The following is a 115343-nucleotide window of genomic DNA, read 5'->3' as shown; positions in this document are numbered from 1 at the left end:
GAGCTAAGAGGTGATTTTGGTAAATTTTCTTATGATGCAAGAACTGTATCGTCTAAGGACCCAGTTGGCTTTAAAGGTAAGATATACATTCTTACAGATGGATATGTATATTCATCGGCAGAGAGTTTTGCTGCATTTGCAAAAGCGACAAAATGGGCGACACTTGTCGGAACAACTACAGGCGGTGATGGCATAGGAACAGATCCGGTTTTATGTGCACTTCCAAACAGCGGTCTTGTTTTCAGGTTTAGTGCAGATATGGGTATAAATCCTGATGGAACTATAAATGAAGAGAAACATACTTCACCTGATGTATATGTAGAACAATCTTATAATGATTATTTTAAATTAAGCATTGATGATTATAAGAAAAATGACTTAAATGATATGCTTAAGTATGATACAGTTGTAAAAAAGGTTCTTGAAATTGCAAAGTAAATTAAGATAAAAAAATACAAAGAAAGATAAAATATTTACATTGACGCATTTTTATTTTCGTCCTATAATATAGTTAAAATTGAATTAAGTCTTAAGGTCCGAAAGGATAATAGGGAAAGCGGTGTGAAACCGCTGCAGCCCCCGCTACTGTAAGCGATGATGAGATCCAAAGTACCACTGGTATACCGGGAAGGTTGGGTTAAAGATGAATCGCAAGCCAGGAGACCTGCCTTAAGATTAGTTTACACCTTCGGAGGGGAGGAATGGTACATATGAATTATGTGGTTATTGGGCTTACCTCGAGGGTAAGCCTTAATTTTATGTTTTAAAGACTTATACTTCGCATTACTGCGTCAGTCATCGGCTCAAAAGCCCTCACATATTTCACTATATGCTTAGGCTTTTTCGAATTGACTTTCTTGTCCTATATCTAAATCTTTAAAATGTTAAAGTAGTTCGTTATATGCTTACCATTATATTGTAAATATGAGCAAAGATAAATTTCAAAGATTTTTAAGCTAAAGGAGAGGATTTTAATGAAGAAGTTTAAAAATATTTTAATATTCACAATCATATCATTACTTGTAATATCACTTGCTGCATGTTCACAGAAAACAGCATCGAAGTTTGCATCAAATACCGAAGCTAATAAAACAGAAGTGAAGACTACATTTCCATTAAAAGTGACAGATTTTATGGGAAGAGAAGTTACAATAGATAAAGCACCTAAAAGGATTGTATCGCTATCGCCGTCAACAACAGAGCTAATTTACGCACTTGGCGCAGGTAAGAAAGTCGTAGGTGTTACAGATTATGATGATTATCCGGAAGAAGTTAAAAGCGTAGCAAAAGTTGGTGGATTTAAAGGACCAAATATGGAAGCTATTGCGGCACAGAAGCCTGACATCATTTTTGCATCAACACTTTCAGGCAAAGACCAGATGGATGCACTTCAGAAGACAGGTATACCAGTACTAGTTCTTGAAGCAAAGGATATCAATCAGATTTACGATTCAATAAAGATAATTGGACAGATTACTGGAAATGAGAAAAAAGGCGATGAAGTCATTCAAACCATGAAAGACAAAATAAAGGAAATATCCGATAAAGTAAAAGATTTACCAAAAGTAAATACATTCTTTGTTGTTGATACAAATGGAAATTTTACGGCTGGCAAAGGTACTTTTATTGATGAACTTATTAACTTAGCAGGTGGAAAAAATGTCGCAGATGATGTAAATGGATGGGCACAGTACAGTATGGAACAATTGCTGCAAAAGAATCCGGATACTATAATAACATCACCACATGCCAGCAACTCAAATAACATAAAGGATATGCAAGGTTACAAGGATACAAAAGCTGCTAAAGATGGAAAGATATTTATAATATCGAATGATGACATTATAAACAGAGCATCAAATAGAATAGTCTTAGGACTTGAAGAAATAGCCAAAGATTTACATCCGGAGGCTTTTAAATAAAGTGAAGATAAAGTACAGTGTATATTTCATAATAACACTTATAATCTTGCTTGCATCACTGATGCTTTCAGCATCAGTAGGTGCAGCAAAGATACCTTTAAAAGAGTTAATTAATATACTTTTAGGTAGTGGAAACCCTACTAACAGAATGATATTGATGCAATTAAGACTTCCGAGAGTTGTTGAAACAGCCATTGTTGGTATGGGTTTATCTGTCACAGGGACATTTTTTCAGGGCTTATTGAGAAATCCTATGGCAGATCCTTATGTCCTTGGGATATCATCTGGTGCAGCACTCGGTGCGACAATAGCAATAATACTTGGCATAGGTTTATTTGGACTTCAATTTGCAGCATTTTTGACAGCGCTTATAACTATTTATGCTGTATATATGCTATCAAAAAAAGGCACAAAGGTATCCATGGCAACAATGCTGCTGGCAGGTATTGCCATAAGTGCATTTATGTCATCACTAATATCTTTGATGATGCTTCTACACCATGACCAGATGTCACAGATAGTCTTCTGGACTATGGGTGGCTTTAGCCTTATAACATGGAGTGAAGTGTTTTACACCACACCTGTAATTATAGTGGGCAGTACCATTTTATATATATATTCAAGGGATTTAAATGCAATTATAACTGGTGAAGAAATAGCTGAGCACCTTGGTATAGATACAGAAAAAGTGAAAAAAGTCATCTTAATAGTAGGGTCAATAATTACGGCTTCATCTGTATCGGCAGGTGGCATTATTGGATTTGTAGGTCTTATAATACCACATATATCCCGGCTTATTGTTGGTTCAGATAATAGAGTATTAGTTCCATATAGTGCGATTACCGGCGCAGCCTTTTTAGTTCTTGCTGATACATTGTCGAGGATAGTATTGGCACCGGCAGAGATACCGGTTGGCATAATAACAGCGGCATTTGGTGGACCATTTTTCCTTTACCTTCTTATAAAGAATAAAAAGAGTGAGGTAGTTTAATTATGTCGATTATAAAAGCAGAAGATGTTAGCTTTAAATATGGTGAAAATGAAGTATTGCATGGAGTAAATTTTAATATCGATAATTGCAAAATGATAGGGATTATTGGACCTAACGGATGTGGAAAGACGACACTTTTAAAAAATATTTCAGGATATTTTAAACCATATAAAGGTAACATCTATATATCTGGAAAGGATATTAATAAAATGACAGCGAAGGAGAGGGCAAGATACATCGGTTATGTTCCACAGGAGCTGTCATACGATTTTGACTTTAGCTGTAAAGACATAGTGATGATGGGCAGAATGCCTTATTTAAGAAGGTTTCAAAGAGAAGGAAGAAATGACCTTAGAATTGTAAGGGAATGTATGGAATTGACAGATACATGGGATTTTAGGGACAAGTCTATAAATGAGCTTAGCGGCGGTCAAAGGCAAAGGGTATATATTGCAAGGGCATTGGCACAAAAGCCAAGGATATTGCTTCTTGACGAGCCTGTATCGCATTTGGATATAAAATATCAGGTAGATATACTATCATTATTAAAAGACTTATCATATGAAGGTATTTTAATATTAACAATTTTACATGATATAAATCTTGCATCGCAGTTTTGCGATGAAATATTGATGATGTCAAATGGCGATATAGTATCTGAAGGCGCACCAAATAAAGTATTGACAGTTGAAAATATTGAAAAAACCTTCTCGGTAAATGTAGAAATAATGGAAAATCCTATTACAACAACGCCGTATATTATCCCAACTAAGAAGAGAGAGGAGAATCTAAAAGTTGTATAAGGCATTTATGCTAGCTGGTACTAATTCCGGTGTCGGTAAAACAACAATCAGCCTTGGTATAATGGGTTACCTTTCAAAAAAGTTTAATGTAATGCCATTTAAAGTTGGTCCTGACTATATAGATACATCATATCATAGATTTGCGACAGGAAATTACTCCTGCAATCTCGATCTTTATATGCTTGGTGTAAAAAATTTAAAAGAATTGTTTGCAAAGTATACAAAAATGGGTGATGTTTCTATTATCGAAGGCGTGATGGGGTTGTATGACGGCATTGATACAACTAAAAAGGGTAGTAGCGGTGATGTTGCAAGGCTTCTAAATGTACCTGTAATACTTGTTGTCGATGCATCTGAAATGGCTGCAAGCGTTTCAGCTATGGTAATGGGATATATTAATTACGATAAAGATGTCAACATAAAAGGGGTAATACTCAATAAAGCTGGTGGCGAGGACCATTATAGACTTTTAAAAGAATGTATTAAAAGAGACCTGGGCATAGAGGTTTTTGGATATTTGCCATCTGATGTTGAATTAAGTCTACCCGAAAGACACCTTGGATTAGTTCCAACATGTGAAATGAAAGGCCTTAATGAAAAATTTGATAGACTTTATACGTACATTGAGAAATATATAGATGTAGAAGGAATTCTTGACTCTTGTAATATAGAATTAGATGATGAAGTGGATAATGGTAACTTATATGTTAACGCAAAAGATAAAGTAAGGATAGCTTTTGCACATGATGAAGCATTTAATTTTTATTACCAGGATAGCTTGGAGATATTAAAAAAGATGGGAGCAGAATTAGTTCCTTTTAGCTTGTTATATGATAGCAATCTTCCGGTTGGTATATCCGGTATATACATTGGCGGAGGCTTTCCCGAGATGTTTACAGAAAAACTTAGTTTAAATAAGAAAATGATTTCTTCCATAAAAAATGCGATTGAGAAGGGGATGCCGGTATATGCTGAATGTGGAGGCTTGATGTATCTTACAAAGAGCATCAAAGACCTCGAGGGGAATACATACGATATGGTTGGAATATATGATGCATATACGGTTATGACAAAAAGATTAAATCACTTTGGATATGTTGAAGCAGAAGTATTAAGTGATAATGTGCTTTTTAAAAAAGATGATATGATAAGAGGTCATGAATTTCACTATTCCAAATTGGAAGGCTATGTAAGGAATTTTTCGTACATTGTGCATAAACCAAAAAGAAATGAGAGCTGGCCATGTGGATATGTTTATAAGAATTGCCTTGCTACATATGTTCATATCAATTTATATACATATCCTGATGCTGCCAAAAGATTTATAATTAACTGCAATAATTTCATAACAGGGGATGTATGCAAATGCCGTTAAAAATAATGTTACAAGGAACTGGATCATCTGTAGGAAAGAGCCTTCTGGTTACTGCATTATGCCGAATTTTTAAACAAGATGGATATACTGTTGCGCCATTTAAATCACAGAATATGGCTCTTAATTCCTTCATAACAGAAGAAGGGCTTGAAATGGGAAGGGCACAGGTTGCACAGGCTGAAGCAGCAGGTTTAAAACCGACTGTCCTGATGAATCCTGTTTTATTAAAGCCAAGCTCTGATAAAAACTGTCAAGTAATATTAAGGGGTAAGGTCTATGAAAATATGTCTGCACAGGAATACCAGAAGTTTAAACCAGAGCTTCTAAGTATGATAAAAGAAGATTTTTATAAACTGAGTGAAGGGCGTGACATAATTGTAATCGAAGGTGCTGGAAGCCCAGCGGAAATAAATCTTCGCGATAGAGACATTGTAAATATGGGTATGGCAGAGCTTGTAAATGCACCTGTTCTTTTAGTAGGCGATATAGACAAAGGCGGTGTATTTGCATCTATAGCAGGTACTTTGCTCCTTTTAAATGATGACGAAAAAAAGCGTATAGAAGGCGTAATTATAAACAAATTTAGAGGGGATATCGAAGTATTAAACCCTGGTATCACGATGCTTGAAGACATAATACACAAAAAAGTGTTGGGAGTTGTTCCACACATGGATGTTATAATTAATGAAGAAGATGGCGCAACAGATAGATTCTATAGATGTGGTAAAAATGGGTCAATCGATATTGCGGTAATAAATCTCCCGCATACATCAAATTTCACTGATTTTGAGCCCCTCGAAAAAATACCTGATGTAAGATTAAGGTATATCAATAAGGGTGAAAAAATAGGAAAATGCGATGTTTTGATAATACCAGGTTCCAAAAATACAATTGGAGATTTAAAAACTCTAAAGAGCAATGGATTTGTAGAAGAAATATTCAAATTAAGGAGACAGGGTTCTTTTATAGTCGGTATATGCGGTGGATACCAGATGTTGGGAAGGACAATACTTGATCCACATATGATAGAAGGTCCTATAAGCGAGACAGATGGAATTGGTCTTTTAGATATGCAAACAGTTATAGAGGATAAAAAGACTACAACACAGGTTAAAGCTAATATATCTAATGAACTGCCCGAAATACTAAGACCTTTAAAAGGATTGCCCATAAGTGGTTATGAGATACATATGGGTAAGACAGTTGTGAAAGATAAGCCTTTATGCCATATGACAGATAGAAATGGTAAAAAGGTTGATATTGATGATGGCTGTGTAAGTGAAGATGGAAAAGTATTTGGAACATATATTCACGGAATCTTTGAAAACAGTGATTTCACTAAGGCATTTATAAATATGATAAGGAAGTACAAAGGGTTATCACAAATTGATTATGTAGAAGATTATAGACAATTTAAAGAAAGAGAATATGACAGACTTGCAGACATTGTAAGAAGAAGCATTGATTTAAAAAGAATCTATGAAATAATGGAAGGTTACAGAGACTGATGGATGTTGTATTTGCGTATATTATTGATTTGATTATTGGTGATCCAGAGTGGTATCCACATCCGGTTAGATTGATCGGAAAAACGATAGAATACCTTGATACTAAATTAAGAAATATTGCAAAGAGTGATAAAGCTGAAAAGACGGCGGGATTTTTCCTTTGCGGGATTACGGTATTAACTACATTTTTGACTGCATATTTATTGTTATATCTTTCAAACTTAATTAGTACATATTTAAAATATATAATTAATGTTATCCTGATTTATACATGCCTTGCAACAAAAGACCTAGCAAAATCGGCGAATAAGGTTTATGAACATTTATTGGATGGCAATTTAATGGAAGCAAGAAAAAAGCTTTCATATATTGTGAGCCGTGATACAGAAAAATTAAATGCGAAAGAGATATCAAGAGGGGTTATAGAGACAGTTGCTGAAAATATCTCAGATGGGATAATTGCACCACTTTTCTATGCGTTTATAGGTGGAGCACCACTCGCATTGGCATATAAAGCTGCAAGTACCCTTGACTCCATGGTTGGGTATAAAAATGAGAAATATATAAATATAGGCTTTGCATCTGCTAAGCTCGACGATATTTTGAATTTTATACCAGCTAGGATAACCGGTTTATTGGTAGTCATGGCATCATTTTTTGCTGGTTATGACTATAAAAATGGCTTAAAGATTCTAAAAAGGGACAGACTGAAACATGAAAGCCCCAATAGTGCCCATGGTGAAGCTGCAATGGCAGGTGTTTTAAATATTAAACTTGGTGGGCTTAATTACTATTTTGGCAAACCAGAGATAAAACTACAACTCGGGGATGGTGAAAATGAAATAGAGATAGAGCACATAAAAGACAGCATAAAATTAATGTATGTAACATCATTTTTGGGACTTATAATGTTTTTCATAATAAAGATATTAATAATTAATTGGAGGTATATATTATGAATGGAAAATCAACATCATTAAAAAATGTCAAGACATTAACACTTGTCGCAATGCTTATAGCCATGAGTGCGGTAGGAGCTCTTATAAAAATATATAATACTGTCGCATTTGATTCACTTCCAGGATATTTCGCATCACTTTATTTCGGCGGCTATATAGGCGCTATAGTTATATCCATAGGACATCTTTTTACAGCATTGACATCGGGATTTCCACTAGGCCTTCCAAACCACCTTATAATAGCTGTATCAATGGCAGTTTACGCGTATTTCTATTCGCTGACATATAAAAAGTTCAATATCTATGTAGCTGTAATAGTTGGAACCATATTAAATGGACCTGTAGCAACACTTATTTTTGTACCGGAATTTGGTTGGGGATATTTTACTCAGATGGTATTTCCACTAACTATTGCATCTTTTGCTAATGTACTTTTAGCAGCATTATTGTATAAAGTTATTGCACCAATATTAAAGAAATGATGAGGTACTGCCATGATTGAAAGATACAGGGACATAGTAATTATATATGAAGAAAAAGATGTATATGTTGTATCATGTGACAGCCTTGGAGCTATTGGAAATAAGCCGGAGGACAGACTAAAAGATGATGAAGAATCTGTCGGAAGATCCGTAATAAAAGTGGCCCTTTCTGAAGCATTATGTGTTGGGGCAAAGCCGATTATTATATCTGATACACTTTCAGTAGAAATGAATCCGACAGGTGAAAAAATAATAAAAGGCATCAAAAGTGAACTTGAGGAAAATGGGCTCGGTGATGTTATGCTGACAGGTAGCACTGAAGAAAATTTTGAAACGTCTATGACAGGTGTTGGTATAACCGTAATTGCAAAAATACCAATAGAAAAACTTAAAATTAAAAAAGTTAAATCAGGTATGAAAGTTGGGCTTTTAGGTTATCCACGTGTAGGAATTGAAGTCTTGACTATGAAAGATTTACTTGAATTGAAGGATTATATAATGATATCAAAATGTGATGAAATTGTTGAAGCAATACCTGTTGGTTCAAAGGGAATAAAATATGAGCTTGAGGTTTTAAAAAAAATATCTGGGTTAAATATAATTGAGGAATACCCGGAAGACCTCGACGTTTTAAAATCTGGTGGCCCATCAACATGCTGTATTGTTGTATATAACGATGAAGATGCTAGAAAGATTCAAAAGCTTACAGATAAGCCATTCACTCATATAGGAAAACTTGCGTAAACAACTCTTATTATAATAGAGAAGGGAATGGAAAATTCCATGGAACAGTATGAACATGGCGGTAATATATATATGTATAATAAAAAAATAATTGACTTTAGTTCCAATATAAATCCGCTCGGTATGCCAGAATGTGCAAAGGACGCCATTGACATTACATCTTTGTCAAAATATCCTGATATAAATTATGTAGGGCTAAAAAGGGCAATATCTGAATACACTGGATGTGATACTAATAATATTATAGTCGGAAATGGTGCCGCAGAGCTTATACATCTTTTTGTAAGAGCATTTTCAATTAAAAGACCTGTTATACCGTCACCAGCTTTTTCAGAATATGAAAGGGCAGTCGTGCTATCAGGTGGAGAGCCTATATTATATAAAATTGAGGAGAAGAACGGATTTAGAATTGATATTGAAAGATTAATTGATATGCTTAATGATTCTGACGCTGTCATATTGGGAAACCCTAATAATCCTACTGGACAAGCCCTTAATACAAACAAAATAAAAGAACTGATATTTAAGGCATATAAATTGAATATTCCCGTAATGATAGATGAAGCGTTTATAGAGTTCATTAAAGATTTTCATCAATATGAATCACTCCCTTTTATTGATGATTTTGACAATCTCTTTATTGTAAGAGCGGCAACAAAATTTTTTGGAATGCCGGGTATCAGGCTTGGCTATGGCTTAGGTAGTAAAAAAATAATTGATAATCTTGATAAACATAAGGAACCTTGGACAGTAAATGCTTTTGCTGATATAATAGGAAGGGCAATATTCAATGATAAAGAATTTATTGAAAGGTCAAGGCAATATGTCAATGAAGAAATTAAATATATGTTAAATGAACTTAAGAAAAATAGAAATCTACATGTCTATGACACAATGGTTAATTTTATACTAGTTAAGCTAAAAAAGGGTACTGTACACGAATTAAAAGAAAAACTTTTAAATAGAGGGATATTAATAAGAGATGCTTCCAATTTTAGATATCTTGATGAAAAATATTTTAGAGTTGCTGTTAAAAAACATGAAGACAACTTAAAACTTATAAAAGCACTGGAGGAAACAATATGCCTATAATAATGGTGACAGGTGGGGCAAGGTCCGGTAAAAGCGAGCTTGCAGAAGATATTGCCTTAAAAAAAGGGGTACATAGCGTTTTATATATAGCTACGTCAATACCATTTGATGATGAAATGAAAGACAGAGTAAAAAGACACAGAGAAAGAAGACCCTCCGAATGGGAGACCGTCGAAGCATATAAAGGAATTCATGATATTATTGCAAAATCAGATAAAAAAGTTATACTCCTTGATTGTCTGACTATTATGATATCTAATCATTTACTTGAAGTTGATATGGCGTGGGATAATATGAGCATTGATGACATCGATGATATAGAGAGAAAAGTTGGGATAGAAGTCGATAAAATGATAGATTCTGCAAAATCATATAATGGTGACGTAATAATTGTGACAAATGAAATCGGTATGGGATTAGTTCCAGAGTATAAACTTGGCAGAATTTTCAGGGATATAGCGGGAAGGATGAACAAAAAAGTAGCGAGTGCTGCAGATATAGTATATTTTATGGTATCTGGGATACCACTTAAAATAAAAGGATAGTTTTTTTCTGTCATTCTGAACGAAGTAAAAAATCTTAGACCCTATAGGAATATCATTAAGTATCTTTTTATAACAGAAAGGAATCTTAAATATGAGAGAACTAAAAAGGCTAATATTGAATATTCAATTTATGACGAGAATTCCAATACCAATAATCATCGATGTAAAAGAAGGAGACTTTTCAAAAGGAACAATATATTTTCCACCTATAGGGATTTTAATCGGATTAATACTTTCTGCATTTTATTATTTAGCAAGAAATATATTTCCCCGGGAAATAGTTATGACTTTTATTGTAGCATTATCGTATACCTTGATAGGTGCATTACATATTGATGGGTTTGCGGATACATTTGACGGATTATTCAGCAATAAAACAAAGGAAAGAATGCTTGAAATAATGAGGGACTCGAGGCTTGGCACAAATGGAGTCCTTGCTACAATATTTCTCGTATTATTAAAGATTTTATTCTTATCAAAAATCGATGCAAATATTATAATACCGACTCTTATTGTCATGCCTATGTTAGGACGGTTTGGTATATTGATTGCGGCATTCACATCAAAATCTGCGAGGGGCGGTGAAGGCCTCGGAGGTTTTATTATCGGAAAGGTGAAACTAAGAGAATTTATAATCGGACTTATCTTTGTACTTATTGCAGGATATTTTTTAATGCAGTATCTGTTATTTTTAAAGATTCTTATAATATCAATGGTTGTGTCTTATTTGACAACAAAATACATATGCCTTCGCATAGGTGGTATGACAGGCGATACATTGGGTGCAGTAAATGAATTTACCGAACTTATTGTTCTTATATCAATTTTTCTTTTAAAATAAAAAAGAGTCTAATTTTTCTATAGACTCTTTTTTATACTGAATTCTTTTTACATCCAATGTAAAAATGTTAAATGACATGGAGGTCGCATCAGGCTTAATATTAGCATCAAAATTGATAACGCCTGCAAAAGAAAGGGAGATAATTCAAAAACTTTCAAATGAACTGATTTTTGCAACAATAGATTTAAGTAATAATTGCTTAATTAGAAATATATGGTTAAACAGTGCAGACCATATAAATGGTATAGCTGAATTGGGTATATTCATAGGAAACAAAGATTATTGGAATAAAGGTTACGGGAGTGAGGCTATAAAACTTTTATTGGACTTTGCATTTAATATTCTCAATTTGTATAATGTTTATTTAAAAACATATTATATTATATTAAAGATATAATTGAAAAAGACAAAAGGAGCTTTAATATATTAATTAGAATTAACATAAACTTAACATATACTTAATATCCACATAACATTTCTTTTGTATTATTAAAAATGACAAGTAGATATAAATTTTTGGTTGGAGATAAAGAGAAACCGTTAATGGGATTAACAATTTCATAGAAAAATTGTTGGTCTTATTAAGGTTTCTTTTTTGTTGCCAAAAACGATAAAAGTGCGATATGCGCCTTCTTAATATGTTTGATTATGATATTTATAAAGCCATAATAAATATTTATAATGGAAGAATCCAAAAGGAATACACAAGATATATAGGAGGCAGGATTTTGAAGAAGGATGAGTTTATAAAAAAACTGATATGCCATAAATTGATTGCCGCTGTCAAAGAAGAAAAGCATATTGAAAAAGCAATTAATAAAAACTTAAGCGGTGTATTTTTACTTACTGGAAATATCGGTGTTATAAAGAGATATGTAGATTTGTATAAATCTTATGATATGTTTGTCTTTGTTCATATAGAAAAAATAGGTGGCATAAGCTTTGACAAAGAAGGACTGGAATTTGTTGCAAATTATGTTAAACCAGACGGCATTATTACTACTAAAAATAATCTCATAAAGCTTGCAAAAAAACTTGACATGCTGACAATTCAGAGGTGTTTTATGATAGATACAGACGCATTTAAAAAAACAATAGAAATTTCTAAAGAAACACAGCCAGATTTTATAGAACTTATGCCGGCATTAATGCCTGATGTAATTAGTGAATTCACTAAAAATGCAAAAGAGCCTGTAATAAGCGGTGGACTAATTAAAACAAGTGAACACATGATAAATGCTTTAATAAGTGGTGCAATTGCAGTATCAACAGGTAATCCAAAATTGTGGGACATAAATATATCAAAAATGTTAGAGGAGGTGTCACAATGGAGAGGTCAGAGACAATTACAAAATATGGTAAAACTTTAGATGATAGCAAAATAAAAGGTAATATTATAAGATTTAAAAATAGTATTGAGCCATATCTATATCTTCTTCCGTCTACTATAATTTTCGCAGCATTTGTATTTTATCCATTTTTAAAGACTATTTATATCAGCTTATTTTTGACAGATCCACAGGGTTATTTGAGCCAATTTGTGGGGGTAAAAAATTACATAGATATGTTTAAATCAACTGATTACCTAAACAGTATCTATGTGACGTTGAAATTTGTGGTTATGACAGTGCCATTTGCAATGATTATCGCGTTTATACTATCTATCTTTGCCAATGCAAAACTAAGAGGTATTGGAGTATTTAGGACATTATATGCATTGCCAATTGCAATATCATCAGCATCAGCTGCAGTTATATGGATGCTTTTATTTAATCCTAGCATAGGATTTATTAATTACATACTTAGTTTTTTCGGCATTCATGGAATCGGATGGCTTACAGATGCAAATTACGGCATGATCACTGTATCAATAGTAAATGTATGGCTAAATATAGGCATCAACTTCATATTTATGCTTGGAGGACTGCAAGGTATATCAAGAGAACTTTATGAAAGTGCCGAGATAGATGGGGCAAATATTTTTGTACAGCAGATTAAAATAACCATACCGATGCTTTCACCTACACTATTTTTCCTTCTTGTTATTAATATAATAAATACTTTCCAGGAATTTGGCGTGATCAATATTATGACACAAGGCGGCCCTGTTAATTCTACAAATGTCATGGTTTATTCAATATATAGAGATGCATTCTTTAATTTCAGATTTGGCAGTGCAGCGGCAGAATCGATAATCCTTTTTATACTGCTTTTAATATTTACATTGTTGCAATTTATATCTGGTGAAAAGAAGGTGTTTTACAAATGACAGATTATATGAAGTGGTTAATAAGGAGAATTTCACTTTATTTAGTTAATATTATTTTAGCCATTATCGTGATTTTTCCTATTATATATGCTTTGTCAATAAGTTTGATGCCTGCCAGTGAGGCATTTCAATATCCTCCAAAATTAATACCACATTCACTGTATTTGGGAAACTACATTGAAGCACTTAATTCTGTTCCGATACTACGATTTATACTAAATAGCTTTATAGTTTCGGCAATTGTCACCATAGGACAGATATTGACATCGAGCCTTGCAGCATATGCATTTGCATTTTACGAATTTAAAGGAAAGAATATAATTTTTGCGATATTTCTATCAACTATGATGATTCCCGGAGAGGCCATAATAATAGCAAATTACCTTACTATACGGCAATTAAACTGGTTAAATACATATGCAGGGCTTATTATACCATATCTAAGCTCAGCCTTGGGAATATTTTTATTAAGGCAGTTTTATTTAACTATACCAAAGGATTATTATGAAGCAGCACAGCTTGATGGCTGCAAAAGATTTGAATTTTTGATAAAAGTGGTAATGCCCCTTTCAAGGCCGGCAATCGGATCTTTAGCTGTATATTCTTTTTTGATGACATGGAATCAATACATGTGGCCAATCTTAATAACTAATACAGACAACATGAGGACAGTACAGATAGGCATAAGCATGCTACAATGGTCTGATTCACAATCATTTGGACTTATTATGGCAGGCGTAATCATGATCTTACTTCCATCAATAATAACATTTATATTTGGACAAAAGCAGCTTATAGAGGGCTTAAATGCCGGAGCATTGAAAGGTTAAAATATTAAGAGAAAGGATGTAAAAAATGAAAAGACTTAAGAGAATTTTATCTATTGCATTAATTGGAAGTGTATTATTATCAGCGACAGCATGTACAAATGGTACAAAACAGGCAACAACATCTAATGAAAAGCCAAACGAAAACAAAGTTATAGAGCTTACATTCTGGCATGCTATGGGTGGTAAAGGCGGAGAAGCAATAAATAAGATGGTGGAGGACTTTAATCAATCACATCCAAATATCAAAGTTACGGCACAGTATCAAGGAACATATGATGATGCATTAAACAAATTGAAGACATCTGAGCAGTCAAAAGCAGGTCCAGATATTATGCAGGTATATGATATAGGCACGAAATTTATGATTGACAGTAAATGGGCAACACCTGTGCAGAAATTTATTGACGAGGACAAATTTGATACATCTAAACTTGAGCCAAACCTTTTAAAATACTATACAGTTGATAATAAATTATATTCAATGCCATTTAATTCATCAACGCCAATATTGTATTACAATAAAAATGCATTTAAAGAAGCCGGACTAGACCCTAATAAACCTCCTAAGAATTTCAAGGAAATAGAAGAATATGGAAAGAAACTTTTGAAAAAAGATGCATCAGGCAAAGTTATACAATATGGATATTCAATGGCAATATACGGTTGGTTCTTTGAACAATTTATGGCAAAACAGGGTGCATTGTATGCGAACAATGGCAATGGCAGAGATAAAGCAGCAACAGCTGTAGCATTTAATAATGATGCTGGCTTAAATATTATCAACTGGTGGAAAAAGCTTGTTGATGAAGGTGTCGCAGGTAATTTCGGAAGGAAAACAGATGATACAAAGAATGCATTTATTGCAGGCCGTACAGCAATGATAATAGAGTCAACAGCATCATTAAAATCAATATTAGACGGTGCTGGTAGCAAATTTGAAGTTGGTACAGCATATTTACCTGCACTAAATGATAATAAAGATGGTGGAGTAGTAATAGGTGGTGCCTCATTGTGGATACTAAATAATAAATCAGATGAATACCAAAAAGCTGCATGGGAATTCGTTAAATTTATGGTATCTCCGAAAGAACAGGTATTTTGGAATGAAAATACAGGATATTTCCCTGTGACAAAGGAAGCTTATGATTTGCCTGAAATGAAGACACACCTTGAAAAATATCCACAATTTAAAACAGCTATTGACCAGCTTCATTCAACACCAATAAACACAGCAACACAAGGTGCATTAATAGGCGTATACCCTGAAGCAAGGCAGACAATAGAGAAGAATATAGAAAAGGTCTTAAATAACCAGGCAACACCAAAACAAGCCCTTGATGATGCAGAAAAGAGCATCAATAGCGCACTTGATAATTACAACAAGACTGTAGCAAAATAAAAAAGTAAAATAAAAAGCATACCTGAAATATGGTATGCTTTATTGACTTTTTGCCTTTGTTTTGTGGCTGTCTAAATATTCCGTAAAGTGTGCTATACTTATTTTAGGTGAATTATTACTAACATATAATTTTATAATAGAATCCAAAATATTCCTAAAAGCTTCTCTAGAGTTAAGGTGCATCAACAAAACCTTATTTTGAATCAAAAGGCTACGAATATTATAACATATTTAAGGTATCTAAGGGCAGATTTTTAAATACCTTCTTTTTTTATTAGTGCAGCTGCAATTATTGTTATAACATATTATATCATTATTAAATAAAATAAAAATCTTTTATTGACCTATTTATAAATTAACTTTATAATGGAATAGAAAGACAGTTCGCAAAATCCTGTCTATAAACAAAACTACGGAGGAGATATAAAATGAATAAAAGCACTAAAAAAATTGTTTTTGGAGCACTAATTGCTGCAATATATGCTGTTGTAACTATAGCTCTTGCTCCAATCAGTTATGGTCAAATTCAAGTCAGAGTAGCGGAAGCACTCACAATTCTACCGTTTTTCTCTGCATATTCCATTCTGGGATTATTTGTAGGCTGTATAATAGCTAATCTTGTCGGAGGCAATGGGATTCTTGACATTGTTTTTGGATCCTTAGCAACTTTAATAGCTGCAATAATAACCTATTATATAGGAAGGTCAAAATTAAAGTTTAAGCGTTATTTAGCACCGCTACCGCCTGTAATAATAAATGCTATTGTTATAGGTATTGAATTGAATATTGTTTTAAAATTGCCGCTAATAGCCTCTATGCTTTGGGTAGGATTAGGTGAACTAATCGCATGTTATGTATTGGGTTTACCGATCCTTTTATTTATTGATAAAAATGAAAAATTGAAAGAGTATTTAAGTTAATATAAACTCAAAAATAATTTAATTTGAAATATGGATTTTATCCTGATACAATAGTATCAGGATTATTTTTTAAAGGGAAGATTAAATGTTTGGATATATAAAACCGTACAAACCAGAGTTGAAGATTAAAGATTATGATATTTTTAGAGCGTATTATTGCGGATTATGCAAAGAGATAGGTAAAAGATATGGTGAGATAAGCCGTTTTACATTAAATTATGAGCTTACATATCTTGCTATTTTTTTATCAGGCTTGTCAAATGAAAAGATTAATATGGCTGTGGAAGGGTGCATTGCAAATCCTTTTAAAAAGAAGCCTATAATAAAAAATAATCCATTTATCCAATATGCTGCAGATATGAATTCAATACTTGTTTATTATAAATTTGTAGACATGAAAAAAGATAATAAAAATATTTTAAGCGGGGCAATGGAAGCTTTATTTCGAAGGCAATATATAAAGTCTTATAGAAGATATCCCTACAAGGCCCAAATTATAAAGAAATATCTTGATGACCTTTGCAAGCTTGAAAATGAAAAATGTGATAAAGTAGATATTGCAGCAGAACCATTTGCAAATATTTTAAAAGAAGTTTTTGCTTATGATTATTTGGACGTAGATAAAGATAGTGCTAAAAATATCAAAGAAATTGCATATCATCTTGGAAGATTTATATATATAATCGATGCTTATAACGATATGGAGGAGGATATAAAAAGATCAAATTATAATCCATTTGTTTTGCAATTTAACTATAACGGGATGGATTATAATATTAAGAAAGAAATTGATGATTGGACTAATTTTAATCTTACTTTTACATTGTCAAATATTGCTAATATATATGAAAGAATAAAATTCAAGAAGAATATCGGAATAATAGAAAATATATTTAAAATAGGTTTATTTATAGAATTTAGAAGAATAGTGGAAGGAGAAAAATCATGCAAAACCCATATGAAGTATTAGGATTAAAAGAAGGAGCTTCAATTGAGGAAGTAAAAAAAGCGTATAGAGAACTTGTTAAAAAATATCATCCAGACCAATATGGTGATAACCCTCTAAGAGACCTTGCAGAAGAAAAATTAAGAGAGATAAATGATGCATATAAAGCGATTATGGAAGGAAATACAAGTACCAACAGTAATAACGGATATGGAAGAAGTTATAATAATAGTGAAAGTGCATATAGTGATGATGAAAGCATGTATTACGAGGTAATTAATGCCTTGAATCGAAATGATATTTATACTGCTGAAAACATATTGAATAATATAAGGAATAGAAGTGCTCGGTGGTATTATCTTTATGGTCATATAAACTATCGTAGAGGCAGATTTGGAGAGGCTTATAATAACTTTAGAACAGCTGTAAATATGGAACCAAATAATGTTGAGTATCGTGAAGCGTTAAATAATATGGAAATGCAAAGAGGTGCTTACCAAGGGGATGTCTATAGAAGGACAGACCGTGATGATTGTTGTCAGGCACTATTTACTTTATGGGCCTGTGATACATGCTGTGAATGTATGGGCGGAGATATATGCAGATGTTTTTAAGGAGATGAATTTATGGCGAAGACAAGATCCATTGCTCTTGGTGGTATATTAGCCGCAATAAATTTGATTATACTCTACATTGCATCTGTTTTACCGACGAGCAGATTCTTTTTGCTTGCTCTTTCATCTTTTGTAGTTGCCACTATTGTAATTGAAAGCAATATGGGAACTGGATTTATATTTTATATTGTTACATCTGTTCTTACAGTATTGTTATTACCAAATAAATTTATAGCTGCATTTTATATATTGTTATTTGGATGTTATGGACTAATAAAATCATTTATAGAACAAAAAAGTAAAACCAAATATATAGAAATCATTTTAAAACTCTTGTTTTTCAATATTGACTTATTTACTACATATAATATTTTTAGCAATTTTTTTATGATGAGATTATACGTTACTAAGTATCCTATTATAGTATTTTTATTAACATTGCAATTTTTATTTCTATTTTATGATTATGTTTTTACAATATTTATATCGTATTACTACAAACATGTAAAAAGAAAGGTAAAATAAAATGGCGGTAAACGCCATTTTATGCTTGAATGCCGAAAATTAGCTGAACTAATTTGCCGAATAAATATGAAAGTGCAGCAGCACCAAGACCAGTTACAACCATTTCAATTATTTTACTTTTTATAGAAAGGCTTTCAGATGCAATTGAGACAACAGTACCTACAATTGATAAAGCAATAGCCGCAAAAATTACAGAAAATACAAGCGCAACAAGGGATGAAGATGCTACAAAAAAGTATGGTATAACAGGGAATACAAGTCCTACAAGGTATGCTATACCTGTATATAATGCTGATTTTATTTCATTTTCTTTAACATCTTCTACAAGAAGATTTGTCATTGCATCTTTATTATCACCTAATTTTTCTACGACTTCCTTACTAATATCATTGGGTATGCCAGAATCATTTAATTTACTTAATAATTCTTCCTTTGCTCTGTCCTTTGAAACATTAAATAAAAGTTCCATTTTGTTTTTAATACCTTCATTAACTTGTCTTTGGGATCTTACAGATGTATATGCGCCTATTGCCATTGATAGTGCACCGGCAATGCCGACAACAAGGCCAGATGTTCCAACAGCCAATGAGCTCTTTGGATATACCGCAGTAAGACCTGTTACTGTACCAAGTATTTCAACAAGGCCATCGTTCATGCCAAGTATAAAATCACGTATATTACCAAAGTCGGAATTCCCTTTTTGCTTACCAAAGTTTTTTTCATGTTCTAATTCGTCTTCTATTATTTGTGATAGATAATTCCGCTCCTTTTCAGTCAAAATTGGATCATTATAATAATTATAATATTCATCGGTGCTATTTGATTCCTTCATTTCCAAAATTGTTATAAATAATCGGTTTCCAAGTAACATTCTCAATATTTTATAAATCCATAGTCTATGATTATGTAATATTGCACTTACATTTATACCTCTTTCATTTAAAAACATATACCAAAACTTTGCATGTTTTGCTTCAATCTTTGTCAACTCATTAAAAGTTTCTTTAATTTCCGGATTAGTTTCAACTTTTGCCAAATATGAATAAAGTTGCTTTGATTCAAATTCATCTTTATAAAATTTCTTTGCTTTTGATAAAGCATCCATTATTTTCACTCCCTTCATATATATTAATTTTATAATATATATTGAAAATTTACAATGAAAAGCCCCTACTTTTATAGGGACTATATGTGCACTTTTCCATATTTTATTTCTTCGCTTTTTCAAGCGCATTTTTTACAGCTATCTTCCAGTTTTTTGTAGATTCTGTTGCACCTGCTATGGTATCAACGTTATATGTCTGTTTATCTATCATCCTTTTTGCCATATCCACTCTAAATTTTTTTAGATTAGGGAAGACCTTGCCTGACTTAGGATCTTTTTGTCCAGTCCATTTGTTGTAATCTATTTCTTTACCACTTGTATCAAGCCTTCTTAGTGTAATATTAGTTATTTTACCACCTTTAATAACTACTGTAGCATCTTCACTTCCTTTTGACCATTTTGGTCCAGCACCAGTATATGTACCATCTTTATAAGCTATTGTAGGTGTTTTTGGAGCTGTAGGTTTTTGTGTGGATGTTTTTGACTTTGTCTTACATGAAACAAGGCTTAAAGCAAAAACCGATATTAAAAAAATAGCTATTAATCTTTTTGTTGCTTTCATTCTATTCCTCCTAAAAATTAATTTCTTCATATATTTTTCTACAAGTCAGCAACATTATGCAATTTTTTCTTGAATGGTTATATATAAGTTTTACAAATTATTAATTACTCTAACAAAATTGTGACACAACTTGTGGATATAATAATAATATCAATTTCAAAGGAGGTAATGATTGATGTCAAAAGGCAAAAAAATATTGGCAATCGCTGTAATGGGTGTGATGTTATTATCTACAATGGCTTTTGCAGATGAAACTGTTGCACCACAGCAAACAAATGGTAATAACTCCACAGCACAAACTGCTCCTACAAAAGTTGATCCAATTACAAGACTTGAAAATCTCAAAGCAAAAATAACTGAAAAGTACAATGAAGGCAAAATTAGCAAAGACAAGATGGACAGTTTAATAGCAAAAATCAACAGTGTAGAACAGAAAATCAAAGACTTTAACAATTTGACACTCGATCAGAAGAAACAAAAATTAATTAGCGATTTTACAACTGATATAAACAAAAGAGTTCAGGAAGGTAAGCTTACACAAGATAAGGCAAATGAATTGATTAAGAATTACACTGACAAGGTCAACAAATGGGATGGCAATGGATATCCACCAGAAATTAATAGAATGTATAAAGGGTTTTTAAAAAATTTTGGTAAATATGAAAATTCATATGCGAAATTTAAAAATGCCCTTGACCAAGCGGTAAAGGACAATAAAATTACATCACAACAGGAGCAGGATATATTAAATTATTTAAAGGGAAGTAAAAATAAATCAGGGAAGACTTCCAGTGGAACATCAACAAATACTACTAATACTACAGCAAATACATTATGAATATAAAAGGGTAGTAAATCTGCCCTTTTAATTTAAGTATATATATCAAGATCTTTAATTTTTTAAATTTTTAAATCTTAAAATAAAATATTTATTAAGTACATATAAGCGGGTATAATGATTAAGCTTAAAAGGTTCGTTATTGCTATCATGATAGCAGGATACTTTTGGTCGTTATTATATGCATGGGATACAATTGCAATTTGTGTCATAACGGGAAGTGCACTTTGTATTACGAATACTTTTTTCATTAAAATATTTAGATTAAAGAAGTGAAGCATTAAAATTGCTATCAAGGGCGTTATAATTGACCTTCCAAGAAATAAAAACCACATAGTCTTATCCAACTTAAAATCCCTTAAATCTGTTAAATATATCGATATACCAATAAAAAGCATCGATAAAGGTGTCGTCATATCACCAATGTATCTAGCAGTGTCCATAATAAAATGAGGCATTTTAAGCCCAAATACTATAAATAAAACACCCATTAAATAACCCAATAAAGGCGGGGAAATAATCTTTTTAATGGCATCGATAATAGAAAAACCATCTTTAATATCTTCAACATCTCTTCTAATGTTATATAAACCTATAGTCCAAAAAAGTGTCGTGTTTGCAACATAATATAGTAGGACATAGGGAACAGCTTTATCACCAAAAAGAGCCTGATTAACAGGTAGCCCAACAAAAATTGTATTTGAAAAAGCAAATATAGCCGAGAATAAACCTATTTTTTTTCGGTCTAATCTTAGAATTATTATTAGAAAATGAGCGATTACGTATGATATAAAAATACTTAGAAAAGCTGTAATTAAGCCAAGCCCCATATGAACAAGCTGATTTTTATTTATATTGTTCATGACATTGTAAAACATAAGGGCGGGAAGCGAAATATTTACTACAATTTTTGAGAATAATTCAGATGTTTTTACGTCAAACCATTTTTTCATTGTGAGTACATATCCTACAATAATAATTATTATAATTGGCAATATGCTTTCGATTCCTTTTAAGAAAACCAACGTTATTCCCCCTGATAAACAGATTATAGTAAAAATCAAAACAAAATGCCCTTTAATTCATTAAGGGCATTTTTTAAGGCAATTTATATTATTTTCTCGAGATTATTTTTAATTTCGTTTAGAAATTCCTTAGTATTTACAGCTTTTTTATTCGGTAGATTTGATATCATAGCAAGGTCTTTCGTCATTATTCCATTTTCTATTGGTTTAAGTGAAGCTACCTCAAGTTTTTCAGCAAACTTTATAAGTGACTTATTTTCATCTAATTCACCGCGCTTTCTAAGTGCTCCGGTCCATGCAAAGATAGTAGCGATTGGATTTGTAGATGTTTCTTCACCTTTTAGATATTTGTAATAATGACGAGTTACTGTGCCATGAGCTGCTTCATATTCATAGTTACCATCAGGAGATACTAAGACAGATGTCATCATGGCGAGGCTTCCAAATGCAGTCGCTACCATATCTGACATTACATCACCATCGTAATTTTTACATGCCCATATCATACCGCCTTCTGACCTTATGACTCTTGCTACAGCATCATCTATCAATGTATAGAAATATTCAATGCCTGCTTCATTAAATTTATCCTTATATTCATTTTCGTATATATGATTAAAAATGTCCTTAAAAGTATGGTCATATGTTTTAGATATGGTGTCTTTTGTTGCAAACCATAAATCGTGTTTTTGATTTAGGGCATAATTAAAACATGCTCTTGCGAAGCTTTCTATTGAGGCGTCAAGATTATGCATTCCCATCAATACACCGGGGCCTTTAAAATCATGTACAGTCTGCCTTACTACTTCGCCATTTTCATATGTTATAACAAGTTCTGCTTTTGCTGATTTCTCGACACGATATTCGACATCTTTGTATATATCACCATATGCATGACGCGCGATGGTAATAGGTTTTACCCAATTTCCAACAAGAGGACGTATTCCTTTTACTATAATTGGTGTTCTGAAAACAGTACCGTCAAGTATTGCTCTTATGGTACCGTTTGGACTTTTCCACATCTTTTTAAGCTTATATTCTTCCATCCTTTGAGCATTAGGTGTTATTGTTGCGCACTTAACACCGACTTTATATTTTTTTATGGCATTTGCTGCATCAATTGTAACTTGATCATCTGTTATATCTCTATTTTTTAAACCTAGATCATAATATTCTGCTTTAAGCTCCACAAAAGGCTCGATAAGCATTTCTTTAATCATCTTCCAGATAATTCTGGTCATTTCGTCACCATTTAATTCAACGATGGGATTTGTCATCTTTATTTTTTCCTTCATATCATTCGCTCCTCAATGTATAGTTCATAACATTAATTATATAAAACTTTACATTGTTAAACAAGACCATTTTAAAATATAGAGGGATCTTTTTATTAACATATAAAATTTTTGTAATTAGGCATGTAAATATAATTTTTATCAGATATATAAGATATATCAAATGCACCAATTATTTTATTTTGGTCACCAAATATAGGATTTGCAATACAATATAGATTATGGAAAAGTGCACAATAATGTTCTTCTTTTTTAATAAAAACTTTACATTTTTCCATAAGTGCAAGTGCCACGGCATTTGTTCCGGAATACTTTTCATTCAAACTATAACCTGGTTTTAAATTAATAGAATCACAAAAGTCAATAAAGCTGTCCGGTGATATTACATCAAGTATATTTGCTTTATTGTCACACAATATGTATATGTACTCTCTTAAATTATTTTTCATATTTATTTTTGCTACAGCTTCTTTAAAAATATCAATTAATGCTTTAGCTTTATATGATATATTATAATCAAAATCACCTTTTAAAAGATAATTTAAGTCTTTTCTTACAGATGAAAAGTCACATCTTTTATAAGAATCATAATAAATATGTTTGTGTGTTTCAAACTTAATGAGATCCCCCATTATGAAACCTCCGAGATAAAACTCATTTTAATTATATATTCTACAAAAAGTACAAAAATCCTTTATTTTGTTTTTAATAACGCTATGCTTTTAATTATTAGACAAAGTAAAATAAATTCAAATACAAAAAATAATGAGCGAAGATTATTCTTCGCTCATTTAATATATATTTTATATTAGTTTTCTTTTGCAAGTTTAGCATATGTTTCATATTTTTCTTTTGCGAGTTCTTCAGCTTTGCTAAATAGTTTTTCCGCTCTTTCAGGGAATGCCTTTGCAAGTGATGAGTAACGAACCTCACCCATGATAAATTCTCTGTATGGAGCAGTAGGTGCTTTTGAATCAAGTATAAACGGATTTTTGCCTTCGGCCTTAAGAAGCGGATTATATCTGTACAGATGCCAGTATCCTGCTTCAACTGCTTTTTTCTCTTCAATTTGGCTGCAACCCATACCAATTCTGATACCGTGGTTAATACATGGTGCATAAGCAATTATAAGTGATGGACCTGGATAGCTTTCAGCTTCTTTCAATGCTTTTAGAAGCTGAGCTTGATTTGCACCCATAGCAACCTGTGCTACATATACATAACCATAACTCATAGCAATTCTTCCGAGGTCTTTCTTGCCAACTGCTTTACCAGCTGCAGCAAACTGTGCAACAGCACCGACAGGTGTTGATTTTGATGACTGTCCACCAGTATTCGAATATACTTCAGTATCAAATACGAGTACATTTACGTCTTCACCTGATGCAAGAACATGGTCGAGACCACCAAAGCCTATATCATATGCCCAACCATCGCCACCGAATATCCACTGAGACTTTTTCACGATGAATTCTTTTCTGTCGAGTATCTCATTTAGAACTTCTTTAACTTTAGCATCGGCTGTATTATAGCCTTCAATGAGTGGAACTATTGTTTTATATGCTTTCTTTGTTATTTCAGCATTATTCATATTGTCAAGCCATGATTTTAAAGCGTCTTTAAGTTCAGGTGTTATATCAAGTTCAAGAGCTTCCTTTACCAAATCAGCAAGCTTTTCTCTTTGTTGTTTTACTGCAAGAACCATACCAAAGCCATATTCTGCATTATCTTCAAAAAGTGAGTTAGCCCATGCAGGACCATGACCGTCTTTGTTTACAGTATATGGTGTTGATGGTGCACTACCGCCCCAAATTGATGAACAACCTGTTGCGTTAGCAATCATCATTCTATCACCGAATAATTGTGTTACAAGTTTTGCATATGGTGTCTCACCACAACCAGCACATGCACCTGAGAATTCGAGTAGTGGCTGCTCGAACTGGCTTCCTTTAACAGTATCTGTTGACATTGGGTTTTCCTTATGTGAAAGTGTCATAGCATATTCCCAATTTTTTGCTTGGTCTAGCTGTGTCTCAAGTGGTTTCATAACAAGTGCCTTTTCTTTAGCAGGACATGTATTTGCGCAAACACCACAACCTGTACAATCAAGCACGCTTACTTGTATCCTGAAGTTTAATCCATCAAAACCTCTTCCAATAGCTTTCTTTGATGTAAATCCATCGGGTGCATTCTTGACTTCATCTTCATTTAGTAAGAATGGTCTTATTGCTGCGTGTGGACATACATATGCACACTGATTACACTGTATGCAGTTGTCAATCTGCCATTCAGGAACATCGACAGCGATACCGCGTTTTTCATATGCGGCGGTACCCATTGGGAATGTACCATCTTCCATACCAGTAAATGCACTAACGGGTAATTTGTCACCTTCCTGCCTATTCATAACATCTGCAATATTCTTTATGAAATCAGGTGCTTTTCTAATCTCTTTTACTTCATCTTGTGCGTCTGCCCATGATGCAGGTACATCTACTTTTACAAGTGATTCTATACCGCGGTCAACGGCAGCATAGTTCATATTTACTATCTTTTCACCTTTATGGCCATATGATTTAACTATAGCTTCCTTTAAGTGTTTTACTGCATCTTCTATAGGAATGATGTTTGCAAGTTTAAAGAATGCTGACTGCATTATCATATTGATTCTAGCACCCAGTCCCAATTCCTTAGCTATATCAACAGCATCAATAATATAGAATTTAATATTGTTCTTTGCAAGGTATCTCTTCATAGATGCAGGCAATTTCTCATCAAGCTCTTCCGGCTTCCAAGTGCAGTTTAATAAGAATGTGCCACCCTTTTTAAGACCGGCAAGAACATCATAATTGTAAACATATGCTTGTTTATGGCATGCAACAAAATCAGCATTGTTTATAAGGTATGTTGACCTTATAGGCTTTTTGCCAAAGCGCAAGTGCGATATTGTTACACCGCCTGATTTCTTTGAGTCATATGCAAAATAAGCCTGTGCATACATATCTGTGTTATCACCGATAATTTGTATAGCACTCTTATTTGCACCAACTGTACCATCTGAACCGAATCCCCAGAATTTGCAGCTAATTGTACCTTCTGCTGTTGTTTCTATTTCTTCACCAACAGGAAGTGATGTATTTGATACATCATCAACAATACCTATTGTGAAATTATTTTTTGGCTTATCTGCTTTTAAGTTTTCATATACTGCTAAAATTTGTGCAGGTGTTGTATCTTTTGAGCCTAGGCCATAACGTCCACCTACTATAATGGGCTTAAATTCACTATCATAGAATGCAGCTCTAACATCTTCGTAAAGTGGTTCACCAAAAGCACCTGCTTCTTTTGTTCTATCTAATACAGCAATTCTCTTTACTGTATTTGGTATAGCGCTTAAGAAATGTTTGAATGAGAAAGGCCTATATAGATGTACTTTAACAACACCGACTTTCTCACCCTTCTTTGATAGATAATCAATTGTTTCTTCGATTGCTTCTGTTACAGAACCCATTGCAATTATAATTCTATCAGCATCTGGTGCTCCATAATAATTGAATAATTTATATTCTCTTCCTGTAATTTTGCTTATTTCCTTCATGTACTCTTCAACAATACCAGGTATAGCATTGTAGAACTTATTTGCAGCTTCTCTTTCCTGGAAGTATATGTCAGGATTTTGTGCTGTACCCCTTGTTACTGGATGATCAGGATTTAAAGCTCTTTTCTTAAATGCCTTTAATGCATCTGTGTCAACAAGCTTTTTAAGGTCTTCATAATCAATTACTTCGATTTTTTGGTATTCATGTGATGTTCTGAATCCGTCGAAGAAATGCAAAAATGGTACTCTACCTTTTATAGCTGATAAGTGTGCTACACCAGCAAGATCCATAACTTCTTGTACACTGCCAGATGCAAGCATAGCAAAACCTGTTTGACGGCACGCCATAACATCTTGATGGTCACCAAATATAGATAGTGCATGTGATGCAAGAGCACGAGCACTAACATGAAATACGCCTGGTAAAAGTTCACCGGCAATTTTGTACATGTTAGGGATCATCAATAGAAGTCCCTGTGAAGCTGTGAATGTTGTTGTCAATGCACCAGCAGAGAGTGAACCGTGGACTGCACCTGCGGCACCTGCTTCAGACTGCATTTCAATAACTCTTACTTCTTGTCCGAATATGTTCTTCCTTCCATGTGCACTCCATTCATCGACATGTTCTGCCATTGGTGATGATGGAGTTATAGGATAGATGGCAGCCACTTCTGTAAATGCGTACGCAACATGTGCAGCAGCTGTATTGCCATCCATGGTCTTCATAACCTTAGACATTATATTTCCCCTCTCTTATATTTTTTTATATAATTCTATAGGCATATTGACAGCATTTATTATAATACAGTATAAAAAATTATGTACCGTTATATAACAGATGTTTACAATTTATATAACAGCTTTCGAAAATGCTTAATAATATGCCAATAGACTTTATATAACAGTTCTAGAATAATTATATCACAGATATTAAAAATATAAAAATATTTTTATTAAATTTTTTAATGAGATAGATATTTGCCTTACAAATAATGATATAATATAGTAATAGAAACTAATATATTAGGGTGTGTGATATGATAAGGTCACTAATTTATAAAGATGATATAATTAAAAAAGAAAATACATATAATGATATAGTAAATTCACTCAATAATGATACACTTATTTGGGTTGACATTGAAAAACCATCTGATGATGAAATATCTATTTTATCTGATGTTTTTCATTTTCATCCACTTGCAATTGAAGACACAATTATAAAACAACAGCGCTCAAAAGTTGATAATTATAAAAATTATTATTTTATTATTTTTAATGCATTTAAAGGAAGGGATATAAATAAGAGATTTATATACTCTGAAATTTACATTTTTCTTGCATATAATTATATTGTAACTATTCATTGGGAAAATCTCGATATTATTGATAATGTTTTTAAAAGGACTGAAGAAAGTACTGTGATCTTTAAAAGAGGAATAGATTTTATATTACATGATCTATTTGACGCTGTTGTTGATGATTATTTACCACTTACAGATAAGCTTGGAGAAAGAATTGACATAATTGAAGAGGTAATACTTAAAGATCCAAAAAAGGAAATACAAAGTGAAATTTTAAACCTTAAAAGAAATATGCTTAAGTTGAGGAGAATTTTATCACCCCAAAGGGAAGTTATAAATATTTTATTGAGGCACGATTTTGATATAATTAAAGAAGATAACAGACTATATTTTATGGATGTGTATGATCATCTTTTGAGAATTTTTGATTTGATTGATACATACCAAGATTTGCTAGCTGGTACACTCGACCTTTATATGTCGCAGATTTCAAATAGGATGAATGAAGTGATGAAAGTCCTAACTATAATTACGACCGTAATGATGCCACTTACACTTATAACCGGAATATACGGCATGAATTTCAAATATATGCCAGAGCTTAATTGGAATTATGGATACTATGCAGCACTTTTCGTTATGGGATTAATTGTTTTAATTGAAATAATAATATTCAAAGTGAAAAAGTGGATGTGATGAATTAAAGCATAAATAAAAAATTCATATTGTAAATAACACCGAAATAGGATTGACTTTATTACTTGAAAATGATAAAATAAATCATATGAATTTTTTCTATATTGAAAGTTAGTCATAGGGGGATTTTATGAAGTATTTATCAAATTTTGTTATTTATAAGCCAGTATTTATCTAAGCAGAATGGATAAATATTGGCTTTTATAAAATATTTGTTTTCTATTTTATTAATATATCGTATTTCAAAAAATTATGCGCTTTGCGTTGTGAAAGGAATGAAAATGATGGAAACTGGTATTTTAGATTATTTCATATTACCAGAGGATGTTGAAGAAATTATCAAAGGCGATAAAAATCCTATTATACCAGAAAGTAGACAGCAACTATTAAATTTAGCAATAGGATATGGGAAGAATGACACATTCGAAGTTGCATATGATGTCCCAGGATATGGCAGAATTGTAGAGGCAACTGTTACAAAATGCAAAAACGGTTATGCTGTAAATTACCCTGAGCCATATATGAGGAGACGTGAACCGAACTGTATGGTTATAGCGGATGATAAAGAGACAGATAAGATAAGGTATAAAGATAGGTTCGGCGTAGATTTTGAACCATTAAGGCACAAAACATTCCAATGGCTAAGAGAACAGGATTTGATTATTATGCCATTTATGGCCGGTGATGAGAACTTAGGATATCCGGCATTAGTAGTTGCCCCGAAGAATGCGGCATTTTTTGTCTTAGCACTTGCTGATATACAGGGATTTATACCTAAAGAAAAGCTTAAAGGTGAGTTTAAACCCATTGCAATAATATTTGTTGCGCCGCCTTTTAGACATACACATTTCGATGGGAAACAAGTAGTTGTTCATAATAGGCGCGATGATTTACAGGAGCTCTTTTCATATAATTTGTATCCAGGTCCAAGTGCAAAAAAGGGCGTATACAGTGTCCTTCTTGATATAGGTGAAAGAGAAGGATGGATTACTGCTCATGCTTCGACAGTCAGAGTAATCACACCATATGATAATATAATGACTATAATGCATGAAGGTGCAAGTGGCGGTGGAAAAAGTGAAATGACAGAACAACTTCCGAGAGAGCTTGATGGTAGGATTCTTTTTGGTACAAACATAATCACAAATGAAAAATACCATATGGAATTAAAGGAGAACAGTGAACTACAGCCTGTGACAGATGATATGGCATTATGCCATCCATCATATCAAAATGATAGCAAGAAATTAGTTGTAAAAGATGCTGAAAAAGGTTGGTTTATAAGGCTTGACCACATTACTGAATATGGTTCAAACCCAGACCTTGAAAGATTATGCATACATCCTAAAGAACCATTGGTTTTTCTAAATATCGTTGGCGTGCCAAATTCCACATGTCTCATATGGGATCACATAGAGGATAGTCCTGGCAAGCCTTGTACAAATCCAAGGGTAATAATGCCACGAGGTTTTATAAAAAATACAGTAAATGATGCCGTTGAAATAGATATTAGAAGTTTTGGTGTGAGGACACCACCGTGTACAAGGGAAAACCCTTCTTATGGAATAATGGGTATTCTCCATGTCTTACCACCTTCAATAGCGTGGCTTTGGAGACTTGTAGCACCAAGGGGGTACGCAAATCCAAGTATTATTGATACAGAAGGAATAAGCAGTGAGGGTGTTGGATCTTATTGGCCATTTGCAACAGGGAAAATGGTAAAACATGCTAATTTGATACTGGATCAAATTGTAGAAACACCTGCGACAAAATATGTATTAATACCGAACCAGCATATTGGTGCATATAAGGTCGGTTTTATGCCACAATGGATAGCTAGAGAGTATCTATCAAGGCGCGGTGGAGCTAAATTTAGACCTGACCAGTTAAGCCATTCCCGCTGCTCATTGCTCGGGTATTCTTTGGAATCATTAAAAATAGATGGAGAATTTATGCCAAAACACTTCTTACAGGTTAATTTACAGCCCGAAGTCGGTGATGAAGCCTTTGATAAAGGAGCAAAAATACTTACAGATTTCTTCAAAAAAGAGCTAAAAAAATATTTAACAACGGATTTATCACAGCTTGGAAGGCAGATTATAGAGTGCTGTCTTGATGACGGGAAACTGGAGGATTATATAGAGATATTATAAGGATAGGGTTATATTATACGGATCTTAATGGTCCGTATTTTTTTTATTAATTAAAAAACTAATACAAAGCAATAATGATATAAAACAAATATTAATATTTGTGAAATAATATTAACATAAATTATGTATCTATATTATATTATAGAAGAAATATATTTTGGAAGGAGATATCAATGTCTGTTAATGCTGATCTAATATCCGATGATAAAAATAATAAAAATATTTCATCAATAGATATAGGCATTTTAAATAGTAGTTTGATAAGTGATGTAAATTTAGTAACATCCGGAAAAAGTATGTCAAAATTAGCTACTTTAAATGATGAAAATAAAAGTTTTTCAAAATTAGTAAAGAGGTGATATTGTGTCATGCTCTCACTATCCCCAGTACAGGATGCATATATTTCTGAATATTATCCAACAACAAATTTTGGAGGGAGTGATGCCCTTTTTGTAGGGCTTTATCAAGGGATAAATGATAGATATAGAAGTCTTATTCAATTTGATGTATCATCAATACCTGCGAGTAGCTCAATAAATTCTGCAAAATTGAGAATGTATATTTATAGAAATGATGTGCCAGCTATAATGAAGTCCGTTAAAGTATATCGCAATTTAAGCAGTTTCTCTGAAAGTACAGTGGCTTATAATAACCGGCCGCCGGTATCAACAACACCAGATGCCGTTTTAAATATTACTAATGAAATAAATACCTATCTCGAATGGGATATAACAAACTTAGTTAAAGGATGGATAGATAATACCATTGTAAATTATGGTGTGACGGTAATATGCCTGGAAACGACACTTTCACTTATCGGCTTTAGAAGTAAAGAGTGTGCAAATCCAGCTAATCGTCCGCAACTTGTTATAGATTATATGATGGAGAAAACCATAGTATATCCACCTGAATATGTAATGACGACGGATAATTATACTGGATCTACTCCACTAATATTAGGTCCGAGAACAGCAACTTTTGGAATAAGAAATATAGGTGGAGCCAATAATGCATATGTAATTGTACAACTTAGTGCAGACGGTATTGACTGGATAGATAATATACTTCCGTTTATTTCTGTTCCTGTTTTTGGCCCCGGGGATCATTTAATAATGAATACAGACGGTCATATGCCATATGCAAGGGTAGCATTTAAATCATATACACCAGGGCAAAGTGCAAATCTTGTAATATATGCAGCAACGACAGAACCTTAAGAGAGCCTTTATGGCTCTTTAATTTTTTGTTGAAAAAGTGCATTATTTATTATATCTTATTTATATGATATGTTTTACCATAAATACTTGAACATTTTCAATCTGTGCAATAATGTGAAGTATATCACGCTTTATACTAATTATTTTAAGAATGAGGGATACTAGTGAAAAAGATTATTGAATGTGTACCAAATATCAGCGAAGGAAGAGACTCTAAAAAAATAGCGGAACTTGTTGCAGAAGTAGTAGCAGTAAAAGAGGTTAAATTGTTAGATTATTCATCAGATAAGGATCATAATAGATCTGTTATAACATTTTGCGGTGATATTGAAGGGCTTAAAGAGGCCGCATTTAATCTTGCTAAAAAAGCTTCTGAAATAATAGATATGAGGCTACATAGAGGTGAGCATCCAAGGATAGGCGCTTTAGATGTTATGCCATTTATTCCTGTAAAAAATGTGACAATGGATGAATGTGTTGAGCTAGCTAAAGAGGTAGGAAAACGCATCGGTGAAGAGCTTAAAATACCTGTTTATCTTTATGAGGAAGCTCAGACAAAGCCAGAGAGAAAGCGGCTCGAGGATATAAGAAGAGGAGAATATGAACATTTTTTTGAGAAGATAAAAAAACCCGAGTGGATACCTGATTTCGGTCCGCAAGAAATGAACGAAAAAAGTGGTGCAACTGTTGTCGGTGCAAGACATTATTTAATTGCATATAATGTCAATCTTTCTACAGATAATATAGAAATCGCAAATAAAATTGCTAAAGCAGTAAGATTTTCTAATGGTGGATACAGGTATGTAAAAGCAATGGGAGTAAATTTAAAAGAAAGAAATATTGTTCAGGTTTCAATGAATCTAACAAACTTTACAAAAACTCCAGTATATAGAGTCTTTGAAACAATAAAAAGTGAGGCGGCAAGGTATGGTGTAAATGTAATTAGTAGTGAATTGATAGGCTTAATACCTGCAAAAGCACTTTATGATACTGCAGAGTATTATTTAAGGATGGAAAATTTCTCCTATGATAAAGTTATAGAAAATAGAATCTACGAATAATGTACAAGGGTCATGTACGTTGATCAACTTTCAATTAAAAAAGAATAATTGGCATAAATAGACAAATTAGGTTATAATAAATTTGAGTATTAAAAAAGGAGATGGTTTTATGCTTATAAATGATTCTCTTAATGATTATCTAAGGAAAGTAGCATCAGCCACACCAGCACCAGGTGGTGGAAGTGCCGCGGCGGTCGCAGCTGGACTTGGTATAGCACTTTCATCGATGGTTTATAATCTTACAATAGGAAGAGATTTCTATAATGAATATGACAGCGATATAAAAGACGAAATTGAAAATGGCTTAAAGATATGTGAAAGACTCCTTGATGAATACATAAAATTGATTGATGATGACAAAAATGCATATGAAGCCGTGATTAAGGCTATTAAGATGCCAAGGGACACTGATGAAAATAAAGCAATTAGAAATGAAACTTTACAAAAAGCCTACATAAATGCTATGAATGTACCTTTAAAACTGGCACAATTATGCGGTGAAGGATTTACACCGACACTACTTATCGCACAATATGGAAATCAAAATGCTGTATCAGATGCCGCTGTTGGTGCACTGCTCCTTTTTGCAGGACTTCATAGTGCCATGATTAATGTTAAAGTCAATGCTCAATATATAAAAGATGAAAATATAACAAAAAGTGCAGTAAAAATGTGTGAGGACCTTATAAAGAGGTATGAACCGGTCAAAGAGGAAATATTAAATATTTCCATGAAAGGGTAATAAATTATCAAATGAAAATACAAATACAATAAAAAATTGAGAATAAAAGAGAAATACATAGAAAACAGGACATATATTCATAATATGAGACATAGGAGGTGTTGTATTTCATATAATGATAGAATTATAATCTTGTTAGATGTCAGACAACAATAAATTTATTTAAGTGGGTTAAAAAATGGAAAACGATAACAAATAATAGGAGGTTATACAATGAAAAAGTTACGTGTAGTGCTTTCATTGATTCTTGTAACTGTACTTGCTTTATCATTGCTATCAGGTTGCACAGCAAAGACAAAACAAGAATCAACACAGTCAAAGAGTACAAGTGAAACAGCTAAAAACAAAGACTTTAAAGTAGGACTTGTTACAGATGTCGGCGGCATAAATGACCACAGTTTCAACCAGTTGGCATATCAAGGACTTGAAAAAGCCAAAAAAGATCTTGGCATTACGACAAATTTCATACAGTCAAAACAGCAGACAGATTATGTGACAAATCTAACACAGTTTGCACAGCAGAAATACAACCTAATAATAGCAGTTGGTTTCCTTATGAAAGACGCAGTTGAACAGGTTTCACAACAATTCCCCGATGTAAAGTTTATGATAATAGACTCTGATATAACAGATAGGCCAAATGTTGCATCAGCATCATTTAAGACAGAGCAATGTGGATACTTAGTTGGTGTTATGGCAGGACTTATGGAAAAAGAAAAGAATCCTAAAATAAATGATCAAAATGTAGTAGGTGTTGTTGGAGGAATGCAAATACCACCGGTTGACAGCTATATAGCAGGTTTCCAGCAAGGTGTTAAAGCAGTAAATCCAGATACTAAAGTGCTTGTAAGTTATACTGGCAAATTTGATGATCCTGCAACAGGTAAACAAATGGCATTAACACAGATAAGCCAAGGTGCTGACGTAGTATTCCCTGTTGCTGGACAAACAGGTGACGGTGTTATAAAGGCGGCACAAGAAAAGAATATATTTGCAATAGGTGTCGATGCAGACCAGAATTATTTAGCACCTGAAACTGTTATGACATCAGCACTTAAGAAAGTTGATGTTGCGACATTTGATATTATAAAGAGTGCACTTGATAACAAGTTCAAAAGCGGTATGGTGTATTTCGACTTATCAAATGATGGTGTTGGATTTGCAAAGCCAATAAAAGATGTACCACAAACAGTAATTGATAAAGTCAATGATTATGCAAAACAGATTAAGGACGGAAGCATAAAAGTTTCAGATAAAGTACAAAAATAAAGGCAAACTTCGGGGCTGACAGTGTTCAGCCCCTTTTTAGGAGGTATTTTAATGAGTGCTTTACTTGAAGTCAATAATATTACGAAGATTTTTCCAAAAGTCAGAGCGAATGATGGAGTAAATTTGACAGTAGAAAAAGGGGAAATACACGCAATACTTGGCGAAAACGGTGCTGGTAAATCTACTTTAATGAACGTTATATATGGACTTTATAAACCTGATTCAGGCATATTAAAATTTAATGGTGAGGTGTTAAATTTAAATGGACCTCATGAGGCAATAGAAAAAGGAATTGGCATGGTACATCAGCATTTTATGCTAATACCCGTTCTTACTGTTGCTGAGAATATAGTATTAGGTGCAGAACCTGGGGGAATTTCTTACAACAAAAAGAAGGCAAATGAACTTATTAAAAATATCTCAAAAAAATATCATCTTGATATAGATCCAGACATAAAGGTAAAAGATCTTACTGTTGGGTTGCAGCAAAGGGTAGAAATTATAAAAGCATTTTACAGAAATGCAAAACTGTTAATTTTGGACGAGCCTACTGCTATGCTGACACCACAAGAGATAGAAGAACTTTTTGAGATAATGAAAAATCTCAAAAAACAAGGAATATCTATAATATTTATAAGTCATAAGCTTGAAGAAGTTATGGAGATATCCGATAAAGTAACAGTCATGAGACGAGGAAAGACCGTTGGAACTTTGAATACAAAGGATACATCTCAACAGGAATTAGCAAACCTTATGGTTGGCAGGGAAGTTGTATTAAGAGTAGAAAAGACAGAATACAAACCAGGTGATGTAGTCCTTACTGTAAAAGACTTAAATGTTACTGGTGAGCAGAATGTAAACAAAGTTAAAGATGTAAGTTTTGACGTGAAAAGTGGAGAAATATTTGGACTTGCAGGTATAGATGGCAATGGACAGACTGAGCTTATTGAAGCGTTAATGGGATTAAGGCCAATAAAATCCGGAATAATAAAATACAATGGTAAAAATATAGAGAAAATGCCTACACGTGAAAGGTACAAGCTCGGAATATCGTATATACCGCAGGACAGACAGCAAGAAGGGCTTATAATGAATTTCTCCGTTGCTGAAAATTTAGTCATGAAAGAGTATAAAAATAATGAATACTCTAAAAATGGTATTATCCAATATAAAAAAGTATTTAAAAATGCGGATGAAAAGATAAAAGAATTTGATATAAGACCGACAGATTACACGATTTTAGCTGGTAATCTATCAGGTGGTAACCAGCAAAAAGTAATACTTGCAAGAGAAGTTGGAACAAATCCAAAGCTTTTAATTGCGGTACAGCCAACAAGGGGTATGGATGTCGGCGCTATAGAGTATATTCATAAGAGACTTCTTAAATTGAGAGATGAAGGTTCTGGAATATTACTCGTTTCATTAGAATTAGAAGAGATAATGTCACTATCAGATAGAATTGGTGTAATCCATAATGGTAAATTAATGGACATTCTTGACGGAAAGACAGCTACAAGAGAGAGAATTGGCTTACTCATGGCAGGTTCACAATTTGGAGCAAAAGAAGCGGAGGTGTGATGATGAAAAATATATTAAAAAGTATTTATATGCCTGCTTTTGCTGTATTAATCGCAATCATAATAGGTTCTATAATAATGTTGGCAACGGGTTTTAATCCTATTACGGCGTATGCATCATTATTTATTGGCGCATTTGGAAATATAGACAATATTGCAAATACACTTGCAAATGCTGTTCCACTTATTATAACGGGCCTTGGTGTTGCAATTGCTTTTAATGCAGGGCTCTTTAACATTGGTGCAGAAGGACAGTATTGGATTGGTGCGATAGTTGGAACATGGGTTGGATATAATTTTAATGGTCTGCCATGGTACATCCATATACCATTTGCACTTATTGCAGCAATGATTGCAGGTGGGCTCTGGGGTGGAATTGTTCCTGGTTTTGCTAAGGCATATACTGGTGCACACGAAGTAATAACGACAATGATGATGAGCTATGTAGCGATATATTTTAGCCATTATCTATTAGAGTTCGGGCCTATGATGCAAAAAGGCTCTGTGCCGCAATCACCGCTTATTAAAAAATCTGCGGTTTTACCAACGCTAATTGGTGGTACACAGCTCTCATATGGGATTTTTATAGCCATAATAGCAGCACTTTTTGTATACTGGCTTATGTATAAAACAGTATGGGGCTATGAGATGAGGGCTGTTGGTTTTAATCAGCGAGCATCTAAATATGCAGGTATGAATGTTCCATTTAATATTATACTCTCTTTGAGCTTAAGCGGAATATTTGCAGGACTTGCAGGTGCCGTTCAAGTTATGGGTGTACAGCACAGACTTTATGATAGCTTTACATCAGGATATGGTTATACCGCAATTGTTGTTTCTCTGCTTGCAAAAAATAACCCTATCGGTGTAATTTTTGCAGCACTATTATTTGCAGCACTTGGAACGGGTTCACAGTATATGCAATTGAATGCACAGGTTCCCGGACAGCTTACAGACGTTATAACAGGTTTAATAATATTCTTTGTCGCAGCTGATAAGATAATAGAAATCCTAAAGGGTAAATTTAAAAAGGTTAAAAAGGAGGAGATGGCATCATGAAGGAGATCCTATTAAATCCTCAATTATGGTCGGCTACATTAGCTATGGCAACACCACTCGCACTGCCTGCCCTTGGAGGTACTTTTTCAGAAAGATCCGGTGTTGTTAATATAGCAATGGAAGGTATAATGCTTATTGCAGCATTTTTTGCAGTATTATTTGCGCATCTAACAGGTAGTGCGTGGCTTGGCTTATTTGGTGCAGTTGTCGTCGGTATAATTATCGCCCTTATTTTTGCATGGGCAGCAGTATCATTGACAGCAGACCAAGTTATTCTTGGCATGGCGATAAATATTTTTGCATCAGGTATTACGGCATACTTGTTAAACACTATATTTGGTTTTAGCGGAACACCTACAGATACACCGATGCTACCAAATATAAATATTCCTGGACTAAAAAGTATTCCCTTTGTTGGACAGGTTTTAAGCGGCCATAGTATAATTGTATATCTTATGATAATACTTATATTTGTGGCGAATTATTTCTTATTCCATACAAATTTGGGTTTAAGAATAAGGGCTGTTGGAGAGAATCCTGAAGCAGCAGAAACTGCCGGTATCAATGTCATAAAACTAAGATATCTTGGCGTAGCTTTAAGTGGACTTTTTTCAGCGATAGGTGGTGCGTACCTCTCAATAGGTGTATTAAATAGTTTTAGCACTGATATGTCAAGTGGTAGAGGTTACATTGCACTTGCTGCAATGATATTTGGCAAATGGACGCCGTTTGGTTCATTTGGAGCAGCATTGCTTTTCGGATTTGCAACGGCATTAAGCATGCAGCTTCAAAATACTGCGATATCAAAAAACATTATCATGATGCTTCCATATATTCTCACAGTATTGGCATTAGTTGGAGTAGGCGGTAAGAGTGTAGCACCTGCAGCAGATGGTGTACCATACACACCAAAGAAGTAAGGAAGCTTATGTTAATGTCAGATAAAAAGCCACTATATGAACTTGCTCTTAACAAGATGGAAGAGCTGATTAAAACTGGTGTGTGGAAGGAAGGAATAAAACTTCCTTCCGAAGCCAGTCTTTCAAAGGAATTTGGTATAAGCAGGGCTACACTTAGAGAAGCGATGAGAATAATGGAAGATGAAGGACTGATAGCAAAGCAGCAAGGCGTTGGAACTTTTGTTCGCAAGAGGCCAGTTATTAGAAGCGGGCTTGAAGAGCTTTTCAGCGTTACAGCACTGATAAAAAGGCAAGGAATGAAGCCAGGAACAAAAGATTTTACATTTTATAGGCTGCCAGCCATAGAGAGTGAAGCGAGAAATCTAAAGCTTGCGACTGGGGAAGAAATATATAAAGTGGAAAGAGTAAGGACAGCGGATGACATACCTGTAGTATATTGTATAGATAGATTACCAGTTGAAATACTTAGAGATAATTTTAGTGGTTTTGAACAATCGATGTTTGCATATCTAGAAAAGGAGCATAATATCAAGATAACTTATGCTATATCGAATATTAAAGTTGTCAGGCATGATGCTATTATTGAGAAAAAACTAAATGTAGGGGAAAATAGCTCAATATTATTGCTTGAGCAGATTCATTACGATGACAACAATAGACCGATTTTGTATTCATCAAACTATTTCAATGCGGATAAATTTGATTTTTATATAATCAGAAAACGTGATTAATATTAGGAGGCATTATTATGGATCATAAAAAATTATTGGATTTGGCGAAAGAGGCGAGGGAGAAGGCTTATGTGCCATACTCCCATTTTAAAGTTGGAGCATGTGTCATTTCCGAAGAAGGAAATATATATAAAGGCTGTAATATCGAAAATTCTTCATATGGGCTTACGAATTGTGCTGAGAGGACGGCATTATTTAATGCATATTCAAATGGTGATACAAAACTTAAAGCTATAGCAGTTATAGCAGATACAGTTGGCCCTGTTTCACCATGTGGTGCATGTAGACAGGTGATATTTGAACTCGGTGGTGAAGATTTAACAGTTATACTTGGTAACCTCAAAGGTGATTACATAGTAACAAAAGCAAAGGATTTACTGCCAGGTGCCTTTTCATTAACCGGAACAGGTGACGGTTCAGTGTCAAACTCAAAAGAAAAATAATATATAAATGCAAAACATATATTTGAAATAGAACTACATTGAAGATTCGAGGAGTGATTAGATGTTTAAAAAAGTAGTATTAATCGTACTTGATAGCGTCGGTGCAGGTGAAGCACCTGATGCATATAAATTTGGTGATGAAGGTTCAAATACACTTGGGCATATATGTGATGTAACAGGTGTCAATCTACCTAATATGGAAAGACTTGGACTTGGTAATATATTACCACTTAAGAGTGTCAAAGCAAATGCAAATGCTATAGGCGGATATGGCAAGATGAGGGAGTGCTCTTTTGGCAAGGATACTACAACAGGCCACTGGGAAATTGCAGGATTATGGATTGAAAGGGCATTTCCAACTTTTCCAAACGGCTTTCCAGATGAGATAATAAAGTCCTTTGAAGAAAAGATAGGAAGAAAGATTATTGGGAATAAACCTGCATCAGGCACTGAAATAATAAAAGAGCTCGGTGAAGAACATATGAAGTCAGGTTCACCGATTGTTTATACATCTGCAGACAGTGTATTCCAAATTGCCGCACATGAAGAAATTATTCCACTTGAAGAATTGTATAGTTATTGCTCAATTGCAAGGGAAATGCTTAAAGGAGATTATGCAGTAGGTAGAGTTATAGCAAGACCCTTTACTGGCAAACCAGGTAATTTTACAAGAACCGAAAATAGACGTGATTTTTCATTAAAACCATTTAAGCCAACAATACTTGAAATTCTAAAAGAAGCTGGATTTGAAGTGTTTGCAATTGGCAAAATAGAGGATATTTTTGCTGGATGCGGTATAACGGGCAGGGATCATACGACAAATAACAAAGATGGTATAACTGCAACTATAAAAGCGATAGATGATGTGAAAAATGGACTGATTTTTACAAATCTTGTAGACTTTGATATGTTGTATGGACATAGAAATAATCCGCATGGTTATGCAGATGCATTAAAATACTTTGATGATAAATTACCTGAAATATTATCAAAACTCACTGCTGATGATTTACTAATAATTACTGCTGACCATGGCAATGACCCCACGACTAAAAGTACGGACCATTCAAGGGAATATGTACCACTACTTGTATATAGTCCGCGATTCAAACATGGTGTAAATCTTGGTGTTAGAGATACTTTTTCGGATATTGCTGCAACAGTTGCGGAGATATTCAATGTAAAAAGTACTGGACATGGAACATCATTTCTTGATGAATTGCCAATATAGTTAGGAGGCTTTAAAATGCGAATGTATGACCTTATTATGAAGAAGAGAAATGGCGGTACTCTTTCAAAAGATGAAATAGATTTTATTATATCATCATATACAAAGGATTACCTTCCAGATTATCAGATGAGTGCGCTTCTGATGGCTATATATTTTAAGGGAATGAATCCTGAGGAGACATCTAATCTTACAATGGCAATGGCACATTCAGGTGACATACTTGATTTATCAGGTATTTCGGGAATAAAAGTTGACAAACATTCGACAGGTGGCGTAGCAGATACAACGACACTTGTACTGGCACCACTTGTAGCCGCATGTGGTGCACCTGTTGCAAAGATGTCAGGAAGAGGACTTGGGCACACTGGTGGTACTATTGATAAGCTTGAATCTATACCTGGTATGAGAATCGAACTTAGCGAAAGAGAATTTATTGACAATGTTAATAAACATGGAATTGCTATTATAGGGCAGACCGGCAATTTAACACCGGCCGATAAAAAGCTTTATGCCTTAAGAGATGTTACAGCAACAGTCGATTCGATACCGCTTATAGCAAGCTCTATAATGAGCAAAAAAATTGCATCTGGTGCTGATGGCATAGTTCTTGATGTGAAGTTAGGCCGTGGCGCATTCATGAAAGACTTAGAGAGTGCTAAAAAGCTCGCAAAGCTTATGGTAGATATAGGAAACTCAGTTGGCAGAAAAACTGTCGCACATGTGACAAATATGGATGAGCCATTAGGACTTGCTATAGGAAATTCTCTTGAGGTTATTGAAGCCATCGAGGTACTGAAAGGCCATGGTTCGAAAGACTTACTTGATGTTTGTATGGTACTTGGATCAGATATGCTTACGATATCAGGCGTTGCAAAAGATTCAGACGAAGCGAAGAGGATGCTAAATGATGCATTAACAAGTGGAAAGGCTTTAATGAAATTCAGGGAATTCTTATCATCACAAGGTGGTGATGATAGGATCGTCGATGATTTTAGCCTTCTCCCACAGGCGAAATATGTTGAAGCATGGACAGCAGGTGAAGATATTTATATAAAAGATTTATTAGCATTGGATTTAGGGCTTATTGCAATGAAATTAGGGGCAGGAAGAGAGAAAAAAGAAGATACGATTGATTTATCAGTGGGAATTATGCTAGGCGGTAAAGTAGGTGACATAGTAAAAAAAGGTGATCCTATCGCAACGGTGTATGCAAATGATAAAGAAAAGCTCAAATGGGCGTTAAATGAAATTAAAAAATATATCGTTGTCACAGATAAATATGTTGAACGGCCCAAACTGATATATATGTAAATATTCCTCCATCGAGGAATATTTTTTAATATCCGTTAAACATTTTCAGATATTTGCCGATAAATGAATTGTATAGGTTTATATTGGAGGGATGAAAATGGTTAAAACATTAAGAGGAGAACTTATAAGAGCATTTGTAGTAATCGGTATTTTAATTATAGCCTTATCAATAACTGTTAATGTCGGTATATTAAACACAAAAAACAATATAGCTAATTTAAGAAGATTTGTTGTTAATGAAATACTAAATATATCAAATTCACAGGTACAATTTGCACAATATAGCGGAACACTATTAACAGATTTAAATAGTTATACAAGTGGACAAATAAATAAATACTCTTTAAATGCTGATTTAAATAATCTAATTGCAGATATTTCAAACATAAAAAATGTTTTAGATGATTTTAAGAGTACTAAAATATATCCATTGCTAAAACAGGATGTAGATAACATCAATGAGAACATGAATAACCTAAAAGATTCTGTCAATAATCTATCAGAAAAATACGATTCTACGGTTGATAGTGATAAAGTTGTAAAAATAAATTTTTATGTATCACAGATACAGAATAATATGAGCGACTTTAGCAATAAATATTCTCAAGGCTTTTTACCTATGTTTAATGATATGATAGATAGCAATGACAAAATATTTAAAATATCTGTTAGTATAAGTATATTTTGCGTAATTGTAATTATTATTTATTCCATCTTAACAGTTAGAAGACTTAAAAAGCTATCAAAGCAAATAAATAGCGAAGTAAATAAATCAATGGAACACTCAAAGAAAGTTCTTGATTCTTCTATAGAGCTAAAAAAGATGTCTGAGGAAAATACAGAGAATATTAAGATGTCAAGAGATGGTGTTGAACAGCTTACATACAGCATAAATACAATTGCCGAAAATGCTAATGAAGTAGCATCATCAATTGTAAATGTATCAGAAATAAATGAGGAACTATCAAAGTCATCTGAAAATCTAATAAATAATATGAACGATGCGATTAACAAGATTCACGAAATTGAAGAAAATGTAGCAGTTCAAGGAAATGTAGTAAGAAAACTTATAGATACGCTAAATCAAAGCCTAAAAAGTTCAAAGAATACTTCAAACGAATTGAAAGAACTTGATAAAAAAATGGCAGGAATCAGAGAAATATTATCAGCTATCTCAGAAATTGCGGATCAAACAAATCTTTTATCATTGAATGCTGCAATTGAAGCTGCGAGAGCAGGTGAATACGGGAAAGGATTTGCTGTTGTCGCAGATGAAATAAGAAAACTTGCAAAACAATCAACAGAAAGCGTAGTGAAAATAGGAGAAATTATAGAAAACATAACTAGCTACACTGGAAAAACTATCGATAGCGTTATATATGATATAGACAATTCAAGGAAGGCTGCAGACGAAGTTAATAAGGTACTTGACATATTTAATGAAGTAAAAAATGGATTTGATAAAATATCTCAAATAATAGGCAGTATATCAAATGTGACAAGTGAAACAGCCGCAGGTTCTGACAAAACACTGCAGGCCGTAAGAAATGTTATGGGAGCATCACAAAACATATCTGCGCAGGTTGAGGAGCTTCTAGCTTCATCAGAACAGTTGCTTGATATGATTAATAAAGTCGACGAAAATAACACAAAAAATTTAGATTACGTAAAAAATCAGGTCACATTTACAGAAGAGCAAAAGACAAATATGCAAATCATTACAAATGCAGTAAAGATGCTATAAATGCTTTACAATCTTGTCACATTATGATATTATATAAATATGAAGGTGTGTTACTGGTAAAACAGGCATGAGCCGGTGAGGTTAAATTTTTACCTTTCCGGCTTTTTTTTATGCCAAAATAAATTAATAGGAGGAATTTTACATGAAAGGCATTGGAAAGCTACAAAAGTTTGGTTGCAATAAATAGAATAGAAAGTGACATGCCGATATCAAATGAGCTACTTTCACCAATTAAAAGAAAATTTAAAAAAGCGTATAAAATAGCATTAAATGTAGCATTAATTATAAAAAATTACCTTGAGAAAGATGTACCAGAAGATGAAATAGGATATCTTGCAATAAATATACAAAGGTTAATAAACAATGTCTAAAAAACCGGGTTCATTAATGAAATCCGGTTTTTGCAATTTTATAAGCACAAAATTGCAAAAACTATTGACTTTATATAACTAAATGAATAAAATATATACATAAGGTTTTTTTTGAATTATGAAGGGGGAAGTTCGATGAAATTCAAAAAAGAAGATGGCAAGATATACCTTGTTGATACGACGCTAAGAGATGGAGAACAGACCGCTGGTGTTGTATTTGCTAATAGTGAGAAGATAAGAATTGCAAAGATGCTTGATGAAATAGGTGTTGACCAGCTAGAAGTTGGGATACCAACTATGGGCGGTGACGAGAAAGAAACGATTGCAAAAATTGCAAAACTCGGTTTAAATGCGAGTATAATGGCATGGAATAGAGCTGTTATAAATGACGTAAAAGAATCATTAGAATGCGGTGTTGATGCCGTTGCAATTTCAATTTCCACGTCAGATATTCATATTGAACACAAACTTAAAACTTCAAGGCAGTGGGTTTTAGATCATATGACAGATGCTGTACATTTTGCAAAAAAGGAAGGTGTTTATATTTCTGTAAATGCAGAAGATGCCTCAAGAACAGACACAAGCTTTCTTATTGAATTTGCAAGATGTGCAAAGGAGGCTGGTGCCGATAGGTTAAGATTCTGTGATACAGTCGGAATTTTAGACCCATTTGAAACTTATGATATGATAAAACAAATAAAAGATGCTATAGATATAGATATTGAGATGCATACACATAATGATTTTGGTATGGCAACTGCAAATGCATTAGCAGGACTTAAAGCAGGGGCAAATTTTGTTGGTGTCACTGTAAACGGCCTTGGTGAAAGAGCAGGAAATGCTGCACTTGAAGAAGTTGTAATGGCATTAAAGCATGTATATAAACATGATATTGGAATAGATACAAGGAAATTTAGAGAAATTTCAGAGTATGTTTCAACTGCATCAGGAAGGCAATTGCCATCGTGGAAAGCGATTGTTGGCACAAATGTATTTGCACATGAATCAGGAATACATGTTGATGGGGCATTAAAAGACCCTCACACATATGAGATATTTGATCCTGATGAAGTGGGACTCGAGAGACAAATAGTCATAGGCAAGCATTCTGGCACAGCAGCACTTGTCAATAAATTCAAAGAATATGGAAGGGTATTGCCGGAAGACGAAGCAAAAGAACTATTACCGTATGTCAGAAGTCTATCAATACAGCTTAAAAGACCGCTGTTTGATAAAGAATTGATATATCTATATGAAGAGCATATTTCTGCAAAAAAAGCTATGTAAATACAGAATAAGGGGGATGACTAGTGAATTTAGCACAAAAAATAATAAGCAAACATTTAGTAGAAGGAAAGATGGTTAAAGGAAACGAGATAGCTATTAAAATTGATCAGACATTGACACAGGATTCAACAGGTACAATGGCATATCTTCAGTTGGAAGCTCTTGGCGTTGACAAAGTAAAAACAGAACTTTCTGTTGCATACATTGACCACAATATGTTGCAGGAAGGCTTTGAAAATGCTGATGACCATAATTATATAAAGACTGTTGCAGCAAAACATGGAATATATTTTTCAAGGCCTGGCAATGGCATATGTCATCAAGTACATCTCGAAAGGTTTGGGAAACCCGGAAAGACTCTTTTAGGCTCTGACAGCCATACACCAACAGGCGGCGGTATCGGCATGTTGGCAATTGGTGCAGGTGGCCTCGATGTTGCACTTGCCATGGCAGGTGAACCATATAGAATTATAATGCCTGAGATTATAAATGTAAAGTTAACTGGAAAGCTTAAACCATGGGTATCTGCAAAAGACATAATATTAGAATTATTGAGAAGGCTGACCGTTAAAGGTGGAGTTGGTAAGATATTCGAATATTCGGGTGATGGTGTTGCTACACTATCTGTGCCTGAAAGAGCTACAATCACAAACATGGGAGCTGAACTCGGCGCAACAACATCTATTTTTCCTTCAGATTTCAAAACTTACGAATTTCTTAAGGCGCAACAAAGGGAAGACGACTTTGAGGCAATTTTTGCAGATAGTGACGCAGAATATGATGGAGTTGTTGAAATAAACCTCGATGAGCTTGAACCTATGGTAGCACTACCACATAGCCCTGATAATGTCGTAAAGGTAAAAGACGCCGGTAAAGTAAAAGTAGATCAAGTCGCTATAGGTTCCTGCACAAATTCCTCTTATACAGATATGATGAAAGTTGCATCTATTTTAAAGGGAAGACTGATAGCAGAAGGTGTAAGCCTTGTAGTATCGCCTGGTTCAAGGCAGGTTTTAAATATGCTTGCAAAAAATGGTGCACTATCTGACTTGATTTCAGCTGGCGCCAGAATATTAGAATGTGCATGTGGACCATGTATAGGTATGGGTCAGGCACCAGCAACAAATGCTGTATCACTTAGAACATTTAATAGGAATTTTTACGGTAGATGTGGTACAAAATCTGCTAAGGTGTATCTTGTTAGCCCAGAAGTTGCAGCAGCATCTGCATTATCAGGATATCTAATCGATCCTCGGGAATTAGGGGAAGAGGTAAAGATAGAAATGCCTGAAAAATTTATTGTTAATGATAATATGATAATAAAGCCTCCAAAAGATTCAGACGAATTTGAAGTCGTGAGGGGACCAAATATAAAACCTTTCCCACTAAATGCACCACTTAGTGATATAGAAAAAAGAGTCTTGATAAAAGTCGGTGATGACATAACGACAGATCATATAATGCCTTCAAATGCTAAATTATTGCCATTGAGATCAAACATCCCCGAACTATCGAAACATTGCTTCGAAACAATCGATCCTGAATTTTCAAAAAGGGCGGTTGAGTATGGTGGTGGAATCATCGTTGGTGGTAATAATTACGGACAGGGTTCCAGCCGTGAACATGCAGCATTAGCACCGCTCCAACTTGGTGTCAAGGCTGTTATTGCTAAGTCATTTGCAAGGATCCACAAGGCAAATCTTATCAATAGTGGTATACTTCCATTGACATTTGTAAATGCTGATGATTATGACAAGATAGAGCAAGGTGACGTGCTTAGGATTGACAATGTAATAAAACAGGTTATGTCAAAGGATAAGATCACCGTTTTAAATGAAACTAAAGGCTATACATTTAAAGTGGATCTAGATGTGACAGATAGAAATAGAGAAATATTGCTTGAAGGCGGACTTATAAATTATGTAAAGAAAAAGGAAAAAAGTAATATAAAAAATTTTTGATCAAATAAAGGAACAGGTACCTTGTTTGAATTGATTCAAGAAACACATATCGATTTGATATGTGTTTTCTTTTTTTTAGTGATATAATATTCATATAACTAACAAAAAGGGGTAATACAATGGATAGCGATAGATTAAAAAAACAGATAGAATTCATAGTAGAAATTGATAAAATAAAACAAGTTTTTAGACAAACACTATTGATGGATGGTTCAAGGCATGAGAATGATGCGGAACATTCTTGGCATCTTGCTATGATGGCAATGCTTCTATCAGAGTATACAAATGAAAAGGTAGATGTATGTCATGTCATCAAAATGGTAATGGTACATGATATAGTTGAGATTGATGCAGGTGATACATTTGTGTACGACGAAAAAGGATACCTCGATAAGTCTGACAGGGAGAAAAAAGCCGCTGATAGGATATTCAATATATTGCCAGATGATCAGGCGAAAGAGATAAGAGCCTTGTGGGAAGAGTTTGAGGAACGTAAAACACCGGATGCTAAATATGCGTCTGCACTTGATAGAATTCAGCCAATATTACATAATTATTATACGAAGGGCCATTCATGGAAAGAACACGGTGTTAAGAGCTACCAAGTACTTGAAAGAAATAAAATTGTAAGTGAAATAGCGCCGGAATTATGGAAATTTATAAATGAAATATTAGAAGATTCAATTAAAAAGGGGTATATAGAGAGATAACTTTAATTTATTTGTAATCTTTGATAAAATAGAAAGAAAAAAACAGGAGGTCATTTAATGTCAGTATTTGATATACTTAAAGAAAGAAATTTTATTGAGCAGATGACACACGAGGATGAAATAAAAGAATTACTTGATAAAAAGAAGGTAACATTCTATATTGGATTTGATCCGACAGCAGATAGTCTACATGTCGGACATTTTCTGCAGCTAATGGTGATGGCGCATATGCAAAGAGCCGGTCATAGGCCAATTGTATTAATTGGCGGTGGCACTGCAATGGTGGGCGACCCAACAGGAAAGACAGATATGAGGAAGATGCTTACAAAGGAAGAGATTTCACACAATGCTGAATCATTTAAAAAGCAGATGAGCCGCTTTATAGACTTTAGTGGTGGGAAGGCAATCCTTGCAAATAACGCTGATTGGCTATTGAACCTAAATTATGTAGAATTTTTAAGAGATATAGGTATACATTTTTCTGTAAATAAGATGCTGACAGCGGAGTGTTTTAAGACAAGACTTGAGAGAGGACTATCATTCTTAGAATTTAATTATATGCTCATGCAGGCATATGATTTTCTAATGTTAAACCAGAAATACGACTGCATTCTTGAAATGGGTGGAGATGACCAATGGTCAAATATTTTAGCTGGTGTTGACCTCGTAAGGAGAAAAGAAGGTAAACAAGCATATGGTATGACATTTACTTTGCTTACTACAAGCGAGGGCAAGAAAATGGGGAAAACTGAAAAAGGAGCAATTTGGCTTGACCCTGAAAAGACGCCACCGTACGATTTCTATCAATACTGGCGAAATGTAGATGATTCCGATGTTGAGAAGTGCCTTTCATTGCTTACATTTTTGCCAATGGATGAAGTAAGGAGGCTTGGTTCCCTAAAGGATAAAGAAATAAATGAAGCAAAGAAAGTATTGGCATATGAAGTAACAAAGCTTGTACATGGAGAGGATGAAGCAAATAAGGCACAAAAGGCGGCAGAAGCTTTATTTGAGAAAAGTGGAGATTTGAGCAATGTCCCAACATTAAAAATTCCTCACGACATGATTAATACAAACTTACTTGATGTACTTGTTAAGACAAATATAATTCCTTCAAAGAGTGAGGGGAGAAGGCTTATAAAACAGGGCGGGCTTTATGTCAATGATGTCAACATTAATGATATAGATACTTTAATTACGGAGGATTTATTTAAAAATGGCTATATGCTTGTTAGAAAGGGTAAAAAATCTTATAACAAAATAATAGTAGAATAAATTTATTATTAAGCATACAATATTTGTATGCTTACTTTATTTTATTAAAAAATTTAATAATTAATTAATTAGTAAAATTATACATAATATTATATAATGATAAACATGGGGAGAAAAAAAGGTGGGTTAATGAAGAAATTTATATTATTTTAAAAATATCATTGGTTATATTTGTGCCATACGGAACAATAATCGACAGACATGATTATGTCTTGGATTGGATAAAGCAAGTCAATTTAAATAAACCGGGTTTATCTATTGATGATAGCACTGGAAAGCAGCGAAAGAGAGCGAGTATTAAACTAGATTGATGATTTATCAAAAGGATTTTAATGTTAAGACTTTTAGGTTTAATAAGCAATCCTGATTGTAAGTGTTTAATCAATTAAACAAATAAAAAAGGGTTCGATTTATCGAACCTTCATATAAAATGGATTTTGTCTTTTATTCTTTTGGATTATTATTTTCATCAACAAAGACAATTTTCGGCTTATAATTCCTTGCATCATTATCCTCCATAATTGCGTATGAAATAATAATGATCGTGTCACCTGGGATACATAATCTTGCAGCGGCGCCATTTAAACATATCATGCCTGAGTTTTCTTCACCTTCTATAACATATGTTTCAAATCTTGCACCATTGTTGTTATTTACGATTTGTACTTTTTCGCCTGGCAATATATCAGCAAGTTCCATAAGCTTTTTATCTATTGTGATAGATCCCATATAATTAAGATTTGCATCTTTGACTGTTGCTCTATGAATTTTTGACTTCATCATGAATCTCTGCATTAGATATCCTCACCCCATAGTAGATTATCGATTAATCTTGTTTTACCTATATAACATGCTAATGCAATAAGTGCTCTATCATCTATTGTTGTCAAATCCTCAAGTGTATCTGGATGTACACATGATACATATTGAATTTCACATAATGGCTCTTGTTTTAATACTTCCTTGACAATATTAATTATTAGCGAAGCATTTTTTTCACCTTTTTCGAGCATAATCTTTGCTTCTTTTAACGACTTACTTAAAACTAATGCGGCTTTTCTTTCATCAGCATCTAAATAAATATTTCTTGAGCTTAATGCGAGACCATCTTTTTCCCTGACAATAGGTGCTTTGATTATTTTTACAGGAATATTTAAATCATCAACCATCTTTTTAATTACTGCAACCTGCTGTGCATCTTTCTGACCAAAAACTGCAATGTCTGGTGTGAAAATATTAAAAAGCTTTGTCACGACAGTGCATACACCAACAAAGTGACCTGGTCTATATGCACCGCATAGTTTGTTTGTGATTTTACTTACACTTACTGTTGTAAGTCTTTCATTCGGATACATTTCTTCAACCGATGGTATAAAGACGAGGTCACAGCCATTCTCTTCCAAAAGTTTAACATCTCTTTTGACGTCTCTTGGATATTTATCATAATCTTCATTTGGTCCAAATTGTATCGGATTTACAAATATACTTGCACATACAAAATCTGAATTCTCCTTCGCTTTTTTGACCAATGAAAGATGACCTTCATGCAGATATCCCATAGTTGGGACGAGGCCGATCGACATACCCTGTGATTTTTGCTTCTTTACTATTTTCCTCACATCATCAATCTTATCAACAACTATCATTTTGAATCCTTCTTTCTCAAAGTAAATGAATTTTCTATAGTCGGGAATAAATAATTCTGAATATCAGAAATATAATTATTAACAGAATCTCTGATTATTTTATCTATATTAGCATACTGTTTTACAAATTTCGGCCTATGACCTTGTGTAAAACCCAACATATCGTGTGTTACAAGTATCTGCCCATCACAATAGGGGCCTGCACCAATTCCAATTGTCGGGATTGAGATACTTTCAGTAATATCTTTTGCAAGTTCCATTGGTACACATTCCAGTACAAGAGCGCAAATACCAGCATCTTCGAGTGATTTTGCATCTTTTTTTAATTTCGAAGCTTTTTCTTCATCTCTACCTTGAACCTTATAACCGCCGAGCTGATTTATGGATTGCGGTGTAAGCCCGATATGGCCTACAACAGGTATACCCGCACTGACAATTGCTATTACTGTCTCTGCTACTTCTATCCCACCTTCGAGTTTTATAGATTGTGCACCACCTTCAGCGATAAGCCTTGCTGCATTTCTTAGTGCATTTTCTTTCGAAATGTTGTATGACATGAAAGGCATATCTGCTATGACAAAAGCTCTTTGGGTTGCCCTTGTAACAGCCTTCGTATGATGTACCATATCCTCCATTGTAACAGGGATAGTGCTATCATAGCCTAAAACTACCATGCCGAGGGAGTCACCAACTAATAGCATATCTACACCGCATTCGTCGAGAATCTTCGCAGTTGGATAATCATATGCTGTCAAAGCGGTTATTTTTTTTCCTTCTGCTTTATATTTTCTTAAAGTTGACACAGTAACTTTATCATTCATTTAAAATCTCCTCCATTTTAATCATATTTTTGTTTTTACCATTGCCAGATTTCATAAAATGATTTATTGCCATTTTCCCAAGAACCTTATAAAGATTTAAAAGCTCACTATCTTTTATATTTACTACGTGTTTTTTTACTGTTTCTATATCGCACCTTGCAATTGGCCCTGATAGTGATGCTTCACACCCCTTTTCTTTGATATTTTTCAAAGTTCCGTTTATCAATGGTATAAGTAGATCGGGATATTTTTCTACAGGGAATCCAGAAGCTTTTAGTAATTCATTTGCTGATTTTACTAATGTCACAAGATAATTTGATGCTACAACACATGCCGCATGATAAAGTGCCTTATTCACTTTTTCAATCATTATTGGACTGCCGCCTATTGATTCAACTAAAGTTATACCGGCTTTAGCGGCATAATTATCCCCTTCAATAGTGAAATAGCTTTTAGGCAATAATGAAACTGCAGCCTCAATTGATGGGCATGTTTGCACAGGATGCAAAACCATTATATGTGATCCATATTCTTTAAGTGGTTTTAAGACATCAATAGGAATTGAACCACTCAAGTGTGCAAAAATTTTACCATCTATTAAATGCTTATACTTTAAAATTTTTTGTACAATATCGCTTATACTGTCATCTTTCGTACTGATTATAATCATATCTGACGCATTAATGATGTCTTCATACTTTAAAAAAGCTTTTGAATTTGTTAATGATGAAGCTTTAATGGATGAATTAATATTGCGACTTAAATATCCTGAGACTTGTATTAAAGCATTTGATAATAAAATACCAAGGCCTGTGCCAACCTTACCTGCCCCGATAAATCCAACCGACAATACTATCAACTCCCTTCTATAATTGGGAGATAATAAAAAAAACCCTCCGTACGGAAGGCATAATACACCAATTTTTATCTCCCGTCCCGGTCATATGATCCTGGCGAGGCATAACTATTAAAATTTCAATGCTTATGTATGGCTCCATATGGATACCATCATAAATAAAATAACATTGCAAATTGGTAATGTCAAGTAAATTTGTATCATACTGAGTTAATGTAATAAACTAATCTTTAAATAATAATTCAAATTAGTACATTATCATTTGTCATTTTGGGCGAAGCGAAGAATCTCTTATATTTATTTCACTTCAAAATAATTTTTAGAATTTTGTTATATTATGTAATAAATTATAGAGGAAAATAGAAATTTTTATAGAATACATTATTTAATGACATACTATGTCCTCATTATAGATTATAATTAAAGAAAATGAAATTATGGGGAGGTGAGAAGGATGAATAACATATTTACATATACGGGGAATCCATTTGTTGATGCAGGGATAACAGCTTTGCTTGTATGGTCCAATAAAGATAAGCCAGAAGATATAGATATTGACGATGTAAAAAATTTGGCTAATGAAATTACAGAGCTATATTTAGAGAAAAATTGGAATAAAATTATGTTCTCTATTTTTCCCAATAGCAAGATTACAAATCCAAGTATAAAAGATAAAAAGGATGCATATAAAAAATTTTTAGATGAATTAATTGATGATATAGTTCCCATTGATACAGATGGTAATTGTATAGCGTGTGGTAGAAGAAGTTCTAATAAACCATATACAAAAACACAGATTCCCTTAACTGGATCTAGCGATTTTATTAACTTCTTTTCATATGGGAAAGAAGGTGCCGATTATTGCCCGGCTTGTGTTCTTGCAATACAATTTGCACCACTTGTTTTTTATAAATGTGGTAATTTAGTTTGCCTGCAGTCTAATAATAGCGATTTTTTAAGAATATATGCCAACAGATGTAAAAACTCAGTAGAGGATCAAAAGGCATCGAAAAATTATACTGGATGTATGGATGAAGGATTTTTTAATACTGTAAATGCTTTATTTCATTTAGCATCTGATATTATATTGACATATGATAGAAGGAATTGGCAAGATGATAAAACAAGTATAAGAATGTATCATTTTACAAATTATAATCAGCCGCCAATTGATAATCTTTCTATTTATGATATGCCAGATAAAATTTTTAGGTTTCTTGCATATGTATTGCAACATGAAGAAAAAGATAACTGGAAAAGGGTCATTAAGAGAAGTTATATTGTCACAAAAAAAATCAATTTAGATAATGAAGAAGAATATAAGAATCTTAAAAATGATATTTATGAGAGGCTTTTAAGAGGAAATTCAATATTAAAATACTTTATTGATTACGGTGAAAGAAATGTTTATGTTGGCTGGAGCCTCCTTGAATATTATATGAAAGGGGTTAGAGACATGGACCAAAAGAGGCTTGATGCTATAAAAAAGGTAGGCGACGAGATAGCTCTTTTAATAAAATCAAAAAATAAGGTTAAAAGGTTAACTCAGATTGAAAATGCGAAAACATATAGTGATTTTAGAAATGTTTTGAGGTATGTGATAAAAGACAGGATAGCAGAAGGATTTGAAGAGCCGCTATTTACACTTGATGATTACGAAAATTATCTTTTTCCAGATGAGAGCTTATCGTGGAAAGAGACCCAAGATTTAATAATTTTTAGATTATATGAAAAGCTTCATAAATGGCTTATAGAATCAAAAGAAATAGAAGTTTCAGACGAAGAGGAGAATATTGATAATGAAGAGGAGGATATAATCTATGAATAATGTTAATGGATTTATGTTAGTAGATGCACCTGCATCAGCTTTAAATAATGCTGGTACTGATATAGGTTCAAAAACTGAAAATACAGTAGCTGTGAAAAAGATTAGAAGGGGAAGAGGTGAATATGTTTATGTTTCAGGACAAGCAGTAAGATATTGGTTCAGAGATTCTTTACAAAATATTTTTGATTGGCAATTATCACCAATTGAAAGGCAAGCAAAGATAGCATTTACAAATGCTGACCCATTTAATTATCCTGATGATGATGTTTTTGGATATATGAAAGCTCAAGGCAAAAAAGAAGGAGGCACATTGACAAGGCTTTCCCCGTTTAAATGTTCTCCATTGATATCTGTAGCACCTGTCAATATTGTAAATGACTTTGGTGTTATGGCAAGACATGAAGGTGATCCAGTTCCATATGAGCATCAATTTTATTCAACAGTTTTGAAGGGAATATTTTCTCTTGATTTAGATGCGGTTGGAAAGTTTAGCAAGGTAAATAAGACAGGATACATGAATATAACAGATTTATATAAAGATAAATGGGAAGAAGCTGGTTGCTCGATTGACAAAAATGATGATGTCGTATTGCCGGCAGATGTTAGAGCAAAAAGAGCCAGTGAGCTTATAGGTGTTTTACCATACCTCTATGGCGGCGCTAAACAGACAAGCCATTTGACTGATGTCTCACCGAAGTTCTTAGTGTTAGCTATACTTAATTGTGGCAATAATATTTTTATGAATATAGTTGAAGATGTACAAGGTGAAGCACATATAAATGTTAAAGCAATAAAAGAGGTTATACTCGACTATAAAGATAATATAATTTCAGATATATTTATTAGTAAAAGAGAAGGCTTCTTAGATGAGTATAATAATGAATTAGATGAATTATGTAAAAGCCTCAATAGTGAACAAGGATTTAAATTTAGTGTAAAATTACAATCAATTAATAAAGCTGTATCTGACTTTATGGAGATTATTAGGGATTTCTATACGAGGTGATACAGATGAAAGTCTTAAGAGTGCACATTAAAGGTTGGACAGCTTCATTTAGATATCCGATGTTTATAACAGGATATCAACCAACATTACCTGTACCACCATTATCAACAATATATGGTTTATTATCATCAGCAAGGGGAGAATATACTACACCTGATGATACTGCGGCAGGATATGTTATGAAAAGTGAAGCAAAATCTACTGATTTAGAGACAATATATATGCTATCAAGTAAAAAAGGAGTAGTATCGAATGTATGTAAAAGAGAGTTTTTATATAATCCAGATCTTTACATATATCTGACAAATTTGGATTTTGAAAATTACTTTAAAAAACCTGTTTATCCTTTATTGCTTGGTAGGAGCTCAGACCTTGTTATGGTTGATAAAATAGAGACGATTGAATTGCATAAAAATAAAAACAAAATAAGAGTAGGTAAATGTGTTGTACCGTTTGGTGAAGAAGGGGTATGGGGACCACTGCAAGCATTACCAACATATTTTACAAATGATATTCCACGAGAAGCAGTGGGTGTAAAACCATTTTATGTATTAGAGGATTTTATAGAATATGAAGGCGATAATTTTCTTTATGATGAAGAAATGGATTGGGGAGTATTTATACATGGGTAGAAAAATACTTGCAAAGGGAATAGAAAATGGAGGAGAAACTTTAATAGAACATACGAAACGTGCTTTAAATGTATTTAAAAGCGTTAGAAATGCTTTCCCTGAGATACCCAAAATTGTAGATAATGAAAAGTTTTATGAAAATCTATTTATATCAATATTTTTACATGACTTCGGTAAGGCAGCGGTTGGTTTTCAAAAGATGCTGATGACGGGCGAGAAATGGGGTTATAGGCATGAAATATTATCAGCAGGCTTTATTTCATGCCTTAAATACCCTGAAAATGTGAAAAAGAATATTGCACTTGCGATTATAACACATCATAGAGATTTATTTGAATTACAAGAGAATTATTCAACCATATCCCCGACAGGCCAAGAAAATTATTTAAATAAATTAAAAGAATTAGATAAAAATTTTAGTTATCTCCAATTTATGTTAAATCAATTAAAAGATTGGAGTTATGAATATCTTGGATATTATCATGATATCATATTAAAAGAAGTTTCCTTAGATATGCTTATTGATGCCTATAAATATACGGTTGTTGATTATTTAAATGACTATGAAAATAAAAAAGTTGAAGATGTAAAAAATAGGATGTTGTTAAAAGGGTTTTTGACAACTTGTGATCATCTATCATCTGCTTCATACGATCATATTATATTAGCAGTAAATGATATGAAGTCTATATATAATTTTAAACAATATAAAGAGGTTCAATATGAAGCCATGACAACAAAAGGGTCTGCTATTTTAATTGCACCTACAGGATATGGGAAAACAGAAGCTTCATTATTATGGAGTGATTTTAATCAAAATAGCATAAAAGGTAAAAGAGTTTTTTATGTTTTGCCATATACAGCTAGTATTAATGCTATGTATAAAAGATTTGTTAATACTATTGGCGATGGTAAAGTAGCATTATTACATGGCAAATCATCATATTTCCTCTATAAAGAATTTAGCAAATTAAGTGAGGACTATGTTTCTGTAAAGAAATATGTTAAAAATGTACAAAGCTTAGCAAAAAAACTTTATAAACCATATAAAGTTTTGACACCGTTTCAAATACTAAAGTACTTTTTTGGTGTAAAAGGATATGAACAACACATTGGTGAAATGACAGAAGGTTTATTTATTCTCGATGAGATACATGCATATGATCCTCATACAACTGCATTATTGATTGATATTTTAAAATATTTAAAAGAAAATTATTCTGCAGAAGTTTTTATTATGTCTGCAACTCTACCAGATTTTATAAAAAACATGTTTAAAAACGAATTAAACATTGATACAGAAATTGTCGTAGATACAGGAGAACTAAGGAAGATAAAAAGACATAGAATTAATATAATTAAAGGCAATATATTTGATAATATTGACATAATTATAGACGAGATTAAAAAAAGAAATAGAAAAATATTAATTGTTTGTAATACCGTCAAGAATGCGCAAAACATTTATAGTAAATTAAAAAATTATAGCCAAAGTAGGGCGCTTCTTCATAGCAGATTAATCCTATTAGATAGAGAAAAAGTAGAAAACATATTAAAGGATGTAAATATACTTGTTGGGACACAGGCTGTAGAAGTATCATTAGATATAGATTATGATGTTTTATTTACTGAACCGGCTCCTATAGATGCTCTTATACAAAGATTTGGAAGGGTAAACAGAAAGGGAGAAAAAGGGATAAGCAATATATATATATTTAGTGAAGGATCGGAAGCTGATAAATTTATCTATAAAAATCAACAGATTTTAAACAATACTATAAAATTACTTGGCGAATGCGACGTTTTAGATGAACAATCAATTCAAGAGCTTGTTAATGAAGTATATAAAAATGGTTATGATGAACGTGATTTAGAAGAATTTAATCAAGCGAGAAAAAGCTTTGAAAATGTAATAAAGAATTTAGTTCCTTTTATAGATAATAAGCAAGTTAAAGAAGATTTTTATTCACTCTTTGATAATAGAGAAGTAGTTCCTACTAGGTTTAAAGATTTATATCTCAATTTGGTAAAAGAAAAGAAATATTATGATGCAATGGGCTATATTTTGAGCATTTCGGAAGGTAAGTTTATTTCTCTATCAAAGAAGGGCTTGACTGATAAAATAGACGATGATGTTTATGAGGTAATGTGTGACTATGATGATGAACTCGGCTTATTAGAAAGCGATGGTTCAAATTTTCTATAAGGTGATATCATGAATATTACAGGTACTGAAATAAATTATTATTTAGTCTGCATAAGAAAACTATGGCTATATACACACGGAATTACCATGGAACAGAATTCAAATTATGTTGACATTGGGAAAGCCATACATGAATACAGTTTCGAAAGAGAGCACAAAGAAGTATTAATAGATGGCATGGTAATGCTCGATTTTATAAATAAGAAATTTCAAATAAATGAAACAAAAAAAAGCAAAGCAATGGAGAATGCAACAAGATATCAGATTTTGTATTATATATATTATCTTAAAAATAAAGGGGTAGATGGTGTGACAGGAATAATTCATTATATGGACAATCATACAAAAGAAGAGGTTTGTTTATCCGAAGAAGATGAGAAGCAAATAAAAGAAATAATAACAAAAATAAATGTAATAAAAATTATGGATAAACCTCCAAATGTTAATAGAATCAAAGCATGTTCGAAATGCAGTTATTTTGAACTGTGCTTTTGTTAGGAGGGTGACGATGAAAAAGATTATTTATATAAATAGCAATGGTAGATTGAGTCGTAAAGACAATACAATCAATTTTGAAAGTGAAGCGGGCAATAAACCAATACCTGTACAAAATACAGAAGAAATATATCTATTTGGTGAAATAGATATGAATTCAAAAGCAATCAATTTTTTAGCGCAGAATAAAATAACAGTACATCTATTTAATTATTATGGCTTTTATACAGGCAGCTTTTATCCCAGGGAATATCTTCCATCCGGCTTTTTGCTTGTTAAGCAAGTAGAAAAATATAAAGATATGGATGAGAGATTAAAAATTGCAAAAGAATTTATAAGAACAGCATCACACAATATATTAAAAAATGTAAAGTATTATTCTAATAGAAAAGATGGACTTGATGAATATGTGACATCTATCGAAAAGGAAAGGGAGAATATAGATATAGTACGTGATGTTAAGGAATTAATGGGTGTTGAAGGAAGGATTAGAAATACATATTATAAAACATTCAAGATTATCACGAATGGTGAATATGATTTTAAAAATAGAATTATGAATCCTCCTGATAACCCGATAAATGCTCTTATATCATTTGGTAATTCCCTTATGTATACAACAGTTTTATCAGAGATATATAATACACAGTTAAATCCAACAGTAAGTTATCTGCATGAGCCAGGTGAGAGACGTTTTTCATTGTGTCTTGATATAAGTGAGGTTTTTAAGCCGATAATAGTAGATCGTATTATTTTTTCTCTTATAAATCAAGGAATGATAAAAAAGAACCATTTTGACGAAGATCTAAATATGTGCTATTTAAATGATAATGGTAGAAGGATATTTGAAAGAGAATATGACGAAAAGCTAAATACAATAATAAAACATCCAAAACTTAACAGAAGTGTAAGTTACCGTAGGTTAATCCGCATAGAATGTTACAAGCTAATGAAACATATTTTGGATGAAGAAAAATATGAAGGGTTAAAAATGTGGTGGTAAAATGTATGTACTTTTAGTTTATGATGTTGAAGAAAAGAAAGTGACTAAAATCAATAAATATTTAAAAACATATTTAAATTGGGTACAGAATTCAGTTTTTGAAGGAGAGCTAACGGACGCCCAGTTGAATAGAATCGAATTGTGGATAAAATCAAACCTTGATTTAGAAAATGATTCTGTAATGATATATACAGCAAGTTCCGAAAAATGGTTGACGAAAAAAGTCTTAGGGCTTGAGAAAAATCCAATCGTTAATATACTATAAATATTGTGAGGGATATATATGCGTATAAAATTAACATTGCTACCCGAAAAAGATAAGTCACTAAATTTAAACTATAATTATTTTATATCATCTTGGATTTATCATATATTAAAGAATTCTAATTTAGAATATGCAGAAAAACTTCATGAAGAAGGATATAAATATGGTAGCAAGATATTTAAATTATTTACATTTTCACAATTGAGGTGCAAAAATGTTCAAGTAGATCGTGAAAATATAAAATTCATGGATAACACATATTTATTTATATCATCTCCAAAAGCTGAATTTTTAGTTAATTTTGTAAAACAACTTGTAAATGAGAGTTATTTGATAATACAGGATTATAAATTTGAGATAAAGCTAGTAGAAACATTAAAAGAACCTGATTTTAAAGAGGTAAATAAATTTATATGCCTTTCACCGGTTATTTCATCTACAGCTAAAATGAAAAATGGAAAGAAAGTGCCTTGGAATCTATCGATAAATGATGAAGCATTTGTAGATAATATAAAAAGTAATATTATAGAAAAATATTTTGTATTAAATAATACACTACCGGATAATCTAAGTATTAATATAGAATTTGATCAAGAATATATTAGTAAACATCCAAAGGGTAAATTAATTAATTTTAAAAATATTCCTGTAAAGGGCTATATGGCACCATTCATAATGTCAGGGAATAAGGAATTAATTAAAGTTGCTTATAACTGTGGAATTGGCGAAAAAAATAGTGCAGGTTTTGGGATGATAGAAATTATTAATGCATAATATTACGTTTCATTTCTCGTCGAGGTCTCCCAATGTAAAATATCCGGAATGTCGACGAGAAATTTATTTGATAATGACGATTACAATATATATTAGATGTTATATGAAAGAGGAAATGGTATATTTATTCAACATGTATCAAATAATTAAGATATTGATAAATGTTTTATTGTTATGGTAAAATATAGACAAGGACGTGTGTAATATTATGCAAATTTTTTGGATTTAAATCGAACCATAGTGGAATTGAAACTTGTATATCCTCAAAGTGTAACAGGTAACATTGTTGATTTAAATCGAACCATAGTGGAATTGAAACATATCTTTGGCAATATATTTAGGGCTTCGAAGGGAAATTTAAATCGAACCATAGTGGAATTGAAACCAGATTTTTTCTGTGGGTATTTAATTTGAAAATAACATTTAAATCGAACCATAGTGGAATTGAAACATCATATTTAAAAACTTCAAAATCATAAAATATTAAATTTAAATCGAACCATAGTGGAATTGAAACACAGTATGAAACGATGATGAAAAGTGCAAAGTTTAGATTTAAATCGAACCATAGTGGAATTGAAACTTTGGTATTTGGTCGGTTATGTCCCGCCCTTTGTACCATTTAAATCGAACCATAGTGGAATTGAAACCTTGAGCAGTACAACAAGGATTTGCGTCAGGCAACTATTTAAATCGAACCATAGTGGAATTGAAACAAGGATGTTCACTCATCGGAACCCCATTTTCAAAAGCATTTAAATCGAACCATAGTGGAATTGAAACTACTTTGCATTAATTGAAGATTCACAAAATGGATTAATTTAAATCGAACCATAGTGGAATTGAAACATTCACTCGGTTTTACAAATGTATATCCATTTTCTTATTTAAATCGAACCATAGTGGAATTGAAACTTAAGCCCTGGGACAACACATACCCTAAATGGTAGTGATTTAAATCGAACCATAGTGGAATTGAAACTTTTTAAAATAGACAAAGATATTCCCCCTTACTTAATTTAAATCGAACCATAGTGGAATTGAAACGATAGTAAATTTAAATTTTTTCATTATCAAAGAGAAATTTAAATCGAACCATAGTGGAATTGAAACCCAAATCGGCAATGTTGATATGCACATTTATAGGTAGATTTAAATCGAACCATAGTGGAATTGAAACAAACCTGAAAAATGCAAATATTGCGGGAAAATTTTAATTTAAATCGAACCATAGTGGAATTGAAACTTAGCGTAAAAAGATCCAATAAATTTATCACTAGCATTTAAATCGAACCATAGTGGAATTGAAACACAGATTGGACATTATCAACATTCTACTCAATCTTAATTTAAATCGAACCATAGTGGAATTGAAACTCCGTAGCTGATGCAGTAAACACATTTGCTGCCACTGATTTAAATCGAACCATAGTGGAATTGAAACTTCCCATTATCAGGTAAATTGTTTTTAACTGCTTGAATTTAAATCGAACCATAGTGGAATTGAAACCCATTGATTGATAACGAGCTATAATCGTTGACGCCTTATTTAAATCGAACCATAGTGGAATTGAAACCAATGTTAATGTTTTTGGTGATAATGGAACTGGGAAATTTAAATCGAACCATAGTGGAATTGAAACATGAGTTATGTTGAAGCATTAAAATATTTTGGATTTATTTAAATCGAACCATAGTGGAATTGAAACCTTTTCAGTTAATGGTAATAATTTTGTATGAGTTACATTTAAATCGAACCATAGTGGAATTGAAACCTTTGTTTTCTTTTAACCAATCCTGACATTCGCTTGGATTTAAATCGAACCATAGTGGAATTGAAACATTATCCCTCGCTATCTCTATAGCTCTAGGAATACCTATTTAAATCGAACCATAGTGGAATTGAAACAATCCATACATGAGTGCTTATACGTGGAAAGAGATGGATTTAAATCGAACCATAGTGGAATTGAAACTATTGGTGGTTTGACCTTATTGGCTTTGGCTTTAAGATTTAAATCGAACCATAGTGGAATTGAAACGAAGCTGAAATATGGGGAAATACTCATCAAGGTACAATTTAAATCGAACCATAGTGGAATTGAAACTTAAAACTGGTGGATGAGAAGAAGAAAGGGGAGAGAATTTAAATCGAACCATAGTGGAATTGAAACTTGATATTCGTACCGCAAGATTGCCAACATCTTCTGAATTTAAATCGAACCATAGTGGAATTGAAACGCTGTCTGGATCTGTGCTATAAACACCTTACAGCTTGATTTAAATCGAACCATAGTGGAATTGAAACACAATTTTCTGGGCAGGAAACAATTCTATGGGGGTTATTTAAATCGAACCATAGTGGAATTGAAACTCTGCTACTTGTCGCTCGTCTATCCCTAACGGCAGATTTAAATCGAACCATAGTGGAATTGAAACTTGATATTCGTACCGCAAGATTGCCAACATCTTCTGAATTTAAATCGAACCATAGTGGAATTGAAACGCTGTCTGGATCTGTGCTATAAACACCTTACAGCTTGATTTAAATCGAACCATAGTGGAATTGAAACATAGATAAATCTACATGCAATATGGCATGTCCTAATATTTAAATCGAACCATAGTGGAATTGAAACTTTAAACCTTTATTTCTTTCCTTTTCCCTTTTTCTGATTTAAATCGAACCATAGTGGAATTGAAACGACAAAGACGCAATATTGATTATTTGGATTAAATTGATTTAAATCGAACCATAGTGGAATTGAAACTTGTGATACAATCAAAGAAAAAAAGGAGGTCTAAAATATTTAAATCGAACCATAGTGGAATTGAAACATATTGATGGAATTTCTTATAGACGAGAAAGAACAGATTTAAATCGAACCATAGTGGAATTGAAACCACGCTTAAGGCCGCTTTTAAAGCTGCAGTTTTACCATTTAAATCGAACCATAGTGGAATTGAAACGTTATGAAACTGTATCCGATCTGCATCTCTTGTAGCAATTTAAATCGAACCATAGTGGAATTGAAACGAACAATTTTCAGCAATGGATAGCAAAATCGAGGGAATTTAAATCGAACCATAGTGGAATTGAAACACGACACATTCGTGTTTTCAGTGGTTCAATTACATTATTTAAATCGAACCATAGTGGAATTGAAACGACTCAAAACTTAAGCATTGAAGAAAGAAGAAATATATTTAAATCGAACCATAGTGGAATTGAAACTCATCGTATGTCATCACAATTGGGTTGGCTTTCTTCCATTTAAATCGAACCATAGTGGAATTGAAACTGTAAAATGTAGTTGTCTCAAGTGATTGAGGCATTTATTTAAATCGAACCATAGTGGAATTGAAACTTTTAACAAATTGAGTAAGTGCCACTTTTACTCTTAATTTAAATCGAACCATAGTGGAATTGAAACTATCGTTTTATTATGTGAGCAAAATCCTCAAGATCGATTTAAATCGAACCATAGTGGAATTGAAACTCAAGAAGAAATATCAAGAATATCACGAAGTCTTAAATTTAAATCGAACCATAGTGGAATTGAAACGAAATAAAAATAGCACTTGAAAAGACAAGAGCAGCAATTTAAATCGAACCATAGTGGAATTGAAACGTATCAGTAATAGTTGCATAATTTGCAGCAGTATTAATTTAAATCGAACCATAGTGGAATTGAAACATGCTTCTTTGACAGACATTGCAAGTTCTGCCATTTATTTAAATCGAACCATAGTGGAATTGAAACGAGATGGAAACGCCTTTCTTTTCCATCTATAATAAGAATTTAAATCGAACCATAGTGGAATTGAAACTCAATATCGCATAATATAGTTTCTCAAGACCTATTAATTTAAATCGAACCATAGTGGAATTGAAACCCAAATTGGTATTGTGAGAGTTGGTCTTGTGTTGGTGATTTAAATCGAACCATAGTGGAATTGAAACGCTCAAAATACAACGACACCGCAGGCATCAACAAAATTTAAATCGAACCATAGTGGAATTGAAACAACTACTAATTGATGGAGTTGTTAGAATTACTATTAAATTTAAATCGAACCATAGTGGAATTGAAACTTGTAACAACACCTGGAGAATTAGCTTCAGGGAATCATTTAAATCGAACCATAGTGGAATTGAAACACCTGTATTATGGCAATATGATGAATATTACCATGAATTTAAATCGAACCATAGTGGAATTGAAACAGCTGTCTAATGAATTTGATTAGATTTTCTTCTTTCATTTAAATCGAACCATAGTGGAATTGAAACCTGTCTCAGTTTCTAGTGTATCCTGTGCTATATCAGATTTAAATCGAACCATAGTGGAATTGAAACATTGCTAAATATGTGAAATTTTTGTTGTCAAACTCAATTTAAATCGAACCATAGTGGAATTGAAACGCCTAGCTACTACTATTGGAATTTCTCACAGCAGGCAATTTAAATCGAACCATAGTGGAATTGAAACGAGGATTTTTAAAAGAGTCTTTATCGGAAGCTCAAGAATTTAAATCGAACCATAGTGGAATTGAAACGTGGTGCAAAAATGGAAGAATTAGATGACATATACCATTTAAATCGAACCATAGTGGAATTGAAACCAATATTTCTTCCCCTTTTCTTTTTTACCATAATATATTTAAATCGAACCATAGTGGAATTGAAACATTGGAGGATGTGGCAAAAGGCTAATCCGGGTCTTGGATTTAAATCGAACCATAGTGGAATTGAAACGAGAAAACATTAGAAGCATCTTCTTTATTTTCTTCTATTTAAATCGAACCATAGTGGAATTGAAACTATTATTTTACCTCCTCTACACTTGTTTTTGTTTGCAAATTTAAATCGAACCATAGTGGAATTGAAACAATTCTATGAATTTACCATAGAACAATTCAGGATTGATTTAAATCGAACCATAGTGGAATTGAAACTTTTTTAAAAGCTTACACGTGTTCTTTTGAAGATAGAATTTAAATCGAACCATAGTGGAATTGAAACTGAAAGTAATTTGACTGGAAGGAGGGTGGAATAAAATTTAAATCGAACCATAGTGGAATTGAAACTTTTCAGCTAACACATTAATAAGTTCATTAGCAATAATTTAAATCGAACCATAGTGGAATTGAAACAATATCAACCTGTACATGATATCCTGTCACTATTTCCATTTAAATCGAACCATAGTGGAATTGAAACATTGCAGAATTTATTGAAAAAAACCCAAACTTTGTAATTTAAATCGAACCATAGTGGAATTGAAACGGCAGTGAGAAGAAGTATGTTTTACAACAATATTTCATTTAAATCGAACCATAGTGGAATTGAAACTCACCTGTTTTAGATGTCGTAAAACAAGTGCTTACTATTTAAATCGAACCATAGTGGAATTGAAACTACGCTTGGTTCAATTCGACAACGCACAGAGAGGCAATTTAAATCGAACCATAGTGGAATTGAAACTCAATTACTATTGACGTAACCTTTTTATCAAAGTCAATTTAAATCGAACCATAGTGGAATTGAAACAACTGAAGGGAATTAAGATAGCAACAAACAAAGAAAATTTAAATCGAACCATAGTGGAATTGAAACTGCTTTATATTCTTTTAGCAGATCCAATATTTCATGATTTAAATCGAACCATAGTGGAATTGAAACGCCAATGAAAGAACTTGAGGCAGATCTCAAAGCACAATTTAAATCGAACCATAGTGGAATTGAAACATGACAGGTATCACCGCTGCACCCGCTGTCGCTCCTAATTTAAATCGAACCATAGTGGAATTGAAACGCTTATGAGAAAAACAAAGAGAAAATACAAGAAATAATTTAAATCGAACCATAGTGGAATTGAAACTATTAGCAAGAGCTGCTTTTGCATTGTTAAGTTTTATATTTAAATCGAACCATAGTGGAATTGAAACTCTGTTACTAAGGGTATAAATAATAACGAAGATAGCATTTAAATCGAACCATAGTGGAATTGAAACAGCTTCGAAAACCTCGGAACGGGCTCACATGACCGGATTTAAATCGAACCATAGTGGAATTGAAACGCAGGATTTAATCTTGTCGGGCATTACAATAACAAAATTTAAATCGAACCATAGTGGAATTGAAACGCCTTTTGTCCGACTATTAAGCGGTCAATATTTGCAATTTAAATCGAACCATAGTGGAATTGAAACATAAGGTAGTTATAAAGCGTAAAGGCATGTTATCGAATTTAAATCGAACCATAGTGGAATTGAAACGAGTCTTATCCTTATATGCAGCGTCGCATATCTTTAATTTAAATCGAACCATAGTGGAATTGAAACTAGAAGAAATCGCAGAAAAGTATAACATGAAAGTGCATTTAAATCGAACCATAGTGGAATTGAAACGCAAATGGAGGCAATAACACAGTAGATTATCGCAAGGATTTAAATCGAACCATAGTGGAATTGAAACCAGCTTTTGTGCCTTGCACTTAATAAGCAGGTCAAGATTTAAATCGAACCATAGTGGAATTGAAACATGTATACAAGCTTACATTTGTTTGCACTGTGCTTGATTTAAATCGAACCATAGTGGAATTGAAACGACGAACTCATAGAAATGTTTTATTCGTCAGCAGAAATTTAAATCGAACCATAGTGGAATTGAAACCTGTAAGAGTAACAGCACCCCTATCACGAAGATACCAATTTAAATCGAACCATAGTGGAATTGAAACACGAAAGTATCAAAAGGCTATATAAAATACATCTGGATTTAAATCGAACCATAGTGGAATTGAAACTCTATAAGTGCATCTGCACCCGCCACTATTGGTCTGATTTAAATCGAACCATAGTGGAATTGAAACGTTTAATAAAGGACTAGATGATGCAAAGAAAAATTCATTTAAATCGAACCATAGTGGAATTGAAACAGTATTAGGACTTAATCTTGCAGTAGACGGGATAATATTTAAATCGAACCATAGTGGAATTGAAACTCCCTTCAACCTTTGATATTGCTTTACGTAAAACTCATTTAAATCGAACCATAGTGGAATTGAAACATTGTACTGCTAAATTGAATAGTTTTGGCAATGAGAATTTAAATCGAACCATAGTGGAATTGAAACATGAATATAAATATTCATACTGTTATATGAAATATCAATTTAAATCGAACCATAGTGGAATTGAAACGATGATGGTAAGCCGAAATAATAATAACAGAAAGGAATTTAAATCGAACCATAGTGGAATTGAAACCTGGACAGGAAAGCATGATAAGAATGGCAATGAGATAATTTAAATCGAACCATAGTGGAATTGAAACCCATAACTGTTTTTACTGTGTTTATATGGTCGTACCATTTAAATCGAACCATAGTGGAATTGAAACGCATCTTCATTTAATACAACCTTCATTATATCTAAAATTTAAATCGAACCATAGTGGAATTGAAACTCACTCGCCGACAGCACCCCCGCCGTCGGTATGGTCATTTAAATCGAACCATAGTGGAATTGAAACTTACTTAATTATTCTACTGGTAGTACTTCTACTATTATTTAAATCGAACCATAGTGGAATTGAAACGCTAGTGTTACTCGTGTAACTTTAACTATTTTGAATGATTTAAATCGAACCATAGTGGAATTGAAACGCACAAGCAGAATTTACAATACAATTAGTAGAACACATTTAAATCGAACCATAGTGGAATTGAAACTCACTTGCAGTTCTGCTTTTTGGAAATGATATAGCAAATTTAAATCGAACCATAGTGGAATTGAAACTTTGTGTTAGGGTTGATTTCAAATTCTTTTGGGATAATTTAAATCGAACCATAGTGGAATTGAAACATTATTGACAGAATAACAGAATGGATAAATAAAATAATTTAAATCGAACCATAGTGGAATTGAAACTATCTCTGAGCTCTTCTAAGTGCAAAAGATATAATTATTTAAATCGAACCATAGTGGAATTGAAACTCCAGTACTGCAATTCTATGTGCCTTATCCACGCCTTATTTAAATCGAACCATAGTGGAATTGAAACCTCATTGTAGCTATTATGTGTATTTTAGAATCAGCAATTTAAATCGAACCATAGTGGAATTGAAACATGGCAGGCACGCTAGAGAAAATTGGCTTTGACAGGATTTAAATCGAACCATAGTGGAATTGAAACTGTGTCTTGGGCAGCTTTTTGTATAATTGCCACATTCATTTAAATCGAACCATAGTGGAATTGAAACCTTTGTCAGGAGAGAGGATTCTTTCTTATATCTCGCATTTAAATCGAACCATAGTGGAATTGAAACTAAATATCATTAATATCTATATTATCTCGTATCAAAATTTAAATCGAACCATAGTGGAATTGAAACTAGATGCCTCTTTGACTTCTACAATAGCGATAGCCTATTTAAATCGAACCATAGTGGAATTGAAACAGAATCATTTTTAGTGGCAATTACTTGAGCACTATAATTTAAATCGAACCATAGTGGAATTGAAACTTTTCTTTTTTTAAAATATTCAATTAACACACTTCCATTTAAATCGAACCATAGTGGAATTGAAACTTTGATATAGATAGAAAATTAACCGAACATGAATTAATTTAAATCGAACCATAGTGGAATTGAAACTTGACCATGATTTATGCCGACGTGCAAAATAACCTTCATTTAAATCGAACCATAGTGGAATTGAAACGCTATTGCAGATGAGAATGGTAGTACAGTCAATGCAATTTAAATCGAACCATAGTGGAATTGAAACATTTGCCTTAACAGGAATCGCCAAATATCCTCTTGTATTTAAATCGAACCATAGTGGAATTGAAACTAGGATACTCCACAAGTCCTATGCTCTGCGTGCAGTAATTTAAATCGAACCATAGTGGAATTGAAACTCACTCGCCGACAGCACCCCCGCCGTCGGTATGGTCATTTAAATCGAACCATAGTGGAATTGAAACGTTGTCCTTATTTAATTATGCCAAACATAGGAACATCATTTAAATCGAACCATAGTGGAATTGAAACTTTTAAATACTGCTAATACACTCTCGTGTATTCTTCTATTTAAATCGAACCATAGTGGAATTGAAACTTGTCGGGAACATTTCTCCCGACGACATAATACAAAATTTAAATCGAACCATAGTGGAATTGAAACTCACTCGCCGACAGCACCCCCGCCGTCGGTATGGTCATTTAAATCGAACCATAGTGGAATTGAAACGTTGTCCTTATTTAATTATGCCAAACATAGGAACATCATTTAAATCGAACCATAGTGGAATTGAAACTTTTAAATACTGCTAATACACTCTCGTGTATTCTTCTATTTAAATCGAACCATAGTGGAATTGAAACTTGTCGGGAACATTTCTCCCGACGACATAATACAAAATTTAAATCGAACCATAGTGGAATTGAAACTCACTCGCCGACAGCACCCCCGCCGTCGGTATGGTCATTTAAATCGAACCATAGTGGAATTGAAACGTTGTCCTTATTTAATTATGCCAAACATAGGAACATCATTTAAATCGAACCATAGTGGAATTGAAACTTTTAAATACTGCTAATACACTCTCGTGTATTCTTCTATTTAAATCGAACCATAGTGGAATTGAAACTTGTCGGGAACATTTCTCCCGACGACATAATACAAAATTTAAATCGAACCATAGTGGAATTGAAACTTAAATAAATTCCTCCTTATAATTTTTTTTGTAAAAATTTAAATCGAACCATAGTGGAATTGAAACAAATTTACGTCGCAAAAATGTAGTATATGTGGGCATGATTTAAATCGAACCATAGTGGAATTGAAACTCTAATTGAATTTGTTGATTATTTATAAATACAACAATTTAAATCGAACCATAGTGGAATTGAAACATCTTTAATGTGTTTCTTTAAGTAATCAAACAAATAATTTAAATCGAACCATAGTGGAATTGAAACATATATAATTAAGTCCAAAGCAGATTCCTGCTTGAAATTTAAATCGAACCATAGTGGAATTGAAACTTTATGCTGATTGTTACACCCGTTGCTGATGTGCTAATTTAAATCGAACCATAGTGGAATTGAAACATATCATCGAATACGATTAAGGTATAATCTACACAAATTTAAATCGAACCATAGTGGAATTGAAACCATCTTTCAGTACATTTAATAATAATACGATTGTTAATTTAAATCGAACCATAGTGGAATTGAAACGGCATATACAAAGACTTAACAGCCCGATAAACATCCATTTAAATCGAACCATAGTGGAATTGAAACCAGGTTTTGATTTGTTTGGCAAACGTATAAGACATAATTTAAATCGAACCATAGTGGAATTGAAACATATCCGAAGATAAAAAAACAGTTTTGAACGAGTTGATTTAAATCGAACCATAGTGGAATTGAAACTGTCATATTTGCTATTATCATTGTTGCTCCTCCTTATTTAAATCGAACCATAGTGGAATTGAAACTGGACAAACTTACAGAAATATACCCGTCGAAGTCTCATTTAAATCGAACCATAGTGGAATTGAAACTACTGAAATTCCCTTTAGTGAAATAGGTATGAGTGGATTTAAATCGAACCATAGTGGAATTGAAACATCGCCTACCCTCGCTATATGTTCTCCTTCTAATGTATTTAAATCGAACCATAGTGGAATTGAAACTTTTCTTTCATACGCTGTCGTATTATTCCAAATGACCATTTAAATCGAACCATAGTGGAATTGAAACTATTTCAGACTATATTGCAGAACTTAAAAAATACAAAATTTAAATCGAACCATAGTGGAATTGAAACAATTTATACAATGATATATACAAAAATTGTAGAGATAATTTAAATCGAACCATAGTGGAATTGAAACTTGATGTAAAATTGCGTGCGCAGATAATGTTCTGTCGATTTAAATCGAACCATAGTGGAATTGAAACACTTCCTTCCTGTTATTATTATTTTTATTTATATTAATTTAAATCGAACCATAGTGGAATTGAAACGAATGGAACGATGATAAGGCTTTTGAATACCTATCAAATTTAAATCGAACCATAGTGGAATTGAAACGAATAATTTTAATAAGATCGTTGTTATCAGCTTCAATTTAAATCGAACCATAGTGGAATTGAAACATGAGTTTGAACAGGTTGCGTTGATTGTACTGTCTTTATTTAAATCGAACCATAGTGGAATTGAAACACCCCCCTGAAGTGGCAATCGGGTTCCGCTTTAATAATTTAAATCGAACCATAGTGGAATTGAAACGTGTATTTTCGAACATCGTCAGGGACACAGCATCAGTATTTAAATCGAACCATAGTGGAATTGAAACGATGACATATCGAGAGAGTTAGCACCCGAGGATCAGATTTAAATCGAACCATAGTGGAATTGAAACTTCCTAATTCGTATATTGTCATTCTTTTTAGGCTTAATTTAAATCGAACCATAGTGGAATTGAAACTTTTGACTACTCGTAACTTCAATGCTATAAGTTTGGATTTAAATCGAACCATAGTGGAATTGAAACAAAACTCATAGACAATGAAATGGAGGACAAAGAAGGATTTAAATCGAACCATAGTGGAATTGAAACAAAACATTAACAACAAGCTTTGACAAATTCTGTGATATTTAAATCGAACCATAGTGGAATTGAAACGAAGTTCAAGGGAATATGTATTTACCAGGCTCTACAATTTAAATCGAACCATAGTGGAATTGAAACTTATATTCTCTTTTTAATTCCTCTAATGTTGTACAAATTTAAATCGAACCATAGTGGAATTGAAACAAAATAATAATAAGGAGGTGATTGAATTGATGTTAAATTTAAATCGAACCATAGTGGAATTGAAACGCAGGAATTTCACCTGCTAAAAACCTTGCCCTGTTAATTTAAATCGAACCATAGTGGAATTGAAACTTTTGTACTTGATGTATTAACCCCATTACCGCAGTTGATTTAAATCGAACCATAGTGGAATTGAAACTAATGTATGGATTATATTGGATTTATCTTGAGGAACATTTAAATCGAACCATAGTGGAATTGAAACGTCGTACTCTCCGAACTGCTCCTTGCAGCTCTCGCAATTTAAATCGAACCATAGTGGAATTGAAACGTGTTTGCAAAGTGTTTTAAACCTTCTGCGGGGTCGATTTAAATCGAACCATAGTGGAATTGAAACAATTTTAAGTAATTTTATTTATTACGTTAGCAAAATATTTAAATCGAACCATAGTGGAATTGAAACACAAAAAAAGTATGTATCTTTATCATCACCACAAATATTTAAATCGAACCATAGTGGAATTGAAACGTTATGAAAGTAAGTTGACTATAAAAGAGATTCTTCATTTAAATCGAACCATAGTGGAATTGAAACTTGTACAAGAATAATCTTCCTAGCCAGTGTTGATCGATTTAAATCGAACCATAGTGGAATTGAAACACAGGTCTTTTCTACATTAAAGAAGATGACGGGAGTATTTAAATCGAACCATAGTGGAATTGAAACGTATAATACGGACTGATTAGGATGTTCGTAGTCGTATTTAAATCGAACCATAGTGGAATTGAAACGTTGAATGCACCATCTCATGGAACAACGTACTGTAAATTTAAATCGAACCATAGTGGAATTGAAACGATACAAGGCAAAAATGGAGTTTTTGTATCATTCCCATTTAAATCGAACCATAGTGGAATTGAAACCAAGTATGTGTTTTGAGGCAGTAAAGTAAATTGCATGATTTAAATCGAACCATAGTGGAATTGAAACCCTGTTTATTTTTTTATTAATTTTCCTTGACATTCAAATTTAAATCGAACCATAGTGGAATTGAAACTTTAGCAATAAAAGGATGTAAAGTTGGCTTTTATCGGATTTAAATCGAACCATAGTGGAATTGAAACATTTTTTAGTTCTTCTTTTGTTTTTATAGGTTTTATGATTTAAATCGAACCATAGTGGAATTGAAACAGGTGGATCAAAAGCATGTGATAACTCATATTTTTCATTTAAATCGAACCATAGTGGAATTGAAACTCTCTCACAAGGATTGCATAAGCATCTTCTTCGGACTATTTAAATCGAACCATAGTGGAATTGAAACTATAGGTAGACTAAAAGTTTCTAATACAACCTTACAAATTTAAATCGAACCATAGTGGAATTGAAACTAATTGGACTGCCAAACAATATTGATACAAATACATATTTAAATCGAACCATAGTGGAATTGAAACGATACTGAAGGAAATAATAATGTAATTGATGTAGATATTTAAATCGAACCATAGTGGAATTGAAACGTCAGGCCGCTGCTTATCTTGTGGTTCCCGTAGTAAATTTAAATCGAACCATAGTGGAATTGAAACTTTGGCTTAGGCATACTATTATCACTCCTTGTTTATGGATTTAAATCGAACCATAGTGGAATTGAAACGCCATAATGTATTTCACAAATTCACCTTTTTGAAACATTTAAATCGAACCATAGTGGAATTGAAACTTAAAATTTTTTAGAAAATAAAAAAGGCTTTTTGTAAATTTAAATCGAACCATAGTGGAATTGAAACTTGGAACTTGCAGCAACAAATGTGGACGCAAATGAAATTTAAATCGAACCATAGTGGAATTGAAACCTCCCTTTATGTTCTATCAAATACATAATCCTCGTTTATTTAAATCGAACCATAGTGGAATTGAAACACAAAACGATTCAGAGAGTTAGTATTGCAAGGTAAGGATTTAAATCGAACCATAGTGGAATTGAAACTTAAGTCTTATTAAAAAACATTTAACTAAAGACGAAATTTAAATCGAACCATAGTGGAATTGAAACAGACCAAACGTATGTATAGTCCTGACAGACGGTTATATTTAAATCGAACCATAGTGGAATTGAAACGTACAAAGTGTTGAAAAAGCATGAATATGGTTCTTTATTTAAATCGAACCATAGTGGAATTGAAACGAACTTTACGTAAACGTGATGGACTTTACCGCTACAATTTAAATCGAACCATAGTGGAATTGAAACTGCTCAGTTTCATATTCTTTGTTAAATATATATTCTTATTTAAATCGAACCATAGTGGAATTGAAACATAAATTTTTGAGCTTCACTAGCGGTTAGTTCTGATGATTTAAATCGAACCATAGTGGAATTGAAACTGTGCATCACCTTCTCTGTCAATGATCCCTTTAAGCATTTAAATCGAACCATAGTGGAATTGAAACGCACTGCAGAGAAAAGAACACGAAATACGTCCGCAAATTTAAATCGAACCATAGTGGAATTGAAACATGATATCGGCGACGAACTCGCGGAACGGCTGGCGCATTTAAATCGAACCATAGTGGAATTGAAACTAAGTATCTCAGCTATCCAGTCTGTTTCTGTCAATGTATTTAAATCGAACCATAGTGGAATTGAAACTGTGTTAGGAGTTGTCAACTCATTATCAGCAATTTTATTTAAATCGAACCATAGTGGAATTGAAACCATTTTGTTGAACCAATAGCAACAAATACAAAAATAATTTAAATCGAACCATAGTGGAATTGAAACAGACCAAACGTATGTATAGTCCTGACAGACGGTTATATTTAAATCGAACCATAGTGGAATTGAAACGTACAAAGTGTTGAAAAAGCATGAATATGGTTCTTTATTTAAATCGAACCATAGTGGAATTGAAACCCACATATGACAGGAAATCCTAATTCTGAATATTGAATTTAAATCGAACCATAGTGGAATTGAAACTCAATGTTCATTGCAGCTTCAAGTTTACTGCCCATCAATTTAAATCGAACCATAGTGGAATTGAAACGGGCACATAACAAGTGCGTTATAAGGCTTGCCATCAGATTTAAATCGAACCATAGTGGAATTGAAACTTATTAGACAGATGGACAGACTGGCTTATAAAACAGCATTTAAATCGAACCATAGTGGAATTGAAACCTAATTTATTTAATACTAATTGATTAAAGTCTATAGATTTAAATCGAACCATAGTGGAATTGAAACTCAACAGGAGCAGTCATAAGCAGCTTTTCAAGTCCAATTTAAATCGAACCATAGTGGAATTGAAACCTTTATAAGTTACAGGCCGGTAAACAAAGCTATAGCATTTAAATCGAACCATAGTGGAATTGAAACACAAAGAGTGCTATCAGTACACGGTTTATAACAATTAATTTAAATCGAACCATAGTGGAATTGAAACGCAGAGGATTCAATATTGGCATTGATTGATGGTGAATATTTAAATCGAACCATAGTGGAATTGAAACTCGTTATTTAATTGTTCTGCTTGTTTTATTTTTTCTGATTTAAATCGAACCATAGTGGAATTGAAACGAACTTTACGTAAACGTGATGGACTTTACCGCTACAATTTAAATCGAACCATAGTGGAATTGAAACTTTTTATGCGGTGCAATCAAGACTAAAAAAATGAAAATTTAAATCGAACCATAGTGGAATTGAAACCCGATTCCGGGTGGTGATATTCATTTTGCAAGTTTAGATTTAAATCGAACCATAGTGGAATTGAAACAAAATTCATTAACTTCTTTAGTAGAATATGGTCCCCATTTAAATCGAACCATAGTGGAATTGAAACTAGTTATATATCAATTCCAGTGACCTTTTTGAATATTATTTAAATCGAACCATAGTGGAATTGAAACACAAAGAGTGCTATCAGTACACGGTTTATAACAATTAATTTAAATCGAACCATAGTGGAATTGAAACGCAGAGGATTCAATATTGGCATTGATTGATGGTGAATATTTAAATCGAACCATAGTGGAATTGAAACTCGTTATTTAATTGTTCTGCTTGTTTTATTTTTTCTGATTTAAATCGAACCATAGTGGAATTGAAACGAACTTTACGTAAACGTGATGGACTTTACCGCTACAATTTAAATCGAACCATAGTGGAATTGAAACTGCTCAGTTTCATATTCTTTGTTAAATATATATTCTTATTTAAATCGAACCATAGTGGAATTGAAACATAAATTTTTGAGCTTCACTAGCGGTTAGTTCTGATGATTTAAATCGAACCATAGTGGAATTGAAACTGTGCATCACCTTCTCTGTCAATGATCCCTTTAAGCATTTAAATCGAACCATAGTGGAATTGAAACGCACTGCAGAGAAAAGAACACGAAATACGTCCGCAAATTTAAATCGAACCATAGTGGAATTGAAACATGATATCGGCGACGAACTCGCGGAACGGCTGGCGCATTTAAATCGAACCATAGTGGAATTGAAACGTATCTAGCCCCTTGGATACATACTACAACATATAAATTTAAATCGAACCATAGTGGAATTGAAACCAGTACGTTCAAGGGCTTGACCTAACTCTGCTGTAGAATTTAAATCGAACCATAGTGGAATTGAAACTGATGACCTTGTAATCGCACTTGCATTGGCAGTACAATTTAAATCGAACCATAGTGGAATTGAAACTGATTCCGTCAATGTCAACACTGGCTGCCAGCCCAAATTTAAATCGAACCATAGTGGAATTGAAACCGTGTCAAGCACATAATCCTTCTTTGCCTTGTTTTGAATTTAAATCGAACCATAGTGGAATTGAAACTTTTCTCGTATTTGTTCATGCTGCTCATTAGCCTTTATTTAAATCGAACCATAGTGGAATTGAAACAGACTTTCTTACCCTGTACAGATTGTCATTGGCTGGCATTTAAATCGAACCATAGTGGAATTGAAACAAAGTAGATATTCTTGATGTTTCTGTCTGTACTTGTATTTAAATCGAACCATAGTGGAATTGAAACGTTGTCGTAAGATCTAATATTCCAGTGACATTTGCAATTTAAATCGAACCATAGTGGAATTGAAACAAATTATCATTCAATGAAAACACAACATTAAGTTTTTATTTAAATCGAACCATAGTGGAATTGAAACTTTGAAAAAATACTATTGCTATTAGGTTGTTGTAATATTTAAATCGAACCATAGTGGAATTGAAACTGTATTTATTTCAATTATACCATTCGATAATCCAATAAATTTAAATCGAACCATAGTGGAATTGAAACCTTGTCATTATGTCTGAGGCTACTCATTTCTTTATAATTTAAATCGAACCATAGTGGAATTGAAACATATTAATAATTATTGTAGCTATTATAGGGTTATATGATTTAAATCGAACCATAGTGGAATTGAAACTTTCTTGCTAGTTCAATATCCACCTTTTATCATTGTGATTTAAATCGAACCATAGTGGAATTGAAACGTGACTTATGGACGGTAATTGCATAAGCCAACATTACATTTAAATCGAACCATAGTGGAATTGAAACCAGTGAGAACGGAACGGAATCTTTAACGAAAGGAATTTAAAATTTAAATCGAACCATAGTGGAATTGAAACGTGGAAATATATTTGGTATTTATATGCAAAAAGTAAATTTAAATCGAACCATAGTGGAATTGAAACCCTTATTTTTATTAGGCATATCGGCTATGCCTGAAGATTTAAATCGAACCATAGTGGAATTGAAACTATTTTTTAGGAGGTTTTAAGATGAACATAAAATATATTTAAATCGAACCATAGTGGAATTGAAACTTGGCTGTAAGGTTAGAAGGCAGGAGGTAAAAAGGGATTTAAATAGAACCATAGTGGAATTGAAACGGCTATGGAACGACCAGCAGCAGGCAATAACATACAAATTTAAATCGAACCATAGTGGAATTGAAACAGTTCTATTCGTGCAAGCCTGGTGCGGTCTATTCCGATTTAAATCGAACCATAGTGGAATTGAAACTTTTTCACCCAGACAATCCCCGGCTTTTTCGGAAAATTTAAATCGAACCATAGTGGAATTGAAACCTGTCATCAACTGAATTATTAAGCTGTGTATTAATCATTTAAATCGAACCATAGTGGAATTGAAACTTTGAAATGGCGACAACAAATGTAGGCGGTGACGCATTTAAATCGAACCATAGTGGAATTGAAACGCTTTATCAGCCAGAGCAGTTATATTCACGAATCAAATTTAAATCGAACCATAGTGGAATTGAAACACCAAAATTCTTAACCAATAAATGATATAGACTATTATTTAAATCGAACCATAGTGGAATTGAAACTCATATGCTCATCACAGCTAATATTCATTTCCTGACGAATTTAAATCGAACCATAGTGGAATTGAAACAAATATGACTGAACACTGCTGTTGACTTCCTGGAACATTTAAATCGAACCATAGTGGAATTGAAACCTTTTGAATTGTTTGCAATTTGACACCTTGTGGCAAATTTAAATCGAACCATAGTGGAATTGAAACTTTCGAAATTATGTTAATCGTGCTGAATCTTGGGGAATTTAAATCGAACCATAGTGGAATTGAAACTTATCAAGACAAACTATTTATGGGGAATATTATGCTAATTTAAATCGAACCATAGTGGAATTGAAACTCTTTTTTTTTCTTTTTCAGCCTTTTTTTCTCTCTTATTTAAATCGAACCATAGTGGAATTGAAACCACCTGCCTTGTAACACACATAAAAAAAGAGCCCGTATTTAAATCGAACCATAGTGGAATTGAAACTAGCATGATTGTTCATGTCTACAGGTTCATCAAGCAATTTAAATCGAACCATAGTGGAATTGAAACAATTATAGGCTTATATGCTATATTCATTTTAATTTCATTTAAATCGAACCATAGTGGAATTGAAACGAAATAATACCATTTACAACATTTATAAGTAAATTAATTTAAATCGAACCATAGTGGAATTGAAACTTTCTAAAATTTATTATGTTTCCATCAACGGTATAATTTAAATCGAACCATAGTGGAATTGAAACTGGCCAAAAAGACAAACTACACAAAAAACGGCAATGAATTTAAATCGAACCATAGTGGAATTGAAACGTAGAATTCGTCGCCTTCTGCATTCGCTTGTTTTTCATTTAAATCGAACCATAGTGGAATTGAAACGCTGAATTGTTCCTGTCGGTCCCATACGTTGTTTTGATTTAAATCGAACCATAGTGGAATTGAAAGATAGAAATCCTTTCCTGTGTCTAAACCTCGAATACCATTTAAATCGAACCATAGTGGAATTGAAAGCTGGATTTAGCCTTTTTAGATTTTTAAAATGGTTACATTTAAATCGAACCATAGTGGAATTGAAAGTCTATCATGCCATTAGGCGGTACAATATCAGTAATCTATTTAAATCGAACCATAGTGGAATTGAAAGGCTTTAAAGCAGCTGCAGCAGGAATGGACGATTGGGGATTTAAATCGAACCATAGTGGAATTGAAACGTTAAAGACATCATAAATGTACCTGAAAAGGGCTTTATTTAAATCGAACCATAGTGGAATTGAAATGCTTTATCATATAAATCAAGTGATAATAAATCTTTTTAATGAATCCATAAATTAAGATAAAAAATCATCGATTTTAAGAAATATGATAAAATAAAAATATGAAAAAGGTATATTCACCAGAGTTTAAATCCAAAGTTTTACTGGAATTTTTGAAAGAAGAAAAAGACCTTATCTCAAATCGCATCAGAAATGAGGTTAATCCATCTCTTTTAAGTAAATGGTAAAGAATAGCCTTAAAAAATCTCCCTCGATTATTCGAGAGAAATGACAATAAATTAAAAAAAGAGAAAAGTTCAACAGAAGGAAAGAGGATGAAAGAAATAAGACGAATAACAACAAAATTGGAGTAGCTCAAAAAAAATCTGGAATCATTTCTCATGCGTGAGGAGCGATTGCTTTACTGAAACCAGACAATAAAAAGATTTCAATTGCTGAACAGGTAAATTTATTAAACCTTAATCTGTACAAGTATTTACTACAAACTATTAACGCAATCCGAAGAAGACATAGTAATAAAGGGCCGAATTGATGAGATCTACACACAATGTACTTTTATATGGTTATAAGCGTATTACAGCCCAGACCCAGCTAAGATGGGAAGGAATTAAGGTTAACTACAAGTGTATACAAATAGAGTTACCATTCGTATTAGAAGCTGCTGAATGAGCATTACGAATAATGATAAAGAGATACTAGTACTTCAGGCTCAAAAAAAAGCAAAATGAGTGCGCATATGGTAGAAATACTCTGGAAAAAGCAAATTAAAGATTCAATATTTAATTACCAATATATTATAATTTAGGAAGGAGGTAGTTTTCCTAAAAGCCGATAAAAATCTGTCTTGACAAAGGAGGTTATCTAGGCCGTTTATGGGGATCCAGCTAGAGGCACGCAAAATTTACTTGATATACAAAAGGAATTTGAAAAGTTATTTGATGATTCAATAAAAGTATAATACGCAATATAATATGTTGAACTTCTATCTATTTACTTTTTTAAAAAAATAGGGGCGGTCCTTTTGAAAATTATGACCGTCCGTTGTTTATTGTTATTTGATTAGACCTTTTGATTTTAGGAAATTATCAGCTACTGTTTTTGGATCTTCACCTAGTTTGTCAACTTTGTAGTTTAATTTTCTCATTGTTTCATCATCTATCTGCCCAGCAAGCTTATTTAATACGCTTTCCAATCCTGGATGTTTTTTTAGTGTATCATTTCTTACGAGCGGTGCAGCATAGTATGGTGGGAAGAAGTTCTTGTCATCTTTAAGAACTATTAAAGTAAAGGCTTCAAGCATCCCATCTATTGAAAAAGCGTCAATTACATCGACATCTCCCTTTTGTATAGCGGGGTATCTTAAACCTGAATCCATGCTTTTTACAGATTTAAAATTGATATTGTAAGCTTTCTGCAATCCCGGATATCCGTCAGGTCTTTCTGTAAATTCCATTGTGCTTCCCAATACTAAGTTATCTGAGATTTTTGTAAGATCTGTGATAGACTTAGGGTGGTATTTTTCTTCTACAGAAGGTGATACCGCAAGTGTGTATGTGTTGTTGAAACCTATTGGTTCTAGCCAGTCTAGATTGTATTTATCATTAAAGTCTTTCTTTATTTCATTGTATACTGTATCTGCGTTGTTTTGTGACGGCTTCTTTAAAATGTTAACAAGTCCTGTACCCGTATACTCTACGTACATGTCAATACCGCCAGATTTTAATGCATTAAAAGCTATGTCAGTACCGCCGAGGTTTAATTTTCTTACTACTTTTAAATCAGTATTTTTTTCAATTAATGTTGCAAGCATGTTAATCATATAAATAAAAAGAAGACTAATCATTGTACAAAAAATGTTTAGTCTTCATTGGAACATCTCCATCGCCTACGATTACGAGTATGTCGCCGAACTTTATCTCGGCATATGGCCCAGGTGATAATATGATCTTATCACCTCTTCGTATACCTATTATTGTGCCGCCAGTATTTTGCCAGAAGTTAAGCTCTGACAATGTTTTTCCTATAGCCTTTGTGTTGCTTTTTATTTCAATTTCAAAAGGATTGAATGGATTTATGTTTTTAAGACTCACTGTATAATCTATTATTCTATCAATTATAGATGACAAATCGTCATCTAATCTCTTCTTAATCTTTATTAGCTTTTCAAGCTTTTTTTGAAGCTGTTCTAATGATTCGGTTTCGTTGAACCTATCTACATATTTATAAGCCAAATCTCTTGATTTTATGATTATTCCACTCCCATGCAATACTGAAACAACACCCATATCCTTCAATACTGTAATAGCTCTTCTTATCGTCTCAGGCGATACATTGTATAGTGCAGCAAGTTCAGACCTGCCATAAAGCTTCTCGCCTTCTTTTATATCGCCATTTATTATTTTTCTTGCAATATCAAGTGATATCTGACGATATTTTGGCTTTTCAATTGTTGCCATAATAAAGCCTCCTGTTTAAAATTTGATTAAATTATATATTATAATGCATGTTTAGTCAATGAAGCATTGTAATGGCTCTAGCGTCCTAATTTTAGATAAACGACGAATAAAACAATAGAACTGACTCGATATTCCATACTTAACTTATGAATGTATTTGATGTATAATTTTTTATGAAACCATGGGAGGTAGTCATATGAACGGAAATAGTCATATATACGAAATATTTAAAAATAGAGAAAACTTCAAAGAGAGATTAGTAGTAGAAGGAATTGTTGTAGGTATATTCACAGGACTTATTGTATCTCTTTTTAGATTTATATTAGAAAAGGCTGGTACATTCATATTAATTTTATACAAATTTTTAGATAACAGGATTTACTTGATACCTATATGGCTTGTATTTTTAATCGCATTAGGTCTATTTGTAAATTATCTGCTGAAGTTAGAACCTATGATAAGCGGCAGCGGTATACCACAAGTGGAAGGAACAATCATAGGTTATTTTAAATTAAACTGGTTGAGAATATTAATACTTAAGTTTATAGGTACAATATTGATGATAAGTGCTGGATTATCATTAGGACGTGAAGGTCCTTGTGTCCAACTTGGCGCTTCTATAGGACAAGGTGTCAGCAGGTCATTTAAAAGGCTTCGTTTTGAGGAAAAGTATCTTATTACATGTGGTGCTGGCGCTGGATTAGCAGCAGCATTTAATGCACCATTAGCAGGTGTAATATTTTCACTTGAGGAACTTCACAAAAATTTCTCTCCGCTTGTTCTCGTATCGTCAATGGTGGCGTCACTTACTGCGACGTACATCACTGACACTTTTCTCGGACTTAAAACAGTATTTGGCATTACCAATTTGCCTATAGTTCCGTTTTCTCATTATGCATACCTTATGGTGCTGGGAGTGATAATTGGGCTTGGTGGCATTTTATTTAATAAAGCGCTTTTAGAGTCACAGGATATCTACAATAGATATGTAAAAATACCACAATTGAAGCTTATTATTCCGCTAGTTTTATCAGTTGTTATAGGATTATTCATACCGGCAGCACTTGGTGGTGGTGAAAGCCTTGTAAATAAGATTAGCAATGCAAATTTGGGCTTGAAATTTGTCTTGGTAATGCTTTTGGCAAAATTTTTATTCACGATGGTAAGCTATGGATCAGGAGTGCCAGGCGGCATATTCATGCCTCTTCTTGCGATTGGCGCTTTAATAGGCAATGTGTATGGAATAATAACAATAAACATTTTTAATATCGATCAATTATATTTAAAAGACTTTATTGTTTTGGCTATGGCGGGATATTTTGCTGCCGTTGTTAGAGCTCCTATTACAGGTAGTCTTTTAGTTACTGAAATGACGGGCTCATTTAGCCATTTGCTTGCACTAAGTACTGTATCAATAACATCATACATTGTATCAGGATTATTAAAAAACATGCCTATCTATGAATCACTGCTTAATAGGATAATAAAAAATATTAAAAAAGCAAATATAGATAATTATAATGATGCTAACAAAATCTTGTTTGAGATACCTGTTGCCGTTGGTTCTTTTATAGATGGGAAAAAGTTAAAAGATATAGAATGGCCGTATAACTGCCTTGTAGTGGGTATAAAAAGAGGAGGAATAGAAATTATTCCTAAAGGAAATACAAAGATCCTATCTGGAGATTATATTGTTTTGCTTGCTGATGAAGATGATGTAGTCGACATTAAAAACAATATTAGAAAGATGACTGAGATATGAGAAAAAATGCCAATAGATTTTTATTGAGGGTTGTAAGATCATTTAAAGCATTTTCCAGGTAGATTTTTAAGTAAATATCTGCAGACTTTTTCACTTGGCAGATTAAAGGACTTCATGATTGCATAAGACATGTTTTTTCTAAGATTATCCATATTGAGACATTGCTGCAACAGCATTAAGGGGAATATTGGGTATAATTAATTGATTTAAATTCGGGACAGACTTTTGACATCAATAGCAATGATTGAAATTCTGCCTGAAACTATCCAAATATCTGATAGATTTCATTTAATTTTTAAGAAATAAATTAATCTTAAGTCAGTCATAATAATACATAATATTTCATTTTTTGTAAGTATAAATAATCTTTATTAATGTTAATTGCTTTTCACCAAATTTACGGAAGAACCACTTTTAGCATAACATAAACAAGTATAAAGTATTATGATAGCAAGTACTCGATATTAAATAAAAAGGTTGCACTGAACTATGTGGGATATAAATATCATTATCTCAACGTCAACAAGTTCATCTATTACCGTTGTTTCCGATCTATGTGGAATATAAATTTTTAATTATACAAATTGTATATTTTATATTAAAGTTATAAAAAAGATAAAATATTGTAAAGGTTGGAACAATTATATGATATATCAACGAGCTGTGTATATTTTTAAATTTTCCGGAGAGAAGGATTTTATTGGGATAGCACATGACGTGCAAATGTACAGTGGGTTTTTCAGGCTTTATGCTACGGATAGGCCCCGTTCAATCGAGGGAAAGGTTATATCAGAAGATGAGGAGGGATTTGTATTTACGTCAAGTGGATATATGGAAGGGGAATGGCAACATATAAAGTCAAGAAAATTTGTTTGTCTTAAGACTTGCATGATAAAATTTCAACTAATAATGACAACAAATTTATTGATTACACACAAGGAAAATGATAAAATTAGGTTGTAAAAATAGATATGAAAATTAAGAATTTTGAAATAATACTATGTTTAGGGAAGTGTTAATTTGAGCGAAATAGATGAGAAATTACTTTTTGACAATAATGATGAGATTGAGGCAATAGCAAAAAAATTCAATTTAAAGCTTTTAATTTTGTTTGGCTCCTATGCAAAAGGCTTAAATCATGAAAACAGCGATATAGATCTGGCCTTTGAAAGCTATGAGGTATTATCATACGATGAAGAGATGAAATTGCTTTTAAATTTATCTTTATATTTTAGAACCGAAAAAGTGGATCTTGTCAATATTAAAAAGGCTGATCCATTGCTTTTGTATCAGATTGCAAAATATGGGAAGCCTCTTTACGGCTCATCAGAGAATTTTGTGGAATTTAAGTGTTATGCATCTTTCAGGTATGCCGATACTCAGTTTTTAAGAGAGCAAAGGAGACAGTATCTGAGAAAAGAAATAGATAAATTGTTGAGGGGTGAATAAAATGGGTGATACATTTCAAGTGATACAAGAAAAATTAGTTAGAATGTTAGAACATATAAATGAGTTAAAGCAGTTGTCTTCGTGTACATACGAGGAATATGTGCATGACATTAAACTGAAATATGCTATTGAAAGGTTATTGCAATTAATAGTAGATTTAGCTTTAGATATAAATAATATGATTCTTGCGTATTTAAAAAGACCGCCTGCTTCGGATTATTTCAATTCATTTATTGATTTGAGTGAAGCTGGAGTTCTGGATGTAGATTTTGCAGTTAAGATTGCTCCAGCTTCTGGTTTAAGAAATAGACTAGTACACCAGTATGAAAAAATTGATGATAAAATTGTGTACAACAGTGTCAAGATGGCAATAGAGGATTTTAGCAAATATGTGGATATAATAAGCAGGTACATAGGCGTATGAGAAGCCATGCTGATAATTGTTAGTTTCATTCTTTAACTCTTAAAGTAAATCTTTGACTTGCTTCTATGTTGAAAGATAAAAGGTTTTTTCCGTCAAATTTATTGAAAGGACTACATACGCTATAGCTAATAATCTCATACAATCCTGGTTTATCGGGAGCAGTCAATTCCATTTTCCCTATTCCTGTACTGCCTTTTGGAAGTTCCAGTAATAAATAAGGTTTATTATTTATTAAGGCTTGCTTGTATCCAATGGTTGTCAATAATAAAACTTGACTGTTTTCCTTCGCAGGAGGGGAAGAGACGTTATAGATTAATTTAAACTTTTGATTTGGTTTTACTGTGAAAACAACTGGAGGATTAGGCAAGATTTTCGTTTTAAGTATGCTATAATCATAGTCTTGGTTTAACGTATAATTATAACTGGATTTAATAAGATTTTTTGGTACTTCGAATTCTTTTGTGTTGTCAAAATTAATATTTTCCGAACTAAAAATAATATCTTGAATTGTTGCACTTCCATACCAGTCTATGGTTTGATTTAAGTCAGATGAGTGTAAATCCGGGGCAATACAAAAAGTTATAAGCAATTTGTGAGATCCAGACTTAGTCAAATTTTGAGGAAGATATAATGGCAGTTCAATTTCATAGCCATCATCTAAATTAAAAATATATTTTTGGTCAAATTTTCCATTTGAATTTATTTTAAATTTTATTTGTTCATAATCATAATAGACATTCATTATAAACTTTCTGTCTTTTCCATTATTGTTAAACATAACGGTAATTGGCTTGGTTAAATCAGAAATATATAATGTGTGATTTGCTTTGTAGCTATTAGGATCGTTTTTTATACCTGTATTAAAACTATTTTCATTATAAACATTTATTCCTATGCTACTAGGAAAATTTTTATATTTTGAATTATCCCATTTATGAATTCTATTAATATTTTTATTGAAACTGCTACAACCAGATAAAATAATAATTACGATAAAAAATAGAACTGTTAATCTTTTTTTCATCAAATTTATCATCCTCGTTTCTATTTAAATATAACAATTTTTTAAAATAAGATGTGGAAGAAAGTTCCCACATCTTAATATGAAGAAAATTATTTGTTTATTGTGATGGGGCAGAAATTGATGTTTCTCCTTCTATAAGAAAAGGCATGTCAGTGTGAGATTGAGGTGTTACTTCCACTCCACCACTGGGTACAGAGATTGATGTTTCTCCTGCCACAGAAATGACTTCATCTGTGGCATATGCCATACCTGTGCCAATTATTGCTATTAGCAATGTTATTAAGATTGCAGATATGGCTACCCATCTTTTCTTTTGCTTGTAAGGTGAGTTTTGTTCGCCCAAAATCTTATTTAACCTCCTTTCCAGCTGTTTCTGCTTATCACTGAATGCGGAAAACAGCTTGACATTTTGATTTGCCACATTCCAGAGCACATTTAGTATTAACTCACAATATCGCCTCCTTTCATAGCTGTCCATTGATTTTACAACACTTTCGTCACATGAGAGTTCACAATGATTTTCAATGTCATGCCTTGCAATATATGCCAAAGGGTTAAACCAATGGAGTAAATTAATGAGTAAAAATAAAATCTTTAGACATGGATCATGGCGCTTCCAGTGGGTAAGTTCATGAAGATAAATATGTTTCAATTCTTCTTTGGTAAATTCAATGTCAGGCAAAACGATGCGAGGCTGAAAAATGCCATACAGAAAGGGTGTAGTCATGCAGGAAGAGATGTATATTTTTATGTCTTTTGTTATTAACATTTCTTGCTTACATTTTGAAAGTACATTTAAAGTCTTAGTATCATTGGTCAAACGGCACATGCTTGAAATATGTTTGTATTGGCTATAATTCTGAACAATAGTTATAATTGTCGCTACCATTGTTCCTGCCATCAATATATATGGGATATAATCAAGGTAAAGCGATAATGCGTGTATTTCATGTCTTGATGTAGCGATACTATTGACAGTAGGATTTATAAACCAAGATAAGTATTGTGCAAAGCTCAAATTAAGCCATGATACCAACCTGTGATATGGTATTAGGAAAAACATGTACATAAATATGTAACTGTAATAATGCCAGGCTGAAGTAAGATATTTAAAAGTAAATAGACTTATAAATTTTAAAATCAAATATAATCCTCCAGCCACAACTGACATTATAAGCAGTTGATTATAGATTATTTTAATCATAAGTAACACCTACTTTTTAAAACGTTTCATTAGGCTTTCAATGTCTTCCAATGTTATATCGCCATTATCACATAATGAAGATATGAATCCTAATACAGAACCTTTATGGACATCTTTTATAAATTGCTTTATTTCAAAATTACGGTATTCCTGTTCAGTAATGCAAGGCTCATACTGGTTAGCCTTGCCTATTCTGGTTGCCTTAAGAATTTTTTTTCTAATTAAGCGAGTTAAAAAAGTAATCACTGTGTTCTGTTTCCATTCCGCTGCCTCAGGCAGATTTTTAATTATTTCAGAAGTTGTTACAGGATGCCCGGCAGCCCAAATATACTCCATTATCTTTTTTTCAGAATCTGACATTCTTTGCATCGTCTCAAGATACTCCTTTCGAATCTACACGATGTAGTTTAATTTCATTCTACAGCGTGTAGATTAATTTGTCAATATGTTTTTTATAAATATAAATTTCAGCTAATGTCGTAATTTGAGAAAGAACATAATAGATTCATATAATTTTGATAATATGCTACAATATGGTATAATTCTATTTAAAAATAATATTATACGAAAGAGGGTATTGCATTATGGAGAATGCTTTAATAAATAGGGATGAAGCATATGCTTTATTAAAGGAGTACAATAAAAGCGAAAGCCTGATAAACCATGCATTGGCTGTTGAAGCAGTTATGAGGCATTTTGCTGAGCTATTTGGTGAAGACAAGGAAAAATGGGGCATCATAGGGCTTCTTCACGATCTAGATTATGAGATGTATCCAAATGAGCACTGCAAAAAAGTAAGGGAAATTTTAGAAAGACATGGATGGCCTGATGATTATATTCATGCAATAGAAAGCCATGGTTGGAAGATCTGTACAGACGTAGAGCCAGTACATAAAATGGAAAAGGTTTTGTACACAATTGATGAATTGACTGGACTCATTACTGCGACAGCGCTTATGCGCCCCAGCAAAAGCATACTTGATTTGGAAGTAAAATCTGTAAAGAAAAAATGGAAGCAGAAAAGTTTTGCAGCAGGAGTAAATAGAGACGTTATAGCAGAAGGTGCAGAGTTATTGGGTATGGATTTAGATAAGGTAATCGAAGAAACTATTATAGGCATGAGAGATGTGGCAGATGAGATAGGCTTAAAGGGAAATATATAATGTGCTTAATTTTCTTGATTTAAATATTTTGAAAATTTTTGTTGATTAAATTATGCTAAAGTGGTAAAATATAGTTGATTGAAAATTAACAAGCATAGTCAAGGAGGGGTCCTATTGAAAAAGTTCATATCAATCTTTCTTGTAACGATGATGATTGCTGCTATTCCTGTAATAGGCTTGGCAGCGCAGCCCGGTTCCAACTACATGACAAGACAAGAATTTATAAATGATTTAATAAAAGGAGCCGGTATCAATTTAGGTGGAAAAGATCTTTCACAATACGTTGTTGACAACCGTATATTAGAAGGTGACGGAAAAGGAAATTTGATGCTTTCAGAACCTATTACGTATGAACAGATAGCGACGATATTAAGCAGATTTTATGGGCTGTCTATGATCGACGCACATCAGGTAGAAGGGTCTGAATACGTCTATGCCTTAGAAGAAGGTTTGATTCCTCAAGATGTTCTGCTGAATAGGAAGGTTACGGTGGATGAAGGGCAGCAGATATTGTCAAAGATATTCGACAGTTACAGCAAAGTCAAAGATATGATAGATGGCAGTAAGAATACTACAGTTAAAAGCGGCAGTTTAACTGGGAATATGAAAATTGCTGTTGGCTTTAACAATGGTGTGGCATCGCCATTTGACACAGTTTCTGCGCAGGTATACGCTGATTTCAATTTAGATCAGGGGATCCATGAAGTAATAGGCATGACTATTCCAAATGCAGGTTCGATGAACGTAGAAGAGTACATGATGGGCGACAAGGTTTATGTAAAATCACCGGATGGTCAGTGGAGTTATATAACAGTTCCCGGCATGTCTAACATCACGAACTTGGAGAAATTGCAGCAACAAAATAATCTCTTCAGCAAAGACGTACTTTATAGGTATGCAGGAACAAGCTATTTAAACGGCAAAACAGTAAATGTAGTATATGCATACACTAAAATTACAGATATGTCAAAAGTCGATGATTTGATAAAAGCTCTTGGGTTTGGAAATATCTTAAATGGTATGACCTACAGCGATTTAGTTGATGGAGTGTATGGAAAATGTGTCTATTATATAGACGCAAATACAAATCAGGTGAATCAGCTTGATATGATTTTAAAAATCACTTATAAGAAAGGAGCGAAGGTTGGAGGAGTCGAGATGCCGTTAAAATGGGAAATGGTAAGCGGCTCTATGGTTTACTCAAATGTTAATGAAAATGTCAATGTGGTGTTGCCTGACGATGCTAAAAACGCCAAAGAATTGACAGTTCCAGCACAAAATTAATTGTGTATGCTATAAAGACCCGGGAAACCGGGTTTTTATAGTATGTTTTCAAAATTGAGTTTTTCGTTTGACGGTATATGACTGTACAATTCTTTTAAAGTTTGCAATTCTGCCAGACTAAGGTCTTTATTCTTTGTGTCGATGAAGCTTTTAAGTTTTGATAAGCTCATGTCTATATCATCAATTTCCCTATGTTCGATTAAAATTGCCCATTTGCTATTTGTTTCATGCCAGATTTTTTCTAAATCATTTATATGCTTTTTAGCACTATTCCAATTATTATTAGATATATCTTTTTCAATATATGTCAATTTTTGATCTATATTTTTGGATGTCGTGTCGAGATATTTATATGATGATATATCTATCAAAACAATAAATACGACAATTATTACAATTAAAGGAATCACGTATTTCAACAGTTATCCCTCCTTCTTGTATACCGTTAAAACTTTATTAGGATCTATTGAAGCGAGTATTACATTATTAATATTATTAACATTCCACATTTTTAATTGATCATTAAGCCATTTCATATCAATATTTGCTTCATCCATATTTTTATTTATAATTTTGCCGTCTATTATTATAGGTAATGGAAGTCCTTCATATTGTGGAGTCAAGTTCAAATCATTTGGTGTTACGGGCCTTCTATCAACTTTTGGTATTACGCTGAGACATCCATTGGTTTCCAAAATAGCATATTCTACATCAGCTATATTCGGATAACCCATAACGCGTAGTTCCTCTAAAAGGTCGTTAATATTATATCTCTCTTTTTGTAGTTGCGATGTCAATATTTTGCCTTTATCTATTAAAACTGTAGGTTTTCCGCAAATCATTGCACGACCATGTAGACTTTTCATCGATATATATGATAAAAAAAGCTGTGATATAAGCAAAGTTAAAATCGGTATGATACCCGTCAAAAGAGGTATCCCCTTATTCTGCATTGGGACAGCCACCAAGTCTGCGATCATTATAGCTACGACTAATTCATATGGTTGCAGCTGTCCAATCTGCTGTTTTCCCATTATGCGCATAACAACTACAACCATAAAATAAAGGATTAATGTACGAAAAAAAATTATAAGCATAATTACATCCTTTCTTTTAATATGTCATAAATATATTTTGGGACTATAATTTTAAAATATACATAAGATATACATTGTTAAATATTCAAATTAAAATGTAAAATTTTCAGTGTTAACGTTTTATAGTCAATTATGATATAGTATGTAAATTTACAAACTGTTATAATATAGTATAGAAAATAAAACATAGGGGTTGAAATATATGTGTAAATTATTCGTAACGGATGCTGATGGGAGCCTTTTAGACAAAAACAATAAAATATCTGAAGCAAATATTAACGCTATAAATGAATTAAGGGCAAGGGGTATTATTTACACAATTGCCACGGGTAGGATGTTTTCATCAATATTACCATACGCAATGGAGCTTAAGGTGAATGCGCCTGTCATATGTTTCAATGGTGCCTTAATAAAGGATGTATACACAAAAAAAGTATATTTTTATAACCCTATACAGCCAGATGACGCTTTATATGCCATAAAGATATTAAAAGAAAATGGCTATCATGTGAATCTCTATATAGATGATAAATTAGTCGTAGAGGAGATTAATGATAGAGTTAACTGGTACCTTTCCTTTAATAAGGTTACAGTAGATGCAGTTGGTGATCTTGCTGAATACATCAAAAAAACTGGCAAGGGTACTGCAAAAATTTATGCTATAGGAGATATTAAAAACCCCGCACCCATAGAACCAGACGTTTATGATGAGTTGTGTAAAAAAGTATCAGTATCAACATCTGGCGGTGGGCATTTAGAAATAAATGCGAAGGGTGTAAGTAAAGGTAATGCATTAAAAACACTTGCTAATATGTATGATATAAAACGGGAGCTTGTTGCTGCTATTGGTGACAATCTAAATGACTTGTCAATGATAGAATATGCGGGATTTGGTATTGCAATGGAAAATGCACCAGAGCTTGTAAAAATAAAAGCAGATTTCGTTACAAAGTCAAATAATGATGATGGTATAGCATTTGCGATAAATAAGATATTCAAGAGAAGACAAATTATGGCTGTATAATAATAACATAAAATCACCATATGGCATATAATGTATTAGGTATTCCGTAGGCGAAATGCCGGGGGTGATTTTATGGAACAATTGCTAATAAAGCTTAGTGTACTTATGCTAATTGTAATAGGTGTGATATATATGGCTATATCCTTTATACCGATTTTAGTTTTAAAGGACTCAAACAAGAATGATGAGAACGATGAATAATCATTTCATCATTCTTTTTTTGTTGATTAATGAAAAACAATGTAAATTTTTGCGGAAACCTATTGACAAATTTACATTAAAAAAGTAAAATATCCATAAGGCGAAAACGATAACTTAGGAGTGATTAATAATGAATTCTACAATAAAAGATGTCGCAAGAGAAGCGAAGGTTTCTATTGCTACAGTATCAAGGGTTTTAAATAATAGCGCCGTAGTTACAGATGAAACGAAACAAAGGGTGTTGGATGCCATAAAAAAGACAGGCTATAAACCAAATGCCCTTGCAAGAAGCTTAAAAATTCAAAAGACTCATACGATAGGGCTTGTAATACCGGATATATCAAGCCCATTTTATCCGGAAGTTGTAAGGGGAATAGAGGATATTGCCAGCATGTACTCATACAATATATTCCTTTGCAATACAGATCAAAAAGAAGAAAAGGAAATGAATTATATTGAGATATTGAGAGAAAAGCAGGTTGATGGAATTATATATATGGGAGATATTATAAGGGAATCCGTAAAAGAACAGCTTCATGATGTAGGTATACCAATAGTATTAGCTGGTACTGAAGACGAAAAATTAGAATTTCCTAATGTAAATATCGATAACAAAAAAGCCTCATATGATGCTGTTAAATATTTGATATCATTAGGACGCAAGAAGATAGGAATGATTTCAGGACCATCTGATGATCCCATCGGTGGCGCTCAAAGAATAGAGGGATATAAAGAGGCACTTGCCGATAGCAAAATTAGGTTTAAACCATCACTAGTAGTTGAAGGAAGTTTCAAAGCAAGGCAGGCATACTTAGCGATGCTGAAGCTATTAGAAAATAACGTTGACGCTGTTTTTGCTGCATCCGATGAGATGGCTGCCGCTGCGATAAATGCGATATTTGACTCAGGATTTAATGTGCCTGACGATATACATGTTGTTGGTTTTGACAATACGTATCTCTCATACATGTTTAGACCGACAATAACAACGATTCAAAGACCTGCGTATGATATAGGTGCAGTAAGCATGAGACTCATGACAAAGCTACTTGCCAAGGAACCAATTGATGAGATGCATGTGATACTCTCACACCAACTTATTGTAAGAGAATCAACAGGGTATGGGGAAGAAGAAAAATAGCCGGCAGGCTATTTTTTTTCGTATACTGTTTTACCACCGACTATTGTCTTTTTAATATCTATATTTTCGTCAAAGATTATTATATCTGCATCGTAGCCTTCCTTAAGGAGACCTTTTCTATCTTGAATACCGATGACTTTTGCACTATTGAATGAAGCAAGAATGACAGCATCATACAAGGATAGATCGGTATTATCAACAATATTCTTTACTGCTCTATCAAGCGTAAGTGTACTGCCAGCAAGCACACCATTTTTAAGCCTAGCAGCGCCATCTTTGACATATACATCTTGGCCGCCGAGCTCATATTTACCATCAGAAAGGCTTGCAGCCATCATAGCATCTGTTACAAGGTTTATATTATCTATGCCCTTTTGTTTTATAAGGGTTCTTATGGCAGGGAAAACCGAATGTATTCCATCTGCAATTACCTCTGCACTTATGTCAAGGTCGAATACAGCACCAAGTGTTCCGACTTCCCTGTGATGAAATCCTTTCATCGCATTAAATACATGTGTAGCATGTGTGATACCTGCTTTAACACCAGCAACAACTTCATCGTAGGTAGAATCTGTATGCCCGGCGGAGGCAACAATACCTTTATCTTTTAGATAACTTATGAGGTCAAGTGCACCATCCATCTCTGGTGCTATTGTTACAAGCTTTACTATATCTACAAAATCTCCACACAAATTAAGAAAATTATCAATTGTAGGCTTCAAGATGTATTTTTCATCTTGTGCACCCTTTTGATGTGGATTTATGAAGGGACCTTCCATATGAAGTCCTATTATCTCGGCACCTTCAACATTGCTTTTATTATGATATACATTTTTGATAGCCTTTTTAATCTTCGTAATATCTTCCGTCATTGTAGTTGGTAAGTATGAAGTCGTGCCGTGTTTTGCTATTGTTTTTGATATGGCGTTTAAGGATTCAAAATTACCATCCATCGTATCATAGCCTGCTGAACCATGTATATGAATATCAATAAATCCTGGTGAAACATAGTTTCCATTTGCATCAATTATATCGTGAGCGTTAAATTCATTTCCGATTGCTGCAATTTTACCATCTTCTATAAGTATATTCTTATTATTTACAACTGAATTATTTAATAAAAGTTTTCCATTTATAATCAATCTTCTCATAATTTCACCCCATATAATTGTAAGACTTTTTTGGCATAAAATCAATTTATAACGTTGTCAAATATATATACAAGAATGCATAAAATATGATATACTAAACTGAGGAGGTATTTAAAGTGGAGAATATATTGATTGTTGATGATGAAGAAATGCTTGTAAAAGGGTTGAAGCTATCGCTTATACAGGAAGGATACTCCGTAGATTTTGCATATGATGGAGAAGAAGGCCTGAAAAAAATTAGAAGTGGTAATTTCGATCTCGTTATACTTGATCTCATGCTTCCAAAAATGGATGGGCTTACAGTATGTAGGGAGGTTAGGACATTCTCAAATATACCTATAATAATGCTGACTGCAAAAGGCGAGGATGTTGATAAAATTGTTGGCATCGAGATGGGGGCAGACGATTATCTTGCAAAGCCTTTCAATACGAGGGAACTTATTGCAAGGATAAGGGCGTTATTTAGAAGAACATCATCACCTTTCATAAAAAAGCAAGATGAAATAAGGCTTGGCGACCTTACCATAAATATTCCTGATAGACTTGTATATAAAAATGGCAAAGAAGTAGAGCTTACAAACAAGGAATTTGATCTATTAGCATTGCTTGCATCAAATCCTGGTAAATTGTACTCTAAAGACAAACTCATGGATTTAATATGGGGATTCGATTTCTACGGTGATACCAATACGGTTAATGTTCACATAAGGAAACTCAGAGAGAAGATAGAGGATGATCCAGCGAATCCTAAGCACATTTTTACAAAGTGGGGTTCTGGCTACTACATGAAATAAGGTGATATATTGAGTTTAAGGTGGAAAATATTTTCCGTATATTTTGTTATTCTTATTGTTTCACTTGCATCAACAGGTATTTATCTTTTTAATAATATTTATGAAAGCTATTTAAACAATGAAAGGGTTACAAATTTAACACAGGCAAATATGATTGCAAATTTAGTCTCAAATTTCATAGGGGTTTCCTCATATTTAATAGAACCTACAATTGTTGATTATTCTAAGCAGATAAACTCAAGAGTTCTATTTACGGATGTAAATGGTAAAGTGGTTGTAGACTCTGCTGGTAATGGTGAATTAGAAGGAAAGGATATAAATAGTTATAGTGATGTTAGAGCTGCATTAAAAGGTTCTGGCTCAACAAGCATTCATTACATTTCAGGCTCTGGATGGACTATGTATGCTGCCGTACCTGTCACAGCAAAAAATGACATTGTTGGGAGTATACTTTTATCGACTTCAATTGACGACGTTATGGGCTTTTTAAATACAATAAAGATGCAAATGATATATACATTTACTGCAATTGGTTCTATTGTAAGTATATTAAGCCTTATAGTTGCGGATTTCATTACAAAACCTTTAAAAAGATTGACAGATGCAACGAAAGTTATATCTGAAGGAAAATTTGACTATAAAGTAAATATAAAGGGAAGTGATGAGATAGGCAAACTTGCCGAGTCCTTTAATGAAATGGGAACAAAGCTTATGAAGATAGATGATGAAAGAAAGAGATTCGTGTCAGATGCATCCCATGAATTAAAGACACCTTTAGCAGCTATAAAGGCCCTTGTAGAACCACTTATATCAAATGAAAATATTGATATATCTTTGTACAAAGAATTTCTGAGGGATATAAATGATGAAGTAGACAGGATGACGAGGCTTGTCAATGAACTTTTAGTTTTAGCCCGCATGGATAAAATTAATTCCATAAAAAACAAAACAGAAAATATTAGTGAGATAGCATATAATGTCATAGAAAACCTCGAAGCTATAGCAAAAAATAAGGGGGTATCTCTTGTATTCGATAGTGATGAAAAGATTTTTGCAGATGTTGATGCAGATAGGTTTTATAGGATGATTTACAATGTAGTAGAAAATGGTATTAAATATACTCCTGAAGGCGGTTCGGTTACGCTTAAATTAAGCTGTGACGACAAAAATGTATATATCAAAATAGCTGATACCGGCATTGGTATCAGTCAAGAAACATTGCCAAAAGTTTTTGAAAGATTTTCAAGGGGTGATACAGCAAGGTCTCAAAAGACTGGAGGATTTGGACTTGGACTTGCAATAGTAAAAGAGATAGTAGACCTTCATAAAGGTCATATAGATGTAAAAAGTACAGTTGGGAAAGGTACTGAATTTGACATAACAATTCCGGTTAAAAATATTTAGCCCGAATAATATTTATTCGGGTGTACATAAAAAATAGGGTATTAATAAAAATTTAAAGAAATTTTAAGGTTTTATTAATACAACTGTAATAATGGTGCTGTATCATATAATTAAGGAGGGGAATTAATGATGAAAAAAACGATACTTATTGTGATATTGATTGCGGTAATTACATTATCAGGATGTTTTACGAAGCCAAAAACAGAAAAAAATGCCCCCATAAGTCCAAAAGCTACAACACAAGAAGCAAAAGAAGTCTCACTGTACTTTTTGAATGATAAATTATCCGGGTTGAATATGGAGACAAGAGGCGTATCTAAAAATGCAGATTTATTAAAACAAGTTATATTAGAGTTAATAAAGGGACCTACCGATCAATACTCGAAACCTGTAATTCCGGATGGTACCAAGCTTATATCGGTACAGCTAAAGGATACTACGGCATATGTAAATTTGTCGAAGGATTATATATCTGGAGCGAATGTTAATGATAATGTAGCTAAATATATGGTGGCAGCACTTGTAAATACACTTACAGGTTTACCGGATGTTGATAGTGTCCAAATATTAGTAGAAGGCAATAAGGTGAATTCTATTTATGGATACAAAATCGGGTTAGATCCTTTAAAGAGAATGGTTTTAACTGGTGAAGTTTATATAAATAAAGATAGAGTTAAAAAATTACAGGAAAATGTCAACCTAGGGAAAGAATCATGGAGATTAGATCCTATTAAGGTCATGCAGCAAGAAGGTGGAATAGTAGGTTTTTCAAAGGATGATAATTTCTCACTTGAAACAAGAAAAGACGGTATAGCAATGATAAATGCAACACATGAAAATAAATCGTATCTTGTAACGCTTATTCAACCAGATGGGGATAAGGAGAATAATATCTGGACTATAAGTGATGTTAAGGCGAAGTTTACCAAGATACCAGAGGCAGATCCGACAAAAGGTGAAACATTTGTCTATGGAATCGTAAAAGCTATAAACTATGATACAAGGGTAGTAACTATTGAAAGGGAGTATCAGGATACACAAGACATGAATAATAAAGTTGGACCTGATATAAAAATATTACCTGACGCTATCATACATTTTCAGGCAAAAGTTGGATTTGATAGTCAAAGTGGATATAAATACTCAGAAAAAGACATAAGCTTTTCAGATATCAAAGTCGGTGATGAATTAGGAATGATTCTTACAAAAAATAAGGATGCAAGAGCCGTCATCGTATCAGATAAAAAGAGCATCACAACTGCGAATAATCAAGATGCCAATATCATAGTTGTATCACCGATGAAGAATAATAGTGTATCAAGTCCAATTAAAGTCGTAGGAAAGGCGAGGGTCTTTGAGGGCAGTGTAAGCATAAGATTGCTTGATGAGAAGGGAAACATTATAGCTCAAGCATCTGCCCAAGCAAGTGCAGGTGCACCATCTTGGGGAGATTTTGAGGCGGATATACAGTATAAACCACTATCAAATGAACAAGATGGAACACTTCAGGTCTTTTCAATAAGCGCAAAAGATGGATCTGTACAAAATCTAGTATCAATACCATTGCACCTTAAATAAAATAATAACTCTGGTTTTTGCCAGAGTTATTTGTTTATCATTGTTTTTAGGTATAATGCTCTTTGAAGGCTTAGCGCTATTATTTCAGCCATCTCAAATACAAAACCAAGCCTTGTATTATGTACCGGGACAATGTCATATACATCGATTATGCCTATAATAGATATGTCTCCAACAGGTGGCAACATCTTTCCGACGCCTTTACCCGGGTATATTGGAGATTTTTTTACTGAGATTTTGCCTATGCTATCCTTATCACCAAGACAAGCATCGACTGCAATAATATTGCTGTATGGATGCTTCTTTTTTATATATGTAACATTCTCTTTTAGATTTATTGCGTGAACGGGTCTTTTTAATGTGCCGTAAACATTTATTCCCCTTACGATTTTTGATAGCATATCACCTACAATAGGGCCTAGTGAATCACCTATGCACTTATCGGTTCCAATGCACAAAAATACAGAATCAAAACTTAAATATTCAGTTAAATATGTTGATAGTAAGTTTATTGCATTTTCGTCATCATATCTAATTCTCAATTCTTCCATTAAATCTGCCCCCCAATATTGTATTAAAATTTACTCCTTAAGCAATAATAAGATTGTCTGAAGGGAGTGATCGTGTGAAGAAAATAATTACATACAATTTCATCATGCTTGTAGTAACTGCTGTCAGTATTATATTTATGCTAAATCTCCAAGTTAAAGAACAACAAACAATACATGATGTAGTAAAACCACAAAATACTACATATACGCAAAATTCAAATGAAATTGGTTGGCAAAATCATTTACCACTAACTGTATTTAGCGGTATATACGACGAGACTCTAAACCAAGACATTAAAGATAAAAAAGTAGTCGAAAACAAAAAAAACGATATTCAAAAAGATGTGAATAAAGATGATAATAAAAAACAAAGTGACTACAGAGACTTCAAAGAGGAAATGCTTCAAAAGTTAATTCAACAAAGAGAGAGGAATTATGAAGAAAGCACAAATAAAAGCGAGACAAAAAGTGTAAATTTAAACAGAGTTGTTGTAACACCAGAGAAAATACTAAAAGTTCAAAGAGAAATGGACTTCGAGAAAAAGTCAAAAGCAATAGGACTGCTAGTTAAACTCGGTCCATCTGGATTGGGTGAAATAATGAAGATGTCACAGGATGGAGTAACACCTGCAGAAGGCTACAGGATGATGGACATCTTAAAAGAACATTTATCAGATGATGAGATAAAATTTTTGAAAGATATTGTCAGTGAGTATTTCCTTGATGAGGCAAACAAAAACCAATAAAAAAGCGCTTCACTTTCGAAGCGCTACGTTTTTTAAAGATGAATTATTTTATTTCCAATCCTTATCTTGAAAATAAATTTTTATTCTGATAGTAAACATCTTTGCCATTTACCATTATAGATATGTACCTGGCATCATTGTATATATCCATTTTGCCTCCGCCTACATTTGTACCATATGTTGTTATATACCTTATATTATCATTTAATGTCGTATAGAAAGAATTTTTGCTATTATATATTATCCATACATTTTTTCCTGTATTTTGCATAAATTTATTTAGAGTATTTTCAAACAATGTTGCTTCTCTTACATCTTTAAAACCATCGTCACCCCAAATAGGTCGCGGTAAAATCACAAATAGATTATCACATTTTACATTATTTAAAGTGCTTAAAAACCAATTCCATTGGTTCGGATCTGATGCAAGCAAACCTCCATTGTTATCATTCAAAGTTATAAAAGTAGAATTCTTAAAATCATAAACACCATAGGTACTTTCTGCTTTTATATACTTTATTTTTAATGAGTTTAAAACCTTGTCGTTGACATTTCCGGTAAAAACTATAAGCGGATAATCCTCATTGGCTGTTTCTGTAGCCTTTAGTGAAATTTGCAATCTCAAAAGTGTATCATAACTTGTATCACCGTAAACCATAAATTTAAATGAATTATCTGTGTTATTTATTGGTACATCCTTATTGCCTTTATCATTAGACAAAAAATCAATTGGCTTCGGCAGTATTGATGTATCAAATTGAGAGCCTTGACCTACTTTGACGGATAGATTTCCTATTTTACCATTAATATTTGCAGAAATTGCACCCATAACATCAGCATTAGAAGCTTTAAAAATGCCTTTATCGATATAACCTACATTATTGTACACAGTCCATTTTATATCGCTATCTTCAATAGATGCTCGATAACCATTCAAATCTTTTCCTGTAACATCGACTTTTGTAGTACTGCCTTTTTCAGCATTAATTGAATATGGATTAAATCTAATATCAGCTAAGGTCTCTAAGGCTTTTATTTTTAGTGTTCCCGTTGCATCCCCAATTTTAGCAGTTATGACGCCATCACCTGAACTTAATGGCATAAAGGTATTTCCATCAAATGTACCCATAATACCATTTATTGAGAAAGATACACTTTTTGGATCTACATTAACTGGGTTTAAATTATCATCATAACCCTTTATTTTAATAGTTCTATGTGTACCAACAAATATGTTTGTACTTGTAGCTTCAAGCTTTAATGCATAAAGGTTACCCTTTGCTGCTGTATTGAATACACCAACTCCATTAGCAACATTTCTTTCAAAGCCTTGCACATTATTTTGAAGCCTTGCTTTGCTATCACCAAGTTCCCTTATAGCCATTTGTGTCGAGCTACCGCCATCTAAGTTCATTGCTTCATATGCTCCGAGGTTCAACATAAGTTCCGCCAATTCTCTTTCTGTCATTCCCCTTGTATTGGCCTTATCAACTGTTGCGATTATGATATGTTTTTTGTCCTGTGTATAACCTATTGATGTTCTTGCATAATTTCCGTCTACATTGTCTGTAAAATTAGGTGCTACTGTGCCATTTGATACAAGAATTGTCCCTCCACTTATTGCCATTTTAAAATTATCAAATGGTGGGTTTGTAGATATATTTTTTATTACCATATCACCCGTCTTAAGATTTAGCAATGATTTACCTACATCACCTGATGCACCTATAACATAACCGCCATCAGGTATTGAAACTGATCCTTTTCCTTGTCTTACTTCCATGACTTTGCCATCATTGCCTATGACAACTTCTACTAGGTCTTTGAATGCATTGTTAGCACCAGGTGAGAAAGCATTCCAATCTTTTGTGAAGATTGCACAAGAAGTTTTATTGTTTAAAGCACCAATATTATTTAAAGCGCTGATGGGGATCACTGTTGCATCAGGTAATTTTATATTTAGTTCCTTACTCTTCCAGTAATCAATTGATGGAATATTATTTTTATCAATGGCAAAGGTTGCAAATTTTGAATCATAATATGGGATTGTCATTAGCTTCCCATCTTTAACAGAAGCACCAAGTATAAACCCTTGTTTTGTGTCAAAAAAATCGCCATTTACTGCAGCTATAGCTCCATTGCCATTTGCCATACCTTCAACATTCATTCTGTTTTTAAAACCTGAGGGATTAAAAATTGTCGACAGTGCTGTGTTTTTATCATTTAAGTCAATATTGAGGACATTTACATTGATGAAACCCTCTGTCGTAAAATATGTAATATTTTTTTGTGTTACACCTTTACTTAAAACATGTTCAATTTCTGATTTATTTATTATCGTGTAAGCATTTACCTTTACACTCGGCATAAATATAGATGATGTCATCAATATTGACGCTATTCCTATGTTTATTGCTATTTTAATTTTCAAATATATCCCTCCTAAAATACTTTAATATGATATTTTTATATATATCCTAAATTTATCTTTTTCATATTACGGTCATGTTAAAAAAAACATGATAATATAGTATTGCCACTCTAGTAAAACTTAATACTAAAGAAAAAACAGAGTATTATTGAAAAATATCAAAAAAGACGGAGATATTTGTTTTAAATCGCCGAAATAAGGCTATAATAAATGTTGTGTAAATGCTTATTTTCTACTATAATCAAATATGTCGCAAGACGCCGGGGTGTAGCGCAGTTGGTAGCGCACGTGCTTTGGGAGCATGGGGTCGGGGGTTCAAGTCCCTCCACCCCGACCATATTGTGGTCGTATAGCTCAGCTGGGAGAGCACCTGCCTTACAAGCAGGGGGTCATAGGTTCGAGCCCTATTGCGACCACCATTTATTTTATTTAAAATCTTAGGTTTTTGAATAATAACTTAATGGTGTATAATAATAAAATATGGAGGGATACCCAAGTGGCTAAAGGGGGCAGACTGTAAATCTGTTGGCTCGGCCTTCGATGGTTCGAATCCATCTCCCTCCACCATATTATAAGGAGACCGTTTAGGTCTTTTTTTATTGCAATTTTTATTTAGATCATTGTTTTAAATAAACCTGTGTGTATTTATATAGTCGAAAATAAATTATAAAAAATTTTAATAAACATATTGACATGGAAAATATATGATGTATAATAGAACTTGTAAAGGGAAAATAATTATTAATAGATAGATGGTATTTAATAGTGATACTTATCCCTTTTAAAATTACATATCATTATCAAATTTAGGTTAAATGAGTAAATAAAAAATATTAAAAGAGGTGTTACATATGTCATTGGTAGGCAAGAAGGCTCCAGATTTTAAATTAGACAGCACAAAGGGGCAGATATCCTTAAGTGATTATAAAGGTAAATGGGTTGTACTATTCTTTTATCCACTTGACTTCTCATCTGTATGTTCAACGGAAATACCAGAGTTTAATAAAAGAAAAGCTGATTTTGATAAGTTAAATGCAGAGATCTTAGGTATTAATACAGATAGTATATATTCACACAAAGCTTGGATCGATAGCCTTGGTGGCATTGATTACCCTTTAATTTCGGATTATAATAAGGAAGTTACAAAACAATACGGAATTTTAATGGAAGATGCTGGCATTGCGCTAAGAGCAGCATTTATTATCAACCCGGACGGTGTAGTTGATTATGAAGTTGTACATGAGCCAGTAATCGGTAGAAATGCCGATGAAATATTAAGAGTGCTAAATGCACTTCAAACAGGTCATGCTTGTCCTGTAGGTTGGAAACCTGGGGACAAGGTTTTAGACTAAAAAATTTAAGGAGGAGAAATTGAAATGAGAGAAATGACAAAAACCAATCTAAGTGCAGCGTATGCTGGTGAAAGCCAGGCACATATGAAGTATCAGATATTTGCAGATGTAGCAGAGAAGGAAGGCAAACCAAATATAGCAAAACTTTTTAGAGCTATATCATATGCAGAAAGAGTACATGCAACAAATCATTATAATACGCTTGGTGAAGTTGGAGATACAGTAGCAAACCTTGATAAAGCAATAGCTGGTGAGACATTTGAAGTAGAAGAAATGTATCCGGCATATAAAGCAGTAGCAGATTTACAGGAAGAAAAAGGCGCAAATAAGAGCTATAATCATGCATGGGAAGCAGAAAAATTACATGCACAAATGTACAAAGATGCAAAGGAAGCAGCTTTAAAGGGTGAAGATATAAAGATTTCAAAAGTATACATTTGTCCTGTTTGCGGTTATACTACGATTGACACAGTACCGGAGAAATGCCCGGTTTGTGGTGTACCAAGAGAAAGATTCATAGAATTCTAAAATAATACTATTCTAATCCCCGATACTAAAGAACCCCTAAATTAGTGCTTGAAGATTTTCAAGCACTTTTTTTTGTTATTTAAATAACAATGAAGGATATTTCGCTATAATGTCGAATTTATATTATAATATCGGTAAATTATCGATTCTAATTTGCGTAAAAAGAGGTGTAATTGTTGGAAGCTCGAGTATATACATTTATTGGTGGTATACATCCCAAATATAAAAAAGAATTATCAAGCTCAAATTTTATTGAAGAATATTTGCCAAAATCAAAGGTTATTATACCTTTGCAGCAGCATATAGGTGCGCCATGTACTCCATTAGTAAAAATTAATGACTATGTGAAAGTTGGACAAAAGCTAGGTGAAGCAAATGGTTTTGTGTCTGCACCAGTACATTCTAGTGTGTCTGGAAAGGTAGTTGCTATAGAAGATAGACCATCACCTGGAGGTAAATTAACAAAATCAATCGTAATTGAATCAGATGGTGAATTCATTTATGATGAAAGTGTTAAGCCAAAAGAGGATGTAAATAATTTAAAACCTGAAGAAATACGTGATATTGTTAGAGAAGCGGGAATAGTTGGTATGGGCGGTGCTACATTCCCCACAATGGTAAAGTTAAATCCGCCACCAGATAAAAAGATTGATACAGTTATCTTAAATGGTGCTGAATGTGAGCCGTATTTAACTGCTGATCATCGCCTGATGTTAGAACGTGCTGTGGATATTGTATACGGTATGAGAGTAATAATGAAAGCATTAGGTGTTTCGAAAGGCTATATCGGAATTGAAGATAATAAAGTTGATGCCATAAACGAGATGAATAAGGCTTGCAAAGAATATGATGGCATTGAAGTCGCTGTTTTAAAGACGAAGTATCCGCAAGGTTCTGAAAAGCACATAATAAAAGCGATAACAGGAAGAGAAGTACCATCAGGAAAATTACCGGCTGATGTTGGTGTTATAGTCGACAATGTTGGAACAGCTTGTGCTGTATCAGATGCTATAAAGCTTGGCAAACCACTTATTGAAAGAGTCGTAACTGTAACAGGTGAAGGTGTTGAAAATCCCAAAAATCTCCTTGTAAAGATTGGTACACCATTTAAGGAACTTATTGAATACTGTGGTGGTTTTAAAGGAAATCCTGGTAAAGTGATATCTGGTGGACCTATGATGGGAATCGCCCAGTATTCGCTTGACGTACCAGTAATCAAAGGTACATCAGGTATCCTTGTATTTCCTGAGGATATATTGACACTCAAAAATCCAAAACCTTGTATAAGGTGTGCAAAATGTGTTGATGCATGTCCTATGAATCTATTGCCATTATTTATCAGTGCATATGCACTTAAAGATGACTTTGAAAAATGTGAGGAGTACCATGCGGTTGATTGCATAGAATGCGGAAGCTGCTCATACGTATGTCCTTCAAAAAGACCACTTGTGGAGTCTATTAGACTTGCAAAGCGCGAGATTCTAAAAAGGCGCAAAAAGTAGAAATCAAAAGGAAAGGTCTTTCGTAAGATATGTCATAATAGGCGAAGCTCTTGAGTCAATGAATCTCAAACACTAGTAAAATACTTGTAAGATAATTATTATAATCATGAAAATACTATATTCGACTGGAGGTCAAAAGATGGAAAATAAACTTTATGTCACGTCATCACCACATTTTAGAACAGATGATGATGTGCAAAGGATAATGCTTGATGTTATCATAGCATTAATTCCTGCGTTAATTGCCGGAATAATTTTTTTCGGATTACGCGCATTATTTATAACACTGACATGTGTTGTATTTTCAGTTGCAACAGAGGCTATAATTCAAAAGCTGACACATAAAGAGATAACAATAAATGATTTTAGCGCAGTTGTTACAGGAATACTTTTGGCATTTAATCTTCCTGTTACTATACAATGGTGGATTGCAGCGATTGGATCAATTTTTGCAATTGCCATTGTAAAACAAATATTTGGCGGACTTGGGTACAATTTTATGAATCCTGCATTGGCTGCAAGGGCATTTTTGCTTGCATCGTGGCCTGTGCCTATGAGCCATTTTACAGTTGATGGTGTAGCAAGTGCAACACCTCTTGCTATTATGAAAGGCATAGAAGCATCAGGGAAATTGCCTTCACTGTGGAATATGTTTATTGGCGCAAAAGGCGGTACAATAGGTGAAGTATCTATTTTAGCCCTATTGATAGGTGCAGCATATCTTCTATACAGAAGAGTCATCACATTAAGGATACCATTAAGCTATATATTGACTGTTGCTGTATTGACGTGGGTACTCGGAAAGAATGGCGTATTTACCGGTAATCCTTTGTACCATATCATGGCTGGCGGATTAATTCTTGGCGCCTTCTTCATGGCGACAGATTACCCGACATCGCCGGTGACACCTAAGGGGCAGATTATCTTTGGCATTGGTTGTGGCATACTTACATCTGTTATTAGGCTATATGGTGGATATCCAGAAGGTGTGTCATATTCGATACTCCTTATGAATATAGCAACACCCCTCATCGATAAATTTACAGCACCAAAAGTTTTCGGGGAGGTAAAAGCAAATGGAAAATAAAAATGATATCTTGAAGACCGGAATAACCCTTTTATTGATTACAGGCATTGCTGCAATAGTACTTGGATTCTTTAACTATATAACAGAAAAGCCTATAGCAAAGCAGAAAGAAAATACAAATATGGAAGCAATGAAAGCAGTGCTTAAAGCTGATCAATATACGAAAATTGATTTAAGTAAATACAATTTTAAATTTGATACTTCTGGTGATCCTAAATTATCGCCAGATCCAAAGTTAATAGAAGAAATAAATGAAGGAAAATCCGGCGGCAATGTCTCAGGATATGTTATTAAAGTTGCACCGCAAGGATTTAGTGGACCTGTAGAAGAGATGATTGGTATAGATAAAGAGGGGAAAATTACAGGTATAACGATAGTAAATCAGTCAGAGACACCTGGACTCGGAGCAAAATCAATTGATCCAAATTGGAATAGACAATACAAAGATAAAAAAACAGATAAAGATTTGACAGTCGTAAAAACAGCTCCAAGTCAGGATAATCAGATACAGGCAATAACAGGTGCTACAATAACATCAAAGGCTGTAACAAAGGGTGTTAATACAGCTATTGAAGCATTTAAAGTTATTGCAGGATCGAATAGGTGAGGTGATTTTAATGGGTATATTTAATACATTTAAAAATGGTTTATGGAAAGAGAACCCTACTTTTGTACAGGTAGTCGGCATGTGTCCGACACTTGCAGTTACGACGGCTGCTATTAACGGCATAACGATGGGTATAGCAGCGACATTTGTGCTTTTCTTTTCAAATATATTGATATCTTCTTTGAGAAAAGTTACACCTGATAAAATTAGAATCCCTATTTTTATCGTTGTTATTGCTACATTTACAACAATAGTTGGCATGCTTATAAAGGCGTTTTCACCGGCCCTTGATAAGGCGCTTGGCATATACATTCCACTTATAGTTGTCAACTGTATTATTATGGCAAGAGCTGAAGCCTTTGCATATAAAAATACGATAGCCCATGCTGCTGCAGACGGCCTTGGAATGGGATTAGGTTTTACATTAGCCTTATTTATATTGGGTTCAATAAGAGAAATAATTGGAAATGGTTCTATACTTGGGGTATCATTATTTGGACCGCATTTCCAACCGGCATTAATATTTATAATGCCACCAGGTGCGTTTATTACACTTGGTCTTCTACTTGGATTTTTCAGGCTGATGGAAAGTATTCAAGAAAAGAGAAAAGAGAAGGCCTTAGCTGGAGGTGTAGCACATGCTGACAAAGCTTATACTTATTCTGATTAGTTCAATACTCGTGAATAACTTTGTACTTGTAAGGTTCCTTGGCGAATGCCCATTTCTTGGCGTCTCCAAAAAAGTTGAAACTGCGCTTGGAATGGGGATAGCTGTTACATTTGTTATGACTATAGCTTCTGCTATTGCGTATCTTGTTTATTATTTGATACTTGTTCCACTAGGTTTATCATATCTTGAAACGATAGCGTTTATATTAGTTATAGCGGCACTTGTACAATTTGTTGAGATGGTTATAAAAAAATCCAGCCCTGCACTATATCAGGCACTAGGCATATATTTACCACTTATAACGACAAACTGTGCGGTACTTGGTGTTGCATTATTAAATGTTCAGTCGAACTATAACTTCATTGAAACGGTTGTAAATGGATTTGGCTCTGCCGTCGGATTTACACTTGCAATTGTTTTATATGCTGGAATAAGAGAAAGGCTTGAGCTTGCTCCGATATCAAAGGTATTAGATGGGTTTCCTATTGCACTTATTGGTGCAGGACTTTTATCAATCGCTTTTCTCGGCTTCCAAGGATTAATATAGGGGGTGTAGGATGTGAGCGGAATATTACCATATTTGCTTTTACCATTTGTTAGCCTTGGAGGAATGGGACTAATTTTTGGGCTAGTACTTGCATATGCATCAAAGAAGTTTGAAGTAAAAGTCGATCCGAAAGAAGTAGAAGTGAGGAATGTTCTTCCAGGTGCAAACTGCGGTGCATGTGGATTTCCAGGTTGTGATGGATTTGCACATGCAGTAACATCTGGCAATGCACCTGCAAATGGGTGTAAAGTCGGTGGTGCACCTGTTGCCGAGAAAGTAAGTGCGATTCTTGGTATTGCTGCAGACATAGATGAAAAAAGACTTATTGCCTTTGTAAAGTGCAATGGCACAAGAAATAATGCAGTTGAAAAATATAGATACTTTGGTATAGATGATTGCCGTTCTGCGGTACTGTACCAGGAGGGTGCAAAAGGATGCCGGTACGGCTGCCTTGGACTTGGAACCTGCGAGAAATCATGCCCTTTTGATGCCATACATGTAAGCAAAGATGGTGTTGCTGTTGTCTATGAAGATAAATGTACAGCTTGCGGCATTTGTGTAGACGTATGCCCTAAAAATATCATCGAACTTGTAGATGCAGATAGCGAGGCAAGGGTAATATGTTCAAACACAGACAAAGGAAAAGATGTAAGACCAGTATGTTCTGTTGGATGTATAGGATGCAAAGCCTGTGAGAGAGCATGTGAATCAGATGCTATACATGTTACAAATAATCTTGCAAAGATCGATTATAACAAATGTATATCATGTATGGCCTGTGTAGAAAAATGTCCTGTTGATGCGATATATCCATTTAAGGCAAGCTTAGTATTAGACAAACTTAATGCAGTATAAAATTAGGATATTTAATGTATCAAATGTGTGAATATTGATTTTTAACCGGCTTGATATTGAATATCATCAATTTACTAATTTGAATTAATATCAACCATTCACATATGATATGTATTGATTATATATTTGACTTCTTTTGTATACTATGTTATTATATTTAAAGTTAAATAGCGAAGAACTCTTATCAAGAGAGGTGGAGGGAAGAGCCCTGTGAAGCCCGGCAACCTGTCAAATGACAAGGTGCTAATTCTCGCAGAAGTTTTCTTCTGAAAGATGAGGGTAAAAAATACCTCTTCTTTTGGAGAGGTTTTATTTTGCTCTGGGCTTATTAATTAAAAATATAGGCTTTCAATTATTAAAACCTAAAAACCATATAGAAATGTAAGTGTTCGTATTATTGAACCCTAAAAGAAAGGAATGAATGAGATGAGAAAGTTTTTTACTTCAGAATCTGTTACTGAAGGGCACCCAGATAAAATATGCGATCAGATATCAGATGCAATTGTTGACGAGATATTACAAAATGATCCATATGCGAGAATAGCCTGTGAAACAGCTGTAACAACGGGAATGGTTTTGGTCATGGGCGAAATAACTACAAAATGCTATATTGACATACCAAAAATAGTTAGAAAGGTTATTGAAGATATCGGATATACTCGTGCAAAGTATGGCTTTGATGCCGATACGTGTTCGGTACTTACATCCATTGATGAGCAATCACCGGATATAGCACTTGGCGTTGACAAAGCATTAGAAGCAAAAAAAGGCTTGTCACATGATGACATAGAAGAACAAGGTGCAGGTGACCAAGGTATGATGTTCGGTTATGCTTGCAATGAAACACCAGAGTTAATGCCGCTTCCTATTTCACTTGCACATAAACTTGCGAAAAAACTTTCAGAAGTAAGAAAAAATGGCACACTAGAATATTTAAGGCCAGATGGAAAAACACAAGTAACAATAGAATATGTCGATGACGTACCCAAAAGGGTCGATTCAATAGTTGTATCGACACAGCACTCACCAGATGTTGATCATGATAAAATAGAGAAGGATATCAAAGAATATGTCATAAAACCCGTTGTTTCACCTGAGATGATAGATGAAAATACAAAGATATTTGTAAATCCGACGGGAAGATTTGTAGTTGGCGGTCCGCAAGGTGACAGTGGACTCACAGGAAGGAAAATCATAGTTGACACATATGGTGGATATGCGAGACATGGCGGTGGAGCATTTTCAGGCAAAGACCCTACAAAGGTTGATAGATCAGCAACATACGCTGCAAGGTATGTAGCTAAAAATATAGTTGCTGCGGGACTTGCTGATAAATGTGAAGTACAATTAGCATATGCTATAGGTGTTGCTACACCACTAGAAGTAAATATAGATACATTTGGCACAGGCAAAATTCCCGATGAAGATATATCTGATATTGTAAAGAAAGTATTTGATTTAAGACCAGCTGCAATTATAAGGGACCTTGATTTAAGAAAGCCTATATATAGACAAGTTGCCGCATATGGCCATTTTGGAAGGACTGACCTCGACCTTACCTGGGAAAGAACTGATAAAGTAGATATCTTAAAAAAACTTGCCTTCAATAGATAAATTTTAAGCCCGGAAGTAATCTCCGGGCTTTCGGTTTTTTTTATATATTTATAACCGCATTTAATTTCGCTTCGCTAACTTTATTATATCACATTTTTTATGATAATAAAAGCATTATGTTTTAATAGTTCTAAAGATTTTTATTTTTGATTATTGTATACTTTTGTATTATGATCGATTTTAATTGTTGCATTATCATAACAAAAACTTGTACTAATTTTTCCGTTCTTATCAATAACTTTACAATATGTTGGAATACCTGCAGGTGAGCCTACAATACCCAATTTCATTTTTTTACCGGCTATTAATAATCCTCCTCTTACAATACTTGAAGGCTTATGAAATATTATTGAATATTTCGCAATAATTTTGCTTTGAAAAGAACCATTGCCGGTAGCATAAACACTTCCATTTGATAAAATTAGGGAGTTTTGAGCATAATTAAAGATTATGTTACCATATTTGCTATATGAATTTTTTAATAATAAAATAAAATTATCAAGCTCTTTGTAGAGCGTGTTTAGTTTTAAAAGTGCAGAATCAGGTACAAAATTACTTATGCTAAAAAATGTTATTTTTATTTTTTTGACAAACAGTGATATTTCTTTTTTTTCTTCGCTTTCTAATAAACCTATTATATTTTCAATTTCATCAATTTTTGATAAAACTTTAGAGCTATAATCAGATATTATTTTTATAAATAAAGCTCTTTTTTTAATATAATTAAAATCTTTTAAAGAGCCAAGACTTTTAATAATTTCTCCTAAATAACTCAAAATAGATTCAAATGCCGGTGATATTGTGGTATGTATCAATATATTTGAACCAGCAATTATCTTACTATTAATAGCGTTGCTTAAAATTTTAATATTGCCACTTGCCTTAATAGTGCAATGTAAGGCATTTCCATATATAATAATATCTCCTTCTGAAATTACTTTCATATTATCAAGAACGTCACCTTTTATTATAACATCGCCATCAAAATATATATTTCCTGTTTCAGTACTTACATTATTAGAAATAATCAATATCGGAATAACAGATATTTCACCATTTTTTAATATTGGTCGGCCAGAGGATACTGCTATAATTTTTGTACCATTATCTAAATAAGAAGTTCCTTTTCCAGAAGTAAAAGGAATATCTCTACCAGGTTTAGCTTTGATTATTTTTCCTGTTATTGTAATGCCATCAATACCAGGCAAAGGCGGCAATGTTTTTACAGCGAGTAAATCACCAATTTCTACGGTTGGAATGATAGTATGATCATATAGATTTATATCATTTTCTGTTAAAAATTCTGGGTTGCGGTAGGGATGGTTTTTAAAGTAATATTGTACTTTAGCATCTTTTCCGTTAATTGGTTTTTTGCCTTTGGCTACTATAGAAGTACCACCATAAGGAGAATTAATCAAATTATATATAGCCTTTTTGTCAATAAAATCAGGCATAATTTTTAACTCAATCAACTTATTATAGCACTTGTCAAAATCAATTTTTGGAACAGGTATTTCTTTAAAATCCAAAAACATATTAAGATTTAATACTTTACATTTTGGAACATCTTTTATATAAAAAGTTTTACCAGGGCTTTTTTTAATTATTAATTTTGCTTCTAATTCATCTTTTGATAACTCTACATCTATTTCTACAGAAGGTTGTATGTTATTATATATTAATTCTATTTTATCTTCTTCTTTAACTTTAAAAATTCCATTCATTTTTATGCTATTTTTGTAAATGTCGACATTTGGGTTATTGGCAATAATTTTTGCATAGTTACTGCAATTAACAGGATTTTTAACTGTAAGTTTTCCTGAAGATATTTCAATATACCCATCTTTTATATAATTTTGTTTTTCATTAATTATTTTTTTTAAAACTACTTTATATGTACCTTTTAGTTTAATAAATCCCAATAATTTTTTAGCAGGTGAAATGGTATAGATTTCGAAATCTTTTTTTGATCCAAATGAATCTATAGCAATTTGAGATGCTTCTTCTAAGCTGTTTGCCTTTATAATCATCGAAATCACCTGTTTTAATAAAATTTATATAATAAATATTCTGTTACTCTTTTTATTTAGAACAATATTTTCGAGAGTTGTTACTATAATTTGATTGTATTTTTTACCGGAGTTTTTTAAATCTTGTATTGCTTCATAGAAGTTTTTTAACTTTTTATTAGTATATGACCTCTCATTTGTCATAGCATCAAAAGAATCACAGACCGCAATAATTTGAGCACTGAAAGGAATATGCTTAATACCATATGGATACCCTGAACCATCTAACCTTTCATGATGATACAAAACTGCAGGTACTAAATAAATAAGGGGAGGAAGAGTTTTTAGTATATTAGCACCATAATCAGAATGTAATTTAATTAAGTCATATTCAGCATCTGTAAGTTTTTCTGGTTTTGTCAAAAT

At 33.1% G+C, this 115343-nt stretch carries 94 protein-coding genes, 3 tRNA genes, 1 CRISPR repeat array and 2 riboswitches (2 of these 100 running past the window's edge); of the genes, 75 read left to right on the top strand and 22 right to left on the bottom strand.

Annotated features, from left to right (window positions below; translation table 11 throughout):
* The 21 genes from CPG45_RS03550 to CPG45_RS03450 all read left to right on the top strand — a co-directional run.
* Window positions 1-438, top strand: partial view of a S41 family peptidase gene (locus tag CPG45_RS03550; RefSeq protein WP_096230663.1) — the end only. Its footprint begins 1176 nt before the window's first position; only the last 438 of its 1614 coding nucleotides appear in the window; its start codon lies beyond the left edge, outside the window; it ends in the stop codon at window positions 436-438.
* Window positions 439-515: 77 nt separating this feature from the next.
* Window positions 516-686: riboswitch (cobalamin riboswitch) on the top strand.
* A 288-nt stretch (window positions 687-974) separates the two neighbouring features.
* Window positions 975-1922, top strand: coding sequence for an ABC transporter substrate-binding protein (locus CPG45_RS03545; RefSeq protein ID WP_096230662.1), 948 nt, complete (start codon window positions 975-977; stop codon window positions 1920-1922).
* A 1-nt stretch (window position 1923) separates the two neighbouring features.
* Window positions 1924-2913, top strand: coding sequence for a FecCD family ABC transporter permease (locus tag CPG45_RS03540; RefSeq protein WP_231968966.1), 990 nt, complete (start codon window positions 1924-1926; stop codon window positions 2911-2913).
* A 2-nt stretch (window positions 2914-2915) separates the two neighbouring features.
* Window positions 2916-3716 carry an ABC transporter ATP-binding protein gene (locus CPG45_RS03535; RefSeq protein ID WP_096230661.1) on the top strand — a complete coding sequence of 267 codons (801 nt, stop codon included), beginning with the start codon at window positions 2916-2918 and terminating at the stop codon, window positions 3714-3716.
* Entirely contained in the window at window positions 3709-5091 is a 1383-nt protein-coding gene (locus tag CPG45_RS03530; RefSeq protein WP_096230660.1) for a cobyrinic acid a,c-diamide synthase CobB, read from the top strand. Before CPG45_RS03535 ends, CPG45_RS03530 begins: the two co-directional genes overlap by 8 nt.
* Entirely contained in the window at window positions 5082-6599 is a 1518-nt protein-coding gene (locus CPG45_RS03525) for a cobyric acid synthase (protein ID WP_096230659.1), read from the top strand. The genes CPG45_RS03530 and CPG45_RS03525 overlap by 10 nt, the downstream gene beginning before the upstream one ends.
* Window positions 6599-7558, top strand: a complete 960-nt coding sequence (locus tag CPG45_RS03520; protein ID WP_096230658.1) for a cobalamin biosynthesis protein — start codon at window positions 6599-6601, stop codon at window positions 7556-7558. The genes CPG45_RS03525 and CPG45_RS03520 overlap by 1 nt, the downstream gene beginning before the upstream one ends.
* Window positions 7555-8040: an ECF transporter S component gene (locus tag CPG45_RS03515; protein WP_096230657.1), complete on the top strand. Its 486-nt coding sequence runs from the start codon at window positions 7555-7557 to the stop codon at window positions 8038-8040. The genes CPG45_RS03520 and CPG45_RS03515 overlap by 4 nt, the downstream gene beginning before the upstream one ends.
* Window positions 8041-8052: 12 nt before the next feature.
* A complete protein-coding gene (locus tag CPG45_RS03510) occupies window positions 8053-8784 on the top strand; it encodes an AIR synthase related protein (RefSeq protein WP_096230656.1) in 732 nt (243 codons plus the stop codon).
* Between the two features lie 39 nt (window positions 8785-8823).
* Window positions 8824-9876, top strand: coding sequence for a threonine-phosphate decarboxylase CobD (gene cobD, locus CPG45_RS03505; protein ID WP_096230655.1), 1053 nt, complete (start codon window positions 8824-8826; stop codon window positions 9874-9876).
* The gene (gene cobU / locus CPG45_RS03500; RefSeq protein ID WP_096230654.1) at window positions 9867-10421 is read left to right on the top strand and encodes a bifunctional adenosylcobinamide kinase/adenosylcobinamide-phosphate guanylyltransferase; all 555 of its coding nucleotides are present in this window, start codon (window positions 9867-9869) and stop codon (window positions 10419-10421) included. The genes cobD and cobU overlap by 10 nt, the downstream gene beginning before the upstream one ends.
* A gap of 91 nt (window positions 10422-10512) precedes the next feature.
* Window positions 10513-11262: an adenosylcobinamide-GDP ribazoletransferase gene (gene cobS / locus CPG45_RS03495; RefSeq protein WP_096230653.1), complete on the top strand. Its 750-nt coding sequence runs from the start codon at window positions 10513-10515 to the stop codon at window positions 11260-11262.
* 76 nt (window positions 11263-11338) lie between these two features.
* A complete protein-coding gene (locus CPG45_RS03490; protein WP_172856467.1) occupies window positions 11339-11659 on the top strand; it encodes a GNAT family N-acetyltransferase in 321 nt (106 codons plus the stop codon).
* A gap of 331 nt (window positions 11660-11990) precedes the next feature.
* Complete coding sequence (locus tag CPG45_RS03485; protein WP_096233448.1) at window positions 11991-12632, top strand: glycerol-3-phosphate responsive antiterminator; 642 nt, start codon at window positions 11991-11993, stop codon at window positions 12630-12632.
* Window positions 12590-13531: a carbohydrate ABC transporter permease gene (locus tag CPG45_RS03480; protein ID WP_096230651.1), complete on the top strand. Its 942-nt coding sequence runs from the start codon at window positions 12590-12592 to the stop codon at window positions 13529-13531. The genes CPG45_RS03485 and CPG45_RS03480 overlap by 43 nt, the downstream gene beginning before the upstream one ends.
* Window positions 13528-14361, top strand: coding sequence for a carbohydrate ABC transporter permease (locus CPG45_RS03475; protein WP_197702837.1), 834 nt, complete (start codon window positions 13528-13530; stop codon window positions 14359-14361). Before CPG45_RS03480 ends, CPG45_RS03475 begins: the two co-directional genes overlap by 4 nt.
* Before the next feature lie 25 nt (window positions 14362-14386).
* The gene (locus tag CPG45_RS03470) at window positions 14387-15760 is read left to right on the top strand and encodes an ABC transporter substrate-binding protein (RefSeq protein ID WP_096230650.1); all 1374 of its coding nucleotides are present in this window, start codon (window positions 14387-14389) and stop codon (window positions 15758-15760) included.
* Window positions 15761-16188: 428 nt separating this feature from the next.
* Window positions 16189-16680, top strand: coding sequence for a QueT transporter family protein (locus CPG45_RS03465; protein WP_096230649.1), 492 nt, complete (start codon window positions 16189-16191; stop codon window positions 16678-16680).
* Window positions 16681-16765: 85 nt separating this feature from the next.
* Complete coding sequence (locus tag CPG45_RS03460) at window positions 16766-17650, top strand: DUF5685 family protein (RefSeq protein WP_096230648.1); 885 nt, start codon at window positions 16766-16768, stop codon at window positions 17648-17650.
* Window positions 17626-18240 carry a DnaJ domain-containing protein gene (locus CPG45_RS03455; protein WP_096230647.1) on the top strand — a complete coding sequence of 205 codons (615 nt, stop codon included), beginning with the start codon at window positions 17626-17628 and terminating at the stop codon, window positions 18238-18240. Before CPG45_RS03460 ends, CPG45_RS03455 begins: the two co-directional genes overlap by 25 nt.
* Before the next feature lie 12 nt (window positions 18241-18252).
* Window positions 18253-18765, top strand: a complete 513-nt coding sequence (locus CPG45_RS03450; RefSeq protein WP_096230646.1) for a hypothetical protein — start codon at window positions 18253-18255, stop codon at window positions 18763-18765.
* Between the two features lie 19 nt (window positions 18766-18784).
* Here CPG45_RS03450 and CPG45_RS03445 read toward each other — a convergent pair whose 3' ends face one another.
* Together CPG45_RS03445 and CPG45_RS03440 are read right to left on the bottom strand one after the other, a co-directional pair.
* On the bottom strand, window positions 18785-19870 hold the full coding sequence (locus tag CPG45_RS03445) for a VIT1/CCC1 transporter family protein (protein WP_096233444.1): 1086 nt from the start codon (window positions 19868-19870) through the stop codon (window positions 18785-18787).
* 103 nt (window positions 19871-19973) lie between these two features.
* Window positions 19974-20432, bottom strand: a complete 459-nt coding sequence (locus CPG45_RS03440; protein WP_096230645.1) for an FMN-binding protein — start codon at window positions 20430-20432, stop codon at window positions 19974-19976.
* A 175-nt stretch (window positions 20433-20607) separates the two neighbouring features.
* Here CPG45_RS03440 and CPG45_RS03435 point away from each other — a divergent pair, with 175 nt between their 5' ends.
* Complete coding sequence (locus CPG45_RS03435) at window positions 20608-21270, top strand: hypothetical protein (protein WP_096230644.1); 663 nt, start codon at window positions 20608-20610, stop codon at window positions 21268-21270.
* 77 nt (window positions 21271-21347) lie between these two features.
* Here CPG45_RS03435 and CPG45_RS03430 read toward each other — a convergent pair whose 3' ends face one another.
* The 4 genes from CPG45_RS03430 to nifJ form a co-directional block, all read right to left on the bottom strand.
* Entirely contained in the window at window positions 21348-22295 is a 948-nt protein-coding gene (locus CPG45_RS03430; RefSeq protein ID WP_096230643.1) for an AEC family transporter, read from the bottom strand.
* An 83-nt stretch (window positions 22296-22378) separates the two neighbouring features.
* On the bottom strand, window positions 22379-23590 hold the full coding sequence (locus CPG45_RS03425) for an NADP-dependent isocitrate dehydrogenase (protein WP_096230642.1): 1212 nt from the start codon (window positions 23588-23590) through the stop codon (window positions 22379-22381).
* A 95-nt stretch (window positions 23591-23685) separates the two neighbouring features.
* A complete protein-coding gene (locus CPG45_RS03420) occupies window positions 23686-24222 on the bottom strand; it encodes a hypothetical protein (RefSeq protein WP_096230641.1) in 537 nt (178 codons plus the stop codon).
* 176 nt (window positions 24223-24398) lie between these two features.
* Entirely contained in the window at window positions 24399-27926 is a 3528-nt protein-coding gene (gene nifJ / locus CPG45_RS03415) for a pyruvate:ferredoxin (flavodoxin) oxidoreductase (RefSeq protein ID WP_096230640.1), read from the bottom strand.
* A gap of 299 nt (window positions 27927-28225) precedes the next feature.
* Between nifJ and corA the strand changes: the two genes are divergently transcribed.
* From corA to tyrS, 20 genes are all read left to right on the top strand, one after another.
* Complete coding sequence (gene corA / locus CPG45_RS03410) at window positions 28226-29188, top strand: magnesium/cobalt transporter CorA (protein ID WP_096230639.1); 963 nt, start codon at window positions 28226-28228, stop codon at window positions 29186-29188.
* A 281-nt stretch (window positions 29189-29469) separates the two neighbouring features.
* Window positions 29470-31341: a DUF4914 family protein gene (locus CPG45_RS03405; RefSeq protein ID WP_502695799.1), complete on the top strand. Its 1872-nt coding sequence runs from the start codon at window positions 29470-29472 to the stop codon at window positions 31339-31341.
* A gap of 173 nt (window positions 31342-31514) precedes the next feature.
* Window positions 31515-31700, top strand: a complete 186-nt coding sequence (locus tag CPG45_RS03400) for a hypothetical protein (protein ID WP_096230638.1) — start codon at window positions 31515-31517, stop codon at window positions 31698-31700.
* Between the two features lie 9 nt (window positions 31701-31709).
* Entirely contained in the window at window positions 31710-32558 is an 849-nt protein-coding gene (locus tag CPG45_RS03395; protein ID WP_096230637.1) for a DNRLRE domain-containing protein, read from the top strand.
* A gap of 164 nt (window positions 32559-32722) precedes the next feature.
* Entirely contained in the window at window positions 32723-33619 is an 897-nt protein-coding gene (gene ftcD, locus CPG45_RS03390; RefSeq protein ID WP_096230636.1) for a glutamate formimidoyltransferase, read from the top strand.
* Between the two features lie 109 nt (window positions 33620-33728).
* Window positions 33729-34361 carry a cyclodeaminase/cyclohydrolase family protein gene (locus CPG45_RS03385; RefSeq protein ID WP_096230635.1) on the top strand — a complete coding sequence of 211 codons (633 nt, stop codon included), beginning with the start codon at window positions 33729-33731 and terminating at the stop codon, window positions 34359-34361.
* A 213-nt stretch (window positions 34362-34574) separates the two neighbouring features.
* The gene (locus tag CPG45_RS03380; protein WP_096230634.1) at window positions 34575-35630 is read left to right on the top strand and encodes a BMP family lipoprotein; all 1056 of its coding nucleotides are present in this window, start codon (window positions 34575-34577) and stop codon (window positions 35628-35630) included.
* Window positions 35631-35681: 51 nt separating this feature from the next.
* Entirely contained in the window at window positions 35682-37208 is a 1527-nt protein-coding gene (locus CPG45_RS03375) for an ABC transporter ATP-binding protein (RefSeq protein WP_096230633.1), read from the top strand.
* A gap of 2 nt (window positions 37209-37210) precedes the next feature.
* Window positions 37211-38266, top strand: a complete 1056-nt coding sequence (locus tag CPG45_RS03370) for an ABC transporter permease (protein ID WP_096230632.1) — start codon at window positions 37211-37213, stop codon at window positions 38264-38266.
* Entirely contained in the window at window positions 38263-39186 is a 924-nt protein-coding gene (locus CPG45_RS03365) for an ABC transporter permease (RefSeq protein WP_096230631.1), read from the top strand. The genes CPG45_RS03370 and CPG45_RS03365 overlap by 4 nt, the downstream gene beginning before the upstream one ends.
* Before the next feature lie 8 nt (window positions 39187-39194).
* Window positions 39195-39917: a GntR family transcriptional regulator gene (locus tag CPG45_RS03360; protein WP_096230630.1), complete on the top strand. Its 723-nt coding sequence runs from the start codon at window positions 39195-39197 to the stop codon at window positions 39915-39917.
* 17 nt (window positions 39918-39934) lie between these two features.
* Window positions 39935-40360, top strand: a complete 426-nt coding sequence (locus CPG45_RS03355; RefSeq protein ID WP_096230629.1) for a cytidine deaminase — start codon at window positions 39935-39937, stop codon at window positions 40358-40360.
* Window positions 40361-40421: 61 nt separating this feature from the next.
* Complete coding sequence (locus CPG45_RS03350) at window positions 40422-41591, top strand: phosphopentomutase (protein ID WP_096230628.1); 1170 nt, start codon at window positions 40422-40424, stop codon at window positions 41589-41591.
* Window positions 41592-41606: 15 nt separating this feature from the next.
* Window positions 41607-42902, top strand: a complete 1296-nt coding sequence (locus CPG45_RS03345) for a pyrimidine-nucleoside phosphorylase (protein WP_096230627.1) — start codon at window positions 41607-41609, stop codon at window positions 42900-42902.
* A 97-nt stretch (window positions 42903-42999) separates the two neighbouring features.
* A complete protein-coding gene (locus CPG45_RS03340) occupies window positions 43000-44646 on the top strand; it encodes a methyl-accepting chemotaxis protein (RefSeq protein WP_096230626.1) in 1647 nt (548 codons plus the stop codon).
* Window positions 44647-44798: 152 nt separating this feature from the next.
* Window positions 44799-45017 (top strand): PRD domain-containing protein, encoded by a 219-nt coding sequence (locus tag CPG45_RS03335; protein ID WP_231968965.1) that lies wholly within the window; start codon window positions 44799-44801, stop codon window positions 45015-45017.
* Window positions 45018-45152: 135 nt separating this feature from the next.
* Window positions 45153-46304 carry a homocitrate synthase gene (gene nifV, locus CPG45_RS03330; RefSeq protein WP_096230625.1) on the top strand — a complete coding sequence of 384 codons (1152 nt, stop codon included), beginning with the start codon at window positions 45153-45155 and terminating at the stop codon, window positions 46302-46304.
* Window positions 46305-46327: 23 nt separating this feature from the next.
* Entirely contained in the window at window positions 46328-48265 is a 1938-nt protein-coding gene (locus CPG45_RS03325) for an aconitate hydratase (RefSeq protein ID WP_096230624.1), read from the top strand.
* A gap of 119 nt (window positions 48266-48384) precedes the next feature.
* A complete protein-coding gene (locus tag CPG45_RS03320) occupies window positions 48385-48975 on the top strand; it encodes an HD domain-containing protein (protein WP_096230623.1) in 591 nt (196 codons plus the stop codon).
* A 57-nt stretch (window positions 48976-49032) separates the two neighbouring features.
* Window positions 49033-50250 (top strand): tyrosine--tRNA ligase, encoded by a 1218-nt coding sequence (gene tyrS / locus CPG45_RS03315; RefSeq protein WP_096230622.1) that lies wholly within the window; start codon window positions 49033-49035, stop codon window positions 50248-50250.
* A 444-nt stretch (window positions 50251-50694) separates the two neighbouring features.
* On the opposite strand, the gene panD is transcribed toward tyrS, so the two are convergent.
* From panD to CPG45_RS03295, 4 genes are read right to left on the bottom strand one after another with little or no spacing between them, the layout of a single operon-like run.
* A complete protein-coding gene (panD, locus tag CPG45_RS03310) occupies window positions 50695-51045 on the bottom strand; it encodes an aspartate 1-decarboxylase (protein WP_096230621.1) in 351 nt (116 codons plus the stop codon).
* The gene (panC, locus tag CPG45_RS03305; protein ID WP_096230620.1) at window positions 51045-51896 is read right to left on the bottom strand and encodes a pantoate--beta-alanine ligase; all 852 of its coding nucleotides are present in this window, start codon (window positions 51894-51896) and stop codon (window positions 51045-51047) included. Before panC ends, panD begins: the two co-directional genes overlap by 1 nt.
* A complete protein-coding gene (gene panB / locus CPG45_RS03300; RefSeq protein ID WP_096230619.1) occupies window positions 51893-52717 on the bottom strand; it encodes a 3-methyl-2-oxobutanoate hydroxymethyltransferase in 825 nt (274 codons plus the stop codon). Before panB ends, panC begins: the two co-directional genes overlap by 4 nt.
* The gene (locus CPG45_RS03295) at window positions 52710-53567 is read right to left on the bottom strand and encodes a Rossmann-like and DUF2520 domain-containing protein (protein WP_096230618.1); all 858 of its coding nucleotides are present in this window, start codon (window positions 53565-53567) and stop codon (window positions 52710-52712) included. The genes panB and CPG45_RS03295 overlap by 8 nt, the downstream gene beginning before the upstream one ends.
* Before the next feature lie 460 nt (window positions 53568-54027).
* Here CPG45_RS03295 and cas8a1 point away from each other — a divergent pair, with 460 nt between their 5' ends.
* From cas8a1 to cas6, 8 genes are read left to right on the top strand one after another with little or no spacing between them, the layout of a single operon-like run.
* Window positions 54028-55401 carry a type I-B CRISPR-associated protein Cas8b1/Cst1 gene (cas8a1, locus tag CPG45_RS03290; protein ID WP_096230617.1) on the top strand — a complete coding sequence of 458 codons (1374 nt, stop codon included), beginning with the start codon at window positions 54028-54030 and terminating at the stop codon, window positions 55399-55401.
* On the top strand, window positions 55394-56407 hold the full coding sequence (gene cas7i, locus CPG45_RS03285) for a type I-B CRISPR-associated protein Cas7/Cst2/DevR (protein WP_096230616.1): 1014 nt from the start codon (window positions 55394-55396) through the stop codon (window positions 56405-56407). The genes cas8a1 and cas7i overlap by 8 nt, the downstream gene beginning before the upstream one ends.
* A gap of 5 nt (window positions 56408-56412) precedes the next feature.
* Window positions 56413-57039, top strand: a complete 627-nt coding sequence (cas5b, locus tag CPG45_RS03280; protein WP_096230615.1) for a type I-B CRISPR-associated protein Cas5b — start codon at window positions 56413-56415, stop codon at window positions 57037-57039.
* Entirely contained in the window at window positions 57032-59245 is a 2214-nt protein-coding gene (locus tag CPG45_RS03275) for a CRISPR-associated helicase/endonuclease Cas3 (RefSeq protein WP_096230614.1), read from the top strand. Before cas5b ends, CPG45_RS03275 begins: the two co-directional genes overlap by 8 nt.
* 9 nt (window positions 59246-59254) lie before the next feature.
* Entirely contained in the window at window positions 59255-59743 is a 489-nt protein-coding gene (gene cas4, locus CPG45_RS03270; protein ID WP_231968964.1) for a CRISPR-associated protein Cas4, read from the top strand.
* A gap of 10 nt (window positions 59744-59753) precedes the next feature.
* Window positions 59754-60743, top strand: a complete 990-nt coding sequence (gene cas1b, locus CPG45_RS03265) for a type I-B CRISPR-associated endonuclease Cas1b (protein WP_096230612.1) — start codon at window positions 59754-59756, stop codon at window positions 60741-60743.
* Window position 60744: 1 nt separating this feature from the next.
* Window positions 60745-61008: a CRISPR-associated endonuclease Cas2 gene (gene cas2, locus CPG45_RS03260; RefSeq protein ID WP_096230611.1), complete on the top strand. Its 264-nt coding sequence runs from the start codon at window positions 60745-60747 to the stop codon at window positions 61006-61008.
* 18 nt (window positions 61009-61026) lie between these two features.
* Entirely contained in the window at window positions 61027-61782 is a 756-nt protein-coding gene (gene cas6, locus CPG45_RS03255) for a CRISPR-associated endoribonuclease Cas6 (RefSeq protein ID WP_096230610.1), read from the top strand.
* A 223-nt stretch (window positions 61783-62005) separates the two neighbouring features.
* A CRISPR array of direct repeats spans window positions 62006-81265; the repeat unit is 30 nt; unit sequence ATTTAAATCGAACCATAGTGGAATTGAAAC.
* Between the two features lie 1048 nt (window positions 81266-82313).
* Here cas6 and CPG45_RS03250 read toward each other — a convergent pair.
* Complete coding sequence (locus CPG45_RS03250) at window positions 82314-83105, bottom strand: glycine betaine ABC transporter substrate-binding protein (RefSeq protein ID WP_096230609.1); 792 nt, start codon at window positions 83103-83105, stop codon at window positions 82314-82316.
* Window positions 83098-83718, bottom strand: coding sequence for a GntR family transcriptional regulator (locus CPG45_RS03245; RefSeq protein WP_096230608.1), 621 nt, complete (start codon window positions 83716-83718; stop codon window positions 83098-83100). The genes CPG45_RS03250 and CPG45_RS03245 overlap by 8 nt, the downstream gene beginning before the upstream one ends.
* A gap of 196 nt (window positions 83719-83914) precedes the next feature.
* Here CPG45_RS03245 and CPG45_RS03240 point away from each other — a divergent pair, with 196 nt between their 5' ends.
* The 4 genes from CPG45_RS03240 (at window position 83915) to hepT (ending at window position 87353) form a co-directional block, all read left to right on the top strand.
* A complete protein-coding gene (locus tag CPG45_RS03240) occupies window positions 83915-85480 on the top strand; it encodes a ClC family H(+)/Cl(-) exchange transporter (protein ID WP_096230607.1) in 1566 nt (521 codons plus the stop codon).
* A gap of 645 nt (window positions 85481-86125) precedes the next feature.
* A complete protein-coding gene (locus tag CPG45_RS03235) occupies window positions 86126-86443 on the top strand; it encodes a hypothetical protein (RefSeq protein ID WP_096230606.1) in 318 nt (105 codons plus the stop codon).
* 57 nt (window positions 86444-86500) lie between these two features.
* Window positions 86501-86929: a type VII toxin-antitoxin system MntA family adenylyltransferase antitoxin gene (gene mntA / locus CPG45_RS03230; RefSeq protein ID WP_096230605.1), complete on the top strand. Its 429-nt coding sequence runs from the start codon at window positions 86501-86503 to the stop codon at window positions 86927-86929.
* A 1-nt stretch (window position 86930) separates the two neighbouring features.
* Window positions 86931-87353, top strand: coding sequence for a type VII toxin-antitoxin system HepT family RNase toxin (gene hepT, locus CPG45_RS03225; protein ID WP_096230604.1), 423 nt, complete (start codon window positions 86931-86933; stop codon window positions 87351-87353).
* 25 nt (window positions 87354-87378) lie between these two features.
* On the opposite strand, the gene CPG45_RS03220 is transcribed toward hepT, so the two are convergent.
* The 3 genes from CPG45_RS03220 to CPG45_RS03210 form a co-directional block, all read right to left on the bottom strand.
* Entirely contained in the window at window positions 87379-88377 is a 999-nt protein-coding gene (locus CPG45_RS03220) for a hypothetical protein (RefSeq protein ID WP_096230603.1), read from the bottom strand.
* A 97-nt stretch (window positions 88378-88474) separates the two neighbouring features.
* A complete protein-coding gene (locus tag CPG45_RS03215; RefSeq protein WP_096230602.1) occupies window positions 88475-89581 on the bottom strand; it encodes a M56 family metallopeptidase in 1107 nt (368 codons plus the stop codon).
* A 9-nt stretch (window positions 89582-89590) separates the two neighbouring features.
* The gene (locus CPG45_RS03210) at window positions 89591-89950 is read right to left on the bottom strand and encodes a BlaI/MecI/CopY family transcriptional regulator (RefSeq protein WP_096230601.1); all 360 of its coding nucleotides are present in this window, start codon (window positions 89948-89950) and stop codon (window positions 89591-89593) included.
* A gap of 215 nt (window positions 89951-90165) precedes the next feature.
* Here CPG45_RS03210 and CPG45_RS03205 point away from each other — a divergent pair, with 215 nt between their 5' ends.
* Together CPG45_RS03205 and CPG45_RS03200 are read left to right on the top strand one after the other, a co-directional pair.
* Window positions 90166-90744 carry an HDIG domain-containing metalloprotein gene (locus CPG45_RS03205; RefSeq protein ID WP_096230600.1) on the top strand — a complete coding sequence of 193 codons (579 nt, stop codon included), beginning with the start codon at window positions 90166-90168 and terminating at the stop codon, window positions 90742-90744.
* Between the two features lie 114 nt (window positions 90745-90858).
* Complete coding sequence (locus CPG45_RS03200; RefSeq protein WP_096230599.1) at window positions 90859-92028, top strand: hypothetical protein; 1170 nt, start codon at window positions 90859-90861, stop codon at window positions 92026-92028.
* Window positions 92029-92063: 35 nt separating this feature from the next.
* Here CPG45_RS03200 and CPG45_RS03195 read toward each other — a convergent pair whose 3' ends face one another.
* Entirely contained in the window at window positions 92064-92438 is a 375-nt protein-coding gene (locus CPG45_RS03195) for a DUF4363 family protein (RefSeq protein WP_231969069.1), read from the bottom strand.
* Window positions 92439-92450: 12 nt separating this feature from the next.
* The gene (locus tag CPG45_RS03190; protein WP_096230597.1) at window positions 92451-93125 is read right to left on the bottom strand and encodes a DUF421 domain-containing protein; all 675 of its coding nucleotides are present in this window, start codon (window positions 93123-93125) and stop codon (window positions 92451-92453) included.
* A gap of 202 nt (window positions 93126-93327) precedes the next feature.
* Here CPG45_RS03190 and CPG45_RS03185 point away from each other — a divergent pair, with 202 nt between their 5' ends.
* The 3 genes from CPG45_RS03185 to CPG45_RS03180 all read left to right on the top strand — a co-directional run bounded on the left by CPG45_RS03185 (window position 93328) and on the right by CPG45_RS03180 (window position 95491).
* Window positions 93328-94149, top strand: a complete 822-nt coding sequence (locus CPG45_RS03185) for an HAD family hydrolase (RefSeq protein WP_096230596.1) — start codon at window positions 93328-93330, stop codon at window positions 94147-94149.
* Between the two features lie 72 nt (window positions 94150-94221).
* Window positions 94222-94350, top strand: coding sequence for a hypothetical protein (locus CPG45_RS17865; protein WP_255405130.1), 129 nt, complete (start codon window positions 94222-94224; stop codon window positions 94348-94350).
* Window positions 94351-94480: 130 nt separating this feature from the next.
* Entirely contained in the window at window positions 94481-95491 is a 1011-nt protein-coding gene (locus CPG45_RS03180; protein ID WP_096230595.1) for a LacI family DNA-binding transcriptional regulator, read from the top strand.
* 8 nt (window positions 95492-95499) lie between these two features.
* On the opposite strand, the gene nagA is transcribed toward CPG45_RS03180, so the two are convergent.
* Entirely contained in the window at window positions 95500-96642 is a 1143-nt protein-coding gene (nagA, locus tag CPG45_RS03175) for an N-acetylglucosamine-6-phosphate deacetylase (protein WP_096230594.1), read from the bottom strand.
* A gap of 116 nt (window positions 96643-96758) precedes the next feature.
* Between nagA and CPG45_RS03170 the strand changes: the two genes are divergently transcribed.
* From CPG45_RS03170 to CPG45_RS03160, 3 genes are all read left to right on the top strand, one after another.
* Window positions 96759-97436: a response regulator transcription factor gene (locus tag CPG45_RS03170; RefSeq protein ID WP_096230593.1), complete on the top strand. Its 678-nt coding sequence runs from the start codon at window positions 96759-96761 to the stop codon at window positions 97434-97436.
* A 9-nt stretch (window positions 97437-97445) separates the two neighbouring features.
* Window positions 97446-98840, top strand: a complete 1395-nt coding sequence (locus CPG45_RS03165) for a sensor histidine kinase (protein ID WP_096230592.1) — start codon at window positions 97446-97448, stop codon at window positions 98838-98840.
* A gap of 129 nt (window positions 98841-98969) precedes the next feature.
* Window positions 98970-100418, top strand: coding sequence for a Gmad2 immunoglobulin-like domain-containing protein (locus CPG45_RS03160; RefSeq protein WP_096233440.1), 1449 nt, complete (start codon window positions 98970-98972; stop codon window positions 100416-100418).
* Window positions 100419-100444: 26 nt separating this feature from the next.
* Here CPG45_RS03160 and yyaC read toward each other — a convergent pair whose 3' ends face one another.
* Entirely contained in the window at window positions 100445-100969 is a 525-nt protein-coding gene (gene yyaC / locus CPG45_RS03155) for a spore protease YyaC (RefSeq protein WP_096230591.1), read from the bottom strand.
* 74 nt (window positions 100970-101043) lie between these two features.
* On the opposite strand from yyaC, the gene CPG45_RS03150 reads away from it, so the two are divergent.
* Window positions 101044-101715: a hypothetical protein gene (locus CPG45_RS03150; RefSeq protein ID WP_096230590.1), complete on the top strand. Its 672-nt coding sequence runs from the start codon at window positions 101044-101046 to the stop codon at window positions 101713-101715.
* Window positions 101716-101776: 61 nt separating this feature from the next.
* Here the strand turns inward: CPG45_RS03150 and CPG45_RS03145 are convergent, their stop codons facing one another.
* Window positions 101777-104146, bottom strand: coding sequence for a phosphodiester glycosidase family protein (locus tag CPG45_RS03145; RefSeq protein WP_172856465.1), 2370 nt, complete (start codon window positions 104144-104146; stop codon window positions 101777-101779).
* A gap of 261 nt (window positions 104147-104407) precedes the next feature.
* Between CPG45_RS03145 and CPG45_RS03140 the strand changes: the two genes are divergently transcribed.
* From CPG45_RS03140 to metK, 12 genes are all read left to right on the top strand, one after another.
* Window positions 104408-104483, top strand: a tRNA-Pro gene (locus CPG45_RS03140).
* Between the two features lie 6 nt (window positions 104484-104489).
* A tRNA-Val gene (locus CPG45_RS03135) sits at window positions 104490-104565 on the top strand.
* A gap of 63 nt (window positions 104566-104628) precedes the next feature.
* A tRNA-Tyr gene (locus tag CPG45_RS03130) sits at window positions 104629-104713 on the top strand.
* Between the two features lie 284 nt (window positions 104714-104997).
* On the top strand, window positions 104998-105498 hold the full coding sequence (locus tag CPG45_RS03125; RefSeq protein WP_096230589.1) for a peroxiredoxin: 501 nt from the start codon (window positions 104998-105000) through the stop codon (window positions 105496-105498).
* A 24-nt stretch (window positions 105499-105522) separates the two neighbouring features.
* A complete protein-coding gene (locus tag CPG45_RS03120; protein ID WP_096230588.1) occupies window positions 105523-106026 on the top strand; it encodes a rubrerythrin family protein in 504 nt (167 codons plus the stop codon).
* Window positions 106027-106199: 173 nt separating this feature from the next.
* Window positions 106200-107528: an electron transport complex subunit RsxC gene (gene rsxC / locus CPG45_RS03115; RefSeq protein WP_231968957.1), complete on the top strand. Its 1329-nt coding sequence runs from the start codon at window positions 106200-106202 to the stop codon at window positions 107526-107528.
* 139 nt (window positions 107529-107667) lie between these two features.
* Window positions 107668-108615 (top strand): RnfABCDGE type electron transport complex subunit D, encoded by a 948-nt coding sequence (locus tag CPG45_RS03110; protein WP_096230586.1) that lies wholly within the window; start codon window positions 107668-107670, stop codon window positions 108613-108615.
* A complete protein-coding gene (locus CPG45_RS03105) occupies window positions 108605-109222 on the top strand; it encodes an RnfABCDGE type electron transport complex subunit G (protein WP_096230585.1) in 618 nt (205 codons plus the stop codon). Before CPG45_RS03110 ends, CPG45_RS03105 begins: the two co-directional genes overlap by 11 nt.
* 10 nt (window positions 109223-109232) lie before the next feature.
* A complete protein-coding gene (gene rsxE, locus CPG45_RS03100; protein ID WP_096230584.1) occupies window positions 109233-109892 on the top strand; it encodes an electron transport complex subunit RsxE in 660 nt (219 codons plus the stop codon).
* Window positions 109861-110439, top strand: coding sequence for an electron transport complex subunit RsxA (gene rsxA / locus CPG45_RS03095; RefSeq protein ID WP_096230583.1), 579 nt, complete (start codon window positions 109861-109863; stop codon window positions 110437-110439). Before rsxE ends, rsxA begins: the two co-directional genes overlap by 32 nt.
* Window positions 110440-110451: 12 nt before the next feature.
* Complete coding sequence (locus CPG45_RS03090; protein WP_096230582.1) at window positions 110452-111294, top strand: RnfABCDGE type electron transport complex subunit B; 843 nt, start codon at window positions 110452-110454, stop codon at window positions 111292-111294.
* Window positions 111295-111472: 178 nt separating this feature from the next.
* Window positions 111473-111574: riboswitch (SAM riboswitch) on the top strand.
* 146 nt (window positions 111575-111720) lie between these two features.
* Window positions 111721-112908 (top strand): methionine adenosyltransferase, encoded by a 1188-nt coding sequence (gene metK, locus CPG45_RS03085; protein WP_096230581.1) that lies wholly within the window; start codon window positions 111721-111723, stop codon window positions 112906-112908.
* A gap of 140 nt (window positions 112909-113048) precedes the next feature.
* Here metK and CPG45_RS03080 read toward each other — a convergent pair whose 3' ends face one another.
* Together CPG45_RS03080 and CPG45_RS03075 are read right to left on the bottom strand one after the other, a co-directional pair.
* Window positions 113049-114938: a flagellar assembly protein A gene (locus CPG45_RS03080; protein WP_096230580.1), complete on the bottom strand. Its 1890-nt coding sequence runs from the start codon at window positions 114936-114938 to the stop codon at window positions 113049-113051.
* Between the two features lie 24 nt (window positions 114939-114962).
* Window positions 114963-115343, bottom strand: partial view of an HD-GYP domain-containing protein gene (locus CPG45_RS03075; RefSeq protein ID WP_096230579.1) — the 3' portion only. Its footprint extends 207 nt past the window's final position; the window shows 381 of its 588 coding nt (coding positions 208-588); the start codon falls outside the window, past its right edge; the stop codon is at window positions 114963-114965.

Origin of the sequence: Thermoanaerobacterium sp. RBIITD, from assembly GCF_900205865.1 — a bacterium.
Taxonomy (GTDB): Bacteria; Bacillota; Thermoanaerobacteria; order Thermoanaerobacterales; family Thermoanaerobacteraceae; genus Thermoanaerobacterium.
Note: the sequence above shows the minus strand (reverse complement) of the source record. Positions and strands in the feature narration are given on the sequence as shown.

Coding starts and splice junctions, on each gene's coding strand:
- CPG45_RS03545 (WP_096230662.1), top strand. CDS start 975: ATGAAGAAGTTTAAAAATATTTTAATATTCACAATCATATCATTACTT.
- CPG45_RS03535 (WP_096230661.1), top strand. CDS start 2,916: ATGTCGATTATAAAAGCAGAAGATGTTAGCTTTAAATATGGTGAAAAT.
- CPG45_RS03525 (WP_096230659.1), top strand. CDS start 5,082: ATGCCGTTAAAAATAATGTTACAAGGAACTGGATCATCTGTAGGAAAG.
- CPG45_RS03520 (WP_096230658.1), top strand. CDS start 6,599: ATGGATGTTGTATTTGCGTATATTATTGATTTGATTATTGGTGATCCA.
- CPG45_RS03515 (WP_096230657.1), top strand. CDS start 7,555: ATGAATGGAAAATCAACATCATTAAAAAATGTCAAGACATTAACACTT.
- CPG45_RS03510 (WP_096230656.1), top strand. CDS start 8,053: ATGATTGAAAGATACAGGGACATAGTAATTATATATGAAGAAAAAGAT.
- cobD (WP_096230655.1), top strand. CDS start 8,824: ATGGAACAGTATGAACATGGCGGTAATATATATATGTATAATAAAAAA.
- cobU (WP_096230654.1), top strand. CDS start 9,867: ATGCCTATAATAATGGTGACAGGTGGGGCAAGGTCCGGTAAAAGCGAG.
- cobS (WP_096230653.1), top strand. CDS start 10,513: ATGAGAGAACTAAAAAGGCTAATATTGAATATTCAATTTATGACGAGA.
- CPG45_RS03490 (WP_172856467.1), top strand. CDS start 11,339: ATGGAGGTCGCATCAGGCTTAATATTAGCATCAAAATTGATAACGCCT.
- CPG45_RS03480 (WP_096230651.1), top strand. CDS start 12,590: ATGGAGAGGTCAGAGACAATTACAAAATATGGTAAAACTTTAGATGAT.
- CPG45_RS03475 (WP_197702837.1), top strand. CDS start 13,528: ATGACAGATTATATGAAGTGGTTAATAAGGAGAATTTCACTTTATTTA.
- CPG45_RS03470 (WP_096230650.1), top strand. CDS start 14,387: ATGAAAAGACTTAAGAGAATTTTATCTATTGCATTAATTGGAAGTGTA.
- CPG45_RS03465 (WP_096230649.1), top strand. CDS start 16,189: ATGAATAAAAGCACTAAAAAAATTGTTTTTGGAGCACTAATTGCTGCA.
- CPG45_RS03460 (WP_096230648.1), top strand. CDS start 16,766: ATGTTTGGATATATAAAACCGTACAAACCAGAGTTGAAGATTAAAGAT.
- CPG45_RS03455 (WP_096230647.1), top strand. CDS start 17,626: ATGCAAAACCCATATGAAGTATTAGGATTAAAAGAAGGAGCTTCAATT.
- CPG45_RS03450 (WP_096230646.1), top strand. CDS start 18,253: ATGGCGAAGACAAGATCCATTGCTCTTGGTGGTATATTAGCCGCAATA.
- CPG45_RS03445 (WP_096233444.1), bottom strand. CDS start 19,870: ATGGATGCTTTATCAAAAGCAAAGAAATTTTATAAAGATGAATTTGAA.
- CPG45_RS03440 (WP_096230645.1), bottom strand. CDS start 20,432: ATGAAAGCAACAAAAAGATTAATAGCTATTTTTTTAATATCGGTTTTT.
- CPG45_RS03435 (WP_096230644.1), top strand. CDS start 20,608: ATGTCAAAAGGCAAAAAAATATTGGCAATCGCTGTAATGGGTGTGATG.
- CPG45_RS03425 (WP_096230642.1), bottom strand. CDS start 23,590: ATGAAGGAAAAAATAAAGATGACAAATCCCATCGTTGAATTAAATGGT.
- CPG45_RS03420 (WP_096230641.1), bottom strand. CDS start 24,222: ATGGGGGATCTCATTAAGTTTGAAACACACAAACATATTTATTATGAT.
- nifJ (WP_096230640.1), bottom strand. CDS start 27,926: ATGTCTAAGGTTATGAAGACCATGGATGGCAATACAGCTGCTGCACAT.
- corA (WP_096230639.1), top strand. CDS start 28,226: ATGATAAGGTCACTAATTTATAAAGATGATATAATTAAAAAAGAAAAT.
- CPG45_RS03405 (WP_502695799.1), top strand. CDS start 29,470: ATGATGGAAACTGGTATTTTAGATTATTTCATATTACCAGAGGATGTT.
- CPG45_RS03400 (WP_096230638.1), top strand. CDS start 31,515: ATGTCTGTTAATGCTGATCTAATATCCGATGATAAAAATAATAAAAAT.
- CPG45_RS03395 (WP_096230637.1), top strand. CDS start 31,710: ATGCTCTCACTATCCCCAGTACAGGATGCATATATTTCTGAATATTAT.
- CPG45_RS03385 (WP_096230635.1), top strand. CDS start 33,729: ATGCTTATAAATGATTCTCTTAATGATTATCTAAGGAAAGTAGCATCA.
- CPG45_RS03380 (WP_096230634.1), top strand. CDS start 34,575: ATGAAAAAGTTACGTGTAGTGCTTTCATTGATTCTTGTAACTGTACTT.
- CPG45_RS03375 (WP_096230633.1), top strand. CDS start 35,682: ATGAGTGCTTTACTTGAAGTCAATAATATTACGAAGATTTTTCCAAAA.
- CPG45_RS03370 (WP_096230632.1), top strand. CDS start 37,211: ATGAAAAATATATTAAAAAGTATTTATATGCCTGCTTTTGCTGTATTA.
- CPG45_RS03365 (WP_096230631.1), top strand. CDS start 38,263: ATGAAGGAGATCCTATTAAATCCTCAATTATGGTCGGCTACATTAGCT.
- CPG45_RS03360 (WP_096230630.1), top strand. CDS start 39,195: ATGTTAATGTCAGATAAAAAGCCACTATATGAACTTGCTCTTAACAAG.
- CPG45_RS03355 (WP_096230629.1), top strand. CDS start 39,935: ATGGATCATAAAAAATTATTGGATTTGGCGAAAGAGGCGAGGGAGAAG.
- CPG45_RS03350 (WP_096230628.1), top strand. CDS start 40,422: ATGTTTAAAAAAGTAGTATTAATCGTACTTGATAGCGTCGGTGCAGGT.
- CPG45_RS03345 (WP_096230627.1), top strand. CDS start 41,607: ATGCGAATGTATGACCTTATTATGAAGAAGAGAAATGGCGGTACTCTT.
- CPG45_RS03340 (WP_096230626.1), top strand. CDS start 43,000: ATGGTTAAAACATTAAGAGGAGAACTTATAAGAGCATTTGTAGTAATC.
- nifV (WP_096230625.1), top strand. CDS start 45,153: ATGAAATTCAAAAAAGAAGATGGCAAGATATACCTTGTTGATACGACG.
- CPG45_RS03320 (WP_096230623.1), top strand. CDS start 48,385: ATGGATAGCGATAGATTAAAAAAACAGATAGAATTCATAGTAGAAATT.
- tyrS (WP_096230622.1), top strand. CDS start 49,033: ATGTCAGTATTTGATATACTTAAAGAAAGAAATTTTATTGAGCAGATG.
- panD (WP_096230621.1), bottom strand. CDS start 51,045: ATGCAGAGATTCATGATGAAGTCAAAAATTCATAGAGCAACAGTCAAA.
- panC (WP_096230620.1), bottom strand. CDS start 51,896: ATGATAGTTGTTGATAAGATTGATGATGTGAGGAAAATAGTAAAGAAG.
- panB (WP_096230619.1), bottom strand. CDS start 52,717: ATGAATGATAAAGTTACTGTGTCAACTTTAAGAAAATATAAAGCAGAA.
- cas8a1 (WP_096230617.1), top strand. CDS start 54,028: ATGAATAACATATTTACATATACGGGGAATCCATTTGTTGATGCAGGG.
- cas7i (WP_096230616.1), top strand. CDS start 55,394: ATGAATAATGTTAATGGATTTATGTTAGTAGATGCACCTGCATCAGCT.
- cas5b (WP_096230615.1), top strand. CDS start 56,413: ATGAAAGTCTTAAGAGTGCACATTAAAGGTTGGACAGCTTCATTTAGA.
- CPG45_RS03275 (WP_096230614.1), top strand. CDS start 57,032: ATGGGTAGAAAAATACTTGCAAAGGGAATAGAAAATGGAGGAGAAACT.
- cas4 (WP_231968964.1), top strand. CDS start 59,255: ATGAATATTACAGGTACTGAAATAAATTATTATTTAGTCTGCATAAGA.
- cas1b (WP_096230612.1), top strand. CDS start 59,754: ATGAAAAAGATTATTTATATAAATAGCAATGGTAGATTGAGTCGTAAA.
- cas2 (WP_096230611.1), top strand. CDS start 60,745: ATGTATGTACTTTTAGTTTATGATGTTGAAGAAAAGAAAGTGACTAAA.
- cas6 (WP_096230610.1), top strand. CDS start 61,027: ATGCGTATAAAATTAACATTGCTACCCGAAAAAGATAAGTCACTAAAT.
- CPG45_RS03250 (WP_096230609.1), bottom strand. CDS start 83,105: ATGATTAGTCTTCTTTTTATTTATATGATTAACATGCTTGCAACATTA.
- CPG45_RS03245 (WP_096230608.1), bottom strand. CDS start 83,718: ATGGCAACAATTGAAAAGCCAAAATATCGTCAGATATCACTTGATATT.
- CPG45_RS03240 (WP_096230607.1), top strand. CDS start 83,915: ATGAACGGAAATAGTCATATATACGAAATATTTAAAAATAGAGAAAAC.
- CPG45_RS03235 (WP_096230606.1), top strand. CDS start 86,126: ATGATATATCAACGAGCTGTGTATATTTTTAAATTTTCCGGAGAGAAG.
- hepT (WP_096230604.1), top strand. CDS start 86,931: ATGGGTGATACATTTCAAGTGATACAAGAAAAATTAGTTAGAATGTTA.
- CPG45_RS03220 (WP_096230603.1), bottom strand. CDS start 88,377: ATGAAAAAAAGATTAACAGTTCTATTTTTTATCGTAATTATTATTTTA.
- CPG45_RS03215 (WP_096230602.1), bottom strand. CDS start 89,581: ATGATTAAAATAATCTATAATCAACTGCTTATAATGTCAGTTGTGGCT.
- CPG45_RS03210 (WP_096230601.1), bottom strand. CDS start 89,950: ATGCAAAGAATGTCAGATTCTGAAAAAAAGATAATGGAGTATATTTGG.
- CPG45_RS03205 (WP_096230600.1), top strand. CDS start 90,166: ATGGAGAATGCTTTAATAAATAGGGATGAAGCATATGCTTTATTAAAG.
- CPG45_RS03190 (WP_096230597.1), bottom strand. CDS start 93,125: ATGCTTATAATTTTTTTTCGTACATTAATCCTTTATTTTATGGTTGTA.
- CPG45_RS03185 (WP_096230596.1), top strand. CDS start 93,328: ATGTGTAAATTATTCGTAACGGATGCTGATGGGAGCCTTTTAGACAAA.
- CPG45_RS17865 (WP_255405130.1), top strand. CDS start 94,222: ATGGAACAATTGCTAATAAAGCTTAGTGTACTTATGCTAATTGTAATA.
- CPG45_RS03180 (WP_096230595.1), top strand. CDS start 94,481: ATGAATTCTACAATAAAAGATGTCGCAAGAGAAGCGAAGGTTTCTATT.
- nagA (WP_096230594.1), bottom strand. CDS start 96,642: ATGAGAAGATTGATTATAAATGGAAAACTTTTATTAAATAATTCAGTT.
- CPG45_RS03160 (WP_096233440.1), top strand. CDS start 98,970: ATGAAAAAAACGATACTTATTGTGATATTGATTGCGGTAATTACATTA.
- yyaC (WP_096230591.1), bottom strand. CDS start 100,969: ATGGAAGAATTGAGAATTAGATATGATGACGAAAATGCAATAAACTTA.
- CPG45_RS03125 (WP_096230589.1), top strand. CDS start 104,998: ATGTCATTGGTAGGCAAGAAGGCTCCAGATTTTAAATTAGACAGCACA.
- CPG45_RS03120 (WP_096230588.1), top strand. CDS start 105,523: ATGAGAGAAATGACAAAAACCAATCTAAGTGCAGCGTATGCTGGTGAA.
- CPG45_RS03110 (WP_096230586.1), top strand. CDS start 107,668: ATGGAAAATAAACTTTATGTCACGTCATCACCACATTTTAGAACAGAT.
- CPG45_RS03105 (WP_096230585.1), top strand. CDS start 108,605: ATGGAAAATAAAAATGATATCTTGAAGACCGGAATAACCCTTTTATTG.
- rsxE (WP_096230584.1), top strand. CDS start 109,233: ATGGGTATATTTAATACATTTAAAAATGGTTTATGGAAAGAGAACCCT.
- rsxA (WP_096230583.1), top strand. CDS start 109,861: ATGCTGACAAAGCTTATACTTATTCTGATTAGTTCAATACTCGTGAAT.
- metK (WP_096230581.1), top strand. CDS start 111,721: ATGAGAAAGTTTTTTACTTCAGAATCTGTTACTGAAGGGCACCCAGAT.
- CPG45_RS03080 (WP_096230580.1), bottom strand. CDS start 114,938: ATGATTATAAAGGCAAACAGCTTAGAAGAAGCATCTCAAATTGCTATA.